The sequence below is a fragment of the Bradyrhizobium sp. USDA 4369 genome (assembly GCF_054056435.1).
In genome coordinates this window covers 7,155,061-7,268,149 of sequence record NZ_JBSRYH010000001.1, presented here as the reverse complement: position 1 = coordinate 7,268,149, position 113,089 = coordinate 7,155,061, and the positions used below count along the sequence as shown (strand labels likewise).

Annotated in this window: 97 protein-coding genes and 11 pseudogenes (2 of these 108 running past the window's edge); 82 read left to right on the top strand and 26 right to left on the bottom strand. The window is 64.3% G+C overall.

Going from position 1 to position 113,089, the window contains the following annotated elements; genetic code table 11:
* A protein-coding gene (locus ACVIJ6_RS33015; protein ID WP_456776137.1) for an acetyl-CoA C-acyltransferase crosses the window boundary here: on the bottom strand, window positions 1-1,031 show its 5' portion. Its footprint begins 157 nt before the window's first position; only the first 1,031 of its 1,188 coding nucleotides appear in the window; the start codon lies at window positions 1,029-1,031; the stop codon falls past the left edge of the window.
* 140 nt (window positions 1,032-1,171) lie between these two features.
* Entirely contained in the window at window positions 1,172-1,942 is a 771-nt protein-coding gene (locus ACVIJ6_RS33010; protein WP_456776136.1) for an enoyl-CoA hydratase, read from the bottom strand.
* Between the two features lie 147 nt (window positions 1,943-2,089).
* On the opposite strand from ACVIJ6_RS33010, the gene ACVIJ6_RS33005 reads away from it, so the two are divergent.
* The 13 genes and pseudogenes from ACVIJ6_RS33005 to ACVIJ6_RS32945 all read left to right on the top strand — a co-directional run bounded on the left by ACVIJ6_RS33005 (window position 2,090) and on the right by ACVIJ6_RS32945 (window position 19,706).
* Window positions 2,090-2,746 carry a TetR/AcrR family transcriptional regulator gene (locus ACVIJ6_RS33005; RefSeq protein ID WP_456776135.1) on the top strand — a complete coding sequence of 219 codons (657 nt, stop codon included), beginning with the start codon at window positions 2,090-2,092 and terminating at the stop codon, window positions 2,744-2,746.
* A gap of 179 nt (window positions 2,747-2,925) precedes the next feature.
* A complete protein-coding gene (locus tag ACVIJ6_RS33000) occupies window positions 2,926-4,422 on the top strand; it encodes a CoA-acylating methylmalonate-semialdehyde dehydrogenase (protein WP_009027964.1) in 1,497 nt (498 codons plus the stop codon).
* Window positions 4,423-4,608: 186 nt separating this feature from the next.
* The gene (locus tag ACVIJ6_RS32995) at window positions 4,609-5,754 is read left to right on the top strand and encodes an isobutyryl-CoA dehydrogenase (protein ID WP_456776134.1); all 1,146 of its coding nucleotides are present in this window, start codon (window positions 4,609-4,611) and stop codon (window positions 5,752-5,754) included.
* Entirely contained in the window at window positions 5,751-6,827 is a 1,077-nt protein-coding gene (locus tag ACVIJ6_RS32990) for an enoyl-CoA hydratase/isomerase family protein (RefSeq protein WP_456776133.1), read from the top strand. The genes ACVIJ6_RS32995 and ACVIJ6_RS32990 overlap by 4 nt, the downstream gene beginning before the upstream one ends.
* A 10-nt stretch (window positions 6,828-6,837) precedes the next feature.
* Window positions 6,838-7,746: pseudogene (gene mmsB, locus ACVIJ6_RS32985) on the top strand (3-hydroxyisobutyrate dehydrogenase); the annotation flags it as partial.
* Window positions 7,746-9,476, top strand: a complete 1,731-nt coding sequence (locus ACVIJ6_RS32980) for an AMP-binding protein (RefSeq protein ID WP_456776132.1) — start codon at window positions 7,746-7,748, stop codon at window positions 9,474-9,476. The pseudogene mmsB and the gene ACVIJ6_RS32980, both read left to right, overlap by 1 nt.
* A 235-nt stretch (window positions 9,477-9,711) precedes the next feature.
* Window positions 9,712-10,191, top strand: a complete 480-nt coding sequence (locus ACVIJ6_RS32975; RefSeq protein WP_456776131.1) for a MaoC family dehydratase — start codon at window positions 9,712-9,714, stop codon at window positions 10,189-10,191.
* Window positions 10,192-10,324: 133 nt separating this feature from the next.
* A complete protein-coding gene (locus ACVIJ6_RS32970; protein WP_456776130.1) occupies window positions 10,325-11,242 on the top strand; it encodes an SDR family NAD(P)-dependent oxidoreductase in 918 nt (305 codons plus the stop codon).
* Between the two features lie 194 nt (window positions 11,243-11,436).
* Window positions 11,437-12,675, top strand: coding sequence for an NAD(P)/FAD-dependent oxidoreductase (locus ACVIJ6_RS32965; protein WP_456776129.1), 1,239 nt, complete (start codon window positions 11,437-11,439; stop codon window positions 12,673-12,675).
* A 152-nt stretch (window positions 12,676-12,827) separates the two neighbouring features.
* Complete coding sequence (locus ACVIJ6_RS32960) at window positions 12,828-13,187, top strand: BlaI/MecI/CopY family transcriptional regulator (protein ID WP_041750699.1); 360 nt, start codon at window positions 12,828-12,830, stop codon at window positions 13,185-13,187.
* Window positions 13,187-16,555 (top strand): DUF3471 domain-containing protein, encoded by a 3,369-nt coding sequence (locus ACVIJ6_RS32955; RefSeq protein ID WP_456776128.1) that lies wholly within the window; start codon window positions 13,187-13,189, stop codon window positions 16,553-16,555. Before ACVIJ6_RS32960 ends, ACVIJ6_RS32955 begins: the two co-directional genes overlap by 1 nt.
* Window positions 16,556-16,902: 347 nt before the next feature.
* Window positions 16,903-17,919, top strand: a complete 1,017-nt coding sequence (locus tag ACVIJ6_RS32950) for a hypothetical protein (protein WP_456776127.1) — start codon at window positions 16,903-16,905, stop codon at window positions 17,917-17,919.
* A gap of 242 nt (window positions 17,920-18,161) precedes the next feature.
* Window positions 18,162-19,706 (top strand): outer membrane beta-barrel protein, encoded by a 1,545-nt coding sequence (locus ACVIJ6_RS32945; protein ID WP_456776126.1) that lies wholly within the window; start codon window positions 18,162-18,164, stop codon window positions 19,704-19,706.
* Window positions 19,707-19,719: 13 nt separating this feature from the next.
* Here ACVIJ6_RS32945 and ACVIJ6_RS32940 read toward each other — a convergent pair whose 3' ends face one another.
* From ACVIJ6_RS32940 to ACVIJ6_RS32930, 3 genes are all read right to left on the bottom strand, one after another.
* A complete protein-coding gene (locus tag ACVIJ6_RS32940; RefSeq protein WP_456776125.1) occupies window positions 19,720-20,799 on the bottom strand; it encodes a D-TA family PLP-dependent enzyme in 1,080 nt (359 codons plus the stop codon).
* 205 nt (window positions 20,800-21,004) lie between these two features.
* Window positions 21,005-22,825 (bottom strand): ABC-F family ATP-binding cassette domain-containing protein, encoded by a 1,821-nt coding sequence (locus ACVIJ6_RS32935; protein ID WP_456776124.1) that lies wholly within the window; start codon window positions 22,823-22,825, stop codon window positions 21,005-21,007.
* Between the two features lie 3 nt (window positions 22,826-22,828).
* Window positions 22,829-23,326: a YaiI/YqxD family protein gene (locus tag ACVIJ6_RS32930; protein ID WP_456776123.1), complete on the bottom strand. Its 498-nt coding sequence runs from the start codon at window positions 23,324-23,326 to the stop codon at window positions 22,829-22,831.
* 123 nt (window positions 23,327-23,449) lie between these two features.
* Here ACVIJ6_RS32930 and ACVIJ6_RS32925 point away from each other — a divergent pair, with 123 nt between their 5' ends.
* Window positions 23,450-24,250, top strand: a complete 801-nt coding sequence (locus tag ACVIJ6_RS32925; RefSeq protein ID WP_456776122.1) for a hypothetical protein — start codon at window positions 23,450-23,452, stop codon at window positions 24,248-24,250.
* Window positions 24,251-24,763: 513 nt separating this feature from the next.
* Here ACVIJ6_RS32925 and ACVIJ6_RS32920 read toward each other — a convergent pair.
* Entirely contained in the window at window positions 24,764-27,139 is a 2,376-nt protein-coding gene (locus ACVIJ6_RS32920) for a xanthine dehydrogenase family protein molybdopterin-binding subunit (protein ID WP_456776121.1), read from the bottom strand.
* A gap of 201 nt (window positions 27,140-27,340) precedes the next feature.
* Here ACVIJ6_RS32920 and ACVIJ6_RS32915 point away from each other — a divergent pair, with 201 nt between their 5' ends.
* The 9 genes from ACVIJ6_RS32915 to ACVIJ6_RS32875 all read left to right on the top strand — a co-directional run bounded on the left by ACVIJ6_RS32915 (window position 27,341) and on the right by ACVIJ6_RS32875 (window position 34,571).
* Window positions 27,341-28,414, top strand: a complete 1,074-nt coding sequence (locus ACVIJ6_RS32915; protein WP_456776120.1) for a Ppx/GppA phosphatase family protein — start codon at window positions 27,341-27,343, stop codon at window positions 28,412-28,414.
* Window positions 28,415-28,653: 239 nt separating this feature from the next.
* A complete protein-coding gene (locus ACVIJ6_RS32910) occupies window positions 28,654-29,349 on the top strand; it encodes an RlmE family RNA methyltransferase (protein WP_456776119.1) in 696 nt (231 codons plus the stop codon).
* 102 nt (window positions 29,350-29,451) lie between these two features.
* A complete protein-coding gene (locus ACVIJ6_RS32905) occupies window positions 29,452-29,727 on the top strand; it encodes a DUF3551 domain-containing protein (RefSeq protein ID WP_456776118.1) in 276 nt (91 codons plus the stop codon).
* Between the two features lie 82 nt (window positions 29,728-29,809).
* Complete coding sequence (locus ACVIJ6_RS32900) at window positions 29,810-30,169, top strand: hypothetical protein (protein ID WP_041750700.1); 360 nt, start codon at window positions 29,810-29,812, stop codon at window positions 30,167-30,169.
* A 232-nt stretch (window positions 30,170-30,401) separates the two neighbouring features.
* The gene (locus tag ACVIJ6_RS32895) at window positions 30,402-31,370 is read left to right on the top strand and encodes a Bug family tripartite tricarboxylate transporter substrate binding protein (protein ID WP_456776117.1); all 969 of its coding nucleotides are present in this window, start codon (window positions 30,402-30,404) and stop codon (window positions 31,368-31,370) included.
* Complete coding sequence (locus ACVIJ6_RS32890; RefSeq protein ID WP_456776116.1) at window positions 31,367-31,858, top strand: tripartite tricarboxylate transporter TctB family protein; 492 nt, start codon at window positions 31,367-31,369, stop codon at window positions 31,856-31,858. Before ACVIJ6_RS32895 ends, ACVIJ6_RS32890 begins: the two co-directional genes overlap by 4 nt.
* Window positions 31,858-33,357 carry a tripartite tricarboxylate transporter permease gene (locus tag ACVIJ6_RS32885; protein WP_456776115.1) on the top strand — a complete coding sequence of 500 codons (1,500 nt, stop codon included), beginning with the start codon at window positions 31,858-31,860 and terminating at the stop codon, window positions 33,355-33,357. Before ACVIJ6_RS32890 ends, ACVIJ6_RS32885 begins: the two co-directional genes overlap by 1 nt.
* A 31-nt stretch (window positions 33,358-33,388) precedes the next feature.
* A complete protein-coding gene (locus ACVIJ6_RS32880; protein ID WP_456776114.1) occupies window positions 33,389-34,324 on the top strand; it encodes a hypothetical protein in 936 nt (311 codons plus the stop codon).
* Between the two features lie 70 nt (window positions 34,325-34,394).
* Entirely contained in the window at window positions 34,395-34,571 is a 177-nt protein-coding gene (locus tag ACVIJ6_RS32875; RefSeq protein WP_456777188.1) for a hypothetical protein, read from the top strand.
* Here the strand turns inward: ACVIJ6_RS32875 and ACVIJ6_RS32870 are convergent.
* Window positions 34,497-34,704: pseudogene (locus ACVIJ6_RS32870) on the bottom strand (DUF1003 domain-containing protein); the annotation flags it as partial. The gene ACVIJ6_RS32875 and the pseudogene ACVIJ6_RS32870 sit on opposite strands and share 75 nt — an antisense overlap.
* A 191-nt stretch (window positions 34,705-34,895) precedes the next feature.
* Between ACVIJ6_RS32870 and ACVIJ6_RS32865 the strand changes: the two are divergent.
* Complete coding sequence (locus ACVIJ6_RS32865) at window positions 34,896-36,179, top strand: hypothetical protein (protein WP_456776113.1); 1,284 nt, start codon at window positions 34,896-34,898, stop codon at window positions 36,177-36,179.
* A 327-nt stretch (window positions 36,180-36,506) separates the two neighbouring features.
* On the top strand, window positions 36,507-36,980 hold the full coding sequence (locus ACVIJ6_RS32860) for an SgcJ/EcaC family oxidoreductase (RefSeq protein WP_456776112.1): 474 nt from the start codon (window positions 36,507-36,509) through the stop codon (window positions 36,978-36,980).
* Window positions 36,981-37,126: 146 nt separating this feature from the next.
* Here the strand turns inward: ACVIJ6_RS32860 and ACVIJ6_RS32855 are convergent, their stop codons facing one another.
* Window positions 37,127-38,614 carry a DHA2 family efflux MFS transporter permease subunit gene (locus ACVIJ6_RS32855; protein ID WP_456776111.1) on the bottom strand — a complete coding sequence of 496 codons (1,488 nt, stop codon included), beginning with the start codon at window positions 38,612-38,614 and terminating at the stop codon, window positions 37,127-37,129.
* A 138-nt stretch (window positions 38,615-38,752) separates the two neighbouring features.
* On the opposite strand from ACVIJ6_RS32855, the gene ACVIJ6_RS32850 reads away from it, so the two are divergent.
* The 6 genes and pseudogenes from ACVIJ6_RS32850 (at window position 38,753) to guaA (ending at window position 45,678) form a co-directional block, all read left to right on the top strand.
* On the top strand, window positions 38,753-39,001 hold the full coding sequence (locus tag ACVIJ6_RS32850; protein WP_012043707.1) for a hypothetical protein: 249 nt from the start codon (window positions 38,753-38,755) through the stop codon (window positions 38,999-39,001).
* Between the two features lie 279 nt (window positions 39,002-39,280).
* On the top strand, window positions 39,281-40,768 hold the full coding sequence (guaB, locus tag ACVIJ6_RS32845; protein ID WP_012043708.1) for an IMP dehydrogenase: 1,488 nt from the start codon (window positions 39,281-39,283) through the stop codon (window positions 40,766-40,768).
* Window positions 40,769-40,926: 158 nt separating this feature from the next.
* Entirely contained in the window at window positions 40,927-41,949 is a 1,023-nt protein-coding gene (locus ACVIJ6_RS32840; protein ID WP_456776110.1) for an NADP-dependent oxidoreductase, read from the top strand.
* A 151-nt stretch (window positions 41,950-42,100) separates the two neighbouring features.
* Window positions 42,101-42,439: an MAPEG family protein gene (locus ACVIJ6_RS32835; RefSeq protein WP_456776109.1), complete on the top strand. Its 339-nt coding sequence runs from the start codon at window positions 42,101-42,103 to the stop codon at window positions 42,437-42,439.
* Between the two features lie 15 nt (window positions 42,440-42,454).
* The gene (locus ACVIJ6_RS32830) at window positions 42,455-43,756 is read left to right on the top strand and encodes an RsmB/NOP family class I SAM-dependent RNA methyltransferase (RefSeq protein WP_456776108.1); all 1,302 of its coding nucleotides are present in this window, start codon (window positions 42,455-42,457) and stop codon (window positions 43,754-43,756) included.
* 304 nt (window positions 43,757-44,060) lie between these two features.
* A pseudogene (guaA, locus tag ACVIJ6_RS32825) lies at window positions 44,061-45,678 on the top strand (glutamine-hydrolyzing GMP synthase).
* 44 nt (window positions 45,679-45,722) lie between these two features.
* On the opposite strand, the gene ACVIJ6_RS32820 reads toward guaA, so the two are convergent.
* Window positions 45,723-45,941 (bottom strand): hypothetical protein, encoded by a 219-nt coding sequence (locus tag ACVIJ6_RS32820; protein WP_456776107.1) that lies wholly within the window; start codon window positions 45,939-45,941, stop codon window positions 45,723-45,725.
* A 28-nt stretch (window positions 45,942-45,969) separates the two neighbouring features.
* Here ACVIJ6_RS32820 and ACVIJ6_RS32815 point away from each other — a divergent pair.
* Window positions 45,970-47,226 (top strand): annotated as a pseudogene (locus tag ACVIJ6_RS32815) (tyrosine-type recombinase/integrase).
* Window positions 47,227-47,340: 114 nt separating this feature from the next.
* On the opposite strand, the pseudogene mobQ reads toward ACVIJ6_RS32815, so the two are convergent.
* The 3 genes and pseudogenes from mobQ to istA form a co-directional block, all read right to left on the bottom strand.
* Window positions 47,341-48,168 (bottom strand): annotated as a pseudogene (gene mobQ, locus ACVIJ6_RS32810) (MobQ family relaxase); the annotation flags it as partial.
* Between the two features lie 119 nt (window positions 48,169-48,287).
* Window positions 48,288-49,112 carry an IS21-like element helper ATPase IstB gene (istB, locus tag ACVIJ6_RS32805; RefSeq protein ID WP_456771792.1) on the bottom strand — a complete coding sequence of 275 codons (825 nt, stop codon included), beginning with the start codon at window positions 49,110-49,112 and terminating at the stop codon, window positions 48,288-48,290.
* Window positions 49,109-50,642: pseudogene (gene istA, locus ACVIJ6_RS32800) on the bottom strand (IS21 family transposase). Before istA ends, istB begins: the two are co-directional and overlap by 4 nt.
* Window positions 50,643-51,036: 394 nt before the next feature.
* Between istA and ACVIJ6_RS32795 the strand changes: the two are divergent.
* The 4 genes and pseudogenes from ACVIJ6_RS32795 to ACVIJ6_RS32780 all read left to right on the top strand — a co-directional run.
* On the top strand, window positions 51,037-51,363 hold the full coding sequence (locus tag ACVIJ6_RS32795) for a conjugal transfer protein TraD (protein ID WP_456776106.1): 327 nt from the start codon (window positions 51,037-51,039) through the stop codon (window positions 51,361-51,363).
* Window position 51,364: 1 nt separating this feature from the next.
* Complete coding sequence (locus ACVIJ6_RS32790) at window positions 51,365-51,616, top strand: conjugal transfer protein TraD (protein ID WP_456776105.1); 252 nt, start codon at window positions 51,365-51,367, stop codon at window positions 51,614-51,616.
* A gap of 81 nt (window positions 51,617-51,697) precedes the next feature.
* A pseudogene (locus ACVIJ6_RS32785) lies at window positions 51,698-52,164 on the top strand (IS481 family transposase); the annotation flags it as partial.
* Between the two features lie 55 nt (window positions 52,165-52,219).
* Window positions 52,220-52,350, top strand: a pseudogene (locus ACVIJ6_RS32780) (acetyl-CoA C-acetyltransferase); the annotation flags it as partial.
* A gap of 645 nt (window positions 52,351-52,995) precedes the next feature.
* Here ACVIJ6_RS32780 and ACVIJ6_RS32775 read toward each other — a convergent pair.
* The gene (locus tag ACVIJ6_RS32775; RefSeq protein WP_456776104.1) at window positions 52,996-54,411 is read right to left on the bottom strand and encodes an amidase; all 1,416 of its coding nucleotides are present in this window, start codon (window positions 54,409-54,411) and stop codon (window positions 52,996-52,998) included.
* A 191-nt stretch (window positions 54,412-54,602) separates the two neighbouring features.
* Between ACVIJ6_RS32775 and ACVIJ6_RS32770 the strand changes: the two genes are divergently transcribed.
* From ACVIJ6_RS32770 to ACVIJ6_RS32730, 9 genes are all read left to right on the top strand, one after another.
* On the top strand, window positions 54,603-55,580 hold the full coding sequence (locus ACVIJ6_RS32770) for a phosphotransferase (protein WP_456776103.1): 978 nt from the start codon (window positions 54,603-54,605) through the stop codon (window positions 55,578-55,580).
* Window positions 55,581-55,590: 10 nt separating this feature from the next.
* Window positions 55,591-56,523 (top strand): phosphotransferase, encoded by a 933-nt coding sequence (locus ACVIJ6_RS32765; protein ID WP_456776102.1) that lies wholly within the window; start codon window positions 55,591-55,593, stop codon window positions 56,521-56,523.
* Window positions 56,524-56,577: 54 nt separating this feature from the next.
* Complete coding sequence (locus tag ACVIJ6_RS32760; protein ID WP_456776101.1) at window positions 56,578-58,119, top strand: ABC transporter substrate-binding protein; 1,542 nt, start codon at window positions 56,578-56,580, stop codon at window positions 58,117-58,119.
* A 26-nt stretch (window positions 58,120-58,145) separates the two neighbouring features.
* Window positions 58,146-59,132 (top strand): ABC transporter permease, encoded by a 987-nt coding sequence (locus ACVIJ6_RS32755; RefSeq protein WP_456776100.1) that lies wholly within the window; start codon window positions 58,146-58,148, stop codon window positions 59,130-59,132.
* Between the two features lie 8 nt (window positions 59,133-59,140).
* Window positions 59,141-60,076: an ABC transporter permease gene (locus ACVIJ6_RS32750; RefSeq protein ID WP_456776099.1), complete on the top strand. Its 936-nt coding sequence runs from the start codon at window positions 59,141-59,143 to the stop codon at window positions 60,074-60,076.
* The gene (locus ACVIJ6_RS32745) at window positions 60,076-61,917 is read left to right on the top strand and encodes an ABC transporter ATP-binding protein (protein ID WP_456776098.1); all 1,842 of its coding nucleotides are present in this window, start codon (window positions 60,076-60,078) and stop codon (window positions 61,915-61,917) included. Before ACVIJ6_RS32750 ends, ACVIJ6_RS32745 begins: the two co-directional genes overlap by 1 nt.
* A 7-nt stretch (window positions 61,918-61,924) precedes the next feature.
* Window positions 61,925-62,689, top strand: a complete 765-nt coding sequence (locus tag ACVIJ6_RS32740) for a DeoR/GlpR family DNA-binding transcription regulator (RefSeq protein ID WP_456776097.1) — start codon at window positions 61,925-61,927, stop codon at window positions 62,687-62,689.
* 16 nt (window positions 62,690-62,705) lie between these two features.
* Window positions 62,706-63,503 carry a histidinol-phosphatase gene (gene hisN / locus ACVIJ6_RS32735; protein ID WP_456776096.1) on the top strand — a complete coding sequence of 266 codons (798 nt, stop codon included), beginning with the start codon at window positions 62,706-62,708 and terminating at the stop codon, window positions 63,501-63,503.
* A gap of 243 nt (window positions 63,504-63,746) precedes the next feature.
* A protein-coding gene (locus ACVIJ6_RS32730; RefSeq protein ID WP_456776095.1) for an IS3 family transposase occupies window positions 63,747-64,846 on the top strand; the annotation gives its coding sequence in 2 pieces (ribosomal slippage) (window positions 63,747-63,999 and window positions 63,999-64,846; 1,101 coding nt in all).
* Window positions 64,847-65,327: 481 nt separating this feature from the next.
* On the opposite strand, the gene ACVIJ6_RS32725 is transcribed toward ACVIJ6_RS32730, so the two are convergent.
* Window positions 65,328-66,218, bottom strand: a complete 891-nt coding sequence (locus ACVIJ6_RS32725; RefSeq protein ID WP_456776094.1) for a LysR family transcriptional regulator — start codon at window positions 66,216-66,218, stop codon at window positions 65,328-65,330.
* Between the two features lie 114 nt (window positions 66,219-66,332).
* Here ACVIJ6_RS32725 and ACVIJ6_RS32720 point away from each other — a divergent pair.
* The 4 genes and pseudogenes from ACVIJ6_RS32720 to ACVIJ6_RS32705 all read left to right on the top strand — a co-directional run.
* Window positions 66,333-66,861 (top strand): annotated as a pseudogene (locus ACVIJ6_RS32720) (FMN-dependent NADH-azoreductase); the annotation flags it as partial.
* A gap of 90 nt (window positions 66,862-66,951) precedes the next feature.
* Window positions 66,952-67,404: a DoxX family protein gene (locus ACVIJ6_RS32715; protein ID WP_456776093.1), complete on the top strand. Its 453-nt coding sequence runs from the start codon at window positions 66,952-66,954 to the stop codon at window positions 67,402-67,404.
* A 61-nt stretch (window positions 67,405-67,465) separates the two neighbouring features.
* A complete protein-coding gene (locus tag ACVIJ6_RS32710) occupies window positions 67,466-68,311 on the top strand; it encodes a pirin family protein (RefSeq protein ID WP_456776092.1) in 846 nt (281 codons plus the stop codon).
* Between the two features lie 72 nt (window positions 68,312-68,383).
* Complete coding sequence (locus ACVIJ6_RS32705) at window positions 68,384-68,998, top strand: NAD(P)-dependent oxidoreductase (protein ID WP_456776091.1); 615 nt, start codon at window positions 68,384-68,386, stop codon at window positions 68,996-68,998.
* Window positions 68,999-69,221: 223 nt separating this feature from the next.
* On the opposite strand, the gene ACVIJ6_RS32700 is transcribed toward ACVIJ6_RS32705, so the two are convergent.
* A complete protein-coding gene (locus ACVIJ6_RS32700; protein WP_456776090.1) occupies window positions 69,222-70,079 on the bottom strand; it encodes an IS3 family transposase in 858 nt (285 codons plus the stop codon).
* Complete coding sequence (locus tag ACVIJ6_RS32695; protein WP_456776089.1) at window positions 70,076-70,477, bottom strand: transposase; 402 nt, start codon at window positions 70,475-70,477, stop codon at window positions 70,076-70,078. Before ACVIJ6_RS32695 ends, ACVIJ6_RS32700 begins: the two co-directional genes overlap by 4 nt.
* Before the next feature lie 199 nt (window positions 70,478-70,676).
* Between ACVIJ6_RS32695 and ACVIJ6_RS32690 the strand changes: the two genes are divergently transcribed.
* From ACVIJ6_RS32690 to ACVIJ6_RS32680, 3 genes are all read left to right on the top strand, one after another.
* Window positions 70,677-70,949, top strand: a complete 273-nt coding sequence (locus tag ACVIJ6_RS32690) for a type II toxin-antitoxin system Phd/YefM family antitoxin (protein ID WP_456776088.1) — start codon at window positions 70,677-70,679, stop codon at window positions 70,947-70,949.
* Between the two features lie 1,028 nt (window positions 70,950-71,977).
* The gene (locus ACVIJ6_RS32685; RefSeq protein WP_456776087.1) at window positions 71,978-72,487 is read left to right on the top strand and encodes a hypothetical protein; all 510 of its coding nucleotides are present in this window, start codon (window positions 71,978-71,980) and stop codon (window positions 72,485-72,487) included.
* An 8-nt stretch (window positions 72,488-72,495) separates the two neighbouring features.
* The gene (locus ACVIJ6_RS32680; protein ID WP_456776086.1) at window positions 72,496-73,002 is read left to right on the top strand and encodes a hypothetical protein; all 507 of its coding nucleotides are present in this window, start codon (window positions 72,496-72,498) and stop codon (window positions 73,000-73,002) included.
* Window positions 73,003-73,894: 892 nt separating this feature from the next.
* Here the strand turns inward: ACVIJ6_RS32680 and ACVIJ6_RS32675 are convergent.
* Both ACVIJ6_RS32675 and ACVIJ6_RS32670 read right to left on the bottom strand, forming a co-directional pair.
* Window positions 73,895-74,335: an SseB family protein gene (locus ACVIJ6_RS32675; protein ID WP_456776085.1), complete on the bottom strand. Its 441-nt coding sequence runs from the start codon at window positions 74,333-74,335 to the stop codon at window positions 73,895-73,897.
* Between the two features lie 42 nt (window positions 74,336-74,377).
* Window positions 74,378-76,255 (bottom strand): sigma-54-dependent Fis family transcriptional regulator, encoded by a 1,878-nt coding sequence (locus ACVIJ6_RS32670; RefSeq protein WP_456776084.1) that lies wholly within the window; start codon window positions 76,253-76,255, stop codon window positions 74,378-74,380.
* 338 nt (window positions 76,256-76,593) lie between these two features.
* Here ACVIJ6_RS32670 and ACVIJ6_RS32665 point away from each other — a divergent pair, with 338 nt between their 5' ends.
* From ACVIJ6_RS32665 to groEL, 11 genes are all read left to right on the top strand, one after another.
* Window positions 76,594-77,430 carry an alcohol dehydrogenase catalytic domain-containing protein gene (locus ACVIJ6_RS32665; RefSeq protein WP_456776083.1) on the top strand — a complete coding sequence of 279 codons (837 nt, stop codon included), beginning with the start codon at window positions 76,594-76,596 and terminating at the stop codon, window positions 77,428-77,430.
* Window positions 77,333-77,638, top strand: coding sequence for a hypothetical protein (locus tag ACVIJ6_RS32660; RefSeq protein ID WP_456777135.1), 306 nt, complete (start codon window positions 77,333-77,335; stop codon window positions 77,636-77,638). The genes ACVIJ6_RS32665 and ACVIJ6_RS32660 overlap by 98 nt, the downstream gene beginning before the upstream one ends.
* Before the next feature lie 51 nt (window positions 77,639-77,689).
* The gene (locus tag ACVIJ6_RS32655) at window positions 77,690-78,067 is read left to right on the top strand and encodes a hypothetical protein (protein ID WP_456776082.1); all 378 of its coding nucleotides are present in this window, start codon (window positions 77,690-77,692) and stop codon (window positions 78,065-78,067) included.
* Window positions 78,067-78,366 (top strand): hypothetical protein, encoded by a 300-nt coding sequence (locus ACVIJ6_RS32650; protein ID WP_456776081.1) that lies wholly within the window; start codon window positions 78,067-78,069, stop codon window positions 78,364-78,366. Before ACVIJ6_RS32655 ends, ACVIJ6_RS32650 begins: the two co-directional genes overlap by 1 nt.
* Window positions 78,367-78,535: 169 nt before the next feature.
* The gene (locus ACVIJ6_RS32645; RefSeq protein ID WP_456776080.1) at window positions 78,536-80,206 is read left to right on the top strand and encodes an aromatic/alkene/methane monooxygenase hydroxylase/oxygenase subunit alpha; all 1,671 of its coding nucleotides are present in this window, start codon (window positions 78,536-78,538) and stop codon (window positions 80,204-80,206) included.
* 71 nt (window positions 80,207-80,277) lie between these two features.
* Window positions 80,278-81,342 carry a 2Fe-2S iron-sulfur cluster-binding protein gene (locus ACVIJ6_RS32640; protein ID WP_456776079.1) on the top strand — a complete coding sequence of 355 codons (1,065 nt, stop codon included), beginning with the start codon at window positions 80,278-80,280 and terminating at the stop codon, window positions 81,340-81,342.
* A gap of 48 nt (window positions 81,343-81,390) precedes the next feature.
* Window positions 81,391-82,485, top strand: a complete 1,095-nt coding sequence (locus tag ACVIJ6_RS32635; protein WP_456776078.1) for an aromatic/alkene monooxygenase hydroxylase subunit beta — start codon at window positions 81,391-81,393, stop codon at window positions 82,483-82,485.
* A gap of 42 nt (window positions 82,486-82,527) precedes the next feature.
* A complete protein-coding gene (locus ACVIJ6_RS32630; RefSeq protein WP_012043728.1) occupies window positions 82,528-82,884 on the top strand; it encodes an MmoB/DmpM family protein in 357 nt (118 codons plus the stop codon).
* A gap of 105 nt (window positions 82,885-82,989) precedes the next feature.
* Window positions 82,990-84,027, top strand: a complete 1,038-nt coding sequence (locus ACVIJ6_RS32625; RefSeq protein ID WP_456776077.1) for an amidohydrolase family protein — start codon at window positions 82,990-82,992, stop codon at window positions 84,025-84,027.
* A 5-nt stretch (window positions 84,028-84,032) separates the two neighbouring features.
* A complete protein-coding gene (locus tag ACVIJ6_RS32620) occupies window positions 84,033-84,836 on the top strand; it encodes a metal-sulfur cluster assembly factor (RefSeq protein ID WP_456776076.1) in 804 nt (267 codons plus the stop codon).
* Window positions 84,837-84,907: 71 nt separating this feature from the next.
* Window positions 84,908-86,536 carry a chaperonin GroEL gene (groEL, locus tag ACVIJ6_RS32615; protein WP_456776075.1) on the top strand — a complete coding sequence of 543 codons (1,629 nt, stop codon included), beginning with the start codon at window positions 84,908-84,910 and terminating at the stop codon, window positions 86,534-86,536.
* A gap of 84 nt (window positions 86,537-86,620) precedes the next feature.
* On the opposite strand, the gene ACVIJ6_RS32610 is transcribed toward groEL, so the two are convergent.
* Both ACVIJ6_RS32610 and ACVIJ6_RS32605 read right to left on the bottom strand, forming a co-directional pair.
* Entirely contained in the window at window positions 86,621-88,561 is a 1,941-nt protein-coding gene (locus ACVIJ6_RS32610; protein WP_456776074.1) for a sigma-54-dependent Fis family transcriptional regulator, read from the bottom strand.
* 515 nt (window positions 88,562-89,076) lie between these two features.
* Complete coding sequence (locus ACVIJ6_RS32605) at window positions 89,077-90,072, bottom strand: LysR family transcriptional regulator (RefSeq protein ID WP_456776073.1); 996 nt, start codon at window positions 90,070-90,072, stop codon at window positions 89,077-89,079.
* A 206-nt stretch (window positions 90,073-90,278) separates the two neighbouring features.
* Here ACVIJ6_RS32605 and ACVIJ6_RS32600 point away from each other — a divergent pair, with 206 nt between their 5' ends.
* The 7 genes from ACVIJ6_RS32600 (at window position 90,279) to ACVIJ6_RS32570 (ending at window position 98,396) form a co-directional block, all read left to right on the top strand.
* The gene (locus ACVIJ6_RS32600; RefSeq protein WP_456776072.1) at window positions 90,279-90,989 is read left to right on the top strand and encodes an SDR family NAD(P)-dependent oxidoreductase; all 711 of its coding nucleotides are present in this window, start codon (window positions 90,279-90,281) and stop codon (window positions 90,987-90,989) included.
* Window positions 90,990-91,004: 15 nt separating this feature from the next.
* Window positions 91,005-91,241 carry a tautomerase family protein gene (locus ACVIJ6_RS32595; protein ID WP_456776071.1) on the top strand — a complete coding sequence of 79 codons (237 nt, stop codon included), beginning with the start codon at window positions 91,005-91,007 and terminating at the stop codon, window positions 91,239-91,241.
* 26 nt (window positions 91,242-91,267) lie between these two features.
* Window positions 91,268-92,533 carry a YbfB/YjiJ family MFS transporter gene (locus ACVIJ6_RS32590; protein ID WP_456776070.1) on the top strand — a complete coding sequence of 422 codons (1,266 nt, stop codon included), beginning with the start codon at window positions 91,268-91,270 and terminating at the stop codon, window positions 92,531-92,533.
* 301 nt (window positions 92,534-92,834) lie between these two features.
* Window positions 92,835-93,203, top strand: a complete 369-nt coding sequence (locus ACVIJ6_RS32585) for a hypothetical protein (protein ID WP_456776069.1) — start codon at window positions 92,835-92,837, stop codon at window positions 93,201-93,203.
* 96 nt (window positions 93,204-93,299) lie between these two features.
* Entirely contained in the window at window positions 93,300-93,692 is a 393-nt protein-coding gene (locus ACVIJ6_RS32580; protein ID WP_456776068.1) for a FixH family protein, read from the top strand.
* A gap of 82 nt (window positions 93,693-93,774) precedes the next feature.
* Window positions 93,775-95,208, top strand: a complete 1,434-nt coding sequence (locus ACVIJ6_RS32575; protein WP_456776067.1) for an efflux RND transporter periplasmic adaptor subunit — start codon at window positions 93,775-93,777, stop codon at window positions 95,206-95,208.
* Window positions 95,205-98,396 (top strand): efflux RND transporter permease subunit, encoded by a 3,192-nt coding sequence (locus tag ACVIJ6_RS32570; protein ID WP_456776066.1) that lies wholly within the window; start codon window positions 95,205-95,207, stop codon window positions 98,394-98,396. The genes ACVIJ6_RS32575 and ACVIJ6_RS32570 overlap by 4 nt, the downstream gene beginning before the upstream one ends.
* A 529-nt stretch (window positions 98,397-98,925) precedes the next feature.
* On the opposite strand, the gene ACVIJ6_RS32565 is transcribed toward ACVIJ6_RS32570, so the two are convergent.
* Together ACVIJ6_RS32565 and ACVIJ6_RS32560 are read right to left on the bottom strand one after the other, a co-directional pair.
* Window positions 98,926-99,990, bottom strand: a complete 1,065-nt coding sequence (locus ACVIJ6_RS32565) for a HoxN/HupN/NixA family nickel/cobalt transporter (protein WP_456776065.1) — start codon at window positions 99,988-99,990, stop codon at window positions 98,926-98,928.
* 4 nt (window positions 99,991-99,994) lie between these two features.
* Window positions 99,995-100,273, bottom strand: a complete 279-nt coding sequence (locus tag ACVIJ6_RS32560) for a metal/formaldehyde-sensitive transcriptional repressor (RefSeq protein ID WP_456776064.1) — start codon at window positions 100,271-100,273, stop codon at window positions 99,995-99,997.
* A 258-nt stretch (window positions 100,274-100,531) separates the two neighbouring features.
* Here ACVIJ6_RS32560 and ACVIJ6_RS32555 point away from each other — a divergent pair, with 258 nt between their 5' ends.
* From ACVIJ6_RS32555 to ACVIJ6_RS32545, 3 genes and pseudogenes are all read left to right on the top strand, one after another.
* Complete coding sequence (locus tag ACVIJ6_RS32555) at window positions 100,532-100,822, top strand: hypothetical protein (RefSeq protein WP_456776063.1); 291 nt, start codon at window positions 100,532-100,534, stop codon at window positions 100,820-100,822.
* A 100-nt stretch (window positions 100,823-100,922) separates the two neighbouring features.
* Entirely contained in the window at window positions 100,923-101,159 is a 237-nt protein-coding gene (locus tag ACVIJ6_RS32550) for a hypothetical protein (RefSeq protein WP_456777134.1), read from the top strand.
* 15 nt (window positions 101,160-101,174) lie between these two features.
* Window positions 101,175-102,086 (top strand): annotated as a pseudogene (locus ACVIJ6_RS32545) (DUF1259 domain-containing protein).
* Window positions 102,087-102,221: 135 nt separating this feature from the next.
* On the opposite strand, the gene ACVIJ6_RS32540 reads toward ACVIJ6_RS32545, so the two are convergent.
* Window positions 102,222-103,463, bottom strand: coding sequence for an APC family permease (locus tag ACVIJ6_RS32540; protein WP_456776062.1), 1,242 nt, complete (start codon window positions 103,461-103,463; stop codon window positions 102,222-102,224).
* 447 nt (window positions 103,464-103,910) lie between these two features.
* Between ACVIJ6_RS32540 and ACVIJ6_RS32535 the strand changes: the two genes are divergently transcribed.
* The 6 genes and pseudogenes from ACVIJ6_RS32535 (at window position 103,911) to ACVIJ6_RS32510 (ending at window position 107,971) form a co-directional block, all read left to right on the top strand.
* Window positions 103,911-104,363 carry a hypothetical protein gene (locus ACVIJ6_RS32535; RefSeq protein ID WP_456776061.1) on the top strand — a complete coding sequence of 151 codons (453 nt, stop codon included), beginning with the start codon at window positions 103,911-103,913 and terminating at the stop codon, window positions 104,361-104,363.
* A 409-nt stretch (window positions 104,364-104,772) separates the two neighbouring features.
* Window positions 104,773-105,339, top strand: a complete 567-nt coding sequence (locus ACVIJ6_RS32530) for a cytochrome b (RefSeq protein WP_456776060.1) — start codon at window positions 104,773-104,775, stop codon at window positions 105,337-105,339.
* Between the two features lie 144 nt (window positions 105,340-105,483).
* A complete protein-coding gene (locus ACVIJ6_RS32525) occupies window positions 105,484-105,888 on the top strand; it encodes an OsmC family protein (protein ID WP_456776059.1) in 405 nt (134 codons plus the stop codon).
* A complete protein-coding gene (locus ACVIJ6_RS32520; RefSeq protein ID WP_456776058.1) occupies window positions 105,885-106,586 on the top strand; it encodes a VIT1/CCC1 transporter family protein in 702 nt (233 codons plus the stop codon). Before ACVIJ6_RS32525 ends, ACVIJ6_RS32520 begins: the two co-directional genes overlap by 4 nt.
* A gap of 159 nt (window positions 106,587-106,745) precedes the next feature.
* Window positions 106,746-106,997 (top strand): annotated as a pseudogene (locus ACVIJ6_RS32515) (SDR family oxidoreductase); the annotation flags it as partial.
* Window positions 106,998-107,031: 34 nt separating this feature from the next.
* A protein-coding gene (locus ACVIJ6_RS32510) for an IS630 family transposase (RefSeq protein WP_456771600.1) occupies window positions 107,032-107,971 on the top strand; the annotation gives its coding sequence in 2 pieces (ribosomal slippage) (window positions 107,032-107,367 and window positions 107,369-107,971; 939 coding nt in all).
* A gap of 151 nt (window positions 107,972-108,122) precedes the next feature.
* Here ACVIJ6_RS32510 and ACVIJ6_RS32505 read toward each other — a convergent pair.
* Window positions 108,123-109,016, bottom strand: coding sequence for a helix-turn-helix domain-containing protein (locus ACVIJ6_RS32505; protein ID WP_456776057.1), 894 nt, complete (start codon window positions 109,014-109,016; stop codon window positions 108,123-108,125).
* A gap of 185 nt (window positions 109,017-109,201) precedes the next feature.
* Here ACVIJ6_RS32505 and ACVIJ6_RS32500 point away from each other — a divergent pair, with 185 nt between their 5' ends.
* Together ACVIJ6_RS32500 and ACVIJ6_RS32495 are read left to right on the top strand one after the other, a co-directional pair.
* Window positions 109,202-110,134, top strand: coding sequence for an alpha/beta hydrolase (locus ACVIJ6_RS32500; protein ID WP_456776056.1), 933 nt, complete (start codon window positions 109,202-109,204; stop codon window positions 110,132-110,134).
* A gap of 342 nt (window positions 110,135-110,476) precedes the next feature.
* Complete coding sequence (locus ACVIJ6_RS32495) at window positions 110,477-110,812, top strand: hypothetical protein (RefSeq protein ID WP_456776055.1); 336 nt, start codon at window positions 110,477-110,479, stop codon at window positions 110,810-110,812.
* A 324-nt stretch (window positions 110,813-111,136) separates the two neighbouring features.
* Here the strand turns inward: ACVIJ6_RS32495 and ACVIJ6_RS32490 are convergent, their stop codons facing one another.
* On the bottom strand, window positions 111,137-111,490 hold the full coding sequence (locus ACVIJ6_RS32490; protein ID WP_456776054.1) for a hypothetical protein: 354 nt from the start codon (window positions 111,488-111,490) through the stop codon (window positions 111,137-111,139).
* 405 nt (window positions 111,491-111,895) lie between these two features.
* Between ACVIJ6_RS32490 and ACVIJ6_RS32485 the strand changes: the two genes are divergently transcribed.
* On the top strand, window positions 111,896-112,183 hold the full coding sequence (locus ACVIJ6_RS32485) for a hypothetical protein (protein WP_456776053.1): 288 nt from the start codon (window positions 111,896-111,898) through the stop codon (window positions 112,181-112,183).
* A 448-nt stretch (window positions 112,184-112,631) separates the two neighbouring features.
* Here ACVIJ6_RS32485 and ACVIJ6_RS32480 read toward each other — a convergent pair whose 3' ends face one another.
* Window positions 112,632-113,089: the 3' portion of an ABC transporter permease gene (locus tag ACVIJ6_RS32480; protein WP_456776052.1), read on the bottom strand. Its footprint extends 655 nt past the window's final position; only the last 458 of its 1,113 coding nucleotides appear in the window; its start codon lies beyond the right edge, outside the window — the gene reads right to left on this strand; the stop codon is at window positions 112,632-112,634.

Genomic DNA, 113,089 nt, shown 5'->3' with positions numbered 1-113,089 from the left:
CCATTGACGTTCAGACGGTCGCGGGGGATGCCGAGATCGCGCTGCGCTGCCATCGCGACGACGGCAAAGGCCTCATTGATCTCGAACAGATCGACGTCCTCGGCGCGCCAGCCGACCTTGTCGAGCAGCTTCCGGATCGCGGGGATCGGCGCCGTCGTGAACCATTGCGGCTCCTGGCTGTGCGTCGCATGACCCTTGATCTCGGCGATGACAGGCAGTCCATCGCGCTCGGCACGTGATCGCCTCGCCAGCACGAGCGCCGCGGCGCCGTCGGCATTGGCGGAGGAGGCCGCTGGGGTGATCGTTCCATCCTTACGGAACGCCGGCTTCAGCGTCGGGATTTTCGCCGGATCGACCTTGAGCGGGTGTTCGTCATTGGCGATCAGGCGAGGGCCGGCTTTCTCCGTCAGGGTGATCGGTGCGATCTCGGCCTTGAAGGCGCCGCTCTCGACGGCCTGGCGCGCCCGCGTCAGGGTCTCGATCGCATAGGCGTCCTGATCGGCGCGGCTGAACTGGTAGGCTTCTGCCGTCGCCTCACCGAAATCGCCCATCGAGCGCCCGGACTCGTAGGCGTCCTCGAGTCCGTCCAGCATCATGTGGTCGAGGATGCGATCGTGCCCAGCGCGATAGCCGCTGCGGGCCTTCGTCAGCAGATAGGGAGCGTTGCTCATGCTCTCCATGCCTCCGGATACCACGATCTCGGCGGAGCCGGCCGTGATGATGTCGTGCGCCAGCATGGTCGCCTTCATGCCGGAGCCGCAGACCTTGTTGATCGTCGTGGCGCCCGTCGCATCCGGCAGGCCGGCGCCGCGCGCCGCCTGTCGCGCCGGAGCCTGGCCCTGGCCGGCCGGCAGGACGTTGCCCATGAAGACCTCGTGGACCGCGTCGGGCGCAACGGTCGCGCGTTCGAGCGCGGCTCGGATCACATGCGCGCCGAGCTTGTGCGCGCTCAGCGGCGACAATTCACCGATGAAGCGGCCGAGCGGGGTGCGAGCGGCAGACAGGATCACGACGGGATCGGACGAGGCCATGACAGGTTCCCTGGATTGAATATGATGATCATAATATAATAGTGCATCCCAAAAGCAAATCCCGGCCAGCTCGGCTCAACGGTGTCGTGATGACGGAGCGAGATGGTCGCGGATCGCGGCGCGGAACCTGGACAAACTTGCTATCGCTTGCGGTCGATGAAGCCTTGCATCAGCCGCTTCGGCTCGTCGGTGAGGAACGCGCGTCCGAAGGCGCCGACCGACAGCTCGATCGCTTCCTTCAACGGCAGATCCTCCCATTGCCGCAGCAGGGCCTTCTGCGCCCGGAGCGCGTGCGGGCCGCAGGCGAGCAGCGACGCCACGGCCTTTTCTACCGCCGCATCCAATTTTCCTGCCAGCGCCACGGCATCGACGAGACCCCAGGCGAGCGCGGTCGGCGCATCGACCGTTTCGGCCGTCAGCAGCAGCCAGCGGGTGCGGCCCCAGCCAATCAGCCGCGGCAGCAGCGCGGCATGAATCACCGAGGGAATGCCGACGCGTACTTCTGGCATGCCGAATTTTGCATCATGTGCTGCAACGCGGAGATCGCAGGCGGCAGCCACCTCCAGCCCGCCGCCCAGGCACCAGCCGGGTATCCGTGCGATCACGGGGGCCGGAAATGTTCTCACCGCATCGCAAAGTTCGGCGAGGCGCGTGATGAAAGCTTCCGCGGAGGCCTGGTCGAGCGTCGCCATCTCCTTGATGTCGGCGCCCCCGATCATGCTCTTCTCGCTTGCTCCGGCGAGGATGAGGACGCGAATGCTCTCGTCGGCAGCGAGCGACTGCAGACCTTCTTTGATGCCAACGATTGCACCTGAGCCGAGAATGTTGAGCGTCCCGGCGTTGCAGATCGTCAGCCGGGCGACGCCACGGCTGTCGCGGCTGACGCCACAGTATAGATTGAGCATGTCCATGGCAGGCCTCGTCAGGTTGTCGCGTGCATGAGTTGCGCCGAACCTGAATGGTCTCAAAGCTTAGATCAACTCGAATTCATCAAATAGCTGCGGCGATCCGGGCGCGGAGCTGCTATTGTATGACCGCAGACATTCAATGGGACGGCTATGCGGTACTCTCCGGAACATAAGGCGGAAACCCACGCGCGAATCGTACGCAAGGCGTCGGTGCGGCTGCGCGAGAAGGGGGCTCATGGGGTCGGCGTCGCCGACCTGATGAAGGAAGCGGGGCTGACACATGGCGGATTCTACGCGCATTTCGAATCGCGCGATGCGCTTGTCGTCGAAGCGTTTGGTTATGCCATCGACCGCTCGGTGGCGCGTTGGCGCAAGCTGCTGGACGAACTGCCGCCGCAAAAGCGGGTCGCTGCGATCGTCGACGGTTACCTTTCGCGGCAGCATCGCGATGACCTCGGCCACGGCTGCGCGGTTCCCGCGCTTGGCGCCGAGATCGCGCGCGAGAGCGCCAAGACCCGCAAGGCGTTTGCGGCGAAGCAGGAGGATCTGATCCAGCTGTTCGCCGAATACATCGTTGATGTGCCGCCCAAGATCGCCCGAAAGCGGGCGTCGGCGATGCTCGCGACCCTGATGGGGACGTTGGTCATGGCACGGGTGACCGGCAGTGGGGATGCGTCCGACGAGATTCTCGGCGCAGGCCGCGAGGCGGCTCTTGCCATCGCCACAGGACTCGGTCCGGCGGGCAAGACGTCGGCACGCCCGGCGGCGAAGCCGCGCGTGAGCAAGGCGTCCACCGCCAAAGGCTGACCCTTGGGTCCGCGGGCCTCACCGCAAGGTCGTCGGGACCGATAAGGGGAGCGGGTTTGACCGCGACGGAGGGGCGGCAATTTCGCAGCGCCGATCAGCGCTTAGACCCTTCCCAAACGCCGCAAAGACTGCAAGATGCCGGCCAAATCGGCACTGCTTACCCCTGCGGAGGATACCCCATGCGTTCGATCGGTCATTTCATTGGCGGCAAAGAGGTCAAGGGCACGTCTGGTCGGACTGCCGATGTCTTTGAGCCGATGACCGGCGACGTTCAGGCCAAGGTCGCGCTGGCGTCGCGGGCCGAATTGCGGGCGGCTGTGGAAAATGCCAAGGCGGCCCAGCCGGCCTGGGCCGCGACCAATCCGCAGCGCCGGGCGCGGGTGATGATGAAGTTTCTGGAACTCGCCCAGCGCGACTACGACCAGCTCGCCGAGCTGCTCGCCCGCGAGCACGGCAAGACCGTTCCGGATGCCAAGGGCGACATCCAGCGCGGCCTCGAAGTGGTCGAGTTCGCCTGCGGCATCCCGCATTTGATGAAGGGCGAGTACACCGAAGGCGCCGGCCCCGGTATCGACATCTATTCGATGCGCCAGCCGCTCGGTGTCGTTGCCGGCATCACGCCGTTCAATTTCCCGGCGATGATTCCGATGTGGAAATTCGCTCCCGCCATCGCCTGCGGTAACGCCTTCATCCTCAAGCCGTCGGAGCGCGATCCGGGCGTGCCGATGAAGCTCGCCGAGCTGATGATCGAGGCGGGCCTGCCGGCCGGCATCCTCAACGTCGTCAACGGCGACAAGGAGGCAGTCGACGCCATCCTGGAGGATCCGGACATCATGGCGGTGGGCTTCGTCGGTTCGTCGCCGATCGCGCAGTACATCTATGAGCGCGCGGCCGCCCACGGCAAGCGCTGCCAGTGCTTCGGCGGCGCCAAGAACCACGCCATCGTGATGCCCGACGCCGACCTCGACCAAGCCGTCGATGCGCTGATCGGCGCCGGCTACGGCTCGGCCGGCGAGCGCTGCATGGCGGTGTCGGTGGCGGTGCCCGTCGGCAAGACCACCGCCGACCGGCTGATGGAGAAGCTGATCCCGCGCGTCGAGTCCCTGAAGATCGGCACCTCGATCGATCCGTCGGCCGATTACGGCCCGCTGGTCACCCGCGAGGCGGTCGAGCGCGTGAAGAACTACGTCGACATCGGCGTCAAGGAAGGCGCGACGCTGGCCGTCGACGGCCGCGGCTTCAAGATGCAGGGCTACGAGAACGGCTTCTACATGGGCGGCTGCCTGTTCGACAACGTCACCAAGGACATGCGGATCTACAAGGAAGAGATCTTCGGTCCCGTTCTGTCGGTCGTCCGCGCCAAGGACTATGCCGAGGCGCTGGCGCTGCCGTCGGAGCATGATTACGGCAACGGCGTTGCCATCTTCACCCGCGATGGCGACGCGGCGCGCGACTTCGCCGCCAAGGTCAATGTCGGCATGGTCGGGATCAACGTGCCGATCCCGGTTCCGATCGCCTACTACACGTTCGGCGGCTGGAAGAAGTCCGGCTTCGGCGATCTCAACCAGCACGGCCCGGATTCGATCCGCTTCTACACCAAGACCAAGACGGTGACCTCGCGCTGGCCGTCCGGCGTCAAGGAAGGCGCGGAGTTCTCGATCCCGCTGATGAAGTGATGCCAAGTGGGAGCCCGTGAGGGCTCCCACTTCGTCGTTGTCGGCCGTCATTGCGAGGAGCGAAGCGACGAAGCAATCCAGGTTGCCTCCGCGGAAAGACTCTGGATTGCTTCGCTTCGCTCGCAATGACGGAGTGTGAAGAAGCGCCACGGCCAAGACAACAAACCAGGGAAACGCGGAGAACGGATGCATTTCGCTCTCGACGAGGATCAGATCGCGGTGCGCGACATGGCGCGTGCCTTCGCGGCCGAGAAGATCGCCCCGTATGCACTGCGCTGGGACGAGGAGAAGCACTTTCCCGTTGACGTGATGCGCGAGGCGGCCGTGCTCGGCATGGGCGGCATCTACATCCGCGACGATGTCGGCGGCTCCGGCCTGACCCGTCTCGACGCGGCGCTGATCTTCGAGGCCCTGGCGACCGGCTGCCCGACGGTCTCGGCCTTCATCTCGATCCACAACATGGCGTCGTGGATGATCGACACCTTCGGCACGGAGGCGCAGCGCCAGGCCTATCTGCCGAAGCTTTGCGCCATGGATCTGATCGCGAGCTATTGCCTGACCGAGCCGGGCGCCGGCTCGGACGCCGCCGCGCTGCGCACCCGCGCGGTGCGCGACGGCGACGACTACGTCCTCAACGGCCAGAAGCAGTTCATCTCCGGCGCCGGCGCGACCGACATTCTCGTCGCGATGGTGCGCACCGGCGCGGATGGTCCCGGTGGCATCTCGACCCTGGTGATCGATGCGAAGACCCCGGGCGTGTCGTTCGGCGCCAATGAGCGCAAGATGGGCTGGAACGCGCAGCCGACCCGCGCCGTGATCTTCGAGAATGCGCGCGTGCCCGTCGCTAACCGGCTCGGCGAGGAAGGCATCGGCTTCAAGATCGCGATGGCCGGCCTCGACGGCGGTCGGCTCAACATCGCGGCGTGCTCGCTCGGCGGCGCGCAGAGCGCGCTCGACAAGACCCTCGCTTACACGAAAGAGCGCAAGGCATTCGGCAAGCGGCTCGACGAATTCCAGGCGCTGCAGTTTCGCATCGCCGACATGGCAATCGAGTTGGAAGCGGCTCGCACCTTCGTCTGGCGTGCCGCCGCCGCGCTCGACCGCAAGGATGCCGATGCCACCATGCTGTGCGCGATGGCCAAGCGCTTCGGCACCGATGTCGGCTTCGAGGTCGCCAACCAGGCGCTGCAGCTGCATGGCGGCTACGGCTATCTGAGCGAATACGGCATTGAGAAGATCGTGCGCGATCTGCGCGTGCACCAGATCCTCGAAGGGACCAACGAGATCATGCGCCTGATCGTATCCCGCAAGCTGATCGAGGGCGCGCGATGAGCGAGGTGGTCGAAGGCGATCTGATCGTCCGCCGTGAGGGCTCGGCCGGCATCATCCGGCTCAATCGTCCCAGGGCGATCAATGCGATGACCTTGGAGATGTCGATGGGCATCGACGCCGCGCTGGATCGGTTCGAGGCTGATCCGGCGGTGGCCGTGGTGGTGCTCGAAGGCGCCGGCGAGCGTGGGCTCTGCGCCGGCGGCGACATCCGCGGGCTCTATGAGAGCTCGAAGGTGAATGGTGACCTGGGCAAGGTGTTCTGGCGCCAGGAATACATCATGAACGCGCGCATCGCGGCGTTCGGCAAGCCCTATATCGCTTATATGGACGGGCTGGTGATGGGCGGCGGCGTCGGATTGTCGGCGCATGGCCGGCATCGTATCGTGACCGAGAAGACCAAGCTCGCGATGCCCGAAGTCGGGCTCGGCTTCTTCCCAGATGTCGGCGGCACCTGGCTGTTGTCGCGCGCCCCCGGCGAGCTCGGCGCCTATTTCGGCCTGACCGGACAGACGATGAATGGGTCGGACGCGATTCATGCCCGCTTTGCCGATGCGGTGGTGCCGACCGAGAGATGGCCGGCGCTGCGCGAGGTTCTGACAAAGGTCCGGCCGGGGGTGTTGTCCCTCGAGATTGACCAACTCATTGCGGGTTTTGCCACCGGCGAGACCGCCGGGCCGGTGGCCGCGCAGCAGGCTGATATCGATGCATGGTTCGCCCACGATAGCATGCATGACATCTTCACGTCGCTGCAAGCCGATGGTTCGGAGCTGGCGCTGGCCACCCTGAAGACGCTGAAGGAGAAGTCGCCGCGCGGCATGGTGGTGACGTTGAAGCTGCTGCGGCTGGCGCGCAAGGCGACATCGCTGCAGGAATGCCTGGTGTGTGAGTATCGTGCGGCGCTCGAAGTGTTCCGCAGCGACGATTTCCGCGAAGGCGTCCGCGCCGCGATCATCGACAAGGACCGCAATCCCAGCTGGTCGCCGCCGAATGTCGATCAGGTCACGCCGGAGATGCTGGAACGCTACCTTGCCGAGATCGGCGCCGACGAGCTGACATTTCCGCAAACGAGATAACAAGCAGGTCGAGGGGAGACAACGAACCATGGCAACGATCGCATTCATCGGCCTCGGCAACATGGGTGGTCCGATGGCCGCCAACCTCGTCAAGGCCGGCCACAAGGTGGTCGCGTTTGATCTGGTCGAGGCGTCCAGGGCGCAGGCCAAGACCGATGGCGCCGAGATCGCCGACAGCGCTTTGGTTGCGGTGAAGGGGGCAGACGCCGTGGTCACCATGCTGCCGGCTGGCAAGCATGTGCTGGCGGTCTGGAACGAGGTGGTGCCGGCCATGGCCAAGGGGGCGCTGATCATCGATTCCTCGACCATCGATGTCGAGAGCGCGCGCGCCGCGCATGCGCTCGCCGCCAAGCATGGCATCGCTGCCATCGACGCGCCGGTGTCCGGCGGCACCGGCGGCGCCAAGGCCGCGACGCTCACCTTCATGTGTGGCGGCGAGGAGGGAGCTTTCGCCGCGGCCAAGCCGATCCTGGAGAAGATGGGCAAGAAGATTGTCCATTGTGGCGGTGCCGGCGCGGGGCAGGCGGCCAAGATCTGCAACAACATGATCCTCGGCATCTCGATGATCGCGGTCAGCGAGGCCTTTGCGCTCGGCGAAAAGCTCGGCCTGTCGCATCAGGCGCTGTTCGACGTCGCCTCGACCTCGTCGGGCCAGTGCTGGTCGTTGACATCCTATTGTCCGGTGCCCGGTCCGGTGCCGGCCTCGCCCGCCAACAACGACTACAAGCCGGGCTTTGCGACCGCGCTGATGCTGAAGGATCTCACGCTGTCGCAGGACGCCGCCAAGGCGGCGGGTGCGGTGACGCCGCTCGGCCAGCATGCGCAGGACATCTACAAGACGTTCGAGGCCGCCGGCCATGGTGGCGTCGATTTCTCCGGGATCATTCAGCACGTCCGCAAGCTCGCCGGGACCCCCTGATGACGACATTCAAGGACGCACGCGCGTTTCTGCTGGCACATCGCACCGATTATGATGCGGCCGTGAAGGGCTTTCGCTGGCCCGATCCGGTCCCGTTCAACTGGGCGCTCGACTGGTTCGATGCCGAGCTCGCATCCGATCCGGAAAGCCGCGAGCGGACCGCGCTGTGGATCTTCGATGCGGCGCAGGACCGCCAGACCAAGCTGTCCTTTGCCGCGCTGTCGCGCCGCTCCAGCCAGGTCGCCAACTTCCTGCGGGCGCAGGGCCTGCAGCGCGGTGATCATCTGCTGCTGCTGCTCGGCAATGTCGTGCCGCTGTGGGAGACGATGCTCGCAGCGATGAAGCTCGGCGTCGTCGTGATCCCCGCGACGACGCTTCTGACCACCGACGAGCTGCGCGACCGGCTGGAGCGCGGCCGCGCCAAGGCCGTCGTCGCCGCGCAGGATCAGGTCGCGAAGTTCGCCGATCTCGGTGCCGGAGATCTGGTCCGAATCGTGGTCGGCGCGCCGACCACGCCGGCGGGCTGGCTGCCGTTCGAGCAGGCCGCTGCGGCGGACGAGACGTTCACGCCGGATGGGCCGACGCAGCCGGACGATCCGATGCTGCTATATTTCACCTCGGGCACCACGGCCAAGCCGAAGCTGGTGCGGCACAGCCACCGTAGCTATCCGGTCGGCCATCTTTCGACGATGTACTGGCTCGGCCTGCAGCCGGGCGACGTCCATCTCAACATCTCGTCGCCGGGCTGGGCCAAGCACGCCTGGAGCTGCTTCTTCTCGCCGTGGAATGCCGGCGCGACCGTGTTCGTGGTCAACCAGCCGCGCTTTGACGCCAAGGGGCTGCTCGCGATCATTCGCCGCTGTGGCGTGACGACGCTGTGCGCGCCGCCCACGGTGTGGCGGCTGTTCATCCAGGAGCATCTCGCCGATTTCAAGGTGAGCCTGCGCGAGGCCTGCGGCGCCGGCGAGCCGCTCAATCCGGAAGTGATCGACCAGGTCCGTGCGGCCTGGGGGCTCACCATCCGCGACGGCTACGGCCAGACCGAGACCGCCGCGATCGTCGGCAACTCGCCGGGCCAGACGCTGAAGATCGGTTCGATGGGCCGGCCGCTGCCGGGCTACCGCGTCGAGGTCGCGGATATCGACGGCAATCCGGCGAGCGAGGGCGAGATCACCTTGGCGCTCACGGGAGAGCGACCGGCCGGGCTGATGCAGGGCTATCAGGGCGATGACGGCAAACTGTCGGGGGCCGACGGCGCGCGCTATCGCACCGGCGACGTCGTGTTCCGGGACGAGGAGGGCTATCTCACCTTCGTCGGCCGCTCCGACGACGTGTTCAAATCATCGGACTATCGGATCTCGCCGTTCGAGCTGGAGAGCGTGCTGCTGGAGCATGAGGCGGTTGCCGAGGCCGCCGTGGTGCCGTCACCGGATCCGATCCGGCTTGCGGTCCCCAAGGCCTATGTGCTGCTGACAGCGGACGCCGAGCGCTCGCGCGAAACGGCGCTGTCGATCTTCGCGCATCTGCAATCGCGACTGGCGCCGTTCAAGCGCATCCGCCGGCTCGAGCTGGTCAGCGAATTGCCGAAGACGATCTCGGGCAAGATCCGCCGCGTTCAATTGCGCCGGCTTGAGCACGAGGACAACCGCACGGATCATCTGCGCGGCACGGAGTTCAAGGAAGAGGATTTCCCGGAGTTGAAGTCTCGGCAAGCCGGCCACGAGGGGTAGGGGACTATTTAGTAAGGCTACAATGACGCCGTGAGTTGGGTTACTCGTCATGCCCGGGCTTGTCCCGCCTGCGCGGCCGAAGCCGCTTCGGCGCGGCGAAGGCCCGGGCATCCACGTCTTGCTGAGCATGCCGGACGACGTGGATGGCCGGGACAAGCCCGGCCATGACGGCGGCAAAGCCGGTGCGTCGCACGACTTCCGGAGCAAGGCGTAGACAAGGCAGGATTAGCAAGGAATGAACAATCAAATCTGGAAGAAGCCGCCGATTTCGTTGGAAGCCTATCAGGCCATGGTGGGGCAGGAGATCGGCGTGTCGTCATGGCACGTGCTCGATCAGAAGCGCATCGACACCTATGCCGACGTGATCGAGGATCATCAGTTCATCCATGTCGATCCCGAGCAGGCCAAGGCGACGCCGTTCGGCACCACCATCGCGCACGGTTTCCTGACGATGTCACTGCTCTCGGTGATGTCCTACGAGGTCATGCCGGCCATCGAGGGCACGGCGATGGGCGTCAATTACGGTTTCGACAAGCTGCGCTTCATCTCGCCGGTGAAATCCGGCAAGCGCGTGCGCGGCCGCTTCGTGCTGGCGGAAGCGACTCTGCGCAAGCCCAAGGAGTTGCAGTCGCGCACCAATGTCACCGTCGAGATCGAGGGCGAGGAGAAACCCGCCCTGGTCGCCGACTGGATCGGACTCATCTATCTCAGCTAACCATCTCTCGTCATCCTCCTCCCGTCATCGCCGGGCTTGACCCGGCGATCCATCAAGACCGAGCATCTTGGGAAGTTGATGGATGCCCGGGTCGAGCCCGGGCATGACGAGCTAACTGACAGGACACAACATCATGGCAATCAGGTTTGACGGACGCGTCGCCATCGTCACCGGCGCAGGCAATGGTCTCGGGCGCGCGCATGCGCTGGGGCTGGCGAGCCGCGGCGCAAAGGTCGTGGTCAATGATTTCGGAGGCGCGCGTGACGGCACCGGCGGCTCGTTGACCGCGGCGGAGACGGTCGTCGAGGAGATCCGCAAGGCCGGCGGCACCGCGATAGCCGACGGCGCCGACGTCTCGAATTTCGAGCAGGTCACCGCGATGGTCGAACGCGCCACCAAGGAATGGGGCAGCGTCGACATCATGTGCGCCAATGCCGGCATCCTCAGAGACAAATCGTTCGGCAAGATGGAGGTCGCCGATTTCGCCAAGGTGCTGGACGTGCATCTCGTCGGTACCTTCTATTGCTGCAAGGCGGTGTGGAACGGCATGCGCGAGCGCAACTACGGCCGCATCGTCATGACGACGTCGTCGTCCGGCCTGTTCGGTAATTTCGGCCAGGCTAATTACGGCGCCGCGAAGTCGGGCATGGTCGGGTTGATGAACGTCCTGGCGGAGGAGGGCCGCAAGACCAACATCCGCGTCAACATCATCTCGCCGACGGCCGCCACGCGCATGACCGAGGAACTGCTGCCGCCGCAGGCGCTGCAGCTGATGAAGCCGGAGGCGATCACGCCCGCAGTGGAATATCTGCTCAGCGAGGATGCCCCGACCCGCACCATCATGGGCGCCGGTGCGGGCTCCTTTGCGGTGATCAAGATCCTGGAGACCGAGGGCATCAACCTGCCGCCGGAGGAGTGGACGCCGGACGCGATCGCCGCGCACTTTGCCGAGATCAGCGACATGTCGAAGGCGCGCGCCCTGCAGGGCGCATTCGAGCAGACGCAGAAATATGTCGGCCAGGCCGCAGCGCGGCTCGGGATCAAGCTGTAAGGCGATATGTCCGCCCAACCCTCCACCGTCATGGCCGGGCTTGCCCCGGCCATCCACGTCTTTGGCACCGCATGCGCGGTGAGGCGTGGATGCCCGGGCCTTCGCCGCGCCGAAGCGGCTTCGGCCGCGCAGGCGGGACAATCCCGGGCATGACGACCTGTTGTATGGCGGCCTGCTCGGCCTAGATTGGCGCCATGTCACCTTCAAACCAAGTCGCCATCATCGGCGCCGGCCCCGCAGGGCTGATGGCGGCCGAGGTGCTGGCCAAGGGCGGCGCGGCCGTCACCGTCTACGACGCGATGCCATCGGTCGCGCGCAAGTTTCTGATGGCCGGCCGCGGCGGGCTCAATCTCACCCACAGCGAGGAGCTGCCCGCATTCCTGTCGCGCTACCGCGACGCCTCGTCCTGGCTGGAGCCGGCGATCCGCGCCTTCCCCCCGCAGCGGCTGCGCGCGTGGTGCGAGGCGCTGGGCGAGCCGACGTTCGTCGGGTCCTCGGGCCGGGTGTTTCCGGTTGCGATGAAGGCCTCGCCGCTGCTGCGGGCCTGGCTCCGCCGTCTCGCCGGGCAAGGCGTGCGCTTCGAACTGCGCCATCGCTGGACCGGATGGGACGATGGTCGCCTGTGCTTAGCGACGCCCGATGGACCACGCGCGGTCGCGGCCGACGCCACCGTGCTCGCGCTCGGTGGCGCCAGTTGGCCGCGGCTCGGCTCCGACGGCGGCTGGGTATCGATCCTCGCCGCCCAGGGCGTCACCATCGCGCCGCTGCGGCCAGCCAATTGCGGCTTCAGCGTCGCGTGGTCCGACATCTTTCGCGACCGGTTCGAGGGCCAGCCGTTGAAGGGCATTGCGTTGTCGTTCGGCGAACGCATTGTGCGCGGGGAGGCGGTGGTGACGCGCGACGGCATCGAAGGCGGCGCCGTCTATGCGCTCTCGGCTGAGATGCGCGAGTCGCTCGCGCGGACGGGCGAGGCGATCCTGCACATCGCGCTGCGGCCTGATCTCGCGACCGCGGACCTGATCAGCCGCATGTCGGCGCCGCGCGGCAAGCAGTCATTCTCGAACCTGCTGCGCAAGGCGCTGCACCTGTCGCCGGTCGCGATCGGCCTGCTGCAGGAGACCGCGAAGGCGCAAGGTCTCGCGCTGGCGTCGCTGCCGCCGGACCGGATCGCGGCCCTGATCAACAGAGTGCCGATCCGTCTGACCGGCACCACCGGACTCGCACGCGCGATCTCCAGCGCTGGCGGTATCGCGCGCAGCGAGGTCGATGCCGACTTCATGCTCAGGCGGCGGCCGGGTGTGTTTGTCGCCGGCGAAATGCTGGATTGGGAGGCGCCGACCGGCGGATATCTCCTGCAGGCTTCGTTCGCGACAGGTGCAGCAGCCGCAAAGGGGGTGCTGACATGGCTGCACGGAGCCGGTCATACTGACTGATCGGGCCACCGTCGCGGAGCACGCATCTCCAGAAAAAGACCGGTGCTTGGCCCTAATCCAAGCATAATCGAAGCCTACTTGCTGACCGTTACAACTTGTCATGCGCGGGAGGCGCACCGAGGGAGACGCGCGTGCAGTCAGAGCTACCGGACATGAGTGATCTGGAACGGGACGTCATGAAGCTCGTCTGGCTCAGACAGCCCGTCACGGCTGAGATGGTCCGCGAGCTCCTCGATCGTGACCTGAAGGATTCGACCGTCCGGACCTTGCTGCGGCGTCTCGAAGAGAAGGGATATGTGTCCCACAGGATCGAAGGCCGGACTTATTTGTACAGCGCGAGTCGTCCGCCTGAGGCCGTCGCGGCGAACGCCGTCAACAAGATCGTCAATTGGTTCTGTCGCGGCTCCGTCGAGGAGCTCCTGGTCGGCATGATCGACGAGAAGCTCATCGATAAGCGCCAGTTGAAGGCGTTCGCTGACAGGATTGCGAGGAGCAAGTCGGGAGAGCGTTGATGGACTTGCTGCTGGAGGCCGCACTGCGATCGTTTGGCCTCGGGGCGGCAGTCTGGATCGGTCTGCGGCTGGTCAGAGTCGTCAATCCGCGAATCGAGTTGCGGGTGTGGGTCTGCGTGATGCTGGCCTCGACCGCGATGCCTGCGCTGGTCGGGTCGAGTCTGGTCACCCTCACGCTGCACGAAGATCCTCCCGCGGCAGCGATCCCGCTTCCAGGCGCGCCGGACGAGCCGCCGATGGCTCGTGGCGCGCGATCGGGTCCGGACGGCGCCGCGCGCGTTGCCCCGGCTGTCGATCAAGGCTCTTCGGCTCACGAAGTCGGCGGGGCCGAGGCCAACAGCCATGCGGTTGCCGCGACGTCCTCGTCGTCTGCCGCGCCCGGCGCCGGTACGCGACTCCCGGATTGGCGTCCGAACTGGCGCGGACTGGTGTTCTACCTCTATGTCACGGTGACCGCCGTGCTGCTGTTGCGGATCAGTCTGGGCATTCTGTTCGCGGTCAGGCTGTGGCGTTCGGCGGAGGTCGTTCACGAGCCGCTTGCTGGTGGCGACGTGCGTGTCAGCCCCGCCGTCAGATCGCCGGTGACGTTTGCCGGCAGCGTCCTGCTGCCTTTGGAATACCGCGACTGGGAGCCCGTCAAACTAATTGCGGTGCTCGGGCACGAACATTCCCATGTCCGTCATCTGGATTTTTACACGCTGCTGTTCGCGACCTTGCACCGCGCAGTGTTCTGGATCAATCCGCTCGCCTGGTATCTCTGCTACAGGGTCGCAGCTTTGGCAGAGATGCGAAGCGACGACGAGGCGATCGAAGGCATCGGCGATCGCCTGGCCTATGCGGAAGTGCTGCTCGGGGTGGCCAGCAACCCGGCGCCGCCACCTCGTGGCATGGTCGCCCTGATGCATGCGATCGTTGCCCAACGGATCGAGCGGATCCTGGACTCCGACTGCGTTTCGGAACGGCCCGCATTGCGCAAACGCATCGCCACCTATGGCGCCTGCTGCACCCTCATTCTGCTGAGTGCAGGCAGGATCGGCTACGGCTATCTGCCGCTGGACGTCAGCTGGGATGAGTTCACGGCGCGCAGGACCTCGGGGGCCGTGCGGGCCGTGATGGTTCCCCCCGAGCAGCTCGACAGCTATGTCGGCTACTATCAGGCCGATCCGGCGGTCCTGCCCGACTTGGTGTTGACCGTGACGCGCGACAAGCAGCATCTGTTCGTGCAGCGTACCGGCCAGAACAAGATCGAAGTGTTGCCGGAGAGCGAGCGCGATTTCTTCTACACTGATCGAAGCTTCGAACTATCCTTCATCGGCAGGGCCGGGGCGCGCGCCATTGCCATGGTGCTGCATCAGAACGGCACGCACATCCGTGCGTCGCGGGTCTCGGCCGACGTCGCACGCCGTGCCGCCGACCTGCTCGAGCAGCGTCTCGTCGAACAGGCGCGCACGCACAGCGCAGCCAGGATTGACCCGGCCGCCTTCGACCGCTTGGTCGGACATTATCGTGAGAATCCGCGGCTCCACCTCGAAATCAGCCGAGAGGGCGATCGGCTGTTCGGCCGGTACAGTGGCAGCCGCAGAATGGAGCTATTTGCCGAAGACGATCTGCACTTCTTCTTCAAGGATATTGATGCACAAATCTCCTTCGTCGCCGATGCGGATGGACACGTCGATGCGCTGACCAGTCACCAGGACGGCCGCCTATGGCCTGCCCAGCGGATAGCCGCACCGGACCGAACCGTGGCCCAGAGCGAGGACGCTACCGCGTCGCGGAATCCGGGTATCGCTCCCGAGAAGGCCGTCATCCTCCGTGAGCCGCGATCGGCCGAGACGATCGCAGGGTTCTACCAAGTCGATTCGTTCAAGATCCTGGTCATTTCCGCAGAGAACGGCAGGAGTTTCGCTCAGCTCGGCTATCAGCCGAAGGTCGAGATCGAAGCAGCCCGCGACGGCTCATATGGCGATGTCGGCATGTCGCTCAGGCTTCGCTTCACGTTGGATGATGCGGGCCAAGTCTCGGGCGCGATGCTCATTCGCAAGGGCAAGACGACGCGGCTGCCGCGCATCAGTGGATTGCCGCAGTTTGCACCGCAGGCCTCTCGGCTCGATGCGCGGCTGTTCGATGCCGAATACGCCGGAAACTATCAGGCGGGATTCGATACTTTGATCCGAATTACCAGAGAGGGAGACCGCCTCCGCGTCGAGAAGCCTGGTCTGGTGACCGGAGATGAGATCGAACCTGTAGCCGATCGGGTGTTCCTGTGCCGAGCGACCGGCAAGCATTTTCTGTTCATTCGGGATCCCTCGGCAAGCGCGCTGAACCTCGTGATCTTCGAGCCGGGTGTCGGTGCGACGCTGGCCACGCGGATCGATGGCGCAACGGCGCGAGAGCTCGAAGTGGAGCATATTCGTCGGACCGCGATGAGGATCGACCGCGTTCTGGCTCAAAGGGCGGCGGCTGGTAGTGAGGAGATTCTGCGCGATACGATCGCGCAGTTGCAGCGCGGCGAGGTCGACTCGACGCAGCTGAAACAGAGATTTCCGCAGGAGCTTCGGGTCAGGCTGCTCAAGGCCAAGCGTGAGCTGCAGGCACTCGGCGCGCTTCAGCAGCTTCGGTTTGCCGGAGTCGCGGCGGACGGGCTGGACGTCTTCGATGCCCAGTTTGCGTGGGGGAGTGCTCGATTCAGAGTGCTCTTGGACGGCGATCGGACCGTGAAGCGGCTGGCCTTTCGCTGGTACGGAGACGACACGCCGGGAGCCTATGTGCCCTGCGGAGCCGAAATCCCCGCCGGCGAGCCCGCCGGAGCGCTGTCGATCGACGTGACCCTGATCAATCACAGCGAAGGACCCGTCAACGCCTACCTGGTCGGGCCGGATGGCGAGCGCAGATTTCAAAGCAGTTTCGAACCGGACACGCGCGGCGAGGTCGCAACGAAACTCGATCGGTCGATCGTCATCACCGACAAGGCCGGCGATTGCATCGGAATCGTTCTTCCTGGCAAGGCGACCCGTGTCACCGAGGTGCGGGGAAGCGAGAGTGGCGCTGTGCTGGGCGCGCCCGTGGTCCATGAGACGCCGGATCCGCAGAGCCAGACGCGGCTGCTGGACTACATGGCCGCAATGCGTGACGGTCGGATCGACGAGAAGATGCTGACCCGGTCGATGGCGCGCAATGGACGCGAGAGGCTCGCCGTTTGGCAGCGCATGTTGACCGATCTCGGCCGGTTCGAGTCGCTTCGCTTTATCGGCGGCGATAGCGCCGTCGGCGATCGGTTCCGCGCGCGCTTCAGCAACGGCGAGCTCGATTGGCGGATCGTCACCGCCGCAGACGGACGCATTTCCGGCCTCGCTGTCGGCGCTGACTAGATCCGGAAAACCGGAAACCGAGATTTCCGAAACGATCATGCCCGAACAAGGGCTGGGATCCAGCAGCTTGTGGCTGCTTCTGGCGCCTGAGCCTCGCGGAACAAGGAGCCATGCCGATCGGTCTGATCAGATTGCGCCTGCTCGCATTCATCGGACTGTTTGTTGAGCGAACAAATGTGGCGTCCGTAGACCAATAACGGCGCCGGCATCGCCACGATCAACTAATTAGTCGTGTCCTAAACGACCATACATCGTCGAATTGCCGTCAATATCGCGACGCATTGCAAGTGTTACATTTTGTAGCGAATAAGGCGTCAACAATCGACCGTCTCGTGGAGAACGTAAAGATGAAGAACCTCAGGATCGTCAGGACAGCTGCGGCTGTGCTGATCGGCATTGGTGTGTCGTCCAATCCAGTATTCGCTGGCAACAATGCGGCTCTAGCGAATCCGCGTGCCAATTTGAAGGCTGCGGCCGCCGTCGATCAGAAGGCCAACAACGCGGTGGCGGCGGCCCAGGCCGCCGGCAAGAAGGCGATGGATACACTCAAGGCCGCCGACAAGACGGCGGCCGTCGCTGCAAAGACCGTGACTCAGGCTGCCACCAAGGCGGCCACCGCTGCAGACAAGCAGACCGCGGCCGCTGCGAAGGCCGCCACCAAGGCGGCGACGGCTGCAGACAAGCAGACGGCGGCCGTCGCGAAGGCCGCCGACAAGGCGGCAGCGGCCAATGCCAACGCCGCCAAGGCCGCAGAGCAGAAGGCGAACGCAGCGAAGGCTGCGGACAAGGCGGCTGCGAAGGCTGCGAAGGAGGCGGCTGAGCAAAAGGCCAAGGCGGCGAAGGCTGCAGAGGCAAAGGCTGCCAAGGCTGCGAAGGAAGCGGCCGAGCAGAAGGCCAAGGCGGCGAAGGCCGCAGAGGCGAAGGCTGCCAAGGCTGCGAAGGAAGCAGCCGAGCAGAAGGCCAAGGCGGCGAAGGCTGCAGAGGCGAAGGCCGCCAAGGCTGCGAAGGAAGCTGCCGAGCAGAAGGCCAAGGCGGCGAAGGCTGCAGAGGCGAAGGCCGCCAAGGCTGCGAAGGAAGCAGCCGAGCAGAAGGCCAAAGCGGCGAAAGCTGCTGAGAAGAAGGCTGCCAAGGCAGCGAAGGAGGCAGCCGAAAAGAAAGCCAAGGCCGCGAAGGCTGCGGAAAAGAAGGCTGCCAAGGCAGCGAAGGAGGCAGCTGAGCAGAAGGCCAAGGCCGCGAAACAGGCCGCGGCGAAGGCGGCCCAGGCCGCTGCCGGGAAGGTGGCGGCACAGGCCAACAATGCGGCCAATAAGGCAGCGGCCAAGACGGCACAAGCTGCTGCCAAAACCGCACAAGCTGCAAAGTAAGCCGGGCCATGTCGACCGTGTAAGCGGCCGCCCTCGGGAGAGAACGACCGTCCGTCAGCGTCGCTCGCCGACGGTCCATCTCGAGGGCGGCAGATCGCCGACGTCGCCTCGGACGTCGACGATAGCCGTTGCGCCTTGATGAGCAGATGCGCCGAACGCATCGGCCCGATGCGTTGCCCGAGTTTGTTGTGAGACATGCGAAAGCGTCAGCTTTGGTTCGGGCGAAGGGGATCACGCGGCGATTGCTTGGCGCGGCTTGCCGCATCGTATTGCATTGTCTGCTGCTTACCATCACGCTTTCGGTCGACCGTGCTGCAGCCGCCGTCAGGGCTGAAACATTGCTGTTGCGGCCGGTCGCCGACGCAGACCCCTTGTTGTTGCGGCGGTTCAAATCGATCGATCCGCGGGAGAGCCTGGCGCGAGCCGTTCGCTTCGCCCCGGCCGCGGCGAAGCCGCTGCCCTTGCCGGGCGTGATGCTCGAAGGCACAGGATGCCTTGCCTTGATGCGGGTGCCCCCCAATGATGCCGCCCGGATCTGGCGCGCGTTGGTCCGTTGTCACATCAAGAGCCGGTCCGTTGCACCCAAGCGGCCGGTCGCGCCGGTCGTGCCGAAGCTGGAGGAGGTCGCGGAGGCTCCCAAGCCGGAGGAGAAGGCCGAGGATGAAGATCCCTTCGAACCGAAGGGAATCAAGGTCGGGGGCTTTGTGATCAAGCCGGCACTGGAGCTGACCGTCGGGGTCGACTCCAATCCGCTGCGGATGCCGCGGGGCGGCAGGCCGGCGCAGACGCGCTCTGTCGTCCACGAGCTCGAAATACGTTCGCAATTCGAGCGGCACGAGCTCAATGCGGATCTGAGCGTCGGTTACAGCCAGACGCAAGGCGTGCCCGTGCTCAACGCTCCGGCGGTCGATGCGAAGATCGATGGCCGCTACGACATCACGGATGATCGGTCGATCAATGGCGAGGTCCGGTATGCGCTCGATCCCGTCGACCGGGTGCTCGAAGCCCCCAGAGGCACCTTCGTCTCCAAATCCGGAGCGACATTGGGCGTCAGCCAGAAGCTCGACGACGTCAGCGTCTCGGTGAAGGGGCTGGTCGATCGGAGCACCTTCAGCGGCGCGCGCCCTGGCGATGACGCGCCGATCCCGAACAAGGACCGCAATTTCACCCAGCCTGCCGTGCAGACGCGCGTGTCTTACGCATTGTCGCCGCAGATCAGTCCGTTCGTCGACGTGACGCTGGACCGCAGGGTGCACGACATCCCGGTGGATTTCGGCGGCGTTAGGCGCGATTCCAACGGCACCGTGGTCAGCGCCGGACTGAGCCTGGCCTTTGCTGGACGATTGGCCGGCGAGATTGCGGTCGGATATTTGACGCGGCGTTTTGCCGATCCGATGCTGCCGGGGATCTCCGGCATGATCGTGAACGGGGCGCTCGTCTATCGGCCATTCGACAGGACGTCATTCGTCCTGGTCGGAACGTCCGACACTCTCGAGAGCGTCATACCGGGCGTGAGCGGGATCTTCCGGCGTGACCTGATCTTGCAGGCGCGGCAGGAATTCGATCCCCGTCTCAGTGCCACGTTGTCGTTCGGCTTTGGTCAGGACCGGTTCGCGGGCATCGTCCGGACCGACGATCGATACTCCGTTGCGCTTGGCGCCGTCTACAAGCTGTCGCGTGAAGTGCAGCTGAAGGCCGACGTCCGGCAGGATTGGCTGAGATCGACGATACCCACCGTCAACTCGATGGCGACGACGGCGACGGTGGGAATCCGATTCCAATACTGACAGACCTGTGAGTCTAGCGCAGCTTGCCCCTGGCTGCGACCGGCAGCGTTCCAAGGATCTCGTCGCCGCGGACCATCACGACCTCGTCCATCATGTTGACGACGACGCAGACATGGTTGGGGACGATGCGGACGACGTCGCCGACATTGGGCCGGGTGTTGCTGCGCGACAGATCAAGGAAGCCGTGCTCCTCGGCGAAGCGCGCGATCTTGGCCTCCGGATGCTCCAGGATCAGGCCGTGGCCGTCGAGCCCGCCGGTGTCCGTGGTCAGCGTCTTCGAGCCGGCATCGAGAATGCCGCGCTCGGGCGCGGCGCGGCTGACGACGGTGGAGTAGATGTGCAGCGCGCAATCGTCCCAGGTGGCGACGCCGGCGGCGACCTGCATGCGATCGTTGTAGATGTAGGTGCCCGGACGATGCTCGGTGGCGCCCGTGAGCTTGCCGAGATTCTTCAGGTTGGGCGAGCCGCCGGTCGAGACGATGGCCGCGTCCAGCCCTTCGGCGCGCACGCCGGCGAGCGCCTCGTCATAGAAGCGCTGCGCCTCGTCCCAGCCGGTCTCGGTCGGATATAGCATGAAGCCGGCAAAGCGCAGGCCCTCTGACGCCTCGATCTGGCGCGCGAGCTGGATCGCCTCGGCCGGCGTTTCAACACCAGCGCGTTTGCGCCCGGTGTCGCATTCGACCACGACGGAGAGCGTGCGGCCGGATTGCTTCGCCGCCTCCGGCAGGCCGGCGATGACGACCGGATTGTCGGCGGCGACCGTCATGTCGGCCTTGGCCTGCAGCGCGGCGAGCCGCGCCATCTTCTCCTCGCCAATCAGATTGTAGCTGATCAGGATATTGGCGATGCCGGCCTCCGCCATGATCTCGGCCTCGCCGATCTTCTGGCAGGTGATGCCGTGCGCGCCTGCCTCGATCTGCAGCTTCGCCAGCACGGGGCTCTTATGGGTCTTGATGTGGGGACGATTGGCGACGCCGGCCGCCGCGCACTGCGCCTGGATGCGCGCGATGTTGCGCTCGACCCTGTCCATGTCGATGACGGCGCACGGGGTGCCGTATTCCCTTGCGATCTTGGCGGCGAGCGGGGTGGTCATCTCATTCACTCCATGTTGCCGTCATTGCGAGGAGCGAAGCGACGAAGCAATCCAGAGTCCCATCCACAGCTCTGGATTGCTTCGCTTCGCTCGCAATGACGAAGAGAACGTAGGGTGGGCAAAGCGAAGCGTGCCCACCGTCTTCTGTTGCGCAAGACTGTGGTGGGCACGGCGCTGGCGCGCCTTGGCCCACCCTATGGCGCCGTCACCCGCCCTCGATCTCCTCGCGCAGCATTTCGAGCTCCAGCCAGCGGTCCTCGGCGGCGGTGACCTCGGCCTGTGCAGTGGCGAGGGCCAGCGACGCGGCGTCGAATGTCTTGCGGTCCTTCGTATACAGCGCGGGGTCGTCGAGCAGCTTCTGCTGCTTGGCGATCTCTGCTTGCAGCTTCGCAATGGTCTTCGGCAAGGTCTCCAGCGCGTGCTTCTCGTTGAAGGAGAGTTTGCGCTTCGGCGTGCTCGAAGCCGTCGCGGCAGGCTTGGCCGCCTTCTTCTCGTCGGCCGCAGCTGCGGCTGCCGCGGCGTGCTCGCGCTTCAGATCGGCGCCGCGCTGCACCAGCATGTCGCTGTAGCCGCCGGCGTATTCCTGCCATTTGCCGTTGCCCTCGGGCACGATCACTGAGGTGACGACGCGGTCGAGGAAGTCGCGGTCGTGGCTGATCAGGATGACCGTGCCCTCATAGTCGCCGAGCATGTCCTCGAGCACATCCAGCGTATCGAGATCGAGATCGTTGGTCGGCTCGTCCAGCACCAACAGGTTCGACGGCTTGGCCAGCGCGCGCGCCAGCATCAGCCGGCCGCGCTCGCCGCCGGAGAGCACCTCGAGCGGCGTGCGCATCTGCTCGCGCGAGAACAGGAAGTCCTCCATGTAGCCGACGACGTGTTTCGGTTTGCCCGCCACCATGACGTGGTCACCGCGGCCGCCGGTCAGCGCCTCCGCCAGCGTCGTTCGTGGATCGAGGCTTTCGCGATGCTGGTCGAGCGTCGCCATCTCCAGGTTGACGCCGAGCCGGACGCTGCCGCTGTCGGGCGCGCTGCCGCCGGTGAGCAGGTTGACCAGCGTGGTCTTACCGGCGCCGTTGGGGCCGACGATGCCGATGCGGTCGCCGCGCTGGATGCGGATGGAGAAATTGTCGACGATCTTGCGATCACCATAACTCTTCGACGCGCCCTTGGCCTCGATGACGAGCTTGCCGGACTTGTCGGCCTCGGCGGCGGCGAGATTGGCGCTCCCCACGGCTCCGCGATAGTCGCGGCGCTGCTGGCGCAGCGCATGCAGATTGGCGAGCCGCTTGACGTTGCGCTTGCGCCGGCCGGACACGCCGTAGCGCAGCCAGTGCTCCTCGTTGACGATCTTGCGGTCGAGCTTGTGCTGCTCGCGCTCCTCTTCGGCCAGCACCTCGTCGCGCCACGCTTCGAAGCCGGCGAAGCCGCGGTCGATCTGCTTGATCTGGCCGCGATCGAGCCACGCGGTTGAGCGCGACAGATTGGTCAGGAAGCGGCGGTCGTGGCTGATCAGCACCAGCGCGGAGCGCCGGCCGTCGAGCTCGTTCTCCAACCATTCGATCGTGGTGAGGTCGAGATGGTTGGTCGGCTCGTCCAGCAGCAGGATGTCCGGGTTCGGCGCGAGCACCCGCGCCAGCGCCGCGCGGCGCGCCTCGCCGCCCGAGACATGCGCCGGGTCTTCCTCGCCGGTCAGCCCGAGTTGCTCGACCAGGTAGCGGGCCTGGTAATGATCGTCGCCGGGCCCGAGCCCGGCCTCGACGTAAGACAGCGTGGTGGGATGGCCAGAGAAATCCGGCTCCTGCGGCAGATAGCGCACCGTAGCGCCCGGCTGCACGAAGCGCGTGCCGCTGTCGCAATCGACCAGGCCGGCGGCGATCTTCAGCAAAGTGGATTTGCCGGAGCCGTTGCGGCCGATCAGGCAGACGCGCTCGCCGGGCGAGACCGACAGCTCGACGCCCTGCAGCAGCGCCGTGCCGCCGAAGGTCAGGCGGATGTCTTTCAATTGGATCAGGGGGGGCGCCATGCTCTAGCTCTGTTGCTGCGGGACCCGCGCCGCGCGCTGGCGCTGCAGGCGGCGGATCGTCGTATCGAGGGTGGAGAGAAAGGTGGAGCGGTCGCGTGGGGTGAACGAGCGCGGCCCGCCGGTGACCTCGCCTGATGAGCGCAGATCGGTCATCAGGTTGCGCACCGCCAAGGTCATGCCGATCGACTCCTCCGTGAACGGCTTGCCGTTCGGCGCGATCACGGCGCTGCCGACCTTGACGCAGCGGCTCGCGAGCGGAATGTCCGCGGTGATGACGATGTCGTCGGCGCCGGTGCGCTCGGCGATCCAATCGTCGGCCGCGTCCATGCCGCTGCCGGCCGCCACGCGGCTGATCAGGGGATCGTCCGGCACGCGGATGAAGCCGCCGGCGACGACGATCACCGGCAGGCCGTGCCGGAGCGCGACGCGGTAGATCTCGTCCTTCACCGGGCAGGCGTCGGCGTCGACATAGATGCGGATCGGGGCGGCTTCGGTGGTCATCGGGCCTTTCATCGGGATGGCCGGTTGGTACTCCATCGCGCCAGGAATTGCGAGCCAAACGCTGCGCTTGCCAGGACCTTTCCGGCCGCTACCATCGCCGAAAAGGCTCAAAGGGAGGCAAGCATGACAGGCGGACTCGCGGCGTACGCGGTCGAGGCGTTCAACACGGCCAAGCAATCCGAGAACAAGATGCATGATGATGCCGTGGCGCGCCGTTTCGGCTTCGCCGGCGGCCTCGTGCCCGGCGTCGAGGTGCTGGCCTATATGCTGCATCAGCCGGTGGCCCGCTGGGGCCGGACATTCCTGGAGCGCGGGCTGATTGAGGTGCGCTTCATCAAGCCGGTCTATGATGGCGAGATCGCCGAGGTCAGGGCAGAGGAGGTGGGCGATGGCATGGGGCTCGAGGTGAAAAGCCACGGCCAGCTGTGCGCCACCGGTTCCGCGTCATTGCCGGCGGCAGCGCCGGATGTCGTGCTGGCCGAATACCGCGATGTTCCGCCGGCTGCCATGCGGCCTCCCGTCAGCGCGGAGTCCTTCGCTGTCGGCAGCTGGCTCGGCACCGCGCCACGCGCCTGGCCAGGGCAGGCGGCGAAGCTGTATCTCGATGAGATCCGCGAGCGCGACCCGCTCTATGCGAACGACCGGCTCGGCCATCCCGGCATGCTGCAGCGGGTGATGAACCGGCTGCTGGTGGACAATGTCGTGCTCGGTCCCTGGATCCACGTCGGCAGCCGGATGCAGCTGCTGTCGGTGATCGCCGAGACCGACGAGATCACAGCACGGGGACGGGTGGTCGCCAACTACGAGAAGAAGGGCCACCGCTTCGTCGAGATCGACGCGCTGGTGGTGGCGAACGGCACGCGTCCGCTGGCGCATTGCCACCATGTCGCGATCTACCAGCCGCGCGCGCAGGCGGCGGCGTAACGGCTCGACCCGGAAAGAGGCAGGCGGCCTTCCCCGACACAACCGTCATGCCCGCGCAGGCGGGCATCCCGTACGCCGCGGCGTCTCGGCTCAATCACGACCGTCTCGGAGTACTGGATCGTCCGCTTTCGCTTTCGCGGACGATGACAGCGGAGTGTGGGGCGCGCTGCTTGCCCCATACTCCGTCATTGCGAGCGCAGCGAAGCAATCCAGGGTGGCGGGCGGGACTCTGGATTGCGTCGCTGCGCTCGCAATGACGCCGTGTTTCGACAATCACTCGTCGTGGCCGGGCTTGTCCTGCCTGTGCGGACGATAACGGTTGAGCGTGCCGCGCGGCCATATCGGGCGACATGAGAGGCACGCTGCCTCCGAACAATCACTCGTCATGCCCGGGCTTGTCCCGGGCATCCATGTCGATCGTCGTCGGGACTCGTGGATGGCCGGGGCGAGCCCGGCCATGACGGAGGAAAGAGCGAGGAATCGCCTCCGCGTTCGCGCTGAAGGACGGCGTGCTCACGCCGCCGACTTCGCCTTGCTCTCCTGGATCGCGCGCCAGATCTTCTCGGTCGTCAGCGGCATGTCCAGATGCTTCACGCCGTAGTCGGACAGCGCGTCGATCACGGCGTTGATGACGCTCGCCATCGAGCCGGCGCAGCCGGCTTCGCCGCAGCCCTTGGTGCCGAGCGGGTTGGACTTCGCCGGTACTGGGTGATTGTCGACCGTCATCATCGGCACGTCGGAGGCGCGCGGCAGCGCGTAGTCCATCAGCGATCCCGTGATGGGCTGGCCGCTCTCGTCGTAGCGCAGATGCTCCATCATCGCCTGGCCGATGCCTTGCGCGACGCCGCCATGCAGCTGGCCCGCGACGATCATCGGATTGATGACGGTGCCGAAATCGTTGATCGCGGTATAGGCGACGATCTGGGCGACGCCGGTGTCCGGCTCGATCTCGACCTCGCAGACATGGCAGCCGTTCGGGAAGGTCGACTCTGTCGCGGTCGAATTGTGGTCGACGTCGAGCGAGGCCGGCAGGCCCTCGGGCATCTTGCCCTCGCGCATACGGCGCGCCAGCTCCATGATGTCGATGGTGCGGTCGGTGCCGGCGATGGTGAACTGGCCGCCCGCGAACTCGATGTCGGCCTCCGAGGCCTCCAGCAGATGCGCCGCCGCCTGCTTGCCCTTGGCGATGACGAGCTGCGACGACTCCACGATGGCCTGGCCGGTCGCGGTGATCGAGCGCGAACCGCCGGTGCCGTTGCCGAACCGCACGAGGTCGGAGTCGCTCTGCTCCAGCCGGATCTTCTCGAACGGCACGCCGAGCTGCGCCGACAGTACCTGCGCGAACGGCGTGGCATGGCCCTGGCCGTAATCGAGCGTGCCAGTGGTGAGCGTGACGCCGCCATCGGCATCGAAGGTGATCTTGCCGAGTTCGCCCGACGGCGGCGCGGTAACCTCCAGATAGGAGCCGACGGCGATGCCGCGCAGCTTGCCATTCTTGCGGCTCTCGCGCTTGCGCTTGGCGAAGCCGGCATAGTCCGAGACAGCGAGCGCCTTCTCGAACACCGCGGCGAAATCACCCGAGTCATAGGTGACACCGGAGGCCGCCGGGAACGGCATCTGGCTCGGCTTGATGAAGTTGCGCTTCCGGATGGTGAGGCGGTCGATGCCCATCTCACGCGCGGAGGTGTCGATCAGCCGCTCCATGAAGTAGTTCGCCTCGGGCCGGCCGGCACCGCGATAGGCGCCCATCAGGGTGACGTTGGTCAGCACGGTCTTGATGTCGACGCCGAGCAGCGGCGTCTTGTAGACGCTGGCGAGGTTCTTGCCGGTGTTGAGCGACAGCGGCAGCGGCGCCACGCCCATGATGTAGGCGCCGAGATTGCCATAGCCCGACAGCCGCACGGCAAGGAACTTGCCGTCGGCGTCCAGCGCCAGCTCGCCATGGATGATCTGGTCGCGGCCCTGGCTGTCCGACAGGAAGGCGGTGGTGCGCTCGTCGCGCCACTTTACCGGACGCCCGAGCTCTCTGGCCGCGTGCAGGATGCAGACATATTCGGGATAGGAGACGTTCTTCATCCCGAAGGAGCCGCCGACATTGGTGGTGAGGATGCGGACCTTGTCCGGCGCGACGTTGAGGATTTTGGCCAAGGTCGCCTTGTTGCCGGACACGCCCTGGGTCGGCACCTGCAAGGTGAAGCGCTCGGTCTTGCCATCGAACGCGGCGAGCGCCACGCGCGGCTCCATCGACACCACGGCGACGCGGGTGTTGACGATGTCGAGCCTGGTCACATGCGCGGCCTTGGCGAACGCCTCGTCGATCTTGGCGGTGTCGCCATAATGGTAATCGAGCGCGACGTTATTGGGGATGTGATCGTAGAGCTGCGGCGCGCCGGGCTTGGTCGCCTCCTCGGCGTTGGTGACCGCGGGCAGGGGCTCGATGTCGAGTTCGACCGCCTCGGCCGCGTCGCGGGCCTGGGCCGCGGTCTCTGCCACCACGAAGGCGATGGGATCACCGACGAAGCGCACCTTGTCGGTGGCAAGCGCCGGCCGATTGGTCTGCAGCAGCGGCGAGCCGTCCCGGCTCTTCAGCGGCAGGCCGCAGGTGAACGGGCCATAGGCGGCCGCGGCGAGATCAGCACCGGTCCACACCCCGAGCACGCCCGGCATGGCCTTGGCGGCCGTGGTGTCGATGCCCTTGATGATCCCATGGGCATGGCTGGAGCGGACGATCCAGGCATAGGCTTGGCCCGGCAGGTTGAAATCATCGGTATATTTGCCGTGACCGCGGACCAGCGTGTCGTCCTCCTTGCGCCGGACCGGCTGCCCGACGCCGAATTTCTGCAGCGCGATCGCGTTTTCGAGGGAAGCCGGCGAGGTGTGATCTTGCATGGATGAACGATCCGGGAGGCTGGATGAGGCGCAAAAGCGGGCTGTTCCCAGATAGTGCAGCCCCCGCGGCCGGACAACGGTTGATTAGGAATGGTGCATCACGCCTGACGGAGGGGCTGTTGCGCCGGGGCTATCCACTGATAATGTCTCACGAAAGAGAACTTCCATCTGGGCCGGTTCGGCCAGCGGAAAGACATTTGAATGATCAATGACACGCGGCTGCGGGAGGGTCCCACGCCGCGCGGGAACCTGGAGCCCGGCTTGCATCCGGGTCTGGACGTCGCGTCACAGCCCTGCGCCAGCAATGGCGGCAGCGTGTATGCGGCCCTGGACCTTGGAACCAACAATTGCCGGCTCCTGATCGCCTGTCCCTCGGGCGACAGTTTTCGCGTGGTCGACTCCTTCTCGCGCATCGTCCGGCTGGGCGAGGGCATCTCGACCACCGGCTGCATCAGCGACGCGGCGATGGATCGGGCGATCGCCGCCCTCAGCATCTGCCGGGACAAGATCCAATCCAAAAAGGCCAGGCGCCTGCGCCTGATCGCGACGGAGGCCTGCCGCGCGGCGGCCAATGCGGAGGGGTTCCGCAGCCGGGTGGCGGCAGAAACCGGCATCGAGCTCGAGGTGATCGATCGCGAGACCGAGGCGGCGCTGGCCGTGAAGGGCTGCGCGCCGCTGCTGGATCCGTCCGGGCGCGGGGCGATCCTGTTCGATATCGGCGGCGGATCCAGCGAGTTGGTCCGGATCGAGCGTGATCCTTCCGACCGCAATGCCGAGCCGCGCATCAAGGCGTGGATGTCGATCCCGCTCGGCGTCGTCACGCTGGCCGAGCGTTTCGGCGGGCGCGACGTGACGCCTGAGATCTACGCCGCCATGGTCGAGGACGTGGCCGGACATGTCGGCCCGTTCGCGGCGGACAACGGCGGAGATCTCGCCGGCATGCACCTGCTCGGCACCTCCGGCACGGTGACGACGCTGGCGGGCATTCATCTCAACCTCGCACGCTACGACCGTCGCCGGGTCGACGGCATCTGGATCAATGACGCCGACATCACCGCGACCATCGCCAAGCTGCTGGCGATGAGCTACCAGGAGCGCGCCGAGAACAACTGCATCAGCATCGACCGGGCCGATCTCGTGCTGGCCGGCTGCGCCATTCTCGATGCCATCCGGCAATCGTTCCCGCTGCCGCGGCTGCGCGTCGCCGATCGGGGCCTGCGCGAAGGCATGCTGGTGGAGATGATGCGCGAGGACGGTGCGCTCCGAACGGCGTAGATTGTTCACCCTCCCCTGGAGGGGGAGGGTCGGCTCACATTTGAGCAACGCGAAAATGTGAGACGGGGTGGGGTGAGCCACACGGGCGGTGCCGCTGTGGCTCACCCCACCCCGATCGCTCGCTTCGCTCACGATCGACCCTCCCCCTCCAGGGGAGGGTGGATGCCCAATCTGCTGTCGTCGCCTCGTGGATCGTTCGGTCCTGTCGACGCAGCGGAGGTCACGACACAGAGACCCACATGGCAAAAGACACCACTGGCCGCATGCATGTGCAGGTCAAGACCGGAGGCAAGCGCAAGCTGTCCTCGAAGCTCTGGCTGGAGCGTCAGCTCAACGATCCCTATGTCGCGCAGGCCAAGCGCGACGGCTATCGCTCGCGCGCGACCTACAAGCTGATCGAGATCGACGACAAATATCACCTGCTCAAGCCCGGCATGACCGTGGTCGATCTCGGCGCGGCGCCCGGCGGCTGGAGCCAGATTGCGGCGCGCCGGGTCGGCGCCGAAGCGGGCAAGGGCAAGGTCATTGCGATCGACCTCCTGGAGATGGGCGAGGTCCCCGGCGTCACCTTCACGCAGATGGACTTTCATGCCCAGGATGCGCCGGAGAAGCTGCGGGCGATGCTCGGCGGCCGCGCCGACGTGGTGATGTCGGACATGGCCGCCAACACCACCGGCCATCGCAAGACCGACCAGCTGCGTATCGTCGGCCTGGTGGAACTCGCCGCGCATTTTGCCGGCGAGGTGCTCAAGCCCGGCGGCAGCTTCCTCGCCAAGACCTTTCAGAGCGGCGCCGATGCCGAGCTGCTGGCGCAGCTGAAGCGCGATTACGCCACCGTCCGCCACGTCAAGCCGGCCGCCAGCCGGCAGGATTCCTCGGAACGCTACGTGCTGGCGATGGGCTTTCGCGGCGGAGAGCAGGCCGAGCTGTTGTAATGGCGTCATTGCGACCGTTGCGCGCTGACGATACAGAGCAGATGCAATCAAGGTCTCGGGAATCGGCTTGCGCCGACGAGACGCAAATTCCGGAGGTCCTGCATGCGTGTCCTGAGCTGGAGCGCCCTCGCGCTCGGTTTGATGGTCGGGGTCGTCGTGTCGGGCCCGGCTCGCGCCCAAGCCTACGATCCGCGCTATCCCGTGTGCATGAAGGTCTATGAAGGCGGCCGGTGGGGTGGCGAGTGGATCGACTGCAGCTACACGTCACTGCCGCAATGCCGCGCAACGGCGTCGGGCCGGGCGGCGATGTGCGACCTCAATCCGTTCTTCGCACCACCGCCGCCTCCGCCGCGTCGCGCGCATCGGCGGCATCACTGAAACATTTCATGACGGAACGGCCATTGCCGTGCCGCGCGTTCAAGCTCAAGATCCGAAACATCCAGTCCAGCGGGCCGCCTTGATGCCGCATCGTTTCATCGTTTCGATCGTGACGCTCCTGCTGCTGTTGCCCGCGATCGCGCTCGCCGCGCCGGCGCATAAGCGGAAGGCGCAGCGCTGGCAGGGCTACGGCTTCCTGCCCGGCTACAAGCAGCCTCCCAATAACAGCCTGCCGCTCTATGCGGACAAGGAGGCGATGCGCAACGGGCCGCGCGGCAACCGCCGTCACTGGTACATCGACGGCACGCCGAAATACCTGCTCTACAACGGCGAGTGGCACTATTTCGGCCAGCCCGGCTTTTACCGCGGCCATTACAATGGCGGCAGCTTCGGGCCATGCTGGACCCGCACGCCAGTGGGCATGGTCTGGACCTGCGGCTAAGCCCCGAGCCGCCATCGGCGCCTGCCATGCTGGCAGGGAGGGTGCGCCATCCTGTCGCAGGGTGGCGCCTTGAATGCCCCCGCTTTGGCTGTAAGCTATTGCATTATCTTGAGAATTCGAAGGCGACGATGGAGCGCGGCGATCGCCGCAGGCTGGCCAACCTGGCCGTATCGCTGCTTTCGAAACGCAATATCAAGAAACGAGAGCCGCGTGGCCGGCCGTGGAGGGGTCCTTGAAGTCGTTTTGTGCGCGCCTGTGCGGCGCAGCTGTCGCGTTGATCGTCCTGGCCGGCGCCCCGGCCTCTGCCCAGCAGCTTGAACTGAAGGTGATGGCGCCTGCGGCGCCCGGCGGCGGCTGGGACCAGACCGCGCGGGCGATGCAGCAGGCCTTCGTCGCATCCGGCGTGGCGCGCAGCGTCCAGGTCACCAACGTGGCCGGCGCGGGCGGGACCGTCGGCATCGCGCAGTTCGTCAACGGTGCCAAGGGCGACGGCAACCAGCTGATGGTCAACGGCTTCGTCATGGTCGGCGCGCTCGCGATGAACAAGTCGCCGGTGACGCTCGAGCAGGTGACACCGATCGCGCGCCTGACCGAGGAGATTCAGGTCATCGTCGTGCCGGCGAATTCGCCGATCAAGACCGCGCAGGATCTCGCGGCGGCGCTGAAGGCCGACATCGCCAAGGTGACCTTTGCCGGCGGCTCGGCGGGCGGCGTCGATCACGTGATGGCCGCGCTGTTCGCCGGCACCGTCGGCGCCGACGCCAAGAAGGTCAACTACATCCCGTTCTCGGGGGGCGGCGAGTCACTGGCCGCGATCCTCGGCGGCAAGGTCACGGCCGGCATCTCCGGCCTGTCCGAATATGACGGGCAGATCAAGAGCGGCAAGCTGCGCGCGATCGGCGTCTCCTCGGAAAACCGTATCCCCGGCGTCGACATTCCGACCTTCAAGGAGCAGGGCATCGATCTCGTGCTCGCCAATTGGCGTTCGGTCGTCGCACCGCCCGCCATCACGCCGGAGCAGAAGAAGACGCTGGCCGACGCGGTCGAGAAGATGGTGAAGTCGGATGCCTGGAAGGACATCCTGAAGCAGAAGGGCTGGGATGATGCCTATCTGCCCGGCGATGCCTTCGCCGAGTTCCTGAAAAAGGAAAACATCCGCGTCACCGACGTGCTGAAGTCGGTCGGCCTCGTCAAGTCATGACGACGGAGAGCGCCGGCACGCAGCCATCCTCGCGAGGCATCGACAAGACCGGCATCGTCATCGCAGGCTTGCTGGCCGCCGTCGCATTGGTGCTCGTCTACGACGCCAACCAGATCCCGGCGACCACCATGTACGGCATGGGCCCGCAGGTCATGCCGGTCGTGATCGCGATCGGGCTCGGCATCCTGGCGCTGGCCAATCTGGTCGACGCTGTCCGAGGCAACCTGCCGCCGCGCGAGAGCGCCGATCCGGTCGCGGTGCTGCTGATCCTGGCGGGCCTTGCGCTGTTGATCGCCGTCATCGGCTTCGGCGGCGGCTTCATCCTGGCGACGACCGCGCTGTTCGTGACGACCTCGGCCGCGTTCGGCCGCCGCGCCTTCGTCACCGATCTCGTCATCGGCGCCGTGCTGACGACCCTGATCTATCTCGCCTTCGACCGTCTGCTCACCCTGAGCCTTCCCGCCGGTCCGCTCGAAAGACTGCTCTGATGGACACTTTCGCCGCGCTCGCACATGGGATGGCGATCGCCGTCCAGCCCATGAACCTGCTCTATGCGCTGATCGGCGTGTTCCTGGGCACGGCGGTCGGCGTCCTGCCGGGCATCGGGCCGGCGCTCACCGTCGCGCTGCTCCTGCCGGTGACCTACAAGCTCGATCCCGGCGGCTCGCTGATCATGTTCGCCGGCATCTATTACGGCGGCATGTATGGCGGATCGACCACCGCGATCCTGATCAACACGCCCGGCGAGAGCGCCTCGATGGCGACCGCGCTGGAGGGCAACAAGATGGCCAAGGCCGGCCGCGGCGGCCCGGCGCTGGCGACCTCGGCGATCGGCTCCTTTGTCGCCGGCACCATCGCCAGCATCGGGCTGGCGTTCCTGTCGCCTTATCTCGTCGATATCGCCGTGCGCTTCGGTCCGGAGGATTACTTCGCGCTGATGTGCGTCGCCTTCGTCACGGTGTCCGCGACCTTCGGCGACTCACCGATCCGCGGGCTCACCAGCCTGTTCATCGGGCTGACGCTGGGCCTGGTCGGGATCGACAAGCTCACCGGCCAGGCGCGGCTCGCCTTCGGCGTGCCCGAGCTGCTCGACGGCGTCGAGGTGACGACCTTGGCGGTCGGCCTGTTCGCGGTCGGCGAGGCGCTCTACGTCGCCTCGCGGCGGCATCACAGCGAGGAGAAGATCGAGGCCGTGAAGGGCTCGCTGTGGATGACGCGCGAGGACTGGAAGCGCTCGTGGAAGCCGTGGCTGCGCGGCACCGCGTTCGGCTTTCCGATCGGCGCGCTGCCGGCCGGCGGCGCGGAGATTCCGACCTTCCTGTCCTATTCGACCGAGAAGCGGCTGACCAAATATCCGGAGCAGTTCGGCAAGGGGGCGATCGAAGGCGTCGCCGGTCCGGAGGCCGCGAACAATGCCTCGGCCGCCGGCACGCTGGTGCCGCTCTTGACCCTAGGTCTGCCGACCTCGGCGACCGCCGCGATGATGCTCGCCGGCTTCCAGCAATATGGCCTCAATCCAGGACCGCTGCTGTTCGCCGAGCGGCCTGATCTGGTGTGGGGCCTGATCGCGAGCCTGTTCATCGCCAACACGATGCTGCTGGTGCTCAACCTGCCGCTGGTGGGGCTCTGGGTAAGGCTGCTGAAGATTCCGACGCCGTGGCTCTATGCCGGCATCCTCGTGTTCGCGACCATGGGCACGATCGCGGCGAAACCATCGGTGGTCGAGCTGTCGATGCTCGCCGGCTTCGGCGTGCTCGGCTTCCTGATGCGGCGGTTCGACTTTCCGATCGCGCCTGTTGTCGTCGGCCTGATCCTCGGGCCGATCGCGGAGAGCCAGTTGCGCCGCGCGCTCGCGATCAGCCTCGGCGATCCCATGACCTTGCTGCAATCGCCGATCTCGGCGACGCTGCTCGTGGTCGCGCTGATTGCGCTGATCGCGCCGTTCATCTTGAAGGGACTCGGCCGCTTCAAGGCGAATGAGGACTGAGTGTGGCTTGCGAGTGGGAAACGTCGGCGCAATGAGGCTCCTCCCCATGGTGATGCTGATGATGGCGGTGTTGGGCGGCGTGCCGCCTGCGCAGGCCGAGGTCTCGTTCTGTCCCGGTCTGATGAAGGCGGTCGGGGCGAAGCTTGCCGGGCGCGAGGCGGCGTTCATCCGCAGCTACGAGCCTGCGGCCGATGAGGAGGGGCTGCCGCTCGGGCTGTCAACGACCGCGTTCGTGTACGACAATGCGTTGGCGGCGATCGCACTGGTCGCCTGTGGTCATGTGACCGAGGCGCGGGCCATCGGCAACGCGCTGGTCCATGCCGCCTCCCACGATCGCACCTTCGACGATGGCCGGCTGCGCAATGCCTATCGCGCCGGCGCCGTCGGTCCGGGCGCGGCCCTGTTGCCGGGATGGTGGGACAATCGGAAAAACATCTGGGGCGAGGATGCCGCGCAGGACGGCACATCGACCGGTAACGTCGCCTGGGCGGCGCTCGCGCTCCTGACCCTGCATCGAGAAACCGGCGAGGCGGACTACCTGTCAAGCGCGCGGCGATTGATGGACTGGATCATTGCCAACGCAAGCAACGGGACGGATGGATTCAGCGGCGGCTTCCACGGCTACGATCCGCAGCAGGTGCGCTTGACCTGGATGTCGACCGAGCACAATGCCGACGTCCATGTCTGGGTCGAGGGCACGGCGCAGGCAGCGCTGGCCTATCGCATGACCGGCAATTCCTCCGCGAGCGAGCGGCTGTTGGCCGGCTTGCGGGCCGACCGCACCCCGACGGGACTGCTGAACGCGACGCGCAGCGCGCGCCTGACCACCGGCCTGTCGATCGATCCGAGCGGCGCCACCACCATTCCGGACTTCTTCTACTACAAGCGGCCGCATCTCGGCGCGACCGCCTGGGCCGTGCTGGCCGAGACCGGCTGGAATCCCTTCACCGGCGCGAGGGTGCCCTGACGTTTCCGGCGCCCCCTCATGACGCCGCAGTGCTGTCGACCGATCTCGGGTTCGGCTCGAGCTCCTGGTGATGACGCTGCGGCTCGATCCCTCGCGGGCGCGCGACCGCATTCTGTTCGAGGCCACCGCCGCGTTGTTGCTGCTCGTCTACACGCCGTGGCTGTCGTCCCTCGCCGGGGACGAGATGCAGGTTGGCGACGATCCAGAAGCCGAAGACAGCGAGATGCAGATCGACGAAGATCATTGATCCAGTGAAGCGTGTGATCGCGTCGGCGACCTTCTGCTGCGTCGTTGCTGTCGTCTCCTCGCGCTTCCGGCGGTCGACCAGCGCCTGACTGTTGCGTTCTCGGGGCAGGACGCGGTGCAAGCTCTTCGGTCATGCGATCAGAACGAAACCTCGCGGCCACGCGTTCCATCGTTCGGTCGCCAGCCCGTGCCGCTTCGCCGATGTGGCCTCCAGGCCACGCTCGCCCAATCTTGGGCGGTCTCCATCATTTGGCGGAGGCGTCTGGCTTTCGCAATTTGGCAAGCAGCAACCTCGCTGTTTTTCGGATTGCAGATAGGAATGGCCATGAGCACCGCGCTTCGTCGTAACGTGTCGATCCTCAGCCTCGTGCTTGCCTCCGCAAGCGCCTCGGCTGCGGAGGTCGAGGATATGAATGCCCGGCTGACGAGGCTGGAGCGGGAGAATGCAGCGATGCGGATGGAGAACGCCGCGCTGCGCCAAAACAAGCGGCTGCGTGACGAAAACGGCAGGCTGCGTTCGGCGCAGGGCGCTGAAGCCGTACGATCCGCCACGTCCGGCGGCTTCGGCCGGCCTGCCGCCGATCGCAGCGCGGCGTCCACTTCGCCGCGGCTGGGACTGGACGACAGAGATCCCTATCGCAGCTTTGCGTCGGCAGATGGTTCCAGCGCGTACAAGGCACCGGCGCGTCCAGCCGGGGGCGTGCTGAAGATCTGGGGTGAGGGCGGCGCCATATGGAGCGGTGGCGATCGGTTCTTCCAGGATGCGGGCACGCCGCTCGCTGTATTTCCCAACACGACCGTGTCCCCACCGCTCGATCTGACGCCCAAGGTCGGCTGGGACGTCGCCACCGGCTTTGACTATCTGATCGCCGGCTCACCATGGCACGTCAGCGGCCAGCTCCGCTATGCTCAGAGCGGCCAGGCCAGCGCACAAATCCTGTCGTCCGGACGGCTGGATCTTGGACGGGGCCGCGTCATCACGGCATCTGATACGTTCGGGGCGACCTATCAGGAATCGCGGTGGCTGGCTGATATCGCCATCGGGCGCGACGTGTTCGGAACCGGACCGGGGGCGCTGCAGGTCAAGGGCGGACTGCGGCTGCTCGACTTCGAAACCCGTGCGACCAGCTCCGATCTGCTGCGACAGAATGCGAGCATCGTCGATGTCGGCAACCTGGTCTTCACCAACGTCGATGCTACCCAGGCGAACGACGGCGAGAATCGCAACAGCTTTTTTGGCGCCGGCCCGCGTGTCGGCCTGGAAGGCTCGATTCCGTTCGCCGGCCGCTGGTCGCTGGACTATCTCAGCGACGTGGCCGTGCTGTTCGGCGTTCAGCGCAACGTCATCAACAGCAGGTCCCAGTCATCCGCCAGCGTGCCGGGACTGGCGCAACCAGGCACCAGCTTCACCGTCTCCACGGAGCGCAACACCGCGCTGTTCAATGCCGATTTGCAGTTCGGCCTGTCGTATTGGATCACCGAGAATGTCAAGCTCGGCGGAAGCTACCGCGTCGATGCTTTGATCAACACGCAGGATACGGCATTCACGCCGAACCGCTTCACGCACGGCCCGCGGCTGACAGTGACGGGACAGTTCCATGCGCGATGAGTTCAGTGCGCGGGTGGCCTATTGTATGCCAAGGATACAGTTCGGATCCTGAAAGGCCGCCTTGCATGTGAGGTGTTCTGCTCTCGCGGGTTGCGCGGAGTTTTGCAGACAAGAGGAGGATTGGAAGCGGCGGCAGGTGTACGAGGTGGATCGCTGTCATGAAATCGTAGTCTACGCGTGCCGCGAGCAAGTGAGACTGATCCTAACAACTAATGAGTGTGATATCGGATTTCGCTGTCAGACATGTTCGTTAAAGTGTCGCAGCCTCTTGCTGATCGACCGCGTGTTCTTACGTGCTGATCACTGTCCAGCAGGAGAACGACAGACGTGTCTACCATCGTTAAGTCCACCGTATCCGCTCTTCTCGTTTTGGTGTCCGCGAGCGCCGTCCAGGCCAAGAGCATGGAATGTCCTACGACATCCGAAGCTCAAATCGAAGGCTTGTTCACAAGCTTCAACGATGCCTGGGCGACCAAGGATCCGGAAAAGGTGACTGCACTTTTCACCAGGAAGCCGGTACTGCTCGCGACCGTGTCGAACACGCCGCGCACCACACCGGAGGAGGTTAAGGACTACTTCGTCAAATTCCTCAAGAGCAGCCCGGTCGGTCGCATCGATACATCGACGATCGAGCTGGACTGCAACACGGCGACGCGTCTCGGCACCTGGACGGTGACGTTGACCGATCCTGCAACGGGCGCCAAGTCTGACGTCAAGGCACGCTACTCGTTCATCTATCGCTACGAGGACGGCGCCTGGAAGATCGACCATCTGCACTCATCGATGATGCCGGAGAAGTAGTCGGCCTCTCCTCGGCTGGACCCGCTCCATGCGGAGCGGGTCCAGCATCGTCGCCCGGATGCGCGCAACGATAGCGAGATCCCATCGATGCTCGTCGATGTCCGGGCGTCGCTTCCGCCCGGGCCCGATGACGGAGCCGCGATCAACTAACCCAGCCGCTGATCGCGCGCGTCATGCGTAGTTTCGCTGGCCGATTTGGTCGCTGCCTTCTCCACGCCTCTCTCGGCGCCCTTGCGGCTGGCGATGGCCGCGACCTTGCGGCCTGAGATCTCGCTACCCGCATCATCCGGCATTTGCCAGAAGAAGAACGACGACAGCGCCGAGGTGATGGCGACGACGATGAAGGCCGGCGCGAAAGAGGTGTCGGTCAGCTGGCTCGCACCATGCGCCCACATCGTGGTCTCCACGGAGAACGCGCCGACGGCGACGCCGGCAGAGATCGCGAGCTGCTGGTTGACGCTGGTGAGCGTGGTGGCGCGGCTCATCTGCGCGGTCTCGACCTCGGCATAGGCCACGGTATTGATCGCGGTGAATTGCAGCGAGCGGAAGAAGCCGCCGACAAACAGGATGATGACGATCAGGAGCAGCGGCGTCGCCGGCGTGAACAGCGCGCAGGCGGCCAGGAAGACCGAACTGACGACCGCGTTGACGGTCATCAGGTGGCGGAAGCCGAAGGCGCGGATGAGGCGCGCGGCCAAGGCCTTCATGCCCATCGCGCCGGCGGAAGACCCGAAAGTGACGAGGCCGGACTGGAACGGCGACAGGCCGAAGCCGAGCTGCATCAGCAGCGGCAGCAGGAAGGGCAGGGCGCCGATGCCCAGCCGGAACATGAATCCGCCGACGATCGAGGCCCGCAAGGTCGGCAGCCGCAGCAGCGAGAAGTCGAGCACTGGCGAATTGGTCCGCCAGGAGTGGCGGACGTAGAGCGTCATCGAGATCGCGCCGATCGCGACCAGGCTCGCCACCACCGACCACGGCAGCAAATTGAGCCCCGCGACCGAGAGTCCGAAGGCGAGACCGGCGAGGCCAATGCCCGCGAGCACCATGCCATAGAGGTCGAACGGCTCGGGATTGTCGGCCTTGATCGGATCGATGAAGCGCAGCGCCATGATGATGCCGACGATGCCGATCGGAATGTTGATCAGGAAGATCCAGTGCCAGGAGAAATAGGTGGTGATGAAGCCGCCGACCGGCGGCCCGATGACCGGACCGATCAGTGCGGGGATGGTGACCCAGGCCATGGCGCCGACTAGCGCGCTCTTGTCGACCGAGCGCAGCAGCACGAGCCGGCCGACCGGCGTCATCATCGCGCCGCCCATGCCCTGCAGGATGCGCGCGAACACGAAGTTCTCGACCGAGTTCGCCAGCGCGCAGCCGATCGAGCCGATCATGAACACCGCGACCGCGCTGGAGAACACCCGACGCGCGCCAAAACGGTCGGCGGTCCAGCCGCTCGCGGGGATGAATACCGCCAGCGACAAGAGATAGGAGGTGATGGCGAGCTTCAGGGTCAGCGGACTGGTGCCGATGTCCCTGGCGATCGCCGGCAGCGAGGTCGCGATGACCGTGGAGTCCATGTTCTCCATGAACAGGGCGGTGGCGACGATCAGCGGAATGATGCGTTGCTTGTTCATCTGCGGCGCGAAGGGAGGGCTGGGCAAGGCGGGCGCTGCGGCTTTAACACCCTGCGACGAACGAGGCCATTGCACCGGCCGCATGGCCCACTAGATGCAGCGCGACGCTGTCGCGTCCCCGTTCTTGGAGATGTGCCGATGATCTACCTGCTCGCTGCCCTGGTGCCGCCGCTAGGCTTGTTGTTCAACGGGCAGCCGTTCGCGGCCGTGTTCAATCTGGCGCTGTGCGTGGTGTGTCTGGTCCTTGGCCTGTTCTTCCACGTGCTGCTGCTGGTGCCCTCGGCGCACGCCTTGATCGCCGTGCACATGCGGCGCGAGGACCGGCGCCACCGCGAGGTGGTCGACGCGATCCGGCGTTACGGGCCGCCGCCGGGCGCGTGGCGCTGAGGTCCACGGCGGCGCTACCGAAGCGGAACTTCCGCTCCGGAATCGCGCCCCGCGCGATCTTTTATTGCTTGGGATGCGAAAATTAAGGCTCTCCGCCGCCATCCCGCGTAATCGCCGGATGGTGACGGATCGGCCCTTTGATTCGTCACAGGCCCATGCTATCGACCCGCGTCAACCCCACCGATGGGCATCGATTCGACGGCGAGGCATGGTCTCGACGGCGCCGCCGCTCATCCGCATCAGCATCGCGGCCGTTTTGCCGCAGACAAGGAGTTGACGATGGCGACCGTGCAGACACTTCGCGAAGCCTTTACCTTCGACGACGTGCTCTTGAAGCCGGGCCTCTCCGATGTGCTTCCCTCAGAGGTCGACATCCGCTCGCGCGTGACGCGCGAAATCCCGCTCAACATTCCGATCATGGCCTCCGCCATGGATACCGTCACCGAGGCGCGCATGGCGATCGCGATGGCGCAGGCCGGCGGTATCGGCGTCATCCACCGCAATTTCGATCCCGAGGGCCAGGCCGCGCAGGTCCGCCAGGTCAAGAAGTTCGAATCCGGCATGGTGGTGAACCCGCTGACCATCGCGCCCGACGCGACGCTCGCCGACGCGCTGGCGCTGATGAAGGATTACGGCTTCTCCGGCATTCCCGTCGTGACCGGCGGCGGCAAAGGCATTCCGGGCAAGCTGGTCGGCATCCTCACCAACCGTGACGTGCGCTTCGCCACCGATCCGCGGCAGAAGATCTCCGAGCTGATGACGCATGAGAACCTCGTCACCGTGCGCGAGGGCGTCGGCCAGGACGAGGCCAAGAAGATCCTGCACAAGCACCGCATCGAGAAGCTGCTCGTCGTCGACGATCAGTATCGCTGCGTCGGCCTGATTACCGTCAAGGACATGGAGAAGGCGGTCGCGCATCCCTTGGCCTGCAAGGACTCGCAGGGCCGGCTGCGCGTCGCGGCGGCGACGACCGTGGGCGAGGGCGGCTTCGAGCGCACCGAGAAGCTGATCGAGGCCGGCGTCGACCTCGTCGTGGTCGACACCGCGCATGGCCATTCCTCGCGTGTGCTGGAAGCCGTCAACCGCATCAAGCGCATCTCCAATGCCGTGCAGGTGATCGCCGGCAACATCGCCACCCGCGACGGCGCGCAGGCGCTGATCGATGCCGGTGCTGACGCGGTCAAGGTCGGCATCGGCCCGGGCTCGATCTGCACCACGCGCATCGTTGCCGGCGTCGGCGTGCCGCAGCTCACCGCGATCATGGACGCGGTCGAGGCAGCCAAGAAGGCCGACGTGCCTGTCATCGCCGACGGCGGCATCAAGTTCTCCGGCGACCTCGCCAAGGCGCTGGCCGCTGGTGCCGACGTCGCCATGGTCGGCTCGCTGCTCGCCGGCACCGACGAGACGCCGGGCGAAGTGTTCCTGTGGCAGGGCCGCTCCTACAAGGCCTATCGCGGCATGGGCTCGGTCGGCGCGATGGCCCGCGGCTCGGCCGACCGCTACTTCCAGCAGGACATCAAGGATACGCTCAAGCTCGTGCCCGAGGGCATCGAGGGTCAGGTGCCGTACAAGGGCCCGGTCGGCAATGTCATGCACCAGCTCGCCGGCGGTCTCCGTGCGGCCATGGGCTATGTCGGCGCCAAGGATCTCGGCGAATTCCACGGCAAGGCCGAATTCGTCCGCATCACCGGTGCCGGCTTGCGCGAAAGCCACGTCCACGACGTGACGATCACCCGCGAGAGCCCGAACTATCCGGGCGGGGCGTAAGAACTAAGGGAGTCCCGCTCTCTCCGTCATTGCGAGCGAAGCGAAGCAATCCAGGGGCGGCGCGCGCAGCCCTGGATTGCTTCGTCGCTTCGCTCCTCGCAATGACGGTGCTCCTGGGAGCATAAAGGCGTCACAACCAACAAAAGAGGAAACATTCCATGTCCCAAGCCAAGCGCATCGTGCTCGCGGCCCGTCCTGTCGGCGAGCCCAAGCCCAGCGATTTCCGCCTCGAGGAGCACGCCATTCCGACACCCGGTGCCGGCGAGGTGCTGCTGCGCACGATCTGGCTGTCGCTCGATCCCTATATGCGCGGGCGCATGAGCGACGGCCCGTCTTATGCCCAGCCGGTGCCGATCGGCGGCGTGATGGAGGCGGGCACCGTGTGCGAGGTGGTGGCCTCCCACAATCCGGGCTTTGCGGTGGGCGACATCGTGCTGGCGTATGCTGGCTGGCAGACGCATGCGATCTCCGACGGCAAGGGCCTTACCAAGGTCGATCCCAAGCTGGCGCCGATCTCGACCGCAGTCGGCGTGCTCGGCATGCCCGGCATGACCGCCTATACCGGCCTGCTCGACATCGGCCAGCCCAAGCCGGGTGAGACGGTGGTGGTCGCCGCGGCCTCCGGCGCGGTCGGCTCGGCCGTCGGCCAGATCGCCAGGATCAAGGGCGCCCGCGCCATCGGCATCGCCGGCGGCAAGGACAAATGCGACTACGTCCGATCCGAGTTCGGCTTCGACGACTGCCTCGACCATCGCGATCCTGACCTCGCCGCCAAGCTCAAGGAAGCCTGCCCCAAGGGCATCGACGTCTATTTCGAGAATGTCGGCGGCCCGGTGTTCGAGGCGGTGTTCCCGCTGTTCAACGCCTTCGCCCGCATGCCGGTCTGCGGCCTGATCGCCCATTACAACGACACCCAGTCGGTCGCGCCGAAATGGGCCGGTGCGTTGATGCGCAACGTCCTGACCAAGCGGCTCACCATCCGCGGCTTCATCGTCTCGGATTTCGCCAGCCGGCATGGCGACTTCCTGAAGGACATGTCGGCCTGGGTCCGCGACGGCAAGGTCAAGTACAAGGAGCACGTCACCGAGGGCCTGGAGAACGCGCCCACGGCGTTCATGGGCCTCTTGAAGGGCGCCAATTTCGGCAAGCAGCTGGTGCGGGTCGGACCGGACAAGGCCTGAGCCGAAGCGGCTGGCCACAGCTGATATGAAAGTTCAGCGGAGCCGTAAAATCACGGGAACCAGGAGCGCTTATCGGGAGTCCTGAGGGAACCGGTTCAATTCGCGCGGCCCGGCACCACGCCGGGCCGTCGACCTTTCAAGGGGGATTTTGATGTCGCTGACCATGGTTCTGCTGCCCGTCTTCGTCGAGGTCGGGCTGACTTTCGCGCTCTTGTTCTGGACCAAGGGCCGCGCCAAGACGGCTGATGCCGCTGAGGAATTCGGCCTGCCGACGCTGTTTTATGTGCTGATCGCGCTGGCGCTGCCGCTGCGCCATGCCGATCTGGCGATCGTGCTGCTGTCGTGGGTGTTCGTGGTCACCCGCTTCGTCAATGCCGGGCTCGTCCGTGGCGCGGACGGCCGCCAGCGCTCGCTCGCCTGGACCGCCTCGGCGCTGGTGCTGCTGGCCATGTGGTTGTATTTCGCGCTGAAGATGCTGCTTCTTCTCTAGCTTGGATTGTTCTCAATGACCCCCGCCGCCCGGCTGTCCGCCGCCATCGACATCATCGAGACCATCGAGGCCGACAGGGCACCGGCGGCCAAGGCCCTGAAGGACTGGGGCACCAGCCACCGCTTCGCCGGCTCCGGCGACCGCGCCGCCATCGCCGGCCTGGTCTGGGATGTGCTGCGCCGCCGCTCCTCCAGCGCCTGGGTGATGGAGGACGACAGCGCCCGCGCCCGCGTGCTCGGCATGCTCAAGCTCGAGCGTGGCCTGGATGTCCCGACCATCGGCGCAATGTGCGACGGCAGCCGCTTCGCGCCGGCGTCGCTCACCGACCAGGAGGAGCGGGCGCTGGCCTCGCGCACCACCGAGGGCGCGCCGCCGCCGGTCGCGGGCGACTATCCCGACTGGCTCGACCCTTATCTCGCCGCCGTGTTCGGCAATGACCGCGTCGCCGAGGCCATGGCGATGGCCAGCCGTGCGCCGCTCGACCTGCGCGTCAACACGCTGAAAGCCAAGCGCGAGAAGGTACAGGCCTCGCTGAAGCATCTCGGCGCGGTGCCGACGCCGTGGTCGCCGATCGGCCTGCGCATCACGCTCGGCGCCGACGCGCGCAATCCCGGCATCCATGCCGAGGAGGATTTCATCAAGGGCGCCATCGAGGTCCAGGACGAGGGCTCGCAGCTCGCGGCGCTGTTCACCGCCGCCAAGCCCGGCGAGCAGGTGATCGATCTCTGCGCCGGCGCCGGCGGCAAGACGCTCGCTCTGGCGGCGATGATGGGCGGCAAGGGCCGGCTGATCGCCACCGACGACGACAAGCGCCAGCTCGCGCCGATCCATGAGCGGCTGTCGCGCGCCGGCGTTCACAATGCCGATGTCCGCAGCCCGAAGGGCGACGCCGATCCGCTCGCCGACATCAGGGCTTCGGCCGATGTTGTCGTCATCGACGCCCCCTGCACGGGTACCGGCACCTGGCGCCGCAACCCCGACGCCAAATGGCGCATGCGCCCCGGCGCGCTCGAGATCCGGCTGAAGGACCAGGCCGAAGTGCTTGATCGCGCAGCAGGTCTGGTCAAGCCCGGCGGCCGCATCGCCTACATCACCTGCTCGGTGCTGCCTCCGGAAAACGGCGACCAGGTCCGCAGCTTCGTCGTCCGCCACCCGGAGTTTTCCATCCAGCCCCCCGACCAGACCGCCAGTGTCCTCTGGGACAAGGCCGAGGCCTTCGCCGAGGCCGCGCTGAAGTCAGACGAAGGCTGGCTGATGACCCCCCGCCGCACGGGGACGGACGGCTTCTTCGTCTCGGTGCTGAAGAAGCAGGCGTAAACCCCAGCGATGACTGCCGCGGCCCACCCACCGCTGTCGTTCCGGGCAAGGCCCTCGCGCGCAGCGCGTGGGGCGCCGACCCGGGACCCATACTCCGCGGCCGTCGTGAGGCGCGAGATGGAGCGGCCAGCGTGCCCGAGCCGCGCGTCCTGTGGCTATGGATCCCGGCTCGGCGCGTGCCGGCGCAATGCTTGCGCATTGCCCCAGCCCGCTTGGCTGGGACGACAGCGGTGGGGGCGACGCAGCGGTGAATCGCCCGCTTGCGAGGGTTGCGAGTCCCCCCGCCGCGGCGTAATTCCTTGCCATGACAGCCCAAGACAACTCCCCGCCCAACACCCCCGACAGCGCCGCCGCCGACACCTCGGTGGCCGCGCTCCATGACAAGATCCTGATCGTCGATTTCGGCAGCCAGGTCACGCAGCTGATTGCGCGCCGGGTGCGCGAGGACGGCGTGTATTGCGAGATCGTGCCGTTCCAGAAGGCGGAGGCCGCCTTCCGGCAGATGAACCCCAAGGCCGTCATCCTCTCCGGCGGCCCTGAATCCGTCCACGAGGCAGGCTCGCCGCGGGCCCCGCAGCTGATCTTCGATAGCGGCGTCCCGGTGATGGGCATCTGCTACGGCCAGATGACGATGGCCGCCCAGCTCGGCGGCACCGTCGAGGGCGGCCACCACCGCGAGTTCGGCCGCGCCGATGTCGAGGTCAAGACATCGAGCCTGCTGTTCGATGGCGTCTGGCAGCCGGGCGAGCGGCACCAGGTGTGGATGAGCCATGGCGACCGCATCACCCAGATGCCGCCGGGCTTCTCCGTCGCCGGTGTCTCGCCGAACGCGCCCTTCGCCGTGATCCAGGACGAGCGGCGCAAGTATTACGGCCTGATGTTCCACCCCGAGGTGGTGCACACGCCCGACGGCGCCAAGCTGATCCGCAACTTCGTCCGCAACATCGCCGGCCTCGGCGGCGACTGGACCATGCACGCCTTCCGCGCGGAGGAGATCAAGAAGATCCGCGCCCAGGTGGGCAAGGGCAAGGTGATCTGCGGCCTCTCCGGCGGCGTCGATTCCGCCGTTGCCGCGGTGCTGATCCACGAGGCGATCGGCGACCAGCTCACTTGCGTGTTCGTCGACCACGGCCTGCTCAGGCTCAATGAGGCCGAAACCGTCGTCGACCTGTTCCGGCACCACTACAACATCCCCCTGGTGCATGTGGACGCCTCAAAACTCTTCCTTGGCGAACTCGCAGGCGTCACCGACCCCGAAGCGAAGCGCAAGACCATCGGACGACTCTTCATCGACGTGTTCGAGGCGGAGGCGAAGAAGATCGGTGGCGCCGATTTCCTGGCGCAGGGCACGCTCTACCCCGACGTGATCGAGAGCGTCTCCTTCACCGGCGGCCCCTCGGTGACGATCAAGTCGCACCACAATGTCGGCGGCCTGCCGGCGCGCATGAACATGAAGCTGGTCGAGCCGCTGCGCGAGCTGTTCAAGGACGAGGTCCGCGTGCTTGGCCGCGAGCTCGGCCTTCCCGATGTGTTTCGTCGGCCGCCACCCGTTCCCGGGCCCCGGCCTTGCCATCCGGTGCCCCGGCGAGATCACCACCGACAAGCTCGACATCCTGCGGAAAGCGGACGCCATCTACATCGACGAGATCCGCAAAGCCGGCCTCTACGACACCATCTGGCAGGCCTTCGCCGTGCTGCTCCCGGTCAAGACCGTCGGCGTCATGGGCGACGGCCGCACCTACGACTACGTCGTGGGCCTGCGCGCCGTCACCTCCACCGACGGCATGACCGCCGACTTCTATCCGTTCGACATGAAGTTCCTCGGCAACACCGCCACGCGCATCATTAACGAGGTGAAGGGCGTGAATCGGGTGGTGTACGACGTGACATCAAAGCCGCCGGGGACGATTGAGTGGGAATAATTCGCGCCTATCCGAAGCTCGCCGGATCTGTCCAAATCTACGCTCTAACCATCTGAAATCAAAAATAGATTTTGCCGATACCTATCGCGGACTATCGGTGGACGATGGTCGCGCGTGCCGGACTGTTTGACGGCATCGGCTTCCATATTCCCACCCCCGTTTTGATCGATACCGTCAGCTCGAAATGAGCCCTGACGGTATTTTTTGGTCCAACCAATTGAAAGAGCGTCGCTTTCCTTCAGATCCGCGGCCGAAATCGGCATGACGGTATCGAACCCAGAAGGCCGACAAATGCTGACCGATGCCGCGCTTAAGCATCTGAGACCAAAGGAAAAATCCTACAAGGTGACCGACCGGGACGGCATGTACGTCCTCGTCAGCACGAAGGGCTCGATCTCGTTCCGGCTCGACTATCGGATGAACGGACGCAGGGAGACCATCACCTTCGGCAAATACGGTCCGGCCGACCTGTCGCTTGCGCGAGCAAGAGAGCTCTGCATCGACGCCAGGCGCGCCATCAAGGAAGGGCGTTCGCCAGCCATTGAGAAGCAGCGCGCAAAACGACGCCTGATGGAGGCCAAGGCATTCGGCGAGTTCGGTGAGAAGTGGCTCACGGGCGCTCCCATGGCTGACAGCACGCGGGCAATGCGCCGTTCAATTTTCGAGCGCGAACTGCTGCCGCCTTGGCGCAGGCGCTTGTTGTCCGAAATCACGCCGGACGATTTGCGGAAGCATTGTGCGGCAATCGTCGATCGGGGAGCGCCGGCAACCGCGCTCCACGTGCGCGATATCGTCAAGCAGATCTATGGCTTTGCGATTCTGCACGGGGAGAAGGTCGCCAATCCAGCTGACGACGTCGGTCCATCCTCCATCGCGCAGTTCGTGCCCCGCGATCGCTCGCTGTCGCCCACAGAAATCCGCATCATGCTCAAGCAGCTGGAACACGTTCCGACGCTGCCAACCATCCGGCTGGGCGTAAGGCTCTATCTTCTCTCCATGGTGCGGAAAAGCGAATTACAGGATGCGACCTGGGATGAGGTCGACTTCGAGAATGCCGTCTGGACCATCCCGAAGGAGCGGATGAAGCGGTCGAAGGCGCACAATGTGTACCTGTCGCGCCAGATGCTCGATATCTTCATCGCGCTGAAAACCTGCGCCGGCAACTCCAGATAGGTACTTCCATCCCGATATGATGCCGACAGCCCGATGTCGCGCGCGACCTTCAATCGTGTCACCACCGCGGTCGTCGAGCGCGTTCGGAACGAGGGGCTGCCGCTCGAACATTTCACGGTCCACGACCTCAGGCGGACAGCGTCGACGCTGCTCAACGAGCTCGGGTTCAACAGCGATTGGATCGAGAAGTGCCTGGCGCACGAGGATGGTAGCTCGTCGCGCGGGGTCTACAACAAGGCGGAGTACGAGCTGCAGCGCCGGCACATGATGCAGGAGTGGTCGAACATCATCGACGCGTGGGTCGGAGGTCAAAAATACGCGCCAACCCTCATTCCGCCTTCGATGCCGATCTTCGAGCCCGACCCGGCCCTTTGACCGGGCGGCTTTGTTGCAGTTTCACGTCTGGATGTGGAGCACGGGTGAGGGGAGTGCTCCGGCGCAGCGAAAGCCAGGCCTCCACCTCACTCAGGTCCCACACAACGCAGCGAGGAGAGAGCGCGAAGCCCGGTGCACGAACTTTGCCAGGTCGCGCCGTGCGAAGGTCGATTGCTGCTGCGCGATCGCGTCCAGCCCAAGGGAGGGATCGGCGATGATCCGCTCGCCATTGCCGCGCGCAATCTCGCGGTGCATCGCGGCACGGTCGGCCTCACCGCCTTCGCCTGCGAAGCCCCGAACCTCAATCCGTTTGGCCGGCGCACCGATATGGCTTTGCGGCTCCAGCGCGATGCCCTGAGCTTCGAGACTGCGATGGTCGATATGCGCGTCGATGTCGAGCTCGGCCAATCGCTCATTAGCAAGCTCAGCCCAACGTTCACGCCAGCGTCCGACCATCTCGGTGCGGTTCCAATCTCGCACCTTCCGGCCAAACCCGGTCTCGTCCACCGCGCGCATGGTCAGCATGACATGGGCATGGGGTTTGGGCATGCCGTCCTCGGCCATGTCCCAATGCACATTGAGGTCGGCGATCATGCCCAGACCCACGAACTCGCCCCGAACGAAATCCCGGGCCAGCTCGATCCCCTGCGTCTCGCTCAGCTCGCGCGGAAGGGCGAATTCGACCTCGCGGGCCAGCTGGGCATCTTTTCGGCCTTCGACCGCTTCGACGTCGTTCCAGAGCCGTCCCCGGTTGCCCCATGCTTGCGGCGCGTTCTCTGGCAGCATCACCTCGGAATGGACGACGCCGCGTTTGGCGCAAAAGTCCTGATCGCGGCCCAAGCGCTCGTCGCGCAGCCGCGAGGCCGAGCGATAGGCGGCTGACGCCACCGCACTGCTTCCGGCCTTCCGGCCAATGACCTTGTGTAGCGCGACGATCAGGATGAGAACTGGGCGTCAATCTGGATGAGAAGATTGGGGCCGGGATCCTGGGATCATTGTCGCGGACGTCCGGCTTGGCAAGTGCTGATTGACGCTGGGCGACAATCAGCGGTGCGGCAGCGTCAATCAGCGGAGCTTTGAACCTCCTTCGGCGTAGCATGGACTGGTGGCCGGCTGGCGCCGCGCTTGCGGCCGAGGGCGGCCTTGCGGCGGTAGCTCTCGACGTTCATCTCGATGATCGTGGCGTGGTGGACGAGGCGGTCGACGGCGGCGAGCGTCATGGCCTGATCGGGGAAGATGCGGCCCCACTCGCCGAACGGCTGGTTGGCGGTGATCAGGAGCGAGCGCCGCTCGTAGCGGGTGGCTATCAGCTCGAACAGCACGCTGGTCTCGGCCTGATCCTTGGAGACGTAGGTGATGTCGTCGAGGATCAGCAGGTCATAGCGATCAAGCTTGGCGATCGCGGATTCCAGAGCCAGTTCACGCCGCGCCACCTGCAGCTGCTGCACGAGGTCCGTCGTGCGCGTGAACAGGACGCGCCAGCCGTTCTCGACGAGGGCAAGCCCGATCGCCGCGCTGAGATGGCTCTTGCCGCCGCCGGGCGGACCGAACAGCAACAGATTGGCCCCGGTCTCGAGCCAGACGTCACCTGCGGCGAGTGCCATCACCTGCGCCTTGGACAGCGTCGGCACGCTCTCGAAGTCGAATGTCGCGAGCGTCTTGCCCGCAGGCAGGCGTGCCTCCGTCATGTGCCGCTCGATGCGGCGACGGCCACGATCGGCCACCTCGTGTTCGGCGAGCGTGGCGAGGAAGCGCGCCGCGGGCCAGCCTTCCTTGTCAGATTGCGCGGCGAGCTTTGGCCAGATCGCCTTGACGCTCGGCAAGCGCAACTCTGTGAGAAGGAGTTCGACACGCGCGGCATCGATGGATGTGGTCGTGCTGGTCATGCTGCATCTCCCGTATTCGAGGTTGCCGGCACGAAGCCGATGGACGCCAGTTCGTCGTAGGCGGCGAGCGGTGCGAGCTCGACGGCGACGTGCGGGATCGCGGCCTGCTCCGGGCGAAAGCGGATGCGCAACGCGGCAAGGTCAGGCAGCCGTCCCGCATCGAGATCTCTGGCGACGACTCTCGGCAAGCTCTGCCTCGCAGGCCCGCTCGTGAGCGAGGGCGAGAAGCTCGACCGTCACCTTGCAGGCATGACGATCGTCATATCGTTCCTGCAGAGTCTCGAACGCGCGTCGATAGGCGGCCCGTGGGAACAGCTGATCGCGATAGACGAGATTGGCGAGCGCCATCGGCTTGCGCCGCAGGGCGTGGATGACGTGCCGATAGTCGACGACATGTCCGCCCTTTTTGTCCGACACCGGACGACCACGACGCAGCGTCGCGACCTGCGTGGTGCCTATGAAGCATTCGAGGCGATCATCGTAGATGCGCACGCGCAGACGATGACCGATCAGCTTCGACGGCACCGTGTAGAACACGCGGCGCAGGATGAAGCCGCCCGACGAGGTCACGTGGATCACCTTCTCCTCGAAGTCACTGCTGCGACCTCTCGGCAGTGGCGCCAGCGTCTCCTTCTCGATTGCGATCCGCTTGACGAGATGGGCGTTGCGCCGGCCGACGACCATGTCGACGAAGGCGCGATAGGCATCGAGGTCGGCGAAGTCGCGCGTCCCCCGCAAAAGCAGCGCGTCCTCCAGCGTCTTCTTGAGATGGCCATGTGGGCTCTCGATCGAACCGTTCTCATGCGCGATGCCGGCATTGTTGCGGGTCGCCACCATGCCGTAATGCCGCATCAGTTCGTCGTAGCGTTGCGTGATGTCCTCGCGCGCATCGATCGTGAGGTTGCGGAACGCTGCCGACAGGCTGTCGCTGCGATGCTCTCTGGGGACGCCGCCGAGCGCCCACAGCGCATTCTGCAGGCCTTCGGCCAATGCGACGAAGCTCTCGCCACCGAGCACGACATGGGCGTGCGCGAAGCCGGAGAACGCCAACCGGAAGTGATAGAGCCGGTGGTCGAGCGCCACGCCCGCGATGGTGATACCCAGCACGCCGGCATCGGTGAAGTCCGACAGGCCGAGCCGCCCGGGCTCATGCTCCTGGCGGAAGATGACGTCCTGCTCGGGCCCATTGAAGGCGCGCCAGGCCGTGATGCGCCGCTCCAGCGTGCGGCGGATGTTGGGATTGAGATCGGGATGGCGCCGGCGCAGCTCCTCCAGCACACCGACCGCCCGGATACCCGGTGCGGCCTTCAGGATCGGCTCGATCTCGGCGTCCCAATAGGGCGCCAGCGGATCAGGCCGCCGCCGGCCACGCGGCTCCTGCTTCTGCGACGGCAGCCGCGGATCGGCCTCGATCCGGTAGGCACTCGCCGTCGAAAACCCGGCTTTGGCCGCCGCGGCCTCGGCCGATAACGTCAATCGGTAACTCATGTATAGCCTCATCTGGTGGTCGGTGATGTGGAGGCCAGGCAAGCCGTCGATCCTCTCTTGTCGAGACGAATCAACAGCTTGCGCTAACCACACCCGGCCGCCAGACGGCCTGAAAGGGACGCGCCGCCGGCGGGAGCGGTCCTCCGGTCGGGCTACGCCCTCCCTTCGTCCCGCTCCCGCCGGCACTCTCTCATCCTGATTGTCGCTGGGTTCTCACCTTGATTGTCGTCGCGCAGACCTTGACGTGAAGATGATAGATCGCCATCGCGATCAGATCACTGGCACAGCGAAGCGCACGTCGGAACGACGTATAAGCGCGCCCTCCCTCGGAAAAATCTCGGGAGGGACTATCTCGTCCCAAGCCGTCCCAATGACCTTGCAGCATTGCGCCCGTCGCGACGCTATCAATTCTCCATCGAGATTCATGGAGACCACGATGCGCAAACCGCGAGACTCTGATGCTGACTTGAAGGCGCTCGAAGACAAGGCGTGCGGACTCAAAATCCGCAAGGTTCGCCAGCTCGGCGAATTGGTTATCGCCACCGGGGCTGACACGCTGACCGCTGAGGAACTGGCGGGCGCGTTGATTGTGTTGGCAGAGACAAAAGAGGCCGGAAAGAGGGAGGCATGGGCCAAGCGTGGGGGCGCGTTTTTTCACAGCCGATCGCGTCGAAATACACCAACAGCTGACCGCGACTTGGACCGCGTTCCGGCGCCACCGAACGGTGCGCAACCGGTATCACGCCGCAAGGGCACGACATGACATGCGGACGTGGCAGGTCGAACGCCGCAAGCGTACGCGGCACCTGATCGAACTTGGCGACCCCCTCATCAAGGCTCGCGTCGTGGAGTTGACCGGCGACGACCGTGCCATGATTTGCTGCGCGCTACTTCGGATGGCTGCCAAAATCGAAGGTGACCAGAGCGAACATGCTCGTAAGCTTTGGGCCGAAAAAGGAATGCTGAATGCATCTCGAATGCCTTCTACAGCAAGACCCGAGGAAACCTGCGGCTGATGGTTTCGACTTCGAGAAGTGATCGGAGAAAAAGTCGAGGACCTGGTGATCGTTCTCATGAACCGCGCCTGCGGCGCCTGAAGGATCGAGGCCCTGCGCCGCACGGGTAAGCAGATTGCCGTCGAGGTCAAGGCGTCGCCAGCCACGGTCAGGCGTGTTCTGCGACGGCTGGGGTTGAACCGGATGGGTGATCCTGAGCCTGCTGAACCGGAGCGCCGCTATGAGCGTGACACCCCAGGCAAGAATCTTCACATCAACATCATAAGCTCGAGCGTGTCGGCCGCCGCATCACTGGTGATCGGACTGGTTGGAACAAGAGCCGCGGCGCAAGCTGGGATTTTGTCCACGTCTGCATCGACGATACATTCTGTGTCGCCTTGTCCAAGGTCAAGCCCGATGAAACGGCAGATAGCGCCGTTCCGTTTCTCAAGGCCGCTGTAACCTATTACAGGAGCCTGGGTGTCTCCGTCACACGCGTCATGACCGACAATGGGAGCTTCTACCAGGCGTGCGCCTTCCGCGACGCTTTTCGGGACCTCCGCATCAAAGCATTACACAATCTATATTGTGCGAACACTGCTGCTCAATATCTCAAAATTGGAAACTAGACGCTCCCTCTCCGATCGCGAGGGCCTGCCGGTGAAGGCGGTGATCAGCGGCCACGCCACGCACAGCCAGGAACCACAAGGGTTCACGACGGCGCCGATCCCGCTATCAGAAAACTGCTAGACAGAGATCGATGCTAGGCAGTTCGAGGCTCTTCAGCCCGACCATGATCTCGCTCGCGAACAGTCGCGATCAGATCGTTTCCATGAAATCGACGAGGGCGCCTTCGTGTATCTCCCTCTCGCCGGCGACCAGGCCCGCGTCGGTGGGCGGCGCGAGATACTCGTCGACCGGTCGTGTATCTGGGACGCAGGCGGTCCAGGCAGCGACACCTTCGAGCTCGCGGGGCGAGGGGGCCGCTGCGGCACGCGCACGAATGCGACCACCGCCGCTGGCTCGTCCGCCCCCGCCGAATAATTCAAGCACTTAGCTGCAGTCGTGACGCGGTGGCGTGGCCTCATTTAAAGGTCATTTTACAGTTCTGTTCTGGCTTCAAGCTTCAGGACCGCAGCTCGGCGGGCTGAATATCGCGACCCAAGCAATGCGAGTCGCGAGTGGCCTCGTCGTCCTTTAAGGAGTGGCCGGTCACGGCAGCTACCTGCGGCACGGTCGCGCCCGCGATAGGCCCGCCGCACCACGGCCGTGCCGCGCAGGTCGTGAAAGGTAAGGCCGCTGGTGGCGGCGCGGTCGCTGGCTCTCCTCCAGGGGCGCGCGAAAGCCGTCGAACGCCTAGGGACGACCGATCGTGTTCGTCAGGATTGCCGCGCCGACGGCTACAAGGGCCAGTCGAAGCGGAGGTCCCGCGCGGCTTCGCAGAACGCAGCCGCCTGCAGAACACGCCAATCATCATGACGACGGCCGATGAGCTGAATGCCTATCGGCAGCCGCTCCTTGTTGAAGCCGCCGCAAACAACTGCGGCGGGCTGTCCTGTCTGATTGAACATCGAGGTAAATGTGATCAGGGCATAAGGGTTTTCTGGATCCGGAGAAATGTCGTTCGCGGCGAAGGACACCACAGGCACCGCGGGCATGATGACGATGTCGTAGGGGGCGGTACGCGCGACGACAGTTGCCTTGGCCCGATCGATCTCGTCGCTTGCGGCCAAAAATGCCTCGGCAGACAGCGAGCGCGTTTGCGCGATTGTCTGCTGTATCGCCGGATGAAGCTGAGAGCGCTCCTCGTCCGACAGGTGCGCGGCCTCATGTCCGGCGCGACTTCCGAATATCTTGACAAAGGCGTCGGTGGGATCGAGGTCGACCAGCGGGCCAACGGTCGCGATTTCTGCACCGGCTTCTGCAAGGAATGATGCCGCGCGCAGACAAGCCTGTGCAATCGCGGGTTCAGCTCGTTTTCCAAATCCCATATCGTCGACGACGCCGACCCGCCATCCCTTCAGATTCGGTATCGACAGATCATCGTAGGTCACCGCATCGGGGGGCAGGGATCCGAAATCACGTGCATCAGGCCCGGTCAGAACTCTGAACAGAAGAGCGACATCCTCGATGCTGCGCGCAATCGGTCCAGCGCTCCGCATGGTGCTCGGCGGCAGATGAGGGATGCGTCCTTGTGTCGGCTTCAGCGTCGCGAGCCCGCAGAGCGCCGCCGGCATGCGAACGGATCCGGCGAGATCCGTACCCACGGTCAGTGGCCCGAGCCGTGCGGCAACGGCTGCCGCACTGCCGCTCGAGGAGCCTCCTGTATTCATCGCGATGTTCCACGGATTGTGTGTCGTGCCATAGGCGCTGCTTACGCCCGCGCCGAGCAGCCCGAAATCCGGCATTGTCGTCTTGCCGAACAGGATCGCGCCGCTCTCAGCGAGACGCGCCGCCGGAGGTGCGTTGACCTGCGAGGGACCGCGTTGGCGAAATGGGGCGGCGCCGCGGTACATCGGCATTCCCGCCACGGCAATGCTGTCCTTGATCGAAACGGGCACTCCGTCGAGAGCGCCCAAGGGAGCGCTGCGATGCCAGCGATCTTCGGACGCGCGCGCTGCCTGCAGGGCCGCATCCGAGGCGGTGAAGAAGAATGCGTTGAGTGTCGGGTTCAGATGCTCGGTACGCGCCAGGATCGCGCGCGTCACTTCAACAGGCGAGAACGCTCGGCTGCGATAGCCGGCAACCAGCTTTGTCGCTGACATGTCGCACAGATCAGATGAACCGGAAGCATGAGGAGTAACGGTGGGTGTCATCGGTGAGGCGCCTGATGTATTTGGATTTGAGGTTATTTGTGTAATCTAGACGAGGCCGGAAAGACTTCGCAATCGCGAAGTCGCTGGGTGTATGAGGAAAAACGCGGCTGCGACGCCGAAACTTTGCGCTTGTCAATTTAAGGATTTGTGCCAATTTGTGCAAAATTAGACCTCACTGGGGCGGTCATTCGATGCAGCTTTTCAACGATTCTCAAATGCGTGCGGAGGCTGCTGCTGACGTGATCGGGGGCCGGATTGGTACGCCGTTAACGCTGTCTCGCCTGTTGCCGAGCATTGCGGTGCCGCTTCATTTGGCCTTGGATGCCGCCCCCTACCTCGTCAGCAAAGCCTCCGGCGAGCCGGTTGGCTTTCTCAAGGTCTACGAACTCGAGACGGCGCCTTTTGTGGATTGGGCATCTGTGGTCGCGGGTAGCCGTAGGATGGCTGAGCTCCAGCTCGGGCCGGCGCTGCTCGATTGCAGCGAAGAGCAGGGAGCGTTGCTCTATGAGTGGCTGTCTCCTGCCGAGTGGAGAATGGCTCGCCGTGAGAATTGCGATCGTGAGTCGACTCTCGTGGCCATTTTAGCGGCGAAGCGAACGCTGCATCGCAGTGAGCCTGTGCCTGTCACGCGAAGCCCCTTCGATGTGATCCGGCACTATCTCGAAATGATGCGGTCAATCAATTCGCCCGGAGGAGGTGTGTTGAATGATGATCGGGCCGTGCGCGAACTGGGTCCTTGGATCGAGCGGATTGCTGCCGGTTTAGCTGGCGCGGGCTGCGATCCCGGGCCGATTCACGGCGAAGGGGCTCTGAGCAACGTGATGTTGAATGATGGGGGCGGTGTGCGGCTGGTCGACTGCGATCGAGTCGTAAATGCCGACCCGCATTACGATCTCGCTTCCCTGTGCCTCGAGCTTTGCAGTTTTGACACGGAAGTGGAGCACGTCGTCGCGCTCTATGAGGGTAAGGCCAATTTGCAATCAAGTGCGCGGGTCCGCCTGTATATGGTGGTTGACGATTTCCTGTGGGGCTGCTGGTCGCTGATCAAGCACTGCACCTCTCCCCGTTCGAGCTCGGTCGAATTCTACAAATATGCGCAGAACCGCTTCTTGCGCTGTCGGTATTGGCTATCCCGCTGGGATACCGCGGCCTTGTTGCGTCAGATGTGAGGGCGTCACCATGAGCGGTCGTCTTGAACAGTCCCCGGAGGAGATCGAGCTGGAGCGTAGGCTTCAGCAGGTCCCGTCATGGGCTGGCCGAAAAATGAACATCTCTCGTATTCACGCCGGCATCACCAATCTCAATTGGATTGTGTCGCTCGACGGTGAGAGTGTTCGGTATTTTGCCAAGGTGCCGGGTGCGAACACCGAGCTCTTTATCGATCGCTCATTGGCTCAGGAGGCAGCCGAGAAGGCCGCCGGAGCGGGCTGTGCGCCCGGTGTCGTGTTCGTCGCGGCCGATAGCGGTGTGGAGGTGCACGAGTTTCTGGAGGGGTATCGTAGCTGCAGCGTCGCCGATCTTCTTGATCCAGAGGTACGCCGCAATGTTGCGGCAGCGTATCGATCGATCCATGCCACACAGAGCCTGTCGCGTACGAAGACGGGATTTGAGCAGCTTCGCGAGCGTCTGTCTCAAGTACGTCAGCATGACGGGCGGCTTCCGCGCGATCTCGATTACCTGCTGTGGCAATGCGATCGCGCCGAGCGAGCCATCTCCGCTGCGGGAATGGACCTGTGCATGTGTTTCAACGACGCGTATGTGACGAACTATATGGTCGACGCTGGGCGCCGTGTCAAAATCATTGATTGGGAATATGCCTCGAACAATGATCCATATTGGGATCTCTCTCTGTTCGCAGGGGAGACCTTTCTCGATGAATCGGCTCTGAGGGAGCTCATCGAGCATCACGACGGCGCCTATAGCAGGCAGGCGGAGGCGCGCATCGTCCTGTATGGCGGTGTCGGAATGCTGACGTGGTCGTTCTGGGCTGCGCTGCAATCCAGGATCTCAAGCCTGCCATTCGACTTCGCCAAATATGCGGAACTCCTCGCTCTTCGGGCGCGCGCCGCAATGCTGTCGCCGCGTTGGGAAGAGGCGCTGCTTGCGCTGTAAATATCGTGCTTGTTGTCCAGTCGTGTCGTGCCGCTCAAAGGAGGAATAAAGAGAATGTTGTTGGATCGACGCTCGCTTCTCAAGTCGGCGGCCGTGATGTCGCTTGCCGGACCGGCAGTCATCAGGCCGGCGTTCGCAGACGCCGGGGGAACCGTTCGATGGCTGACGGCCGAACCGACGACGGGAAACTGGGATCCCTCCGCGAACACCACGCTGGCGAACGTGCAAGTCGAAAACCTTGCGTTTGAGCCGTTGCTGGCGTTTCCAATGATCCCTGGGCCGGACGTTCTGAAGCCTCGTCCTGTGCTGGCGGAGAAGTTTACGATTGTTGATCCGCAGACGGTCGACATCGAGATTCGAAAGGGCGTTCGCTTCCATGACGGAAGCGAGTTGACCGCCGAAGATGTCAAAGCCTCACTCGACTATTACAGCCGGCCAAAGATCGCGCGTGCCTTTTATGGTGGACCCTTGCGTGTCACGATCAAAGGGCCAACCTCGCTCACGGTCAATACCGCCGATGCTGCCGTAACGTCGCATAAGTTCATGTTCCTTCAGTTCTTCGCGCCCATTCTTAGCGCGAAGGACATCGCGAATCCCAATGTGCTGCAGACCAATCTCAACGGCACCGGGCCGTTCCGTTACCTCGGAACGCAGAATGGTGCACACAGGTTCGAAGTCTTTGCCGGCTATTGGGGGTCTATCAAGCCGAAGATGGCCCAGTTGGTTGTGCGTCACGTGCCCGACAGCAATGCTCGCGTCCTCGCGCTGCTTTCGGGGGAGGCCGAGCTGATCGAGCGGCTGGAACCCGAGCAATACGAGAGTCTCAAGCAGAAGCCCCGCATTGCGACGAGCAAAGTGGCGTCGCTCGAAAACAAGTACCTCCACTTCCGGAACAACAAGAAGCCATTCGACGATTGGCGTGTTCGGCGCGCCGCCGCGGCAGCCATCGACAGGGATGCGATCCTGAGCATCGTCGGAGATGCCGGCTACGCGGCGGATTGCTTGTTGCCGCCGATGAAGCTCGGCTATGTGCCGCAACCCGACTATGGAAAATTCGACCCCGCATTGTGCCAAAAGTTGCTCGCGGAAGCCGGATACCCAAAGGGCGCCGGCATGCCCGAACTGGAATACATTACGTCATCGGGCTTCTATCCGAAGAGCAAGGAATATTGCGAGGCCGTCGCCGCCATGCTGCAGGCCCAAGGCTTCCCGGTGAAATTGACAGTCATGGAAGTCGCGGCCTGGAACGACCGTTACTACAATCCGAGTGCGGGTCACATGATTGACGGAGGCTGGTCACCGGCCACGCCCGAGCCGGATGTCCAACTGGTCTTGCAGTATTTTTCCAAGGTGGGCCTCATCACCGCGGCCAACGATCCCGAGATCGATCCGGTCTTGATCAAGGAGATGGCGGCTCCAACCATTGAAGAGCGCAAGAAGATCCTCCAAACCGAGACGCTCCCTGTCATTGCGAACAAGTTGCCGAACCTGGTGCTGTTCAACTCGAACATGCTTCACGCCCACTCAGACAGGCTGAAGGGAGCGATCATGAGTCCGGCGGCCTTGATCGATTTCACTCAGGCCGAAATGAGCTGACGCAGTCCAGAAGGCAGCTTGAACTTATGGCCTCCCTCCTTTCGTTTCTCGTGCGACGGATTGCGCAGGGGATCGTCATCGTGATCCTTGCGTCGTTCGTCGTATTCGGCCTGCTGCGGATAGGACCGGGAAGCCCTGCGCGCCTGCTGGCTGGCGGTCTGTCCGACCAGGCATCCGTCGACGCGCTGGCATCGTCGATGGGCTTGGCAGATCCCATTCCGGTCCAGTATGTCCGCTATATCAGGGATATCTTCCTACACGGTGACTTCGGGCGTTCCTACGTTCGCCCGAAATCAGGCGGCGCGGTCGGCGGAGGACACGCAGGCGACCCGACCAAGCGCGACCGCGCCGCTGTGCTGCAACTGATCGCCGACCGTCTTCCGCTCAGCTTGCAGCTTGCCGGCGTAGGATTGGGATTTGCCTTGATGTTATCGGTTCCCATCGGTCTTTTCGCCGGCTTGAATGCGACGCGCTGGCCCGAATCGGCGGCGCTGGTCGTGTCCTCGCTTCTGGTTTCGATGCCAAACTTCTGGTTCGCGGGTCTTCTTGTTCTGGCCGTCTCCATCCAGCTGCAATGGCTGCCGCCAGTGGGATACGCCGGGTTCTCCTACGTCATTCTTCCTGCGGTGGTCCTCGCGGTCGAAATTGCGCCGATCCTCGTTCGCGCCCTCTCGATGTCCATGGCAGCCACGCTGCAGAGGAGCTATGTGAAGATCGGTCCAGTGCGTGGCCTTACGCGGTGGCAGGTGGTGATCGGCCATGCGTTGCGGGGCGCTGCCGTGCCCTTGCTCAACACTTTCGGTGTGCTCCTCACCGGTCTGCTCGGCAGTCTGCTGGTGGTCGAGTTCATCTTCGACTATCCCGGCCTTGGCGCGATCACGGTCGAAGCGGTCATGCAGCGCGACTTTCCACTGATCCAGGGCATAGCCGTCGTCACCAGTGCGTTCTTCGTGATCGTCAACATCCTGGTCGACCTGCTTGCCGGGATGATCGATCCACGTTTGGACTATTGAGCACGCCGATGACCATTGTTCCCTCGCTACCTACACCGCAGGCCTCGGCGTCCTCGGAAGTGCTTCCTCTGCTCTCGCGGGAGCTCTCCGTCGGTCGACAGGTGTGGCTGATCACGCGCAAGTCCTACTGGTTTCGAATCGGCCTGGCGATCTTCGTCGCGCTTCTTCTGTTCGCGGCCGGCTACATCGTGCTGTTTCGCGTCGACCCCACGGCGATGCACTTCCCGAGCAAGCTGCTCCCTCCGGCCTTCATGGATAAGGGGCGCCTGGAATTCCCGCTGGGCACCGATCAACTCGGGCGCGATATGTTGTCGAGGAGCCTGATCGGTCTTCAGGTGTCGTTTGGCGTCGGTCTGGCGGCGACCCTGCTTGCATTCTGCGTCGGTTCTGCGGTGGGACTCTATGCAGGATTCCGCGGCGGCATCGTCGACCAGGTCTTGATGAGGCTCGTGGATGTGCAGCTTTCCATTCCGCCGATCATCCTCGCGATCACCATTCTTGGGCTGACGCGTCCCTCCATTCCTCTCGTCGTCGGCGTTCTGGCTCTGGCTGGCTGGCCGAACTATGCGCGACTGACTCGTGCTGGCGCTCTCGGCGAGCGCGACCAGGAATACGTTCGTGCCGCGCGCGTGGTGGGTGCCTCCGATTTGCGTATCCTCCTGTTGATGGTGGCGCCGATGACGCTGCCGCCGCTGGCATTCGCCGCCATCCTCGATCTGGCGCGGATGATGATCTTCGAGGCGACGCTGGATTTTCTGGGCATCGGCCTGCAGCCGCCGCTTCCGACGCTCGGCGTGATCATCGCCGATGGTCGCAAGTACCTGATCAATGCCTGGTGGGTGGCCGCTCTGCCCGGCCTGTTTCTGATGATCCTGCTTCTCGCGGTCAATATGATGGGGGTAGGCCTGGAGCGGGCGCGCAACACTGTCCTAGGGGGATGTTGATGAGCCCTCCGACGCTCTTGGATGTGGTCGACCTTGGGGTCACCTTGGCGAGCGCCCGCGGATCCGTTCCGATCCTGCAGGGCATAACCTTCGGCGTCAGCGCCAAGGAAGTTGTTGCCGTCGTCGGGCGTAGCGGCTCTGGCAAGAGTGTGCTGGCGCGAGCGCTCACCGGTTGGGTTGAACGTCCATTGTCGGTGCGGACGGGCTCCGTGCACTTCAAGAGACAGAATGTGCTGCAATCGTCTCCCGCGACCTTACGTCAGATTCGCGGGCGCGGCATCGGGTATGTCGGCGCCGATCCCGGCAACTTCTTCGATCCGACGATTCCCGTGGGCCACCAGATCGTAGAGAAGCTCCGTACCTGCCGACCAGACATCGGACGACGCGAAGCGTTTGACCGAGTCCTCGAACTCTTCACGTTGGTGAGGATCCCGGAGCCGCGTTACAGGATGGGCGAACTTCCATCCAAATATTCGGGTGGCATGATCCAGCGCGCGGCAATCGTCGATGCGATTGTAGGCGACGCCGAACTGATTATCGCCGACAATGTCACTCAACCGCTGGACGTCACCGTCGCGGCCCAGATCATCCGTCTGTTTTCCGATCTGCGGCAGCGATTGGATACGTCATTTGTTTTCGTCGCGTCCTCGCTGGCGATTGTAAAGGAGTTCGCGGATAGGCTTTTGGTTCTTGACCACGGACAGATCGTGGAGCGGTCGGATCCATATCGTCTGATCGAGAGTCCTGGTACGCCCTATTCGCGCGAGTTGGTGGATCAGAGTCCGAAAATCTGGGCAATCAACGAAAAGCCAACTCCGGGCATCGCCATGGATTCTTCGCGGCCGGCGGTTCTGTCCGTGAACAAGATTGCGCGGAGCTATCGCGCGCGTCGAAAGGGAACGTTGTTCGGCAAGCTCGCGATCCAGGCCGTGCGGGGCGTGAGCCTCGATGTCTTCCCAGGCGAAAGCATTGCCATCGTGGGGGAATCGGGCTGCGGCAAGTCGACGCTTATGCGCTTGCTGACCTGGCTGGAGGCCCCGGATGCAGGAGAGATTCGTGTTCTAGGCAGAGACGTCGCCCGGATGTCGTCGCGTCAACGTTTCGACCTGCGATCGCGTCTGCAACTTGTGCTGCAAGATCCCTACGGATCGATCCCGGCGCATTGGACCATCGGGCGGATCATCTCCGAACCATTGCGCCTGCATAGGCGGTCGGACGCCAAGACCCGAAGGGCTGAGGTCCAGAAGGTGATGGGCGAAGTCGGGCTTGATGCCGCATTGTTCGACAAGCTTCCGGTCGGCCTCTCCGCTGGGCAGCGCCAACGCATCAATGTGGCCAGGGCCTTGGTTCTTGAACCCAGTATTCTGCTGCTTGACGAAACGCTATCGGCGCTTGATCCGACCGAGCAGGGGCCGCTCCTCGAACTGTTTGAGCGGCTCCAGCGAAACCATTCGATCACATGCATTTTCATCAGCCATGACCTTGCCATGGTGCGCCGGGTGGCGTCCCGCGTTGCCGTGATGTATCTCGGTCGCATCGTCGAGGTCGGCAGCAATGAGCAGGTCTTCAGGTCGCCAAGACATCCCTACACGCGAGCGTTGCTGTCGGCCGCGCCGACCATTGAGCAGTCTCCGTTCGCCACGGCCGAGTATCTCGTTGACGGGGAGCCTCCATCCCCGATCCACTTGCCGCCAGGCTGCGCGTTCGCAAACCGCTGTCCCATCCGACAACCAATCTGCCTTGAGCAGGACGTCGCGCTACAGTCCTCGCCCGAAACGGGGGGCGTGGCGTGCCATTTCCCTATGACCGACACCGTCAGGTCGGCTCCGTCTTACGCGTGAGAAGCTAATGTGGGCTAAGGACAGGCATCACCTGATCATTTCGAAGCTTGCGGCCAACGAGCATATCGGCATCGATGCGTTGGTGGAGGAGCTACAGGTCTCGCGCGAGACCATCCGACGCGACATCATTACGCTCGAGGCCGAAGGCAAGCTTCGTCGCTTGCATGGGGGGGTGGCCCGCGTCGACGCTTCAGCCGAGCCTCCATTCGAAGCCCGGCTCAAGGTCAACGCCGCGGCGAAACGCAAGATCGGGCTGGCGGCGGCGCGGCTCGTTGAGCCAGGCATGCTGGTCGCGATCGATGCGGGTACGACGACGCTTGCTTTCGCTGACGCGATCGTGGGCATTCCAGATGTCTCGGTCGTGACCAACTCCTTCGACATCGCCCGTACGATTGTGACCGCCAGGCCTCACGCCGATGTCGTGCTGCTCGGCGGGCGCATAGGCAACCATGTTCCTGGTACCTTCGGCGAACTGACAGTTGCCGAGATACGACGGTTCTCGCCAGATATGGGAGTATTCTCGCCGGTCGCCCTGAGTGCCCAGCAGGGAGCGACCGATTTTCACCTGGTCGAAGCCGAATTCGCCAACGCCATGATCGCGTGCTCGAAACGCACTGTCGTCCTAGCAGATCACACCAAGCTCGATGAAGTGAGTCGCGTGCGAATCTGCGACTGCAATCAGATCGATGTCCTCGTCACGGATAAGGGCGCTTCGCAGAAGGCGTTGAAGGGCCTCTTATCTGCAGGCTTGGGCGAAGCGATCACGGACTGACCAAGATGGGACTCTCATGCAGTATACCGACTCGCCAGACTTGCCGAAACAGGAAGCCCTGTTGGCGTTTGCCTGCGCCATGGCCGATGCCGCAGGCGTGATCGCGCGTCGCTATTTTCGAAGCGTGCTCTCGTTTGAAAACAAGGCCGATGGCTCCCCCGTCACCCGCGCCGACCGCGACATCGAAGCGCTGTTGCGGGACATGATTCGCCAACGTTTTCCCGGCGACGGCGTGCTCGGCGAAGAACAAGATCCCGAGGCGTTGGATAGCGACCGGGTGTGGGTCATCGATCCGATCGACGGCACCAAGAGTTTCATGTCGGGGATGCCGACGTTCGGCACGTTGCTGGCCCTGGTCGAGCAGGGTAAGCCCCGCCTGGGGGTTATCGACATGCCCGCCCTTGGCGAGCGCTGGATCGGAACTGACGGGCGGGCGACGACGGTCAATGGCGCTGAATGCAGCACGCGGGATTGTATCAGTCTCGCCGATGCCGTGGTCTACACCACCTCTCCTGATATATTCAGCGCCGAGGAGGCCGAGCGCTTTGACCAGGTCAGCCGAGCCGCGGCCATGCGTCGGTTCGGGGGCGATTGCTACGCCTACGCGTTGCTCGCTTCGGGGCATGTCGATGCGGTGATCGAATCGTCGCTGAAGCCGTTCGACTATCTCGCTTTGGTTCCGGTGATTGAGGGCGCGGGCGGGATGATCACGGATTGGGACGGCCGAGCGCTCGGAATATCGAGCGGTGCGCGGGTGGTTGCCGCTGCGACAGCGCAATTGCATGCCGAGTTGCTGGAAGGGCTTAGGATCTGACCTGCGATGTATCGTCACGTCGTCGGTGGGGAGTCGTTCACTTTCCCGGATTTGCGCGATCTACTTGCCAAGGCATCACCATTTCGCTCGGGCGATGCGCTGTACGCATCCGGTGAAGGCCGCAGGTTGGTCAGGGCTGGGCGGTCTGATGGGGTGATCAAAGTTGACGTGCCCCCGCCAAATTAGGCCAGTTTGAACTGGAATTTTCCACTTATGATCCCACCCGGGACAGAGGAGAGTTCCATGAAGGCATCGAAGTTTTCGGAGGCTCAGATCGCATTTGTTCTGAAGCAGGCTGAGGACGGTACGGCGGTTGCGGAGGTTTGCCGCAAGGCCGGGATCAGCCAGGCGACGTATTTCAATTGGAAGAAGAAGTATGCCGGTCTGATGCCATCGGAGATGAAGCGGCTGCGCCAGCTCGAGGAGGAGAACGCCAAGCTCAAGCGGATCGTTGCGGACTTGTCGCTCGACAAGGCCATGCTGCAGGATGTGCTCTCAAAAAAGCTCTGAAGCCTGGCCGCAAGCGGGAGCTTGTCGACAAGGTGCGGAGCGACTGGAAGGTCTCGATCAGGCGGGCCTGTTCGACGCTTCGGATCGATCGCGCACTGTACGTCTACAAGTCGAAGCGCGGCGACCAGGCCGCCCTTAAAAATCGGATCAAGGACGTCTGCCAGACGCGGGTGAGATACGGATATCGCCGGGTCCATGTCCTGCTGCAACGTGACGGTTGGGCCGTCAACGTTAAGCGCGTCTATCGTCTCTACAGGGAATTAGGCCTGCAATTGCGCAATAAAACGCCGAGACGTCGCGTCAAGGCCAAGCTGCGCGAGGATCGTACCGACGCATCTCAGATCAATGAGACTTGGGCGATGGATTTCGTTCACGATCAGCTCGCTACCGGCCGCAAGATCCGGGTTCTTACGATCGTCGATACCTTCAGTCGCTTCTCACCAGCCGTCGATCCGCGCTTCAGCTATCGAGGCGAGGATGTCGTGCTGACTTTGGAACGCGTCTGCAAGGCCGTCGGCTACCCCAAGACTATTCGCGTCGATCAGGGGTCGGAGTTCATCTCCCGCGATCTCGACATCTGGGCTTACCAGAAGAATGTCATTCTCGACTTCTCCGGGCCAGGCAAGCCGACCGACAACAGCTTCATCGAATCCTTCAATGGCAAGTTCCGAAACGAGTGCCTGAACACGCACTGGTTCCTGAGCCTTGACGATGCCCGGCAGAAAATGGAGGATTGGCGTAGAGACTACAATGAGGTCCGGCCACATAGCGCGATCGGCAACAAGGCGCCGATTTCGCTGTTGAATGGCTCATCGGCGCCCCCGCCGGCATGAGCCTAACCCCGGAAAATTCCAGCCTCAGTTGGCCTAGTTTCGGGGAGCACTTCAAAGTCCAACCGGACTCTAAATGCTATTGGATGAAACTTCGGTGGCAGGTCAGAGGCCCGTTGCGGGCCCTGGAATGCGGCCCAAAGGGACGGCTGGTCCCGATTGATGCTGAAATCAGTGCAAAAAATTTGGCGGAAATTCTTGTTGAAAATCATCGCTGTATGATTTTGACGGTCTGCAGGTCGGTCTTCAGTGCTGAAATCAAGAAAAAACCAGCTAGATCAATTGTCTAGTTGAGCCGAAAATAATTGAGTGGGAGTGAGGAATAGTACGCGCGGCGGCTTCCGGATACTCGGGGCGAGGCGTTTTGATGCGAGTGTCGACGATAGATGTCGATGAGGGTGGGTCCCGAGCTCCGGGTCGGTTTTTGCGGCTGCAAAGCGGCTCCTGCGCGGGAAAACGCGGGGCGGGCGGCGGGGTCGATCACCTATCCCATCGCCTTGAGCCGATCTATCAACCAGCGACTGGCCTGCCCGGGCGGAGAGTCGGCGCGGTAGACGGCGGACAGTGGGATCGTCGTAGCCCCTTCCGCGTCCTCCAGCACCAAAGGGACGAGCGCGCCGCTGGCGAAATCGGCTTCGACCATGTGTCGAGGCATGCCGCCCCAGCCGAGCCCTGAGCGCAGGAAGGCGTGCTTGGCGCCGATGTCGGACAGCCGCCAGGTCTTTGGCGAGAACACGCGCAGGTCGCGCCCCTCGGTGATCGAGGAACGGTCCGTCAGGACGAGTTGCACGTGCTTCTCGGCTTCTGCGCGCGGGATCGGCGCAGGCGCGCGCGAAAGCGGATGCCGGGGCGACGCGACCATCAGATATTCGATGGCGAGCAGGCGCTCGCCGACGAGGTTCGGGTCGTTCATGGCGAGCGGACCGCGAATGCCGAAATGGCAGCGTCGGTCCAACACGGGCTCGATCACGGCGCCGAGGCCCTCCACCGCGATCCGCAGCGGCGTGTTTGCGAACGTGTGTTGAAAATCTTCGACGGCGGCGGTGAGCACGGCGGTCGGAAACAGGACGTTCACTGCGATGGACAACTCCGCCTCCAACCCGCCGGCGAGGCCCTTGGCGCGCGCCTTGAAAACATCCATGCCCCCCGCGACAGCCCGCGCGTCCGCGAGCAGAGCCTGACCTTGCGGCGTCAGCTTCGGGTATCGCCCCGAACGGTCGAACAGGCGGACCCCGATCTGCCCCTCCAGATTGGCGAGCGTCTGGCTCACCACCGACTGGGCGCGTTTGAGCCGCCGGCCGGCGGCGGAAAAGCTGCCGGCTTCGGCAGCGGCGATGAAGGTTCGCAACTGGTCGAGTGAAACGCCGTCGAGCATCTATCGGTTCCAGAGATACATAGTATCCAGACATATAGGCTTTTAAGAGTGGAGGGGAAGCCGCATCTTTGTCACGAGGCCGCGCCCTGACGGCGGCCCTTACAGGAGCTGCCCATGAACATTCTTCACATCGATTCCAGCATCCTTGGCGACGGATCGGTCAGCCGCACGCTGAGCCGGGAGATTGTCGAAACGCTGTCGCAGGACACCCCTGGCGCCCTCGTCACGCGGCGCGACCTCGCTGTAGAACCGCTCGACCACCTCACCGGCGCGCATGTGGCGGCGATGCGCGGCGCGCCCGCAAGCGCCGGGATCGAGGCGGATATCCGCGCCGGCGAGCGCGCGCTCGAGGAGTTTCTCGCCGCCGACATCGTCGTGATCGGCGCGCCCATGTATAATTTCAGTGTTCCCTCCCAGTTGAAAGCTTGGATCGATCGGCTCGCGGTGGTGGGCAAGACGTTCCGCTACGGGGAAAACGGTCCTGTCGGACTCGCCGGGGACAAGCGCGTCGTTGTCGCCTCGTCGCGCGGCGGCTTTTTCGGCGTCGACACGCCCTTCGCCGTCTTCGATCATGCAGGAAAACTATTTGCGCACACTATTTGGCTTTCTCGGCGTGACCCGGCTCGAATTCGTGCGTGCGGAAGGCGTCGCGGCTGGGCCGGAGGCGCGCGCCCGGGCGCTCGATGACGCCAGACGGCAAACCCGGGGCCTCGCGGCCTGAACTACAGCCATAATGAAATCGATCATGTCCGATCTTGCGTCTGCGGCCTCCGTGCCTTCCGCTTCCCGCGCCCGGCGCTTGAGTCTCGGTCTGTGGGTAGCCCAATGCGTTCTCGCCGCCCTGTTTGGCTTGGCCGGGGCGATGAAGACCACGATGGCGCCTGCGAGCCTTGCCGGCATGGGCCTCGCCTTTGCGCTCGACATTCCTCACGGCCTGCTGCTGTTCATCGGCTTCAGCGAACTTGCGGGGGCGCTCGGCTTAATCCTGCCGGCGGCGACCCGCATCCTGCCGTTCCTCACGCCGCTGGCGGCGCTCGGCTTCGCGCTGATCCAGGTGCTGGCGATCGGCTTTCATTTCATGCGCGGCGAACTTGGCGAAGTGCTGCCTCTCAACCTTGCGCTACTCGCGCTGTCGGCTTTCGTCGCCTGGGGCCGAACATTCAAGGCGCCGATCCTGGCCCGATGAACGGGCTTTCGAGGTCGGCGACCTCGCCGCCTTCACCTTCTTTTTCCTCAGAGATGCCGCCATGTCCTTGATCTTCTCTCCCTTGCTCACCCCGCAAACGCGTGGCCCCGGACGCCCTCTCTCGGTTCAGAGCTTCGACCTCCACGGCGCGGGCTTTCAGCGTTCGCCCATCGTCATGTTCGACGACTTCCGCGTGAATGGTCATCCCTTTGCGCCGCATCCGCACGCCGGCTTTTCGGCCGTGACCTACGTGTTCGATGATTCGCCCGGCCGCCTGCGCAGCCGCGATTCGCTCGGGGGCGATTACGTGGTTGGGCGTGGCGGTATCGTGTGGACGCAGGCGGCCCACGGCGTCATGCACGAGGAATTGCCCGCCGATCGGGGCGCTGAACTACACGGGCTGCAATTCTTCGTCAATCTGACCGGCGCCAACAAGGCGATCGCGCCGCAGGTGTTCGCCCTCGACGGCAACGAGGCGCCGGTCTGGACGGGCGGGGGCGGCGACCGTGTGAAGGTTGTCGTCGGCGATTACCGCGGCGTCGTCTCGCCTTTGCATCCGGCTGAGCCGTTCCAACTGCTCGACGTTCAGCTTTCGAGCCGGGTTGAGTTGACGTCGGCGCAGACCTGGTTCGGCGTGATCTATGCGCGTTACGACGCGGTTGAGATCGTCCACTCGGGCGGCGCCTTCCTGTTACCCGCCGGCAGTGCAATCGCGGTGGAGGGAGTCGGCGACTTCGTCCTCAACACCATCGGTAGATCCCGGCCGCTCTATCTCGCCGGCCCAGCGGTCAACGAGGCCGTGCTGCAGCACGGACCTTTCATCATGCGCGATCCGGCTGAGATCGAAGCGGCGATGAAGCGTCATGAACGCGGCGAAATGGGCTCGCTCGCGCCATATCGCGCCTGATCCAGACGCAAACAAGGAAAGACCAACTTATGACATTGAAGACGAACATCGTGGTTGTCGGCGGTTCCGGCTATGCGGGATCGGCCATCGTGCGGGAGGCGCGCCAAGCGCGGCCATGCCGTAACCTCGCTCAGCCGTTCGATCCCCGAGGCGAAGATCGACGGGGTGACCTATGTGGCCGCCGACGCTCTCAAGGGCCCGTTGCCGCTCGGCGAGGCGCAGGTGGTGGTGGGCGCGCTGTCGCCGCGCGGCGATCAGGTCGGAGCGCTCGCCAAGGCCTATGAAACACTGGCGGCGCAGGCGCGCGACATCGGTGCGCGCCTCGTTCTGGTCGGCGGCTTCTCCTGCCTGCGCCGCGAGGCAGGGGCCCCGCGCATGATCGAGGGCGAGACGTTCCCGCCGGACGTGCCGCAGGAGGTTGTGATCGAGGCGCGCGAGAACATGGGCGTGCTCAATCGTCTCATCGTCGACAAGACCGGCCTCGACTGGCTATTCGTCTCGCCGGGGATGGAGTTCTCCGCCTGGATGCCCGGCGAGGATCTCGGGCGCTATCGCGTGGGCGGCGAGGTCGCGTTGTTCGACGAAACCGGCAGGTCCGCGATCAGCGGCCCCGATTACGCCCGCGCGGTGCTGGACGAGATCGAGACGCCCAAATATCGCCGCGCACATATCGGCGTCGCTTACTGACGACGCGGCGTCAGGCTGCGGCCCGCCGCGACCACAGGAGGCCGGTCGAAATCCACGGCACGAAGGTGATCAGAAAACGAGGCCGACCAACCGCAGGGTCTCGGTGAGAGGGGTTTCGTGACAGGGTTCGACGGGTTTCGGTACGGATTTCGGTGACAGTGTTGGACTGCACCCCTCAAGTGAGACACGATAATCTCGGTGACAGTGCGGTTGCCACGACGTGTTATCGTGCGTTGTTTTGCGCTAACACGGCTTCGAACTCAAGAGGCGATCGATAGCCGAGTGCCGAGTGCAGGCGTTCTTTGTTGTAGACGTCCGCGATGAAGCTATCGATCCGGCGGCGCGCGTCTCTGATGTCGGAGAATGTCTTGCCGTTGACCTCTTCGGCCTTGAGCGTCTTCATGAAGCTTTCAGCTTTGGCGTTGTCGAACGGGTTGCCCGGCCTGCTCATGCTGATCGTGATGTCACGATCCGCCAAGATCTGGCGATAGGCAATCGAGGCGTATTGCACGCCGCGATCGGAGTGGTGGATCAGGCTGCCGCGCTGCGGCTTGCGGGCCTCGATTGCCCTGTCCAAAGCCGCAATCGCGAGTGAGGCATCGAGCTTGTTGTCGAAGGCCCAGCCGACTGCCTTGCGCGAGAAAGCGTCGAGGATGACGGCGAGGTAGGCGAAGGTCGTGGCGAGATGGACATAGGTGATGTCCGCCACCCAGATCTGGTCAGGAGCGGACGGCACCAGGCCGCGTACGAGATTGGGGACGACGACAATGTCCCTTGGCCGCTCTGCCGGCGGCTTCAGGAATGGCGCCTTGCGCTGTGCGAGAAGATTGTCCTCGCGCATCAGCCTGAGCACCTTCTTTGCATTGACGACCATGCCTTTGCGTCGGACCGTGGCCGTCACGCGCCGATAGCCGTAGAATGGATGCTTGAGGCAAATGCGCTGGATCTGGTCGCGCAGCTCGCAATCGGCCGTCTCGCGACTGCGTTTGTTGAGATGCCGGTAGTAGGTCGCGCGTGGCAGGCCGGCCAGACTGCAGAGCCGTTGCACGTCGGCGTGGGACTCCGTTGCTTCCGATGTCATGGCTTGGATGACTTCGATGATGCGGGTGCGGGTTTGCCTTGCGCTGCCGGCCGCTCCAATGCGCGCAAGGCTTGCCGAAAAAAATCGAGATCCATCTGCTGACGGCCGACAAGCCGTTCGAGCTCGGCGATACGAGCATTTACGCGCGTCAGCGCAGACCTCTTATCGTCATAGGTTGCTGTAGCTTTGAGCTTCCGGGGGCCGGACTTCGGCCCCGGTCTGCGGTTCAATCCGTCGGGCCCTTGGGCCCTCCAGGCCTTGATCCAGTCGTGCAGGATCTTGCGCGATATCCCAAGCTCGCGGGCCACAGGCAGAACGCCTTCGCCTCGCTCGACACGCTTGATTGCCTTCAGCTTGTAAGCCGTCGGAAACCGACGGTTCTTCCCTCTTGCTGCCACAGGTCATCCTCGGAATGCCTGTCACCGAGATTATCGTGTCTCACTTGAGGGGTGCAGTCCAGTGTATCAAACTCTTTGGCTCCCGTGGCTGCGCCGATTGAGCAGGTCTGATCGCGACGCAGCGCAGGCGGCTCGGACGGCTTGCAGCGGCGCGTCATCTTATGTGACGACTGTAGTCGCATTTCGGAAGAGCACCACAATGCGCGAGATTCAGCTTTGTGACGCGAAGGCCAACCTCTCCGCCGTAGTCGATCATCAGTTGCTGGAGGGGAAGCCGTCGGTCATCACGCGCCACGGCAAGCGCGAAGCGGTCGTCGCGATCGTTCCATCCGGACCCGGCATGCCGTGGCCTACGGCCAAACAGGCCGGCACCCGCAAGGGGAGAGGGCGCATTCACACCCACCGCGCCAGGAACGCGAGAGCAAAGTGCGTATGGGCGTGTAGTTTGAAGAGGCTCATATTCCTGTGGTAATATGACAAAGCCCAACACGGATCGATCGCGACAGGCACGCTTCAGCCACTGCCCGACGGGCCATCCGCGCATGCCCCACATGCGTCAGCTGCCCGTCGTGCCAGTTTGTCGCAAACTCATCCCTTGCACCGTCGGGCAAATCACCTCCACATTTTTGCGTATCCCGGCTCGCTGAAGAGGGACGTTTCGCGATCGTCACGAGCGTCGAGCCGGAGATGCGATGGGCGCGTTGCTCTGCAGCCGGGTGTCACAGCCCGCGCCGACGAACGGAGCGAGGCGACGGCGAAATGGTGTGGTCCTGGCGTCGCGGTGCTGACGCCAAGCCAGCGGTGATGATGATCCGCTGGTGACGGGGGCAAGACAGCCGATCCCCGGGGAGAGCGCCTATAACCCGCAAAACCGTCGCGCAGGGAAGGCCGGATATTGGGCTGAACCTGTGGTTCTGCCGCGTGCTTATTTTGCTGCACGCGGACCGCGGGTATCAGTCGATACCCGGCCTTCCCTGCGCCTCTTCGTCAAGGGAGAGGTTCTCGGGACAACAACTCGGGCGGAGTCCGCCGCGAGACAACTCAGCCATGCCGCTGTTTGAAACGTATAATAGACGTCGTGCGATGTCGCGCACCAAATCGGTCGGGGCAAGGTGATCTGCGGCTTGTCACCAACGCATCTGCTGCGTTTGCCGCTCTGCTCCAAAGTTATCTGCAGCGGCGGTGAAGCATGCCCGAGTCCGGCCCGTTGATGATCGCAGGCCAATTCGTTCATTAGGGAGCACAAATTGCTGCTTAGTCCATGCTTCAAGTCGAGATGCCGAGAGCATGGCTGTTTCGCACAAACAAGACCGGGCGGGTCTATTTTGAGCGGTTCTAGAGCTCGACGTAGAAGATCTCTATGTCACCGCGTCGCGCGTTGACCTTGCATCGGATGGCTGCGCAAATGAGATCAAACGGCATCGTGCATACGGCTCGTATTGGCGATCGCATCGCACACGTCGAAACAGGGTCAGTCGTCGATCTCATCGGGGTAGGATGGTGAATTCGGACAGCGCTTTCAAAAGTGAGGCCGGCAGCCTTGCGACTTTCGACATAAGCGGTCGATTGCTCATCTGGGGGTTCCGCGTCGTCGCTCATTCGCGACGTCTAGGACAAGCGAGCACGCGCGATCTGCGTCAGGTCTATGAGCAGTTCAAGGTAGCAGACGCCGTGCATTCGCTTGAGGCGATGCTCGAAGTGTTCGCGCGCACGGCCCAGGCTCCGGTTGAGCTTCACGCCTCCGGCTGCCGGTGTGTGTCGCTGAGCGAATGCCGGTTGCTGCAGGCCGTGGCCGCTGTCCAATACGGCTGCTTTGACATCGCTCGGAGGCGTTTCGAGCAGTGGCTTCCGCCGTCTGCTGCGGGTTGGATCATGGGGCCGACCTACGGGTTTGGACGGATTTTCGCCAATGCCGGGTTGATGCTTCCTATTCAGGATGCGGACGAAACCGAACTACAAGCCACGATGGCCATGCGAAGTTGGCAAGTCGGATCACTTACTTTGCAATAGGACCACTCATGACGGCCTTTCAACGACCACTGGATCTGCTTGGCGCCACACACGTCGATGATTGTGCCGCCACATGCGGGTTTGCGATATACGAAAGATGGAAGCGCTCAGGCGATCGCGGCCGTGACGGCTGGGAGGCGGTCGTCCTGTCTGTGTTGCGGTCGATTGCGGCGGGCTATGCGACCGGCCATGTTGATTGCTGGGACGCGGCTTTTGATGTCGCCGAGCAGGAGCTGGGCGGTGAGCGCGCGCCGCTCGTGGTCGCTCATGTGGCGGCGCTGGTCAGACGGATCCGAAGGCATCGTGATCTCGTCTGTCTGCCCTCATCGTGCAATCGCCTCTCGGCTGACGAGAGAGCCATTTTGACGGTGATCGCTGGCGCACAGGACGATGCCCAGCTGGAACAAGCCGGCACTAACCTTGGCTTGGATTGGCGAGGGATGTCGGCGGTGGCGATGGCGATCCGATCGGCCGCGAATGCCGATCCGGTCGTTACGTCGTCGACCGGCGAGTGATCTCCACGCTGCGTCTGCACGGTGCGCCCCAGGTGGTTCTTTCAAGGCGGTTCGTTCAAGGTGGTTCGTTCAAGACAATAGCCAATGCAACAGTGGTGCGGCGGGGCGCCCAGGACTGTCGGCGGTCAGCGGCGCTGGTCAGCTGCGTTGCCGGGAGAAATGTCGTTTGTGGGACGCGGTTCCGTCCTGAGCCGAATACGACGCCGCTCTTTAGCCCGGGAGCATGTGCCGCATCGAGATTGGCATAATCGTCCTTTCCGAGATGGAACGTGACGCGACCGAGAGCCTTGTTCTTCCGAGATTGGGAGGTTGGCATGCGAAAGTCATCTGTCACGATCATCATCGTCAGCCTTCTGGCGGCCGCTTCGGTGCACGCCTCTCGGGCCGAAGGTGGCGGTGGGGCGGCGGGGGCCGGCGCAGGTTCGGGATCGGCTGCGGCTAGAACAGGGGCCGGTCAAAGCGTTGGTGGCGGCCCTCCCGCCGGCCAGATAGGCGGAGGTCCGCCTGCTCCGAACAATGCTTCGGGTGCCAACGCCGCGCCCAAACGGGTCAGCCCTGATCATCCAGCCGCTGGCCTGGATAATGCGCCGACCGTTGGCGGTGTGATCGGCGGAACCACCGGCGTGCCGCCCAAGGGCAGCGAACTAGGTGGGACGGCTCCATCCAACTCGGGTCAGAGTGGCGCCTCGAACGTGACGTCGGCTCAAGATGCGTCGGCGGCAGCGACAAAGTCGGGCGAGGCTCAGCCGGAGATCGTGGACAGGCCTGTGAAGCCGCGGCCCTGCAGCGTTTCAGCCCGCGAGACCGATGGTACGACAACCTGCATTGGCGTTCAGCAGCCTCGTTAGCAGCTCGGAGGCCAGTGCCCTTCCGCTCCGCAGCTGAAACTTGATCACCGGCCGTCGTGCCGAGCCGCTTCCGCCGCCTGCAGCTTGTCGAAGATCGTCCCATTCATCAGCAGCAGGATTTCGCTGGCCGGCATCGGCTTCTGGCATTCGGACAGCGGATTGAACCAGAAGTTCGCGTCGGGCAGCATCGTGAACAGATCGCGGGCCGTGGCGCCCAGGCAGGCCTCCGGCGCCTTCACATAGTCGGAGATGCGCTTCCTGGAGGTGAACGCCGGCAGCCAGGTCAGGCCCTGGAATTCGACGCTCGCGACGTTGATGCGTTCCTGGCGCGCCAGCGAGCGGCGCTGCCCGGGCGCGATCGGGGCCTCCGGGGTCAGGACATAGATCTCGGCCGCGAGCAGCGTGCGGTAGAACCGCGGGATGATCGCGGGATCGCGTCCGGCCGCCTGCATCAGCGCTTCGAGACTGTTCTCCGGTTCGAACATCGTGGCCTCCCTTGGATTGATCGAGCCTTTGTCATGCGCGCGTCAGCCCGGCTTGCCGCGCAGCGCGCGATAGACCGTGTTGCGCGAGATGCCGAGCCGCCGCGCCGTCTTGCTGATATTGTTGCCGGTATCCGCGAAGGTGGTAAGCACGAGGGCGCGCTGGATCTCGTGCAGGTCGCCTGGGCCGCTTTCGTCCATTTTGAGTTTGGGCGCCTTGAGCTCAGGGCCGCCAAGCCCGATGGCGGCGTCGACGGTGGCGGCGTCGATCACCGGGCCGGTCTCGCTGAGCGAGAGCCGCGCCAGAACGTTGCGGAGCTCGCGGATGTTGCCGTCCCAGCTCCGCTGTGCAAGCCGCTGAATGGCAGCCTCGGACAATGCGATCGACGGATCGATCTTCACCATTAGATGGCGGGCGATGTCGGCGAAGTCGGTTCGCTCGCGCAGCGGCAGCAGCGTCACTTCGAGCGTGTTGAGGCGAAATAGCAAGTCGGATCGGAAGCGACCCTTGGCGATCGCGTCGTCAAGATTGGCGTTGGTGGCCGAGACCAGGAGCACGTCGACCTCGCGCTTGCTGCCGCCGACCGGCCGCACCGTCCAGTCGTCGAGGAAGCGCAGCAGCACCGCCTGCAACGTCACCGGCATGTCGCCGATCTCGTCGAGGAACAGCGTGCCGCCATCGGCCTCCTTGAACAGGCCGGCCGAGCCGCCTTTCCTGGCGCCGGTGAACGCGCCTTCGGTGTAGCCGAACAGCTCGGCCTCGATCAGGCTGTCAGGAAGGGCGGCGCAATTGACAGCAACGAAAGATCCGCTGCGCCGGCTTGCCGCATGGGCGTGCCGCGCCATCTGCTCCTTGCCGGTGCCGGTCTCGCCACGAATGAGGATCGGCATTTTTCGCGCGGCAGCGACCGCAACGCGCTGCACGATTGCCGCGATCCTCGGATCCGCGGAGACGAACGGCGCGGCAGGGGTCTTCGGCGCCGGCCGTGGCGCCAGCACGCGATGCGTCATCGGGAACTGGCGGCTGTTCTCGATCGTCGCGACGAACTGGCTCCCGACATCGTCCTCGAGCCGCTGCCGCTCCTTGCGCCGGCCCTCGTCGACGAAGTCACTGAACCGGCCGCGGAAGACATCGCCAAACAGGCGGCCGGCGGAGGCCGGCAGCCCGTGCAGCAGCACGCGCGCGGCGCGGTTGGCGGCGAGAATCCGGCCGTCATTGTCGACGGCCAGCAGGCCGGCGCTCAGCGTGTGCAGATATTCGCCGCGGTTGTGGAAGGCGATCAGTATGTTGCCGCGATGCTGCTCGCGGAACAGCCCGTTCTCGATCTGGGTCGCGGCCATCGCCACCAGCGCCTGCGTATGCGCCTGGCGCGACATGCAGTCGGAGGATGCGTCGAGGATGCCGGCGACCTCGCCATCGGGTGCGAAGATCGGCGCCGCCACGCAGGTCAGATTGTTGTAGCGGGCGAAGAAGTGCTCGCGGCCGTGCACGACGATCGGCCGCTTCAGATAGGCGGCCGTGCCGAGCCCGTTGGTGCCGCAGATGCTCTCTGTCCAGATCGAGCCCGCGTGGATGCAGGCGGCATCCGAGGCATCGCTGAAGCTGGAATCCGAGATGCTGTCGAGCAGCAGCCCTTCGGCGGTGGCAAACGCGATCATGAAATTGGAGCCGGCGATCTGCTGATGCAGCGTGTGCATCTCGGCCAAAGCGAGGCCGCGCACCAGCGAGCAGCGCTGCTGCTCCTGCCGCAGCACGGCGGCATCGACGAATTCGGGCGAGGGCGGACGCAGCGCATCGAGACCCAACGTGATGCAGCGCATCCAGCTGTCGTAGATGTCGGCCGACATCAGACCGGCTGGCGGATGGTCCTGATCGTCGAGCTTCAACCACGCGCCATCGAGGCGCCGGCTGGCAGGCAGCATCGTCCATCCTCCCGCTCCGCGGCTTTGCCTTATTCGGGCAGCCGCGGCTGTTTGATTGTTCGTGATCTGGTGCTGCTTCGATCAGCATAGAGCAATCGCGCAAAAAGCAAAAATGCGCCGCTGCCGTCGCAAGCCGTTCTTGCATCGCGAAAACTGTTCCGTCCCGGAACAGTTGTGCAATCAGCATTGATCCGCGGCGGACCGAAGACCGGCGCAGGCGCAGCTGAGAAGATCCGGATTATCAGCCTGTTAGCTCGCTGGCATAGCTCTTGCTCAACTCTCGTCAACGACGGCTGCGACACGTTGACGTCGAAACGAAAAATATCCGGGGGGAGTTCATGAAGGCCGCGGTTCTCCATGCATTCGATGAAAAGCTGACGGCGAAGGAGTTCGTCAGATACGAAGAGGTCGCCGACCCGAAGATCTCGCGTCCGATGGACGTGATCGTGCGCATCGGTGGCGCCGGGGTCTGCCGCACCGATCTTCACATCGTCGAGGGCATCTGGCGCAGCAAGGTCGATGTCAAGCTTCCCTACATCATGGGTCATGAGAACGCAGGCTGGGTCGAAGCTGTTGGCCCCGGCGTCGAAGGCGTCAAGGTCGGCGACAGCGTGATCTGTCACCCGCTGGTGACCAGTGGCCATTGTTTGGCGTGCCGGCGCGGCAACGACATGCACGCGCTCGACAGCTCCTTTCCTGGCATCAACGCCAACGGTGGCTACGCGCAATATCTGCTGACGGGGCAGCGCTCGCTGATCAAGCTGCCAAAGTCGCTGGCGCCGAAGGACGTCGCGCCCTACACGGATGCCGGCTTGACGGCCTATCGCGCGGCCAAGAAGGCGTCGCGTCATCTGCTGCCGGGCGAATACGCCGTGGTGATCGGGGCCGGCGGCCTCGGCCATATCGGCATCCAGGTTCTCGCGGCGCTGTGTGCGGCGGAGATCATCGTCGTCGACCGCTCCGACAAATCGCTGGAGCTCGCCAAGACCTGCGGGGCGCACCACCTGGTGAAGGCCGATGGCGGCGAGGTCGAGGCGGGTGCTGGCGCTGACCGGCGGCCGGGGCGCGGAGGCCGTTATCGACTTCGTCGGCGAGGGCGATGCCATTGCCAAGGGTCTCGCGATGACCGCCAATGCCGGCTCCTATTACATCGTGGGCTATGGCGGCAAGATTGATCTGCCGACCATCGACATGATCACGACCGAAAAGAGCATCGTCGGCAATCTGGTCGGCACCTATGCCGAGCTGGTCGAGCTGATGGCGCTGGCCGATCGCGGCCTCGTCAACCTGCATACCAAGGAATACCGGCTCAGCGAGGCGAATGATGCGCTGCATGATCTGCATCACGGGCGCATCCACGGACGCGCCGTGCTGATCCCGTAAGGCGGGCGCGGCCAGATGCGCGGTGTCCATCCCAATCGTCGAACGAGAGTGATGCTCGTGACCAAGTCCAGCGAAGGCGGGCCACAGATCACGGCCGAGGAAGCGGACCGGCTGCAGCAGGCCCGCGACCGCATGATCTCCAGGCACAAGCTGATCGAGGGCATCATCCGCAACAATGAGATGCAGCTCCGGAACGAAAGCGCACGCGGCGGCGCCGAAATCGAGCTGGAATGCGCGCGGCGGGACGTCGCGCACCCGGACGGCGGCTTGGCTGCGCAGGCCGAGCTCGACAGGGTGACGGAGCGCCTCAGCCAGCTTCGCGACGAGCACGCCCGCCTCGTCGCCGAGCGCGAATGGCTCAATCACGCGCTGTTGGAATTCGACAGCACACCGACCGACGACGACCACAGACGCACGGGACATGCATGATGAACAAGGTCGACACGAGCAGGCTCAATATCAGGACGTCCGGCGCGCCGGTCTCGGCCGTGCCGCCAGTTCGCAGCCCGACACAGCCGCCGCCAGCGGAGCCGACCGAGGAGGACCGCTCGAAGGACGCGTTCTTCGCGACGGTCGGCGAGGTCGCCGAGGCGATGATCGCGCGGCACGGCAGAGAGTTTGCCATCGGCACGCTGGTGCTGGCGGCGAAGTTCGTCGCGGAAGGCCGGCCACTGGTCAGCCGCGGCGCGGAAGCGGGCGGGGCGGCGGACGCCGCCAAGCCGGCCTGAAATGCCAATTCATTACGGGAGTCAAAGTCAATTTTCGGACCTCAAAGTTGATGGGCAGACGTGAATTTGCAGTAGACGTCGCGGGAGCCGCCGTGTGCCGGAAGCTCCTTCGACCGAACGATCAAGGCCTGACGACAACAAGCTGATGCAACGTTCAAAGGAGAAGGAAATGTCTGCAAGTCTGACGCTCAATAAGATTACGGCCCAGAAGGGCATTACGATTGCCGAGGCAGCCAGTCGCGTCGCGGATCTCGGCTGGACGCCGAGCTACGTCCAGGAAGCGATGACGTTCCCCACCGACTACAAGATTTCGAAGACTCCCCGCGATCCGATGAAGCAGGTCCTGCGCTCGTATTTCCCGATGCAGGAGGAGAAGGACAACCGGGTCTACGGCGCGCTCGACGCGGCGCTGCGTGGCGACATGTTCCGCAATGTCGAGCCGCGCTGGGTCGAGTGGATGAAGCTGTTCCTGGCCATCATCCCGTTCCCGGAGATCTCGGCGGCCCGCTCGATGGCGATGGTCGGTCGGCTCGCGCCGGGTGAGGAGCTGCGTACCGGCTTCACGATGCAGATGGTCGACGAGTTCCGGCACTCGACGATCCAGATGAACCTCAAGAAGTGGTACATGGAGAACTACATCGATCCGGCAGGGTTCGACATCACCGAGGCCGCGTTCGGCAAGTGCTATGCCACCACGATCGGGCGGCAATTCGCCGAGGGCTTCCTGACCGGCGACGCGATCACCGCGGCCAATGTCTACCTGACGGTGGTGGCCGAGACCGCCTTCACCAACACCCTGTTCGTGGCGATGCCATCGGAGGCGGCCCGCAACGGCGACTATGCGCTGCCGACCGTGTTCCTGTCGGTGCAGTCGGACGAATCGCGCCACATCGGCAACGGGCATTCGATGCTGATGGCCATGATCAACGATCCGTCCAACCACCAGCTGCTCGAGCGCGACCTGAAATACGCGTTCTGGCAGAACCATGCCATCGTCGACGCCGCGATCGGTACCTTCATCGAATACGGCACCACCAACCGCGATAAGAACAAGGAGTCCTATGCGGAGCTCTGGCACCGCTGGATCTACGAAGATTATTATCGCACCTATATGCTGCCGCTGGAGAAATACGGCATCAAGATCCACCACGACGACGTTGCCGCCGCCTGGGACCGGATCGTCAAGAAGAACTATGTCCACAAGACCGCGCAGTTCTTTGCGGTCGGCTGGTCGGCGAATTTCTGGCGCATCGAGGCCCAGACCGAGAAGGATTTCGAGTGGTTCGAGCACAAATATCCGGGCTGGTACGCTGAGTTCGGCGACTTCTGGAAGTGGTATGCGAAGCTGAGCGTGCCGGGCGAGACCAACATCCTGTTCAACAGCGACGTTGGCTACGTCTACCCGCACCGCTGCTGGAGCTGCATGGTGCCTTGCCTGATCCGCGAGGACTTCGTCTGTGATGAGGTCGACGGCAAGATCTACACCTATTGTTCGGAAGGCTGCCGCTGGACCCACAAGGTGGCATTCGCTGCCGAGTATGAAGGCCGCGCCACGCCGGCAATGGGCCGCTTCAGCGGTCGCCGTGAGTGGGAAGACTGCTACCACGGCTGGGACATTGCCGACGCGATCAAGGATCTCGGCTTCGTTCGTCCGGACGGCAAGACCCTGACGGCCCAGCCGCATCTGCGGTTCGACGCCAAGGACATGTGGACGCTCGATCACGTGCGCGGCCACCAGCTTGGCAGTCCGCTGCGCGGCTTCCGCGCGCTCTCGCCGATCGAGCGCGAGATCGCGGTCGCCGACTATCGCAAGGGCTTCACCATCAATCCTTGTCATTGACGATGCGAGCGCAGGGGGCCGGCTCGCCGGCTCCCTGCGATCATCTGCTTCAGGTGCCGGGGAGGGTGTCGATGTCGGTTGGTACGAAGGCTGTCGTGACGGACGTGCAGGTTCACAAGGTGCGGTTCGAGCCTGTGGGGATCGAGATGGAGGTCGAGGAGGGCGAGACCGTGCTCGATGCGGCGTTCCGCCAGGGTATCTCGCTGATGCATGGCTGCAAGGAAGGCCAGTGCGGCAGCTGCAAGTCGAAGCTCGTCGATGGCGACATCGAGCTCCTGAAATATTCGACCTTCGCGCTGCCGGATTACGAGAGCGAGAACGGCCACGTGCTGCTGTGCCGGACTCACGCCTATAGCGACGTCAGCTTCGAACTGCTGAACTATGACGAGGACATGCTGCGGCGGTCGATCGCGGTCAAGACGTTTCGCGGCCGGGTCGTGGCGATCACGGCACTGACGGCTGACATCCGCCTGCTGGAGATCGAGATCGACAAGCCGATGAAGTTCTGGGCCGGCCAGTATGTCGACCTGACGATCGATGACGGCCGCATCACCCGCGCCTTCTCGATGGCCAACGCGCCAGGCGAGGGCACGAGGCTCAGCTTCATCATCAAGAAATACTCGAACGGAGCGTTTTCCTCCCAGCTCGACGGCGGACTTGGCGTCGGCGACTCCGTCACGGCGAAGGGCCCGTATGGCACCTGCTTCCGGCGCGAGGAACGGCCTGGCCCGATGCTGCTGATCGGCGGCGGCTCGGGGATGTCGCCGCTGTGGTCGATCCTTGCCGACCATATCGCGAGCGGCGAACAGCGACCGATCCGCTTCTTCTACGGCGCCAGGACCCGCGCCGATCTGTTCTATCTCGACGAACTGGCGGCGATCGGCCGGCAGCTCAACGATTTCAAATTCGTCCCCGCGCTGTCGCACGCCCCGCCCGAGGATCATTGGGACGGCGAGACCGGCTTCGTGCACGAGATCGTGGCGCGTCACCTGAAGCAGGAGAACCTGGCTGGGGCGATCGACGCCTATGCCTGCGGCCCGACGCCGATGATCGATGCAGTGCTACCGGTCCTGCAGGTCAACGGCGTCGAGCCGGACCACATCTATTTCGACAAGTTTACGCCGGCGGTGCGATGACGGCGTTCGGATATCGTCGCAACACAACAGCAAAAAAGGGAGGTCGTCATGAGTGCACAAACAAGCGGAGCCATTGCGGAGCCGGGCGTCGTCAAATCCGGCGCGGCGGGGTCGGCGGTGTTTCCAGGCTCCGACAGCCGCAAGTATAACTATTTCGAGCCGAAGGGCCGCAAGGCGACCCACTACGAGGACATGACGGTCGACGTCCAGCCCGATCCGGAGCGCTATCTGCTGCAGGACTGGATCATCTCGTTCCCCGATGGCACGCCGACCTACAGCAAGGACTGGACAGCGGCGAAGAGCTCAAACTGGCACAAATTCCGCGCCGTCGACCAGGAATGGGAGCGGACGCATTATCAGCGGCAGTCGACGATCTGCGGCATGGTGCAGAACACCATCGAGAATGGCCGCAAGTCCGGCGCGCCGGCGCGCTTCGATCCCGCCTGGGTGAAGATCCTGCAGAACCACCTCGGCGCCTACAAGCATGCCGAATTCGGGCTGGGCACGTCGACCATGCAGGCGCAGCGCTATGGCTACACCCAGATGGTCAATAATGCGATCCTGACCAACTCCTCCTACAAGCTGCGCTTCGCCCAGGACATCACGCTGTATCTCAGCGAGATCGCGCTCGACCTGCCCGGCTTCGACGTCAATGCCGGCAAGCAGCACTGGCTGGAGGATCCGATCTGGCAGGGGGTGCGCAAGTCGATCGAGTCGGTGATGGGATCGAACGACTATCTCGAACAGTATTTCGCCACCAACGCGGTGTTCGAGCCGCTGGTCGGCGAGCTGTTCCGGTCCGGCTTCCTGATGCAGGCCGCTTCGGCCCAGAACGACTTCATCACGCCGGCGGTGGTGTCGGCGGCGGAGGCCGATTACGAGCGCAATCTCGCCAACACGGTCGAGCTGTTCCACATCCTCGGCACCGATGTCCAGCATGCGGCGCACAACATCGCGCTGTTCAACAAATGGCTGGCCAAGCACGCCGAGCTCGCGCTCGACGCCGCCAACCGGCTGCAGCCGATCTGGTCGCAGCCGCGGGTCAAGGTCGTGACCTTCAGCGATGCGCTCGCTCAGGCCAAGAACCGGATCAGAGGCATTGCCGCCGAGCTTGGACTGACGGTTCCGGCCAGCCTGTCCTAGCCGAAGCCAATGCCGTTCACTCAATCCGTCAGGAGAGCCACCATGATGCAGGAAGCCGACAACATCTTCAAATCGATGAAGGACATCAAGTTCGAGGACACGGTGTCCCACCAATGCGGGGTCACGATGAATGACAGCGTCGAGGCGCGCGCCATCGCCGACGTGATGAGCCGCCACGACCACATCACCGTGACCTACATGCCGGCGATGATCCGGATCGACGGCATCGGAAAGATGGAGTTCAAGATGGACGAGATCTCCGAGGAGCTCGGCCGCGAGATGACGCCGCATCTGTTCGAGATCGCTACCTCGACTCATTACGGCCGGATGGTGATGATCGACGACAATACCGTGATGCTGTTCGGCGACATGAACGAGATGATGAAATACATCGTCTGAGCCGCAATGAGGAATGCCCGGCCGGCTTTGCGCCGGCCGGGCCAACATGGCGCCGCCATCAACGGCAGGCCGCATCACAATCAATCTGGGAGCGGGAGAAACACGATGTACAGGACGGCCAACGGCGAAGAGATATTCGTGATCGACGGGCATACCCATTTCTGGGACGGCAGCCCGGCCAACCAGAAGAACATTCACGGCAAGCAGTTCATCGAGTGCTTCTATGCCTACCACTCCAATCTCAGCCCGCCGTCGGAGAAGTGGGAGAAGGAGAAGTTCGAGAAGTACGACGCCAAGACGATGTTCGACGATCTGTTCGTGTCGGGCTATGACGACATGGCGATTCTGCAACCCACCTACCTGACTGACTTCTACAAGAACGGTTTCAACACCACCGAGCGCAACGCGGCGATGAAGAAGAGCCATCCGGATCGCTTCATCCTCAACGGCGCGTTCGATCCGCGCGACGGCAGCAAGGGGCTGGAGGACCTGCACGCGCTGGCGGAGAAGTACAAGCTGCAGGGCGTGAAGCTGTACACGGCGGAATGGCGCGGCGAGTCCAAGGGCTACAAGCTCTCGGACAAGGACTCCTACAAATATATCGAGGCGGCGCAGAAGCTCGGCATCAAGAACATCCATGTCCACAAGGGGCCGACCATCATCCCCTTGAACCGTGATGCGTTCGACGTCGCCGACATCGACGACGTCGCCACCTCGTTCCAGGATCTGAACTTCATCGTCGAACATTGCGGATTGCCGCGGCTGGACGATTTCTGCTGGATCGCGACCCAGGAGACCAATGTCTATGCGGGGATCGCCGTGGCGCTGCCGTTCATCCATTCGCGGCCCGGCTATTTCGCCCATGTGATGTCGGAGCTGTTGTTCTGGCTCGGGCCGGACAAGATCCTCTATGGCAGCGACTACGGCATCTGGACGCCGAAATGGCTGATCGACAAGTTCATGGCGTTCGAGATTCCGGAGGACCTGACCAAGGAAACCGGCTCGGTTCTGACCCTGGAGAACAAGACCAAGATTCTCGGCCTCAACGCCGCGCGGCTCTACGACATCGATGTCGAAGCCCAGAAGAAGAAGATCCGGGCTGGCGGCGGCTACGCCCATCTGTCCGAACCCGTGCCGGCGTGAACGCCATGAGCGGGCATGTCGCAAGGAGCCTGCCGGAACCGGACCGGCAGGCTGAGCACTGGCAGGCTGGGAACAGCCAGGTCGAGACCAGGCAGGCCGAACTGTGGGGCGCTCTACAGAGCGTCATGGATCCGGAGCTCGATGAATCCGTGGTCGATCTCGATTTCGTCACCTCGGCGGTTGTTGACGCGGCCAACCATGTTCACATCGAATTCCGGCTGCCGACTTATTGGTGTGCCGCCAACTTCTCGTTTCTGATGGCGGATGACATGCGCCGCGCCGTGGCGGCGCTTGACTGGGTCACCGGCGTCAGCGTGGTGCTCGGCGAGCACATGTATGCCGATCAGATCAATGCCGGGCTGGCGCAGGGCCTGTCGTTCCAGGAGACGTTCGGCGTCGAGGCCGATGGCGACCTGGACGATCTGCGGCGGACGTTCCTCGTCAAGGCGTTCCAACGCCGTCAGGTCGCGCTGCTCAATCATCTCACCGGGACAGGACATTCGCCGGAGACGCTCACGGCGCTGTCCCTGGTCGAACTGCGCGACCTTCCCGTCGACGACGAGGGGGACCGGCTGCGGCGGCGTTATCTCGAGCGGCACGGCGTCGTGGCGGCCGCGGACGACAATATGGCGGCCTTCGTCGACGCCGCTGGATTGCCGCTGAGCGCCGAGCGCTTTGCTGCCTACGTCTCGGGACTGCGGCGTGTCGGCGTCAATGCCGAGTTCAACAGCGCACTGTGCCGCGGCCTGCTGTCGGTGCGGTTCGATCTGGAGACGCCCTTCGTTCCAAAAGCACGCGCCTCGGCCTGACCGGCCGGGAGATAACAAAGAGTCGCGCCGGCGAAGACGGCGAGCGATCAGGCCAATGGGAGGTTGAGAACATGCCGAAGATCATGCTGCATGACGAGGCGGCGCGGGCCGCATTGGGGCGGGGCGTTGCCAAGCTCGCCAAGGCGGTGCGCGGCACCCTGGGTCCGAAGGGAATGAACGCGATCATGGACCGTCCGATCGGAACGCCGATCGTGTCGCGCGACGGCGTCAGCATCGCCAGCGAGATCGAGCTGGAATGTCCGTTCGAGAACATGGGCGCGCAGGTGCTGCGCGAGGTGTCGAAGCAGACCAACGACACGGCCGGCGACGGCACCACCACGGCCACCGTGCTGGCCGACGTGCTGGTGCAGGATGGACTGAAATGCCTCGCCGCCGGCGCCAATCCGGTGGAATTGGTGGAAGGTCTCGAGCTCGCGGTCGCCGAGACGATCAAGAACCTGAAGCGCTCGGCGATTGCCCTGCAGGGCTCGGCGGGCCTGCGGGCGGTCGCGAGCATCGCGGCCAATGATGGCGCGCTCGGCGACATGGTCGCGGAAGCGTTCGAGCGGGCGGGCACGCACGGCATCGTCGCCGTCGAATATGGCAGCACGGTCCAGACGACGCTCGAAGTCGTCGAAGGCATGGCGTTCGAGCGCGGCTATCTCTCGCATCACATGGTGACGGATGTGGAGCGCATGCAGGTCGTGCTCGACAACCCGTTCATCCTGATGACCGACCACAAGATCCAGAGCGGCGAGCAACTCGCCGGCGTGATCTCGCTGGTGGAGAAGAGCGGCCGGCCCCTGCTGATCATCGCCGAGGAGGTCGCGCCGGTCGTGATCATGCAGCTCCTGGCGCGCCGGGAGAAGACCAACTTCAAGGTCGCCGCGATCCACCCGCCGGAGTTCGGCCATTGGCGCAAGGCCATGCTGGAGGATATCGCGATCACGACAGGCGGCCGCGTGATCTCGGTCGATCTCGGCGGCCGGCTGGAAAAGGCCGAACTGCAGGATCTCGGCGCCGCCCGCCAGGTGCGGATCTCCGCCTCCAAGACCCTTATCACCGCGGGTGCCGGCGATCCGGACAGGATTGCCGCGCGCCGCGCGCAGGTGATGCGGCAATATGAGGCGGCGCCTGAGAATATCGAGCGCGACAAGTTCCAGGAGCGTATTGCCAAGCTCTCGGGCGGCACGGCGATGATCCTGGCCGGCGGAGCGACGCCCGTCGAGCAGAAGCGTCGCACGCAATTGATCGAGGATGCGATCAATGCGACGCGGGCGGCGATCGAGGAGGGCATCGTGCCGGGCGGCGGCTTCGCGCTGCTGAAGGCGGCACCGAAGCTCGACGACCTGATCAAGGGGCTGGATGGCAGCGTGCGGCAGGGAGCTGAGCTTCTGCAGCGCGCGCTGAGCCGCCCGCTGTTTCACATCGCGGCCAATGCCGGCCTCGACGCCGAGGCCGAGGTCAAGAAGGTCGCCAAGGGCGCCAACGGCCACGGCCTCGACGCCCGCAACGGCGCCTCGGTCGATCTCGTCAAGGCCGGCATCGTCGATCCCGTCAAGGTCTGCTACAGCGCGGTGCGCAATGCCGCCTCCGTCGCTGGGCTGATCCTGACGACGCAGACCTTGATCGCGAAGAAGCCGGACGATTACGACCCGACCGCCGGTCCGGCCCTGGGCGGGGGCGCCGAGTTGCTGTGAGCCCGCGCGGCTTGCGCCAGTGAGAAGCCGGGCATGGGCCCGGCTCTCATTGTCCGCCGATCGTGTGAAGCGCAGCGCCGCGGACTACGGCCGCGGCTGCCCGAGCGCGCGATAGATCGTATTCCTGGACACGCCGAGACGGCGCGCGGTCTCGCTCACATTGCCATTGGTTTCCGCGTAGACCATCAGGATACGGGCGCGCTGGACGTCGTGCAGCGATCCAGTGTCCGGTGGCGGCCGCGCGATCACTTGATCGATCACTTGGCCGATCATGGCATCCACGCAGGCTTCGTCGACCGGCCCGTTGGAGACGCCGAGCGTGAGCCGCGCCAGCATGTTGCCGAGCTCGCGGATGTTGCCGTGCCAATGGTTCGGTGCCAGCCGCGCCAGCGCCTCCGCCGTGATCTCGCAGCCCGGATCGATCTTGTGCAGCAGCTGCCGCGCAATGGCGTCGAAATCGCAGCGCTCGCGCAGCCGCGGCAGCCGCACCTCGAGCGTGTTGAGGCGATACAGGAGGTCGGACCGGAAGCGTCCCTCGGAGATTGCCTTGTCGAGCGCGGCGTTGGTCGCCGACACCAGGAAGACGTCGACCTTGAACGCGCTGCCGCCGACCGGCCGCACCGTCCAATCGTCGAGCAGGCGCAGCAGCACGCCCTGCAGCGCTACCGGCATGTCGCCGATCTCGTCGAGAAACAGCGTGCCGCCATCGGCCTCCTTGACCAGACCCATGGCGCCGCCGGACCGAGCCCCCGTGAACGCGCCATCGGCATAGCCGAACAGTTCGGCCTCGATCAGGCTGTCGGGGAGTGCGGCGCAATTGACCGCGACGAAGGCGCCGGAACGGCCGCTGGCAGCGTGGGCATGGCGCGCCAGCTGCTCCTTGCCGGTCCCGGTCTCACCGCGGATCAGGATCGGCATCTTGCGCGCCGCCGCGCTCTCGACGCGCCGCACGATCGCGAGCACGTTCGGGTCTTCGGCAACGAAACGGGGATTCTTGTTCCCGGCTGACTTCGCCGGCGGCTGAGAGGTCTGCGCGTGCTGCGACTGCGCGGCCGGAAGCGCGGCGTCGCGTCCGCGCATGGCCACCGCATTGCGCTCTCCGGGGGCGCGGCGCCGGGCATGCATCACGACGATCGCGCCGACACCCGTGCTGCCGCTCTTGACCAGTTCGAAGCTCGCATGCGGCAGGATCTCCCTGAGCTTGGCCGGCCAGTCCTCGAACGCGACCGTTTTCAGGAACCGCGTCGGTGCGTCGCCATCCGTGTTGAGGCCGTTGTCCTTCATGGCGCGCAGCCCGCGCTCGGTCGCATGCAGGATGGCGCCGCGGCGGTCGAGCAGGATGCATTCCTCGGTCGCCCAGGACGCGCGCTTGGCGATGAAGTCGCACAGCAACTGCTCCTTGTCCTGCCGCGCGAGCTGCGCCAGCACGCTCTCGACGTGATGGCCGACCGCCACCGCCAGCGCCAGGCTCTGCGGATTGAACGTGCTGGCGGGGCCGGAGATGTCGACGACGCCGAGCAGCTCGCCATCGCTGGGATCGTGAACCGGGACGGCGGCGCAGGTCCAGCGTTGGACCTCGGTGCAGAAATGCTCGGCGCCGTGAATCTGCACCGGGCACGAGTCGGCCAGCGCCGCTCCGATTGCGTTGGTGCCGATGTCGGCCTCGCTCCAGCGTCCGCCATGCTCGAGATGCACTGCGCGGCCGGCGTCGATGACCCTGGCGTCGCCCTGGGTGTCGATGATCAGGCCGGTGGGATCGGTGAGGATCATGATCGATCCGGCGTCGCTCAGGAACGTCCTGGAGTTCTGCAGCGCGCAACGCGCGGCCTGGCGAAGCGCGGCATGCTTGGCGCGCTGGCGAAACAATTCGGCCTCGGCGACGAGCGGCGCCTTCGCGCGATCGACCGTGATGCTGTGCTGCCGCGACCGCTGCCACGAAGCGGCCACGGTCGATCTCACGTCACCCGACAAGGTGCCGCGCTCGACGAATTTCTGCCATGCGGCCCGTACGTCCCGTTGGTCCATTCCGGTTCCTCCAACGTGTCGATGCCCGCTGCCCACTGCCTACGTCGCCTCGCGATCAAACGCCTGCTGCGGATGTCAGGGCGTGGCCAACTGGCCACTCATCAGCCGCAATTGTCGAATCGTTCGAGCCGTTCGAACCTGATACCTCCAAAATGTCGGAAAATATGTGCGCGTGCGACGACGAGGGCGACGAACTCAGCCCGTCAACCACCTTGCTCGCGTTTCACGTCCCCGACGTTCCAGCGCTTCGTCGACGCTGGTAACGCCCGACCTTATACGCCTTGGTAGAATGCGCAAAGCCGAACTCATCGCGTTGCTGATCAATCATGCGACAATTTGAACGCGCATCGCATCTGCTCTGTCCAGCAATGTTGACATGCACCGCATCCGAATGGCTGCAACACACGACATCGCCGCAACCATCAATGCGCCTCGCGCATCGGTGTGCGATGCGGGACAGGATCCATCATCTCGCGTCCCCGACGTGCTAGCCGGCTACGACGTTGCATCGCGGTTCACGCTCGAGAGGGCGGCCGCGCTTGACGTGCGGGCCGAGGCGTCACAGACGTGGCCGCGGACTCACGACGCTCGCGCGGGCCGATGCTTTCCTTCAGTAGTGCAAATTGCTGCTTCAGCCGCGGAACGGCGAAGTCGGTGAAGGCGCGGACCTTGGGGACCGACAACCGGCCCTGCGGAGCGATCACATGCGCGGGCATCTCCGGATCCTCGTCGCCGGCGAGCACGATCTCGAGCTCACCGCGCGCGACCTGCTCAGCCACCTGATATGAGTACATCCGCGCCACGCCACGGCCGGCCACGGCGGAGGCCACGGCCGCATAGGTGCTGTTGACGACCAGCCGCGGCGTGAACTGCACAGTCCGCGGTGCTGACGATCCAGCCGCCGGCGCGAACGTCCAGGAATTCGGCAGATGCGCCATGGCCACGATCTGGTGCTTGGCGAGATCACCTGGCTCGGCGATGCGTGGATGCTGCTTCAAATAGCGCGGAGAGGCGACCACGACCCGGCGCACATCGCCGAGGCGGATCGCGACCATCGCCGAATCCGCCAGCGGACCGATGCGCAGCGCGACATCGAAGCCTTCCTCGATCAGGTTGACCGCACGATCGAACAGCAGGAGCTTGGCGGACACGGTCGGGTAGGCGTCGAGAAACGCATCGAGGATGGGGCGCAGCACCATCTCGCCCGACACCACCGGCGCCGTGATGGCGATGACGCCGCGCGGCGCCGCTTTCGGGCCGGCCGCGATCATGTCTGCCTCTTCGAGCTCGGCGAGCACGCGGCGGCAGATCGCGGCATAGCGCTCGCCTTCCTCGCTCGGCCTGATCGACCGCGTCGTCCGGTGCAGCAGTTCGGCGCCGACCTGGTTCTCCAGGAAGGTGATGGCGCGGCTGACCGCCGCCGGCGAGCGGCCGAGCTTGCGGCCCGCGCCGGCGAGGCTGCCCTCGTCGACAGCCAGGACGAACACCTTCATCGCATCGAGACGATCCATGCGCTTCCGCGGCCCCAGTGATTGTCGGCGGAAAACTAGGCGCTTGCGCCGAGCGCGACAACCGCAGCCAGGGCCGATCGGCCATTCGTTCACGCCGCGAAACAGTGTCTGCCGGCCGGCGCGTCTTCGCGGGCGGGCGAGGGCGGCGTAGCTGACAACGCAAGCCGGCCGCAGCCAGCGGCGCAGGCCAACAACAGGAGCCCGTCATGGGAATCGAGCAGAAAGTCGCCATCATCACCGGCGCATCGCAGGGCATCGGTGCTGCCCTGGTTCAAGGTTATCGCGATCGCAACTACCGCGTCGTCGCCACGGCGCGATCCATCAAGCCGTCCGGCGACGACGACATCCTCGCGGTTCCCGGCGACATCGCCGACTGGGCCACGGCCGAGCGCGTGGTCGGGCAAGCGGTGGCCCGCTTCGGGCGCGTCGATACGCTGGTCAACAATGCCGGCATCTTCGTCGCCAAGCCGTTCACCAAGTACACGGCCGAGGACTACGCCGCAGTGATGGGCATCAACGTCGCGGGGTTCTTCCGGTTGACGCAGCTCGCCATTGCCGAGATGGAAAAGCACGGCTCGGGCCACGTCGGCCAGATCACGACGACCCTGGTCGAACAGGCCAATTCGAACGTGCCATCGGTGCTGGCGTCGCTGAGCAAGGGCGGACTGAGCGCTGCGACGAAATCGCTTGCGATCGAATATGCCAAGCGCGGCATCCGCGTGAATGCGGTGTCGCCGGGGATCATCAAGTCGCCGATGCATCCGGTCGAGACCCACGCGCAGCTCGGCGCGCTGCACCCTGTCGGCCACATGGGCGAGATGTCCGACATCGTCGACGCCGTGCTCTATCTCGAGGGCGCCTCCTTCGTCACCGGCGAGATCCTGCATGTCGACGGCGGCCAGAGCGCCGGTCATTGAGGAGGGCACACCACCATGCCGATCGTCACCATCCAAGTGACCCGCGAGGGGACCGTGCCGGGAGCGGCCTCACTGACGGCCGATGAGAAAGCCGCGCTGATCAAGGGCTCGAGCCAGCTGCTGCGCGACGTCCTCGGCAAGCCGCTCGAGTCGACCTTCGTCGTCATCGAGGAAGTCGACACCGACAATTGGGGCTGGGGCGGCCTGCCCGTCCTGGAGTTCCGGCGCCGCCGCGCCGCTCAAGCCGAGTGATCCGCGCGGCTGCACAGGAGGATGATATGCGCGAGCTACACGCAAGTCACACACAGCAGATCCGGCCGCCGCAGCGGCCGGAGTCATCTGCGCCAACAACGTCGCAACCGATCGATCGACTGCAGACCTGGCGATATGCCGCCGCGGGTCTCGCTGCATCCCTGGTAGGGCTGGGTCTTGCCCGCTTTTCCTACACCCCGCTGATCCCGGCTTTGATCGCGGCAAAATGGTTCAGTGCCTCTGACGTCGTCTATCTCAGCGCGGCGAATCTGGCCGGCTATCTCGCGGGCGCGCTCGGGGCGCGCGTGGTAGCGCGCCGCATCGGCGCCGTTCGCACGCTCCAGGCGATGATGCTGCTCGCCACGCTCTCGTTCTTTGCGAGCGCGGCGCCGGCCTCCTTCATCTGGTTCTTCGCCTGGCGTTTCCTGGCCGGCGTCTGCGGCGGAATCATCATGGTGCTGGCGGCTTCCGTCGTCCTGCCGCACACGTCGCCGGCCCGGCGCGGGATCGTCGGCGGCGTGATCTTCGCCGGCGTCGGGCTTGGCGTCGCCGCTTCGGGCACGCTGGTGCCGCTGCTGCTGCACCAGGGCCTGCAGCAGAGCTGGTATGGTCTCGGCGTCCTCTCGGCGGTGCTGACCTTGGCGAGCTGGTGGAGCTGGCCTGCCGAGACTGTGGCAGCTGCTGCGCCCGCGCCGCATCACGCCAGGCGCCGCCGGCTTCCGGCCGCCGCCCGTGCGCTGCTGGTTCAATACGGCCTCAATGCCGTGGCCCTGGTGCCGCACATGGTCTTCGTCGTCGATTTCGTGGCGCGCGGACTAGGCCAGGGCATCGCCGCAGGCTCGCATTACTGGGTTCTCTATGGCCTCGGCGCGATCGTCGGTCCGCTGCTGACCGGCCATCTCGGTGACAGGTCCGGCTTCGGTCCGGCGCTGCGCGCGGCCTTCCTGGTCGAAGCCGCCGCGGTGCTGCTGCCGATTGTCAGCACGGCGCCGGTGTCGTTGATCGTGTCGAGCGTGGTGATCGGCGCCTTCACGCCCGGCATCGTGCCGCTGGCGCTCGGCCGCATCCATGAGCTCGTTCCCCGCGGCGCCGAGCAGCAACGCGCGACCTGGAGCCACGCCACCACCAGCTTCGCTCTGTTCCAGGCGGCCGCCGCCTACGCCTTCTCCTGGCTCTACGCCCGTACCGGCGGCGATGATCTGGTCCTGTTCGGCCTCGGCGGCGCCGCCGTGGCGCTGGCGCTGGCCATTGATCTCGCGCTTGGGCTCACGCGCAGCCGAGCATCATCCTGAGAGCGAATCCGCCACGCGTCGCCCGTCCATCGGCGAGACTTGTACGGACTTGGGCAGGGAGGGCCAATGTCGTCGTCAACGTAGTGATTGTTCTGCGGCGAAATGTCTTGCGGTCGCATGGAGACGAGCGCGCGATGATCTGGCTGAATCGCGGTCTCCGGATGGTGGCCACAGCGCCTCGGCTGGACAGACAAGCGGCCCAGCGGTGGTCACGAATGCTTGACCCGGATCAATGACTGCGCCAGGACGCGAAATATGATATTCAAAGGTTCGTTGCGGCCCGAAAGGTAAAAGCGTCTCCATGCGGCTTGTCCGTACCATGCTGGCATTCGTGATCGCCATCTCGCTGGCGACGGTGCCGCTTGGCGCGTCGGCCGCCGCGCATGCAATGCCGTCGGGTGGCATGAAGGCGAACATGACGATGGCCGGCCCCGGCGACATGTCGATGGATGAGTGCTGTCCGGACGACATGGACGGAAAGACCTCCCACGCCGACGGCCACAAGTGTGGAATGGGCGTCTGCTGTATCGGCGGCGCGGTCGCTTTTGGCGACGTTCGACCGATCGCGTTTGGCCCATCTGCCGTCGCGGCGAGCAAGATCGCCATTCCTTCGGACCAGGTCGCCGATTTGCGCGGGACCAGTCCTCCGTTCCGACCTCCACGAATCTGATTTCGCAGACTCCGTCGAGCAGCACGCTTGCTCGCGAAGAAGCGGACGTGTGCGCCTGCAGCGCCACGGTCGAGATCAATTCATGAGGGCAGAACAATGCTTTCCAAGCTCACGACCGCGGCTTTGGCCGCCACCCTTTCGCTTGCCGCTTCGGCCGCCATGGCCGGCGCCGGCGACTTCGCCTTCGAGCCTGTCAATTCGGAGATGAAGAAAGGCGACGACGTCACGCTCGCCGTTCGTTTGTTGAACAGACAGACCGGCAAGCCGGTGCCGGATGCGGTCATCTTCAAGACCCGCGTCGACATGGCGCCCGACGGCATGGCCGACATGGAGTCGCCCGTTTCTCCGCTGCCCTCGAAAGAGCCGGGCGTCTACGCCTTCAAGACCGACCTGCCGATGGCCGGCCGCTATCAGGTGACGCTGTCGGCGAAGGTGCAGGGCGAGCCGGAGACGGTCACCGGCAAGGTCATCGTCAAGGCGACCAAGTGAGCGCTGGGGCGCCGCTCGGCGGCGCCCCGGCATCCCCAATTCACGATCACATGGACGCGCTTGATCGCGCGCGGAACACGCCATGAAGACGCTGCGTCTCCTGACGACGGCCCTGGCGCTGGGCGGGGCCTTGGCTCTGGTCGGCTCCTGGTCTCTGAACGGCGGGCCCTGGCCTGCACACGCCGACCTAACTTCTCCAGCGGCTGCCGCAGAGGGAAGTCCACTTTACTATCGGGATCCCGGTGGAGCTCCGGCCTGGTCGGCGGTGCCGAAGAAGGATGCGCAAGGGCGCGATTACTTGCCGGTCTACGATGACGAGTCCGCGGCCGAGCCGCCGAAGTCGAAGTTGCAGCAGCAGGCGAATGCCTCGCGAAAGATCCTGTACTACCGCAATCCCATGGGACTGCCGGACACCTCGGCGGTGCCGAAAAAGGATCCCATGGGGATGGACTACGTCCCCGTTTACGACGGCGATGACACCGACGACGGCACGGTGAAGCTTTCGCCGGGCAAGATCCAGCGCACCGGCGTGAAATCCGAGCCCGCCGAACGGCGTAGCATCAGCGTGGTGGTGAAGGCGCCGGGCACGATCCAGCTCGACGAGCGGCGGATCTCGGTGATCGCGATGCGCTCGGAGAGCTTCGTTCAGAAGGTTGCGGATGTCACGACCGGCACGCGCGTGAAGGCCGGTCAGCCGCTGATGGAGATCTACAGTTCGGCAATTGCGGCCGCCGCGGCGGAATACCTCGCCACGATCAATTCGAAAATCGTGGGAGGCGTGGAGTCCTACGGCCGCGGTTCGCGCCAGCGCTTGACCAATCTGGACGTTCCGGAGCCCGTGATCACCGCCATGGAGAAGTCCCATGTCGCGCCCGTGACCGTGCAATGGACGGCGCCGCGCGACGGAATCGTGCTCGAACGCAACGCGATCGAGGGCATGCGTGCCAACCCTGGCGACGTGCTGTTCCGGATCGCGGACATCTCGCTGGTCTGGGCGCTGGTCGATGTCGCCGAGCGCGACCTCGGCACCGTCGCGGTTGGACAACCCGTCTTGATCCGGGCACGCAGCTTCGCAGGCCGGACCTTCTCCGGAAAGATCGCCGTGATCTATCCGCAGGTGAACCGGGACACGCGCACCGCTCGCGTTCGGATCGAGCTTTCCAATCCGGACGTGGCCTTGCTGCCGGACATGTATGTCGATGCCGAAATCAATACCGCCGATGCATCTCCGGTCGTTACGGTGCCGGATAGTGCGGTGCTCGACACCGGTGCTCGGCAGGCCGTTCTCGTCGACAAAGGCGAAGGCAAGTTCGAGCCGCGGGACGTGAAGCTTGGACGCCGGGGCGGCGGCTACATCGAAATTCGTGACGGTCTCAAGGAAGGTGAGACGGTCGTCACCTCCGCGAACTTCCTGATCGATGCAGAAAGCAACCTCAAAGCCGCCCTGAAGGGCTTCGCCGACGCGAACCAATCATCGGATGCCGCGGGTGGACATGCCCATGGAGAGCACAAATGATCGCCCGCATCATCTCGTGGTCGGCGCGCAACCTGCTGCTCGTCCTGTTCGGCACCGGCTTCGCGGCGGCCGCTGGACTCTACGCACTGGTCCATCTTCCGCTCGACGCCATCCCGGATCTCTCCGATACGCAAGTGATCGTCTATACCGAGTACCCCGGCCAGGCACCGCAGGTGATCGAGGATCAGGTCACCTATCCCCTGACCACCGCCATGCTGACGGTGCCGAGGTCGAAGGTGGTGCGCGGATTCTCGTTCTTCGGCGTGTCCTTCGTCTATGTAATCTTCGAGGACGGCACCGACATCTACTGGGCGCGTTCGCGCGTCATGGAGTTCCTGAACAGCGCCAGCTCGCGCTTGCCTGCCGGCGTCACACCGACGATCGGTCCCGACGCCACCGGTGTCGGCTGGGTCTACCAGTACGCTGTGATGTCCAAGGAGCTGAACCTGGCCGACACGCGCACGATCCAGGACTGGAATCTGAAATTCGCGCTGGCCAAGGCGGGCGGCGTCGCCGAGGTCGCCAGCATCGGCGGCTTCGTCAAGCAGTACAACGTGATCCTCGATCCGCAGCGGATGCGCGACCGCGGTATCAGCATGCAGAAGATCCGGGACGCGATCCGCGCTTCGAACGCCGACGTCGGCGGTCGGACCGTGGAACTCTCCGAGTTCGAATACGTCATCCGCGGCAAGGGCTACCTCAAGAGCATCAACGATCTCGGCAACGTCGTCCTGAAGACCTCCGGCGGTACGCCTGTGCTGTTGCGCGACGTTGCCAGCGTGGAGCTCGGGCCCGACGAACGGCGCGGCATCGCCGAGCTGAACGGTGAGGGGGAGGTCGCCAGCGGCATCGTGCTGCAGCGTTTCGGCGTCAACGCGCTCGACGTCATCGAGAACGTCAAGGCGCGGTTCAAGGAGATCGCCAGCAGCTTGCCGAGTTCGGTGGAGGTCGTGCCGGTCTACGACCGCTCCAACCTGATCTACGCCGCGATCGACACCTTGAAGCACACCCTGCTCGAGGAAAGCCTCGTCGTGGCGGTGGTCTGCGTGGTCTTTCTACTGCACATCCGCAGCGCGCTCGTCGCCATCCTGATGCTGCCGGTCGGCGTGCTGATGGCGTTCGGCGCGATGAAGCTGCTGGGCCTCGGCTCCAACATCATGAGCCTCGGCGGCATCGCGATCGCGATCGGCGCCATGGTGGATGCGGCCATCGTCATGATCGAGAACGCCCACAAGCATCTGGAGCGGGCCAAGCCCGGTCAGTCGCGCGTCCAGGTGCTGATCGATGCGGCCTCGGAGGTCGGGCCGGCGCTGTTCTTCAGTCTGCTCATCATCACCGTATCGTTTATGCCGATCTTCACGCTGGAGTCGCAGGAGGGGCGTCTGTTCAGCCCGCTCGCGTTCACCAAGACGTTCTCGATGGCTGCAGCCGCTTGGTTGTCGGTGACCCTTGTGCCCGCGCTGATGATCATCTTCGTTCGTGGCAGGATCGTTCCAGAGCACCGCAACCCCATCAACCGCTTCCTGATCTGGATCTATCGGCCGGTCATCAAGGGTGTGCTACGGGCGAAGACGCTGGTCATCCTGGCCTCGCTGGCCGTGCTGGCCATCTCAATCTGGCCGGCCCGCCAGCTCGGGACCGAGTTCATGCCATCGCTGAACGAGGGCACGCTGCTGTATATGCCGACGACGTTGCCGGGCATCTCGGTCACGAAGGCGGCCGAACTGATGCAGACGCAGGACCGGATCATCAAGTCGTTCCCGGAGGTCGCCTCGGTCTATGGCAAGGCGGGACGAGCAGCGACCGCGACCGATCCGGCTCCGACTGAGATGTTCGAAACCGTGGTCAATTTGAAGCCGAAGGAGCAGTGGCGCTCCGGCCTGACCGTCGACGGGTTGATCGCGGAGATGGACAAGGCATTGCAGTTTCCGGGTGTGTCGAACGCCTGGACCATGCCGATCAAGGCGCGCATCGACATGCTCTCGACCGGCATCCGGACGCCGATCGGCGTGAAGGTGATGGGCACGGACCTGGTCGAGATCGACAGGCTGGCCAGACAGATCGAGCGTGTCATCAAGACGGTCCCCGGGACGTCGTCCGCCTACGCCGAGCGCGGCATCGGCGGCTACTATCTGGAGATCTCGCCCGACCGCGAGGCGCTCGCCCGCTACGGCATCCTGATTCAGGACGTTCAGGACACGATCGCTGCCGCGTTGGGAGGCCAGACGGTGACCACGACGGTCGAAGGCCGGCAGCGGTTCACAGTCAACATGCGCTACCCTCGCGATCTCCGTGACAATCCCAAGGCTATCGCCAGCGACATTCTGGTGCCGATGCCCGCAGGCGGCGCCGTGCCGCTGGGAGAGGTGGCGCCGGTCGAGCCGGCGCGCGGACCGACTTCCATCCGCACCGAGAACGGGCAGCTTGCCACCTACATCTACGTCGACATCAGGGACCGGGACATCGGGAGCTACGTCGCCGCAGCGCAGCGCGCCGTGACGGAAAGCATCCAGTTTCCGGCCGGATATTACGTGGTCTGGAGCGGTCAGTACGAATATCTGCAGCGCGCCGCGGCCCGCCTGAAGATCGTCGTGCCCGTGACGCTGACAATCATCTTCCTGCTCCTGTACCTCAATTTCAGGGCTCTGACGGAGACGATGATCGTCATGCTCTCGTTGCCGTTCGCGCTGGTGGGCGGCATCTGGATGATGTGGTGGCTCGGCTTCAACCTTTCGGTTGCCGTCGCTGTCGGATTCATCGCGCTCGCAGGCGTCGCCGCCGAGACCGGCGTGGTGATGCTGATCTATCTTGATCACGCGCTGGCCGAGGTCAGGGCGTCGCGAGCCGCCGAGAGCCGCGCGCTCACCCGGCAGGATCTCCATGCGGCGATCATGGTGGGTGCTGTCGAGCGCGTGCGTCCCAAGATGATGACGGTGGTCGCCATCATGGCAGGCCTGCTGCCGATCCTGTGGAGCACCGGCACGGGCTCCGAGATCATGCAGCGCATCGCGGTGCCGATGATCGGCGGCATGATCTCGTCGACGCTGCTGACGTTGATCGTCATCCCGGCGATCTTCGGCCTGGTGAAGGGCAGGGGCCTTCCGCCTGGTCGCGCAGGCGACGTCGCCCTCGATGGACGTCCTGGCCAAAACGCGAGACCGGCGCACGTTCCGCAAGCGGCCGAGTAGGCAAAGCGCCTGCTCGCCTGATGTCCGGTTTACCGGCCTCGTTCACTGAAGAGCGCATGGTCTCCGAGGTCGCTGATGAGCCATGGGTCGGGGCCAGCCGAGCTAGCTCTGCTTCTTTGTGAGAGGCTTCGGCGACTGTTCGGCCATTGCATCGACCTCGAGGACAGCCGGGAGCTCCTCCGTGCGTTCCTTGAGATCGGCCGCACGCTGGATCAAGCCGGACGCCACGGCCGGATCTGTTGTCGTCTTTGCCATCCTCAGGAGCGTCGCTGCGGCTTCTCGGGCGAAATAGTTGAAACGCGGCACGAGGTCGTCACCCCATCTGAGTTGCGATGGAATGAGTCACGAGCCGGGAATCCGTTCCGATCTTTTGTCAAAAAACCGCTGCAAGCAATTGGTTCCAAAACTGAAAAGACCTGAGTCCGGGGCTGATACCGAGCTGAGGCCTCTGCGGCGACGGGAGCGCAGGCGTTGAAGGGAACGGCGCCGACCCAATTGCTGAGCTGGACGTCAGCATCGGCCGCGGACATCACGAAACAAACTCATGCAGGCCGATCCAGCCGGTGTAGAGCCCGACCAGGGCGATCAAGGCTGCCGAGACGTAGGGCGCGCGATGTGCGAAGCGGCTGAAGCCGCTCCAATGGCGTTCGACGTGCCGAATACCGAGAGCGGCAACGACGCCGGCCGATACCATGGTGATGGCGAGGCCGAGGCCAAAGCAGAGAACCAGCACGAAGCCGAGGCTGAACTGCTTCAACTGAATGCAGAGCAGAAGAACTGTAATGGCCGCCGGGCACGGGATCAGGCCGCCAGTGAGACCAAACAGGACGATCTGCGGTGTGGTGACGGTGCGTCCGACGAAGCGCCTTTGGATGTCGGCGGCATGAGCGCGAGCGTGCGCGTCATCCTGTTCCCCGAGGTCCATGTGGTCGCGATCGGGCTCCTCGAAACGAATTTCGGCGACATCGCCCGCGAACGCGATGCGCACCTCGAAGGCGTGCGGTTCCGGAATCTCCTCGGTGCTCTCCAAATATCCGTCGCGGTCGACGAACGCGAAGCTCTGTTCGCTGCCATCGGCACGGACTGTCGTTACCCCGATGTCCGAGGCGGAGGGGAGGCCACCTGCGTCGCTGGAAATCCGCCAGCGCGGCGGAACGCCGGTCTCGAACACCGCGATCGAAAGCGTCCTGCCCGCGAGCGAGACGACCTGCGGTTCGTCGTGGTGATGATCGTGGCCGTGCTCCTCGGTCGTCCCGCGCCAGGTGCGCCAGACCATCCACGCGGCGACCCCGAGGATGATGAGTGCAGACGCGATCTGGAGGTAGGCTTCGCTGCGCTCTCCGGAGAGATCGTGGCCGAAATAGAGGCCGAGAAGGGCGACCGCCCATACCACCGCCGTGTGCGAGATCGTCGCCGACAGTCCAAGAAGAACGGCCTGGAAGACCGTGCCACGGATCGCAACGATGAAAGCGGCCATCATGGTCTTGGAATGGCCGGGCTCGAGACCATGCAGCGCGCCGAGAAGGATCGCGCTCGGAACGAAGAGCCATGCGTGAGCACTGCTCTGCTGCAGCAGTTGCGACAGATCGGTCATGAATTCACTTCAAATAGGTTCTGACGACATCGATCAGGTCGGCCGCACCCTTGGCCTTTTCCGGATCCTTTTCGCGGTCCGGATCCACGACGTGATGGCGAATGTGGTCCTCGATCAATTCGGTGGTGAGCCCGCCGACGGCGCCCCGGACCGATGCGACCAGCATCAGGACGTCCGTGCAGCCGAGCTCGGCCTCCAATGCACGCTCGACCGCGTCCAGTTGCCCCTTGATGCGCTTCACCCGCGCCAGGAGCTTCGACTTGTGCTTGATGGCATGCGACATCCCCATAAGATAGGGGGGTACCCTATATTGGTCAAGGTGAGCGCGATGGCGCGTGTCTCAGGCGCGCAGGCCGGCCAAGCGAGACAGTTCCGCTCCCATTGACGCCGGCCTGCGCCTTGGCGGCGAGATGGACGGTTCCCGAGTGGTGAAGTCTTCGTGATCCTTCAGCGTGACGTCTGAAGCGCGAGCGGGTTGACAGCTCCGGCTTCAGGAGTCTTATTTGTGGTCCGGGGATGTGCGATCTCCCCGCGAGGCGACATGCCCAAGTATCGCGTCCTGGATCACCAAGGACGCCGCATGTCATCATTATCCAGTTCGAATTTAACCGACAAATCGTCACGACTGATAGGTGCGTCGGCCGCGCCGACGCTTGTCGACGATGACTTCAAGATGGCGGTGGGGGCTTATGCGGTACTCACCTGCGTCGCCCGCCAGGCCGCCGAATGCCATCGTTGGGTGGCTCCCCGGCAGATGCTCGAAGGTCTCGGCAGGGCGGAAGCGACTTCCGGCCGCTTCATCTGCTCCCGGCGGTCATCGTCGCCGGTGTGATCCTGAATCTGTCGATCTGGTTCTCGCTGCACACGAGACCTCATCAAGAAGCGGCATGACGACTGACTTCACCTGGGGCAGGACAACCAGGAGAACGATGATGCGGATATCGAATATCTCTCAAGTCGCAGCCTTGCTGGCGCTCATGGCGGGGCTGTCACCTGCCCATGCGCTGACCCAGGAAGAACTCGTCGCAAATATTCAGGCAGCCGGCTATTCGCAAGTCAGGGACATCAAGTCCACCGCGGAAGGCACCACCGCGAAGGCGATGAAGAGCGGCAAGGAAGTGCGGCTCGTCGTCGATAGCAGCGGCCGGATCAAAGAACAGCAGGACTGAGGAAGGAGCAGCGCGATGAGAAAAGCAATCCTGGCCCTGATCGGCATCGGCGCCTGCGTTCTGTCGCCGGCTTCGGAATGGCTCGCCCCAGCGGCTCATGCGCAAGACATCGACTGGCAAAAGGTCGACGAGACGCTCGGCCGTAACCCCGCCATCTCTGACGATGTTCACCGCTACAGCTTTCCGCGCACGGATCTCGCGGTGACGTTGGACGGAGTGGCGATCAAGCCGGCACTGGCGCTCGGCGGCTGGATCGCATTCAAGCCCGCGCATGGCGGTGCCATGGTCATGGGAGACCTTGTGCTCCTCGAGACCGAGATCAATCCCATCATGGCCAGAATGGTCGCGAGCGGTCTCGAGATCACCGCCGTGCATAATCACTTGCTGCGGGCGAACCCTGCGACCTTCTACATGCACGTCGCCGGTCATGGAGAACCTGTCAGACTGGCCTTGGCCATCCACGACGCGCTGGCCGAAAGCAAGACGCCATTGATGGTCCCGGCACCGACGGGGCCGTCGCCTGCAGTGGACCTCGATGCGGCGAAGCTCGACCAGATCATCGGCGTCAAAGGGCAGGCCAACGGAGGGGTCTACCAGTACAGCGTGAAGCGACGTGATGCGATCACGTAAGATGGCACTCCGCTGACGCCAGTCGGCGCGATGGGCGTCGCGATTGGAATCAATTTCCAGCCGACCGGAGCAGGCAAGGCGGCAATTACCGGAGACTTCGTTCTGACTGGCGACGAGGTCAACCCCGTGATCGTGGCGTTGCGGGCTCACGGCATCGAGGTGACCGCCTTGCACAGTCACATGCTCGACGAACAGCCGCGGCTCTTCTTCATGCACTTCTGGGCGAACGACGGTGCCGTCAAGCTCGCGGAAGGCCTCCGCGCGGCCCTCGACAGGACTGCCAGCACGAAGAGCTAGCCAAAAACGGCCGGCCTGCCCGCTGCAGCCTAAGTCGCGTGGTGCTCTCCGCACTGCGCGGGCCGGTTTGTGAGCCTCCCGTGCTTACACTGTAGCGGGCGCAGAGCAGGAGACATCGAAATCAGCAAGCCTTCTTCACCCCACAAGATCGACGATGAGAAGCAGGAGGCTTGAGGCGAGGCCGAAGAAGGGCACCCACATCGGGCAAATGAACGCCCCAGACGGCGGCGGCTCTTGTCTGCTTTTGATTCGGATCAGCGCGATATTCACGATTGCGAAAACAACAAGGGTAAAGCGTGCCGTGAGGTCTGCAAGGCCACCAAGCGGAACGGCCAGTGAGAGTACGAGGATCGCTCCGATGCCGAACGCCGTCGCGAGAAGCGGCGTCTGCGTGACCGAATTCAACCGCGCAAGAACCTTTGGCAAACTGCCTTGATCCGCGAGACCATAGATCACGCGACCGATCATGATCATGTGCACAATGATGCCGTTGAGCGTGGCCACAATGGCGATTGCGCTCATGGTGACGAGCGGCAGGCCTGTCAGTCGCTCGAAGACCAGCGCAAGCGGTGCCGATGAGCGCGCGAGTTCCTGCGGAGGTACCGCCGTCACGGCGATCCACACAACCAGCGCGTAGATCAGCGCGGTCAAACCGAGGGTCAGGAACAGCGCACGGGGGAGGGTACGACTCGGCTCCTTCATTTCCTCCGCAATGTTGACCACGTGCTCGAAGCCGATGAAGGAAAAGACTGCGATGAGGGCCGTTCCGCCCAATCCAACCCAGGCCCCCGTATCACGCGCCGGCGGCCACATTTCCGGCAGGCGGGTGACAACATCCGTCCCGTGACCGAGGCCACTGCCAATGATCAGCACGAGACCGCCCACCTCGACAACCGTCATGATCCCGGCGAAGGTGACGGATTGGGCCGTGGCGAGGCACGCCACGACGCCCATCGCAAGAACGACTCCCGAAATGATCCACGGAGCCGAAATCGGAAGAAACACGGCAACATAGCCCGAGCTACCAACACTGATGGTCGCGGCGGAGATTGTTGCCGTCGCGACCACCAGAAGCCCGACCCCGAGGCTGAGCCATTCGCGACCAAAAGCGGCCTGCACATAGGCGGCCTCGCTGGCGCTGACCGGCATGCGCGTTCCCAGTTCGGCAAATGATGCTGCACTGAACGCCATCACAAGGGCTGCACCGATGAAGGCAAGTGGCGCATGCATACCACTGCGTGCCGCGGCGATCCCGACCAGGACGTAGATGCCTGCGCCGATGGTGACGCCAAGGCCATAAAGCACCGCATGGGTCAGCGACAGTGACCGCAACAGGCGCTGCGACTCGGCCGGCGAGCCAGTAGCCTCGATAGACATTCGACGTTCTCCTCGCTTGGAATGACACGTGCAGCCCGCATGTGTTCAGGGCAAAACGGTCTCAACTGCAAGTCGATCGAGGAAGGCTTGCGTCGAGTGATCTTGCTCTCAGCCGATGGCTGGGCCGTAAAATGCACCAGCCACTGCCGCGAAAGCAACCAGGATCAAGCCCGAGACGACGTGAACAAAAATGAAGACGTCCGTGAGAATGTTGTCTACGAACGGATAGAGACGAGATCTGGCAGTGAGGCGAACCGCGAGGACAGCCCCGATGCGGCAAGCTGGCCAGGGCACTGCATAACGAGCGAGCGGAGCAGTGCCGAAACGTAAGCACTTGCCAATATCATCATAGGTGCGGTCGCATGTTGAGCCAGCGCAAGAACCGCGGCAGCTTGAATGGTAACGGATCGCCTGAGTTGGCTAAAGCGATCTCAAACCGGATCGAGCATGACAGACGGCGCCTGCGGCCATTTGATCGAATTGCGTGTCCATAGGGTCGCGCAGCTGTTTCACACACTGGATCCATTCCCGTTCCGGGAGCGCGATCTCGACAAGGAAGCAGAAGAGTTCATCGTCGGTTGGGCCCGCGAATTACCCGGGGATCGATCGATAAAAATTGTAGTTCATGCTCCTGAGTCCGAGATCCAGACAAGCGCGGCGTCGGAGCTCAGCGAGGCGTTCAATCGCTATTTTTCCGAACACGCCTTGACCGTTCAGCGCGAGATCAAGGAACTGTTCCGGGTCGGTCGGCGGTCTCTGGCGATCGGAATCACGATTCTGATCATCTGTCTCGTCTCGGCGCATTTCGCCGGCAAGGATCTGATTGATAGCGCCGTTCAGGCGCTTGGTCGAGGAGAGTTTCCTGATCCTCGGGTGGGTAGCGAATTGGCGGCCTCTTGAGATATTCCTGTATGATTGGCTACCGCTCGCCCGTAGACGCGATTTGTACCGCCGCCTGTCGTCCGCAACGGTTGAGTTGAAAGCATACGATAGTCAACAGTCACCCGAGAGCGCGGTGGCGACAGCGACTTGACGCCGTTCCCGGCGGGTGTGGAACATACAGCAAGCGACGCTCCCCGTTGAAGGTAACGTCCCGCACACCGCGCTGTCCCGGTGATGCGCGCCGTTGGCATGCTCGACTGCGATGGCGGGAGCGCAGGATTTCCTTCAACGCGATGTCACGGCTTCGATTGATGCCGGAGCTGCGAAGTCCGAGTGGAGCGCGAAGCAGCGCAGGCTTGCAAGGACTTGATCCAAGTCAACGAGGTATGACCGCGCCCGAACTACATTGTGTCGAGAGGATATCGAGATGCAGCTCTTCAATTCGACGCGGAAGTATGGAGCGATTCCTCAGACTCTGCATTGGCTCACGGTTCTTCTCGTGGCCGTTGCCTGGGTCATTGGCGTGTTTGGTGATGTGCTGCCCAAGGGCGCGCCGCGGGAGTCCGGCCTGTTCGTCCACGTGACAGCCGGGATCGCGGTCCTCGCGCTTCTGGTGGTGCGCCTGGCTTGGCGGCTGGCCGATCCATCTCCACCGCCCGAGGCGAGCGAATTCGCGTCATGGATGGGAAAGTGGCAGGATCCGGCCGCGCGTTTCGCGCACCACGTCCTTTATGCGCTGCTTTTTGCCGTGCCTGTCGTTGGCATTGTGTTGCAGTTTGCGCGCGGTGATGCCTTGCCGCTGCTTGGCATCGCCGAGATCGCCTCGCCTTGGGCCAGGGATCGCGCGTTTGCTCACAACGTCAAGGAAGTGCATGAAATTCTCGCCCATGCCCTGGTCATCGTGGCCGCAATGCATGCGGCTGCAGCGCTGATCCATCACTGGATCTTCCGCGATCGGACGCTCCTTCGCATGCTGCCTCATTCGGACACTTGACTGGAGGAGCGACGCGCCTGCGGGGGATGACGAGTCGCGCCGGACAGTTCAGCCGGCGTGACCTAAAGGCCGCGATCTGACCGATCGCTCCGCTCGTGGTCCGGATTGACAATCCCCAGGCAAACCCGATCGGGAGACTCGCCAATGCTGGAGTATCGCGTCAGCGCCAGACGGATCGATGCGCATGAAAGCGTCGCAGACTGCAAGGATGCGACCGTGGTGCTCGATACGGATGTCATGGGACGGCGGGATGCATTCAACCCTGCGGAGCTTCTGCTTGCTGCGGTGGCTGCCTGCATGATCAAGGGAATCGAACGTGTCACGCCGATACTCAAGTTCCATATGCGCAGCGTCGAAGTGCGGCTGATCGGCGTTCGGCAGGACAGCCCGCCGATGATGGCGTCGATTGACTATGAGCTGATCATCGACACCGACGAAGATGACCGCCGGCTCGAATTACTCCATCAGAATGTCCGGAAGTATGGGACGATATCCAATACCGTGGCGGCCGCGACGAAGTTGCAGGGCGTGATCAGGAGAAAGGGATGAGCCGCCTTCACCTCCACCCGGAAAGCCACTTGGTAGCACGGATCGGATGGCTCAGGGCGGCCGTTCTGGGCGCCAATGACGGCATCATTTCGACCGCAAGCTTGATCGTCGGTGTTGCCGCGGCAGCAGCGACACGAAACGACGTTCTGATCGCGGGCGTCGCGGGGCTAGTCGCTGGAGCGATGTCGATGGCCGCCGGAGAATATGTCTCGGTCAGTTCGCAGTCGGACACGGAGCAGGCCGATCTTGCACGAGAGCGCAAGGAACTCAGCGACAACCCGGCATTTGAGCGCGATGAGCTTGCCGACATCTACGTCAGGCGGGGCGTCGGGCAATCCCTTGCGCGGGAGGTGACCGAGCAGTTGATGGCGAAAGACGCACTGACAGCTCATGCGCGCGATGAATTTGGAATATCCGAGATCACCGCAGCGCGGCCGATCCAGGCTGCCCTGACCTCGGCCATGATGTTTTCGGTGGGGGCCGCCATGCCCTTGCTGATGGTCATCCTGTCGCCCGTCAACGCGCTGGTCCCGATCGTGTCCGCGGCGTCTCTCGCCTTCCTCGCGGTGCTGGGTGCGATCGGCGCAAAGGCGGGTGGGGCGAACATTCCGCGCGCCACTGTTCGCGTGACGTTCTGGGGGGCTTTCGCTCTCGGTCTCACCGCAGGCATCGGAAAGCTGTTTGGGGCCGTCGTTTGAAATCGAGCGACTCTAAATAGCCTTCGAGAGCGAACTTGCTTCCGGCATCGTGCGCCGGATACGAAGCCGGCAAGAACCGAAGCGCGCTGCTCAGGTCGATGATGCGCCCTTGTCCACGCGCCCGCATCGAGGGCAGCGGGCAGGCGTGCTCGCCGAGCGAATTTGCCCGACTATATCACCTCCAAGCATGGCGTCATCGGGCTGACAAAGTCGGTCGCCTTCGATTATGGCTCCCTGAACGCGCGCTGTAGTGCCGTCGGTCCGAGCTTCGTCAAGACGCCGATGACCCTGGCCGGCACCCCGGATCCTGCGATCTGGGACCGTTTTGCGCAGGGGCATCCGATGCGCCGCCTAAAGCGGGATGAGAATAGCCTGAATCGATTTGGGATTCCCAAATCAGCGTGTTTCTGATTCACCGTGTTGGCTGGGAAGGAGGCCAGCACGGATGGGCGCACCATATTCTCTGGACCTTCGAAAGCGGGTTGTCGCCGCGATCAAGGGCGGGATGTCTCGCAATAAGGCGGCCAAGCAGTTTGGGGTCGCGATCAGCACAGCGATCAATTGGGCCAGGCTTGAGAAGGAGACAGGCAGCATCGAACCTGGCCAGATGGGCGGCCATAAGCCCAAGGCGATCTCGGGTGAGCATGCCACGTGGCTGCAACAGCGAATCAGAGCGAGCGACTTCACCTTAAGAGGGCTGGTGGCCGAGCTCGCCGAACGCGGGTTGAAAGTCGACTACCGTTCGGTCTGGGAATTCGTTCATGCCGAGAAGCTCAGCTTCAAAAAAAAGCGTGGAGGCTGGCGAACGCGATCGTCCTGACGTGGCGCGGCGACGAGAGCAATGGAGGAAATATCAAGATCGCATCGACGCCACGCGCCTTGTCTTTATCGACGAAACCTGGACCAGGACAGACATGGCGCCGTTGCGAGGATGGAGCCCGCGTGGCAGCAGGCTGACCGCCAAAGTCCCTCACGGACGGTGGAAAACAATGACCTTTCTGGCGGCACTGCGCCACGACCGCATTGATGCACCATGGTTCATTGAAGGGCCGATCAACGGCGAAAGCTTTCGCACCTATGTAGAGCACGTTCTTTTGCCGACCCTTCATCCGGGCGATATCGTGATCTTGGACAACCTCGGCAGCCACAAAAGCAAAGCCGTCCGCCAATTGATCCGCTCGGTAGGAGCCAGGATCTTCTTCTTGCCCAAATACTCGCCCGACCTGAACCCAATCGAACAGGTCTTTGCCAAGCTCAAGCACCTTCTACGCAAAGCCGCGGCGCGAACCGTCGACACGGTTTGCGCCGCAATTGCTGTTGCCCTCGACGCCTTCTCCGCAGAAGAGTGTGCCAACTACCTCAAAAACTCAGGATATCGAACTTAATCTCATCTCGCTTTAGTCATGACCGTCGAAGTCGCTGAGATGAAGGACGACGTGCTGGTCTGCATTCGCCTGCAGATACGGGGCTGTTCGGATTGTTCGGGATGCCCGGTTACGAGGCCATGTTACGAGGCCATCGAACCGCGGCGCGTGATCAGGCCTCCTGCCTCTTTCGCGCCAGCGCGCGCGGCGCGATGCCGTAGCGGCGACGGAACAGGCGGCTGAAATGCGAGGGGTCGTCGAAGCCCCAGCGCAGGGCAATGCTGGTGATGCTTTCGGTGCGGCGCGCGGCTTCCAGATCGCTGCGACAACGGTCGAGGCGACGCTGGCGGATCCATTCCGAGGGCGTGGTGCCGTGCTCAGCGAACAGCAATTGCACGGAGCGGACGGAAAGGCCGACGCTGGCGGCGACCGCGGCACTGTCGAGGTCGGGATCGTGCAGTTGGGCGTCGATATTGCGCATGATCCGCGCCAGCTGGGTCGAGGAGCGGCGCGGCGCGGCGTCGCGGCGCGCCAGGCGTGCAGCCCTGGCGACGATCTCGAGCCCGGTCTCGACGGCGGCATGCGCCTCGCTGTCGTCCAGCCCGGCCAGGGAGCCCGCGAGGCCCTGGAAGTAGCCGGAGACGGCGGCGCCGAAGCCGCGCCGGCCGGACAGATGCAGGCGGCTGCGCCCGATCAGGTCGGGGTGGGCAGCCCGGATCGCTGCTTCGGGGCAGGCAATCAGCATTTTGCGCAGCGGGCTCAGCGTGGTGAACGCGAGCGTGTCGCGCGTGGTCCAGACGATCACGTCGCCGCGCTCGAACAACGCGCTACCAGTAGCGTCTTCGCCGCGCTCCTGGCCGTCGATCACTGTCATGACCACCACCAGACCAGCGTCAGACGCACGGCGGATTCCGGCGCAGCCCTGTGCGACTTGCGTCTCGATCACCAGGGCATCACCGAGCGGCCTCATCTGCTGATGGTGTGATGCGTCAGTCTCGATACTCCAGCCGAGCATGGGGTCGACCGGTCGGGTCGGGGAGGGGGAAAGCCCATGCACGCTCGGCATCTGAAACGCTCTCCCTTGACCGCCGTGAGGCTCTCGCGTCCGGCGCTGCGTTATTGCGCGGTTGCGCTGTCGTCCGGATCCGCTTTCGCCCCCGTCCGAGACCTCGATGCCGCTGTTGTCGTAGAGCCTAGGCCAAGACCGCTTTGCAGACAAGGCGGGTAGGGCGACAACACAGGGAGGTTGCGATGGCTGGTTCGAATCTGCGGGCGGGGTTTGAGAAGGTGGCCTTCACGGCAGACGACGGGACCGTGCTGCGCGGCTGGCATGTGCCGCCGCAGGGCGATACGCCGACGGCGCCGATCGTGGTGCTGCATCATGGCTTCAGCGCGCTCAAGGACAGTTATCTCGACAAATACGCGGCCGCCTTCAGCGCGGCCGGCCTTGGCGCCCTGGTCTATGATCCGCGCAATTTCGGCGAGAGCGAAGGCCGTGTCCGGCAGGAGATCGACCCGATGCAGCAGCTCGCCGATTATCGCGATGCCATTACCTTCGCGACGACCCTGCCGCGCGTCGATTCGACCAGGGTCGGCGCCTGGGGGTCGAGCTATGGCGGCGGTGTCGCCATTCAAGCGGCTGCGATCGATCAACGCATCCGCTGCGTGGCGGTGCAGGTCTCGTTCATCAGCGGTGGCGCGATCTGGAGCCACATCCCCGCAGAGGCCAAGGCGCAGCTGTCGCAGCTGTTCGCTGGCGAGCGGCTGGCCCGTGCCGCCGGCGAGCCGCCGATGACCATGCCGGTGGTGGCGCAGGATCCGGCGACGACGCCGTGCATTCTCGCGACACCCGACGCGTATGATTGGTGCATGGAGGCGGCGAAAATCTCGCCGTTGTGGCGCAACGAGGTAACCGTGCGCAGCCTGGAGCTGACCTTCAGCTTCGAGCCGGCTGCTTATCTGCATCGTATCGCGCCGCGTCCGCTGATGTTCATCGCGGCGGAGGGCGACACGCTGATGCCGATCGAGGCGGCGCGCGCGGCCTTCGCTCAGGCGGGCGAGCCGAAGCAGTTCGTCAGCCTGCCTTGCGGTCACTTCGCGCCTTATGTCGAATGTTTCGAGCCGTCATCGGCGGCAGCGCGCGACTGGTTCGTCACGCATTTGCTGGAGATGCGTCGGCCTTGAGTGCGCGAGGTGCGAGCGCGGGCCTTGACCCTGCTCGCCGCCCTTGCTCCGCGCGAGCTTCGAAGGGGCATCGTTGCCCGGTGTCAGTAACGTGACGCGCCCTGTCGTGAGCTGCTGAAGCGAGGAGTCAAACTCCGATCACTTGACCAGGGTGGACCGACGCCGCTTCGGCTGATGAGCATCATCGGCAGTGCGCGGTCACTGCACTCAACTTCCCGCTGATCGACAGTCGTTGTTTCACGGCTGCAAACCACCTCTTGGTTTGTCCGGTCATTGGCGGTACGCTTGTCGTCGGAAAGGGAATAGCGCCCAAAGCAATCATCATGGAGAACAGTTGGTCTGATGGATGAGGACAACCCGAGCGACGAGATCGCCCGGATTGAGGCGCGGATCGAGGAGCTCGCCGTCACGGCCGAACGGTGTCGGAAGATCATCCTGGCCTCGAAGGTCGTGATCTGTGTCGGCGGAGGATTGCTGCTCGGCGCGATGCTGGGTCTGCTGGGGTCCAATGCGGTCGTCGCCCTCGGGGCGATTGCTGCTGTGCTGGGCGGCATCGTTTCGCTCGGATCGAATGTCAGCACATTGCGACAGACCATGGCGGCGATCGCCGCCGCTGAGAGGTTTCGCGCGGAGCTGATCGGCAGGATCGACCTTCGTCTGGTTGGTGACGCGCGATGACGCGGATGGCAGCTTCGGCGGCTCGCGCCATAGAGTGTTGCTCTTCGAGCGATCCGTTTGCGGGGAAGCCCGCGACAGTGCGCGAAACTGACTGCACCGGATCAACACATATCATCCGTCTTGCGTTCGGCGCGTCGACCGGGGCGAGCGCCAGCTGAGGCCCAGCGGGCTTCAGGGAAACGCCCCTGACCGGTCCCGCATGCCGTGCGCTCGTTGCGGGCGACGGGACTGGTCACGAGGACAGGGGGGCGCTGGGCCTGGGCGCCGGACGAGCGCCGCGAAACCGCCCCCGGTTCGGCGCCGAGGTTTCAATCAGACGTGCCCTCAGCGGCAATTCCAGGTGGTCCCTTGTGCGCAGACCGCATTCGGGCTTTCGCCGCCATACACCTGATAAGGGTATTCGCCTTTGCGATAATAGCCATAGGCGTAGGGTTTCGGGCCGTAATAGGCCGGGCCGCCATAGGCCGGACCACCATAGTAATCATAGGCGTCGCGGCTCGCGGCGATCGCAAGACCGGTGCCGATGGCACCCGCCGCAAGGGCCGCGCCGGCCGCAGCGCCGCCGTGCCAGCGCCGATTCCGAGCATCGGCACTGGTCGGCGTCAGGGCGCCGATCGCGAGTGCGGTCAATGAAGCGATGATGGCCGTGCGGCCGAGCAGTGATTGTTTGGTCGACATGTCATGCCTCCAGTGAAGTGCGCCGTGATCGGCGGATGTCTCCCGCGTCGGGCCCTGGCGAGAACTGTTGACGAATGCCAGAGCCGAACAATGCCGGCAGACGGATGATCAATTGCGGTTCTGGACCTGAGCTCGCTTGCGGAGCCGGCGGCGGTCCCAAAGCGAAGGTCAGGTCCACCGCATGAGAACCGCTGCTCCCCTCTGGAGTTCCAGCCCGGCCGGATCTTTGATGCGATCGGACCTGTGCCGCTGCGCCCTTGCTCTGCCGACCCAGGCGCTCGGCGCGGCGGACAACTCATCACTGTGACAGTACATTCCAAGAACTGAGGACGTTTGAAGGGATGTCGATGAGACCGGCCGCGATGCTCCGCTCAACGCGTGCCATCTGGAGCCGCACGACGGGCAATGTCGGCGTTGCTCGCATGTGCCAGTCGCCCGTCGTGCCAGTTTGTCGCGGACGGATCGCTTGCCTCGTCGGGCAAATCACCTCCACCTTTCCGCGCATCCCGGCTCGCTGAAGAGGGACGTTTCGCGATCGTCACGAGCGTCGAGCCGGAAGATGCGACGGGCGTGTTGCTCTGCAGCCTGGTGTCACAGCCGGGACGACGAACGGAGCGATGCGACGGTGAAATGGTGTGGTCCTGGCATCGCGGTGCTGATGCCAAGCTGGCGGTGATGATGATCCGCTCGTGACGGGGGCAAGACAGCCGATCCCCGGGGAGAGCGCCTATAACCCGTTCAAACCGTCGCGCAGGGAAGGCCGGATATTGGGCTGAACCTGTGGTTCTGCCGCGTGCTTATTTGCTGCACGCGGACCGCGGGTGTCAGTCGATACCCGGCCTTCCCTGCGCCTCTTCTTCACGGGAAGAGGTCGACCGATCGCAAAAACTCGGGCACAGGCCGCCGCGAGGTGACGTCGTCGCGCCTGCTGTTTGAAACGTGGAGAAGGTGCCCGTGGCGATATCGCGCGCCGGCGTAGCGCCCACGTCTCATATCCTGTAAGCGGCGTAACGTGTCACAGGCCGCAGACGGATCGCGTTCATCTGAGAGCCGCTTGTGTAGCGGTCGAAGATCTCGTTCAAGCGGCGAGCTGCGATGTGCAAATCTGATCGTCGGCAAGTGGTCGGCTGCAGCTGCCTCACTACTTCAGAAACCCCCTGAACCTGCGCAGCGAGAAGGTGAAGAGGACCGTGCCGATCACGAACAAGGACGCGAACTGCTTCCAGACGACGTCGAAGCCGGCTCCGCGGAACAGGATCGACTGCGCCATCATGACGAAATGCGTATTCGGCGCGGCCAGCATGATGTCCCGGATCAGCTCGGGCATACTCTCCCGCGGGGTCATGGTTCCGGAGAGCAGCTGGAGCGGCAGCAGCACGAGCATCAGCAGCAGACCAAATTGCGGCATCGTGCCGGCCTGGGTGGCAAGGAAGATGCCGAGGCTGGTCGTGGCGAACAGGTAGAGGGCCGTTCCGGCCAGGAACAACAGCCACGAGCCTTCAATCGGAACGGCGAGCAGCCCGTGGATGACGACGCCCAGCGCGAAGGTTGACGCCGCCAGCACCACGAGCCCCATCGACCAGATCTTGGCGAGCATGA

Coding starts and splice junctions, on each gene's coding strand:
- ACVIJ6_RS33010 (WP_456776136.1), bottom strand. CDS start 1,942: ATGGACATGCTCAATCTATACTGTGGCGTCAGCCGCGACAGCCGTGGC.
- ACVIJ6_RS33005 (WP_456776135.1), top strand. CDS start 2,090: ATGCGGTACTCTCCGGAACATAAGGCGGAAACCCACGCGCGAATCGTA.
- ACVIJ6_RS33000 (WP_009027964.1), top strand. CDS start 2,926: ATGCGTTCGATCGGTCATTTCATTGGCGGCAAAGAGGTCAAGGGCACG.
- ACVIJ6_RS32995 (WP_456776134.1), top strand. CDS start 4,609: ATGCATTTCGCTCTCGACGAGGATCAGATCGCGGTGCGCGACATGGCG.
- ACVIJ6_RS32990 (WP_456776133.1), top strand. CDS start 5,751: ATGAGCGAGGTGGTCGAAGGCGATCTGATCGTCCGCCGTGAGGGCTCG.
- ACVIJ6_RS32980 (WP_456776132.1), top strand. CDS start 7,746: ATGACGACATTCAAGGACGCACGCGCGTTTCTGCTGGCACATCGCACC.
- ACVIJ6_RS32975 (WP_456776131.1), top strand. CDS start 9,712: ATGAACAATCAAATCTGGAAGAAGCCGCCGATTTCGTTGGAAGCCTAT.
- ACVIJ6_RS32970 (WP_456776130.1), top strand. CDS start 10,325: ATGGCAATCAGGTTTGACGGACGCGTCGCCATCGTCACCGGCGCAGGC.
- ACVIJ6_RS32965 (WP_456776129.1), top strand. CDS start 11,437: ATGTCACCTTCAAACCAAGTCGCCATCATCGGCGCCGGCCCCGCAGGG.
- ACVIJ6_RS32960 (WP_041750699.1), top strand. CDS start 12,828: ATGAGTGATCTGGAACGGGACGTCATGAAGCTCGTCTGGCTCAGACAG.
- ACVIJ6_RS32955 (WP_456776128.1), top strand. CDS start 13,187: ATGGACTTGCTGCTGGAGGCCGCACTGCGATCGTTTGGCCTCGGGGCG.
- ACVIJ6_RS32950 (WP_456776127.1), top strand. CDS start 16,903: ATGAAGAACCTCAGGATCGTCAGGACAGCTGCGGCTGTGCTGATCGGC.
- ACVIJ6_RS32940 (WP_456776125.1), bottom strand. CDS start 20,799: ATGACCACCCCGCTCGCCGCCAAGATCGCAAGGGAATACGGCACCCCG.
- ACVIJ6_RS32935 (WP_456776124.1), bottom strand. CDS start 22,825: ATGGCGCCCCCCCTGATCCAATTGAAAGACATCCGCCTGACCTTCGGC.
- ACVIJ6_RS32930 (WP_456776123.1), bottom strand. CDS start 23,326: ATGACCACCGAAGCCGCCCCGATCCGCATCTATGTCGACGCCGACGCC.
- ACVIJ6_RS32925 (WP_456776122.1), top strand. CDS start 23,450: ATGACAGGCGGACTCGCGGCGTACGCGGTCGAGGCGTTCAACACGGCC.
- ACVIJ6_RS32920 (WP_456776121.1), bottom strand. CDS start 27,139: ATGCAAGATCACACCTCGCCGGCTTCCCTCGAAAACGCGATCGCGCTG.
- ACVIJ6_RS32915 (WP_456776120.1), top strand. CDS start 27,341: ATGATCAATGACACGCGGCTGCGGGAGGGTCCCACGCCGCGCGGGAAC.
- ACVIJ6_RS32910 (WP_456776119.1), top strand. CDS start 28,654: ATGGCAAAAGACACCACTGGCCGCATGCATGTGCAGGTCAAGACCGGA.
- ACVIJ6_RS32905 (WP_456776118.1), top strand. CDS start 29,452: ATGCGTGTCCTGAGCTGGAGCGCCCTCGCGCTCGGTTTGATGGTCGGG.
- ACVIJ6_RS32900 (WP_041750700.1), top strand. CDS start 29,810: ATGCCGCATCGTTTCATCGTTTCGATCGTGACGCTCCTGCTGCTGTTG.
- ACVIJ6_RS32890 (WP_456776116.1), top strand. CDS start 31,367: ATGACGACGGAGAGCGCCGGCACGCAGCCATCCTCGCGAGGCATCGAC.
- ACVIJ6_RS32885 (WP_456776115.1), top strand. CDS start 31,858: ATGGACACTTTCGCCGCGCTCGCACATGGGATGGCGATCGCCGTCCAG.
- ACVIJ6_RS32880 (WP_456776114.1), top strand. CDS start 33,389: ATGAGGCTCCTCCCCATGGTGATGCTGATGATGGCGGTGTTGGGCGGC.
- ACVIJ6_RS32875 (WP_456777188.1), top strand. CDS start 34,395: ATGACGCTGCGGCTCGATCCCTCGCGGGCGCGCGACCGCATTCTGTTC.
- ACVIJ6_RS32865 (WP_456776113.1), top strand. CDS start 34,896: ATGAGCACCGCGCTTCGTCGTAACGTGTCGATCCTCAGCCTCGTGCTT.
- ACVIJ6_RS32855 (WP_456776111.1), bottom strand. CDS start 38,614: ATGAACAAGCAACGCATCATTCCGCTGATCGTCGCCACCGCCCTGTTC.
- ACVIJ6_RS32850 (WP_012043707.1), top strand. CDS start 38,753: ATGATCTACCTGCTCGCTGCCCTGGTGCCGCCGCTAGGCTTGTTGTTC.
- guaB (WP_012043708.1), top strand. CDS start 39,281: ATGGCGACCGTGCAGACACTTCGCGAAGCCTTTACCTTCGACGACGTG.
- ACVIJ6_RS32840 (WP_456776110.1), top strand. CDS start 40,927: ATGTCCCAAGCCAAGCGCATCGTGCTCGCGGCCCGTCCTGTCGGCGAG.
- ACVIJ6_RS32835 (WP_456776109.1), top strand. CDS start 42,101: ATGTCGCTGACCATGGTTCTGCTGCCCGTCTTCGTCGAGGTCGGGCTG.
- ACVIJ6_RS32830 (WP_456776108.1), top strand. CDS start 42,455: ATGACCCCCGCCGCCCGGCTGTCCGCCGCCATCGACATCATCGAGACC.
- ACVIJ6_RS32820 (WP_456776107.1), bottom strand. CDS start 45,941: ATGCCGATTTCGGCCGCGGATCTGAAGGAAAGCGACGCTCTTTCAATT.
- istB (WP_456771792.1), bottom strand. CDS start 49,112: ATGACCAGCACGACCACATCCATCGATGCCGCGCGTGTCGAACTCCTT.
- ACVIJ6_RS32795 (WP_456776106.1), top strand. CDS start 51,037: ATGCGCAAACCGCGAGACTCTGATGCTGACTTGAAGGCGCTCGAAGAC.
- ACVIJ6_RS32790 (WP_456776105.1), top strand. CDS start 51,365: ATGCGGACGTGGCAGGTCGAACGCCGCAAGCGTACGCGGCACCTGATC.
- ACVIJ6_RS32775 (WP_456776104.1), bottom strand. CDS start 54,411: ATGACACCCACCGTTACTCCTCATGCTTCCGGTTCATCTGATCTGTGC.
- ACVIJ6_RS32770 (WP_456776103.1), top strand. CDS start 54,603: ATGCAGCTTTTCAACGATTCTCAAATGCGTGCGGAGGCTGCTGCTGAC.
- ACVIJ6_RS32765 (WP_456776102.1), top strand. CDS start 55,591: ATGAGCGGTCGTCTTGAACAGTCCCCGGAGGAGATCGAGCTGGAGCGT.
- ACVIJ6_RS32760 (WP_456776101.1), top strand. CDS start 56,578: ATGTTGTTGGATCGACGCTCGCTTCTCAAGTCGGCGGCCGTGATGTCG.
- ACVIJ6_RS32755 (WP_456776100.1), top strand. CDS start 58,146: ATGGCCTCCCTCCTTTCGTTTCTCGTGCGACGGATTGCGCAGGGGATC.
- ACVIJ6_RS32750 (WP_456776099.1), top strand. CDS start 59,141: ATGACCATTGTTCCCTCGCTACCTACACCGCAGGCCTCGGCGTCCTCG.
- ACVIJ6_RS32745 (WP_456776098.1), top strand. CDS start 60,076: ATGAGCCCTCCGACGCTCTTGGATGTGGTCGACCTTGGGGTCACCTTG.
- ACVIJ6_RS32740 (WP_456776097.1), top strand. CDS start 61,925: ATGTGGGCTAAGGACAGGCATCACCTGATCATTTCGAAGCTTGCGGCC.
- hisN (WP_456776096.1), top strand. CDS start 62,706: ATGCAGTATACCGACTCGCCAGACTTGCCGAAACAGGAAGCCCTGTTG.
- ACVIJ6_RS32725 (WP_456776094.1), bottom strand. CDS start 66,218: ATGCTCGACGGCGTTTCACTCGACCAGTTGCGAACCTTCATCGCCGCT.
- ACVIJ6_RS32715 (WP_456776093.1), top strand. CDS start 66,952: ATGAAATCGATCATGTCCGATCTTGCGTCTGCGGCCTCCGTGCCTTCC.
- ACVIJ6_RS32710 (WP_456776092.1), top strand. CDS start 67,466: ATGTCCTTGATCTTCTCTCCCTTGCTCACCCCGCAAACGCGTGGCCCC.
- ACVIJ6_RS32705 (WP_456776091.1), top strand. CDS start 68,384: ATGCGGGATCGGCCATCGTGCGGGAGGCGCGCCAAGCGCGGCCATGCC.
- ACVIJ6_RS32700 (WP_456776090.1), bottom strand. CDS start 70,079: ATGACATCGGAAGCAACGGAGTCCCACGCCGACGTGCAACGGCTCTGC.
- ACVIJ6_RS32690 (WP_456776088.1), top strand. CDS start 70,677: ATGCGCGAGATTCAGCTTTGTGACGCGAAGGCCAACCTCTCCGCCGTA.
- ACVIJ6_RS32680 (WP_456776086.1), top strand. CDS start 72,496: ATGACGGCCTTTCAACGACCACTGGATCTGCTTGGCGCCACACACGTC.
- ACVIJ6_RS32675 (WP_456776085.1), bottom strand. CDS start 74,335: ATGTTCGAACCGGAGAACAGTCTCGAAGCGCTGATGCAGGCGGCCGGA.
- ACVIJ6_RS32670 (WP_456776084.1), bottom strand. CDS start 76,255: ATGCTGCCTGCCAGCCGGCGCCTCGATGGCGCGTGGTTGAAGCTCGAC.
- ACVIJ6_RS32665 (WP_456776083.1), top strand. CDS start 76,594: ATGAAGGCCGCGGTTCTCCATGCATTCGATGAAAAGCTGACGGCGAAG.
- ACVIJ6_RS32655 (WP_456776082.1), top strand. CDS start 77,690: ATGCTCGTGACCAAGTCCAGCGAAGGCGGGCCACAGATCACGGCCGAG.
- ACVIJ6_RS32650 (WP_456776081.1), top strand. CDS start 78,067: ATGAACAAGGTCGACACGAGCAGGCTCAATATCAGGACGTCCGGCGCG.
- ACVIJ6_RS32645 (WP_456776080.1), top strand. CDS start 78,536: ATGTCTGCAAGTCTGACGCTCAATAAGATTACGGCCCAGAAGGGCATT.
- ACVIJ6_RS32640 (WP_456776079.1), top strand. CDS start 80,278: ATGTCGGTTGGTACGAAGGCTGTCGTGACGGACGTGCAGGTTCACAAG.
- ACVIJ6_RS32635 (WP_456776078.1), top strand. CDS start 81,391: ATGAGTGCACAAACAAGCGGAGCCATTGCGGAGCCGGGCGTCGTCAAA.
- ACVIJ6_RS32630 (WP_012043728.1), top strand. CDS start 82,528: ATGATGCAGGAAGCCGACAACATCTTCAAATCGATGAAGGACATCAAG.
- ACVIJ6_RS32625 (WP_456776077.1), top strand. CDS start 82,990: ATGTACAGGACGGCCAACGGCGAAGAGATATTCGTGATCGACGGGCAT.
- ACVIJ6_RS32620 (WP_456776076.1), top strand. CDS start 84,033: ATGAGCGGGCATGTCGCAAGGAGCCTGCCGGAACCGGACCGGCAGGCT.
- groEL (WP_456776075.1), top strand. CDS start 84,908: ATGCCGAAGATCATGCTGCATGACGAGGCGGCGCGGGCCGCATTGGGG.
- ACVIJ6_RS32610 (WP_456776074.1), bottom strand. CDS start 88,561: ATGGACCAACGGGACGTACGGGCCGCATGGCAGAAATTCGTCGAGCGC.
- ACVIJ6_RS32605 (WP_456776073.1), bottom strand. CDS start 90,072: ATGGATCGTCTCGATGCGATGAAGGTGTTCGTCCTGGCTGTCGACGAG.
- ACVIJ6_RS32600 (WP_456776072.1), top strand. CDS start 90,279: ATGGGAATCGAGCAGAAAGTCGCCATCATCACCGGCGCATCGCAGGGC.
- ACVIJ6_RS32595 (WP_456776071.1), top strand. CDS start 91,005: ATGCCGATCGTCACCATCCAAGTGACCCGCGAGGGGACCGTGCCGGGA.
- ACVIJ6_RS32590 (WP_456776070.1), top strand. CDS start 91,268: ATGCGCGAGCTACACGCAAGTCACACACAGCAGATCCGGCCGCCGCAG.
- ACVIJ6_RS32585 (WP_456776069.1), top strand. CDS start 92,835: ATGCGGCTTGTCCGTACCATGCTGGCATTCGTGATCGCCATCTCGCTG.
- ACVIJ6_RS32580 (WP_456776068.1), top strand. CDS start 93,300: ATGCTTTCCAAGCTCACGACCGCGGCTTTGGCCGCCACCCTTTCGCTT.
- ACVIJ6_RS32575 (WP_456776067.1), top strand. CDS start 93,775: ATGAAGACGCTGCGTCTCCTGACGACGGCCCTGGCGCTGGGCGGGGCC.
- ACVIJ6_RS32570 (WP_456776066.1), top strand. CDS start 95,205: ATGATCGCCCGCATCATCTCGTGGTCGGCGCGCAACCTGCTGCTCGTC.
- ACVIJ6_RS32565 (WP_456776065.1), bottom strand. CDS start 99,990: ATGACCGATCTGTCGCAACTGCTGCAGCAGAGCAGTGCTCACGCATGG.
- ACVIJ6_RS32560 (WP_456776064.1), bottom strand. CDS start 100,273: ATGTCGCATGCCATCAAGCACAAGTCGAAGCTCCTGGCGCGGGTGAAG.
- ACVIJ6_RS32555 (WP_456776063.1), top strand. CDS start 100,532: ATGCCCAAGTATCGCGTCCTGGATCACCAAGGACGCCGCATGTCATCA.
- ACVIJ6_RS32550 (WP_456777134.1), top strand. CDS start 100,923: ATGCGGATATCGAATATCTCTCAAGTCGCAGCCTTGCTGGCGCTCATG.
- ACVIJ6_RS32540 (WP_456776062.1), bottom strand. CDS start 103,463: ATGTCTATCGAGGCTACTGGCTCGCCGGCCGAGTCGCAGCGCCTGTTG.
- ACVIJ6_RS32535 (WP_456776061.1), top strand. CDS start 103,911: ATGACAGACGGCGCCTGCGGCCATTTGATCGAATTGCGTGTCCATAGG.
- ACVIJ6_RS32530 (WP_456776060.1), top strand. CDS start 104,773: ATGCAGCTCTTCAATTCGACGCGGAAGTATGGAGCGATTCCTCAGACT.
- ACVIJ6_RS32525 (WP_456776059.1), top strand. CDS start 105,484: ATGCTGGAGTATCGCGTCAGCGCCAGACGGATCGATGCGCATGAAAGC.
- ACVIJ6_RS32520 (WP_456776058.1), top strand. CDS start 105,885: ATGAGCCGCCTTCACCTCCACCCGGAAAGCCACTTGGTAGCACGGATC.
- ACVIJ6_RS32505 (WP_456776057.1), bottom strand. CDS start 109,016: ATGCCGAGCGTGCATGGGCTTTCCCCCTCCCCGACCCGACCGGTCGAC.
- ACVIJ6_RS32500 (WP_456776056.1), top strand. CDS start 109,202: ATGGCTGGTTCGAATCTGCGGGCGGGGTTTGAGAAGGTGGCCTTCACG.
- ACVIJ6_RS32495 (WP_456776055.1), top strand. CDS start 110,477: ATGGATGAGGACAACCCGAGCGACGAGATCGCCCGGATTGAGGCGCGG.
- ACVIJ6_RS32490 (WP_456776054.1), bottom strand. CDS start 111,490: ATGTCGACCAAACAATCACTGCTCGGCCGCACGGCCATCATCGCTTCA.
- ACVIJ6_RS32485 (WP_456776053.1), top strand. CDS start 111,896: ATGTCGGCGTTGCTCGCATGTGCCAGTCGCCCGTCGTGCCAGTTTGTC.